We start from the raw sequence: 113,149 nt of genomic DNA on the forward strand, positions 1-113,149 counted from the left end.
GTCGACATCGCCGGCATCGTCCGCGGCGCGTCGGAGGGTGAGGGGCTGGGTAACAAGTTCCTCAGCCACATCCGCGAGTCGGACGCGATCTGCCAGGTCACCCGGGTGTTCCGCGACGACGACGTCACGCACGTCGACGGCAAGGTCTCGCCGGCCGACGACATCTCCACCATCCAGACCGAGCTGATCCTCGCCGACCTGCAGACCGTCGAGAAGGCGATCCCGCGGCTGGAGAAGGAAGCCCGGCTGAAGAAGGAGAGCGCGGTCGTGCTCGACGCGGTCCGCGAGGCGCAGAAGCACCTCGAGGCCGGTACGCCGGTGATCGCGACCGACGTGGACACCGACGCGATCCGCGAGCTGATGCTGATGACCGCCAAGCCGTACCTGTACGTCTTCAACTGCGACGCGGACGAGCTCGCCGACGAGGAGCTCAAGCAGAAGATGCGGGACCTGGTCGCGCCGGCCGAGGCGATCTTCCTGGACGCCAAGTTCGAGGCCGAGCTGGTCGAGCTGGGCGACGAGGACGAGGCCCGCGAGATGCTCACCGAGATGGGCATCGACGAGCCCGGCCTCGATCTGCTCGCCCGGGTCGGCTTCGACACCCTCGGTCTGCAGACGTACCTGACCGCCGGGCCGAAGGAGTCCCGCGCCTGGACGATCAAGCGCGGCGCCACCGCGCCGGAGGCCGCCGGGGTCATCCACACCGACTTCCAGCGCGGCTTCATCAAGGCCGAGATTGTCTCGTTCGACGACCTGATGGACGCCGGCTCCATGAACGCCGCCCGCTCCGCCGGCAAGGTCCGCATGGAAGGCAAGGACTACACCATGCAAGACGGCGACGTAGTCGAATTCCGCTTCAACGTCTGAAAAGCGCACCGGCGGCTGCTGGAGGAGCTCCGGGTCCCTCGCCCGGCAAAGTGTCTTCGCTCGTAGACATTTGCTGCTTGTCTCCGTTCATGGACAGTAGGATGATGTCTATGAACGAGGACAATGGGAGGAGGTTCGATGCGTGACGTCACCATCGCCGACTGGAACAAGCTCGGCGCGACCATCAAGGCTGAGCGGACGCGCCTGACTCTGAGTCAGCACGAGTTGGCTGCCCGAGCCGGAGTCTCTCGATCCTGGCTGGCCAAGCTTGAAGCGGGTCATCGTGGAGCGGAGTTCGAGCAGATCCTGCGGCTACTGGATGCACTTGGCGTGTCGCTCATCCTCCGTTCGGACAGCTCTGCGCCCGCCGAGGGCGGGGTTAGTGCGAGCGCAGCTTCAGCTCACCGAGCAGATCCGGACTTCGGGGCGCTGCGGGAGCTGATGGACAAGCATCAGCACAGCGCCGAGATCCGCCGACGCGCCTGGTACCCCGACGTGCTCGAGCCGGACCGCTCCGACAATGGCTGAGCGCCTGGCTGTCCTGCTGTACGGACAGGTGGTTGGCCAACTGGAGCGGACAGCCGAAGGAGGTCCTCCAGTGTTCAGCTATGAGGACGCGTATGCGGCCGTCGGCACGGTGCCCCTTTCGGTGCGGCTCCCGATCGCGTCGACGTCCTATTCGGCGCAACGAGTCGAGCCCTACCTGCGCGGGCTCCTTCCCGAGAACGGGATGACGCTCGGGCGATGGGCAGATCGGCTCGGAGTGGCACCGGACGACTACTTCGCGATCTTGGCCGAGATGGGTTGGGAATGTCCTGGTGCGGTGCAGTTCTGCCGCATCGACGATGTTGATGACCTGCAGAGCCGCGGTGGAGAACACAGGCCGGTTGACGATGCTTACATTGCCGAGCGCCTGCGCGAACTCGTTGCCGAACCTGCCTCGTGGAGTATGCCCGACGAGCACTGGTCGCTCGGAGGGCAACAGGAGAAGTTCGCCCTGACGTTGCTCGCCGGTCAATGGCATGAGGCGCACGGATCCGCAGCCACAACGCACATCATCAAGCCCGGCATCAAGGTCTTGCATCATCAGGCGCTTGTCGAACACCTCACGATGGCTGCCGCGTCTGAGCTCGGAGTTGATGTTGCGGCCAGTCGCGTCGTTCAGTTCGGTGATCAGTGGGCGCTTGTGGTCGAGCGCTTCGACCGGGTTGTCGGACGCGACGGTTCTGTCGTCCGCGTCCATCAAGAGGACTTCTGTCAAGCGCTTGGCCGGCTCCCTGAAATGAAGTACGAGTCTCGTGGCGGCCCCAGGCTTACCGATATGGCAGGCCTTGTCAGGCGATGGTCCTCAGACCGGGACGACGACCTGATGGCGCTCGCGGATTTCGCAGCCATCAATCTCGTCGCAGGCGCGCCTGATGGGCACTCGAAGAACATCTCGCTTCTCATCGCGCCCGACGGGCGCCGCCGGATTGCACCTCTTTACGACCTCGCCACCGGCCTGAGCTACGACCGGGGCTCGGTCGAACGAAGCGTTGCGCTCTCAATCGGAGGCGAGCGGATGTTCAGTCGGGTGCGGCGCAGGCAGTGGGAAAAGGCGGCCGGAACTCTGGGCCTAGGGCCTGACCTGCTGATCGGCCGCGCCGGCGGGCTTGTCGAGAGGTATCCGGATGCCTTCGAACGAGCGGTGTCCAATGCCCAGGACATCCCGGGAGCCGCAGAGGTCGGTGCTCGGACCCTGCCGGCGCTACGCGACCACTGCGAGCGCCTCGCGCAGCAACTTGCCTGAGACCCAAGATCGTGAAATTGGTCGGTGGCTCATCGAGGCGGAACACGTGTGAGGTGCTGGTTGGGGGTCACTGTTGGGTGGGTGGTGTGCCGAAGAGGATGAGGTTGGCGTCGGGGTCTCGGACGACGAACTCGTTGGCTCCCCAGGGCTTCTGCTGCAGCCTCTCCTGGAACTCGACGCCCGCAGCCTGGAACTCGAGGAAGAGCTCCTTGGCGTTGGTGGTCCGGATGCTTGCCGACAGGAGTTGCTCCCGCTCGCGCACATCAGCCACGAACGGCGACTCGTCGACGTGCCGCAGGTTGAAGACGGCATCGCCACGGCGGACCTCGCCGTAGAACGGCGGCTCGCCGTAGGTGAAGACGACGTCGAACCCGAGAAGGGTCCGGTAGAAGGTCAACGCGCGCTGGAAGTCGGTGACGAACACCTGGGCGCTTGCTTGCTGGAGCTGGAGTGCGGACGTACCGGTGACAGGCATCGGTGGGTTCTCCTTCAGGTCGGACCAGGATGTGAACCCGAGCTCGGACGCGACGACCTCCTGGGCCTCGTGCAGAGCGAACTCCGCAGCGAGCACCTCGCGATCGGTCAGACCGGCAAACCGAGGCAACGCCACACGCAGGCGTGCCGCCACCGGATAGACACCGGTACGGTGCTGGCGCACCAGGTGTTTCGCGCGCTTCCTGAGGTTCTCGAGTTCATCCATGGTCGATGAACGAGTGGGCATGGCCCTTTCCGGACTCTCCAGGTGCGCCTCGATCGCGCTGGGTTCACGGTACCGGTTCGGCGCCCGGACGACAACGGACGCAACCGGGATCCCGCGACTCGGTAGCGTCTGGGGATCAGCGACGGAGGGCGAATCGTGATGAGCTCGAAGCAGAAGCCCTGGACCGTCCAGTGGCATGTCGCCGCGGACGGCACCGTGATCAGGCAGCGATCCAAGGGGGACCAGCCGCATCAGCAGCTGTACGGGAGCTACACCACGAACAGGCAACTCGGGCTCGCCGACCTTGACGCCCTGGATGATCGGCTCGCGCGGGACAAGAAGGTCATCGGCGGGTACGTCGGTGTGCTCGTCGTCGTCATCGCCGTGGCGTTCGCGTGTTTCGTGGGCGGCATCGTGCTCGCATGGCTCGGGGTCGATCCGGCCCGGCGCCTGGTGCTCCCCGGGGTGATCGTCGTGGTCGTCGGGATGATCGCCGTCGGCGGAGGGCACGGGCTGATGATGAGCCGCTGGCATCGTGCCTGGAGCGCGGCGGGTTTCGAGTCACCGAATGCGGTCACGATGTCCGCCCGGGAGGCCCGCGAGATCATCGATGCACCGGGTGCTGTCTCCGGCCGTAGGACCAGGGTCGAAAGAGCCTGACGCTCAGGAAACGAGCCGCTTGGCCGTCGACCCGTTGACCTCGGACCAGAGGGTGTCGAGGGAGAGGTCCAGGACGGCGGCGATCGCGGCGATCGTGGGGAAGGCGGGGGTGGCGACCCGGCCGGACTCGATCTTGCGGAGAGTTTCGGGGGAGACGCCGGCGTCGAGGGCGGTCTGCAGCATCGGGCGGCTGCCGCGGGCGCGGCGGAGGAGCGCGCCGAGGCGTTCGCCGCGCTCGACTTCCGCGGGGGTGAGCGGGAGCCTGACCATGATCCGATAATAGTACCGGGATAATATGGCCGGTATAGTTATTGCATGATTGAGATCCTGGACACCCGTGAGCTGGCGCAGGCGAAGGAGTCGGGCGCGCTGGTCGGCGGCATTCTGCAGACGCTGAAGAGCCGGACCGCCGTCGGGACGAACCTGCTGGACCTCGACCAGTGGACGAAGGAGCTGATCGTCGAGGCCGGCGGACAGTCCTGCTACGTCGACTACGAGGCGTCGTTCGGGCGCGGGCCGTTCGGCCACTACATCTGTACGGCGGTGAACGACGCCGTCCTGCACGGCAAGCCGTTCGACTACAAGCTCGCCGACGGGGACCTGCTGACGCTCGACCTGGCCGTCCTGCTCGGCGGGATCGCGGCGGATGCGGCGATCAGCTTCGTCGTGGGGGAGACCAAGGCGCCGGCCGACCTGGCGATGATCGACGCCACCGAGCGCGCACTGGCTGCTGGGATCGCGGCGGCCGTCCCGGGTGCCAAGATCGGCGACATCTCCCGGGCGATCGGGACCGTGCTCGGCGACGCCGGGTATCCGATCAACACCGAGTTCGGCGGTCACGGCATCGGCTCGACGATGCACCAGGACCCGCACGTGTCGAACACGGGTCGTCCCGGCCGCGGCTACAAACTGCGCCCCGGCCTGCTGCTCGCGCTCGAGCCGTGGGTGATGGAAGACACCGCCGAGCTCGTCACCGACAAGGACGGCTGGACCCTCCGCAGCATCACCGGCTGCCGCACCGCCCACACCGAACACACCATCGCCATCACCGACAACGGCCCCGAAATCCTCACCAGAGCACGGTCGTAGCGCTCACGTCGAGCCGCCGCGGTGGGGGCGCCGAGGGAACTCTGGCCACCGAACTCGTGCCCCCAGTTGCTGGAGGAGGGAGCTCGGTTCAGTCGAGGCTTCGTGGCCGGTTGTGGCGGCGTACAGGTTGATGATTGGGGCGGTTGCTCGGTTGTCAGGATGAGTGGGCGGTTGTGTTGAACGTGGCTGTGATGGTGGTTCGGTGGGCGGGGCCGGTGAGGATGAGGACTCCTAGTCGGGCGCCGGTGGGGTTGCCTTGTCCTTCGGCCAGGTAGGCGGTGAAGCCGGTGGGGACGGTGATCGAGACAGTTGGGGCGCCGGCGGTTGTCCAGCGAGCGTGGAGGTGGCCGTCTGGCGTGGAGATCCGGCGCCAGTTGCTCAGGTGGTTGAGGCCGAGCGGCGAGTCGGGGTCGGCGGGGTCGGTTGTGTCGAGCACCTCCTGGTCACTGGCGACCTCACCGTCTCCGTGGAAGAACCAGGTGATCGGGCGGACCTCTGGAAGGGTGAGCTCGGTGGTGTCGGTCCATCCTGTGTCGGTCAGTTCGATGCTGCGTTGCACCTCGCTCCCGGACCAGGCGGCGGTGCCGGTTGCGCGGTGTTCGGAGTAGCTGACGATCTTGCCGTCGCAGGGTGGTTGCGGTTCGTTGCCGATGTAGACCGTGTTGTGGGCTGCGGGAGATCGCATCCAGTTGGTGAACTCGGCGCCGTACCCACTGGTCCCGAGGTCGAGGCTTCGCCAGCCGGTGGACAGCTCGACGTCGACGGCCAGCTTGTCGTGATGGTCGTGCCAGCCCGAGTCCGGCCCGGAACGCATCGCGACCCGCGTCCGGTCGTCGCGCAGCACGACGATCCCAGGTCCTGGCCAGTGCAGCGATCGTGCGGGTTCCGCGGGCCCGTCGGCAACGGTGTCCGGCCCGAAGACCAGAGCCGCGACACCCGCCCGGCCCGACGACGGCGGCCGCGCGTCGACACCCGGTCGGCCCGATGGCGGCTGGGCCTCGAACGGCGGGACTGGAGTTGCGGACCACAGCTGGCCAGTTGCGACACGGCCTGCCGCGTAGTAGCGAGCAAGGTCGATCTCCGCCTCCGCGATCAGGCCGCTGGCGGCCTCGGCCTGCGTGGCGAAGGTGGACAAGGACGCGTCCGGCCAGCCATCGCCGTACGCCGGAAGTAAGCCATCGGAATAAGCCAACGCCGGCGGAGCAGTCACCGCGCGCGCCAGTCGCGCCGTGGCCTCGCCATCGAGTACGTCCGGGCCGGCAATCTCGAGCCAGCTGAGCAGCGCCGCCACCGTGTAGAAGTGATAGTGCGGGTTGATCTCGAACCAGATCCCCTCCGGATGAAAGCCTTCGCGAAGCTGGGCCTTGACCCCGACCTCCGAATCCGCAGTGAACTCCAGCAGCTCAGCGTCGCCGAGGTGGACGGCGCACTCGGCCAGCGCCGCGAGCATCCAGCAATGGATGTTGTGGATCAGCGAGACCTGCGGACGGAGCAGTTCGGCGACCTCGGCCGCCAGTTCGCGAGCGGCCTCCAGCGTGGCTGCAGGCAGTTCAGAGGCCGCCCACCGGACCGAGCGCAGCAGGGTCAGCGCCCAGATCGCCTCGTCAAGACACTGCGGCTGCACTCTGCCGGTGCCCACGTTCTGGCCGTGAGGTTCGTACTGCAGATAGTCCCGGCTGTAACGCCCGATGAGGTCTGAGATCTCCGCCACCGCAGCGCTCTTGTCGCGTTCCCCGACGTCCGGGGCCGAACCCGCCGCACGGACGAGAATCGCGTCGCGCTGCACCTGGGCTGCGACGGCATTGTGCATGTGGGTACGCCAAGCGCCGTCCTTGACGCCACCGGCGTACGTCCGCCCACAGGTACTGCACCGATGATGCGCCGGATCGGCCGGGTCGAAGGTGAGCCGGGTGCCGTCGGTGTCGCAGAAGTAGTGGTGCGTCCAGGCGGTCTGCTCCGTAGGCGCCGGGACCTGCAGCCGAGATCGCCAGTACTCGGCGTCGGCCTTGAGTTCGCTGACGACGCTGCCGGCCCAGGCTTGGTTGGCGAGCCTGCGGCGGACGCGCAGCCAATCGGGCTGCCGGGCAACGACGGAGATCGGCGGGCTGATCATGACGGCAATTCTCCTGCACGCCCTCCGGCTCTCAGTGGGCGGCCGCGAGCCGTTCGGCGGCTTCGCGAACCATGGCGATGAGCTCCGGGGGAGCGATGACCTGGGCGGCACCGGCCTGTGCGAGGACGGCAGCGCAGGCTTCATGGGGGGACTCGAGGTCGGCGCGGACGATCCACCAGCCGTCGTCGGTGGGGAGCAGCGGTTCGATCGGCCGGAAGCGCCGGACGGCATGGTCGCGGACCTTCAGGACGATCGGGTACGACGGCCGCAACGCCTGGAAGTCGCGCTGTGACTGGGCCCAGTACGCCGCCAGATCGAAGCCGGCCGGCCTCGTGAACGTGTCGTTGGTGAGTTCTGCCGAGGTGACGCGCGACAGCCGGTAGGTCCGCAGCCGCCCGTCGGTGCGCGCCGCCACGAGGTACCAGGTGCGGGTCTTCGCGACGAGCCCCAACGGCGCGACCGCGAACGGCCCACGTCCGTCCTGCCCGTCGCCGTACGTGATGCTGAGCTGGCGTTCTTCCCAGAGGGCCTGGCGGGACAGGTCGAGCCAGCGGGGGATCTCGCGGCGGTCGTCCCAGCCGGCGTGGTCGATCAGGAGGCGCTGCCGGGCGTACTCCGCCTCGCGCCGGGTGCCCTCCGGCAAGGACGCGATCAGCTTCGTGACGGCCAGGTCGCTCGATGCGTCGAGGCCAAGGTCCGCGAGCACGTGCGCCGTCGCGCCGACGAACACCGACATCACCTCGGACGGCGTCAGCCCGGTCAGCCGGCTGCGGTAGTCGGGCAGCAACGCCCAACCGCCGCCGCGGCCGCGGATCGAGTACACGGGTACGCCGGCCAGGCTCAACGCGTCCAGGTCTCGCTGGATCGTTCGCGGCGAGACGGTCAGCGCCTCTGCGAGTTGCGCGACCGTCGACTGACCGCGGGTCTGCAGGTGCAGCAGCAGTCGGAGGAGCCGTTCGGCGCGCATCCTCCGACTATCTCAGGAAAACAAGCCAAAGGCTGTCGTCTTTAGCTCCTACGGTCGCGGACATGACTGCAGTCGAGGTGGAAAACCTCTCGATGTCCTACCAGGCCCCGGTGCGTAAAGGTGGGCTGCGGGCGGCGTTCGGCTCGCTGGTGCACCGCGAGTACAAGACCGTGCAGGCCCTCGACGACGTGTCGTTCGGGATCGCCCGGGGCGAGGTGGCCGGGTTCATCGGCCCGAACGGTGCCGGCAAGACCACGACCATGAAGATCCTCAGCGGGATCCTGTACCCGACCGACGGCGCCGTGCAGGTCCTCGCCAACGTGCCCTGGCAGCGCCGCGCGGCCTTCCTCAAGCGGATCGCGTTCGTCCGCGGCAGCCAACCCGTCGGCGGATCGCAGGAGCTGACGGTAATGGACTCCCTGGAGTACCAGCGGCTGCTCTACGACATCCCGCGCGCCGCCTACCGCAGTACTCTCACCGAACTCGAAGCGCTCCTCGACCTCGAACCCCTGCTGGAGCGCCAACTCCGAGCCCTCAGCCTCGGCGAACGGATGCGGGTCGGACTCGCGCTGGCGCTGATCTACCGCCCCGAGGTGCTGTTCCTCGACGAGCCGACGATCGGGCTGGACGTCAGCGCCGCGCGCCAGATCCGCACCTTCGTCCGGGAGTACGTCGAGCAGGCCGGCGCGACCGTACTGCTGACCAGCCACTACATGGCCGACGTCGTCTCCCTCTGCCCGCGGCTGATTCTCATCGACCACGGGCAGGTCCAGTACGACGGCCCGCTGGTGGAGCTGTCCGCGCGCCTGTCGCCGTACAAGCTGATCCGGATCTCGACGCAGGACGATCCCTCCGCGTTCGGCGAGGTGATCGACAAGTCGGACGGTCAGTGGGTGCTGCGGGTGCCACGCGACGAGGTCGCCGGTACGACGGCGCGGCTGCTGCAGGCGCTGGAGGTGGTTGACCTCGCGGTCGAGGAGCCGCCGCTGGAGAACGTCATCGACCAGGCATACCGCGAGGGGCTGCGATGAGAACCGCGGCCCTGCTGGGATTCCGCCTCCGGCAGGAGGTACTGGAATGGTCCGGCGCGTGGTGGTTCCTGCTGACGCTCGTGGTGCAGGCGGTGGTGGCGCCGCTGATCGGGTTGTTCGTGTGGTCGGCGGTGTACCCGGACGATCCGGCGATCGGCCGGTACTACGTCGCGGTCGTCCTGGTCACGCTGATGACCGAATCGTTCGAGCAGCACACGTTCTCCGAGCGGATCTACAACGGGATGCTGAGCCACGAACTGCTCCGTCCGCAGCCGGTCGTGATCGGGGTGATCGGGATGAACCTGGCGATCCGCGCCTGGCTGACGTTGCTCGGGGCACCGATCGTGCTGCTGACCGCGATCGCGCTGCGGGTCGGGTTCGACTGGTGGGCGGTGCTGCGGTCGGTGCCGTACCTCCTGCTCGCCGCCGTGCTCGTCTTCCTGTGGACGTTCCTGCTGTCGCTGACCGCGTTCTGGACCGATCGGGTGCACGCGGTGGTGGGTTTCGGCAGTCAGTTGGTGTTCCTGTTCGGCGGTACGGCGGCACCGATCGGGTTGCTGCCGGACGGCTGGCGCCGGGTCGCGGAGGTGTTGCCGTTCTACGGCATGAACGGTCTGCCGGCTGAGATCGCAGCTCGTACCGGAGCGGGCGGACCGGTGGGATTTCAACTGGCCTGGGTGGTGGTCCTGATGGGTGCGGTGACAGTCCTGTGGCGAGCTGGCGTACGGCGCTACACGGCGGTGGGATCGTGAGGAAGCTGCTCAGCCTGCTGGGTGCGGGCTTCTCGATGTCGTTGCGGCGGAGTGTGGCGTTCCGCGTCAACCTGGTCTTCGACGTACTGCTCGCGTTCATCGGCCTCGGTACGACGATCGCGGCCGTGCTGCTCGTCTTCACGCGGGCCGATACGCTGGCCGGCTGGTCGCGGCCGGAATTCCTGGTGCTGATCGGGACCTATCAGCTGATCACCGGGCTGCGGACGATGTTCATCGATCCGAACCTGTCGTGGTTCCCCGAGACCGGCATCCGGGACGGGAAGCTGGACGGCTACCTGTTGCAGCCGGCCCCCAGCTTGTTCTTGGCCAGCCTGTCGTTGTCCTCGCCGTTGCAGCTGATCCAGTTGGTGCTCGGCGGTGGCGTGCTGGGCTGGGGGATCGCGACGGCGGATCGGACGCCTGGCGTGGGTGGTGTGGCGAGTTGGCTGGTGCTCGTGATTGCGGGGATCGTCGTGACGTGGGCGTTGAGCGTTCTGCTGGCCTGCTTGGCGTTCTGGGCGCCGAAGCTGCAGTTGGACGTCTTCTACCACTCGGCCTGGCAGTTCGGCCGGTACCCGACGGACGTCTTCGCTCGTCCGCTCCGCATCCTCCTCACGTACGTGTTCCCGATGGCCCTGATCGCCAGCGTCCCGTCTACCACACTGCTCCGCGGGCCGCGGCTCGGTGTGCTCGCGGCCGGGATCGCGGCGGCGGGTGGTGCTGCCGGCTTGGCGGTGCTGGCGTGGCGAGCGGGGTTGCGGCGCTATACCGGGGCGACCTCGTGACCTAAGGACAGGAGGTAGTGGCCGAATCGGCTCTGTTGGGGTCCGCGTTCACGCTCACGGCGGGGTATACGTACATCACTACGTCCTGTCGTTAGCGGCGGCAAATCCGGTCGCCGGGGCGGGGTCGGGCGGGTTAGCGTCGCGGGCATGGTTGACGACTTGTTCGGGGTGCCCCGGTTGGCGGCGGTGTACGACGCGCTGGATCCGGATCGTGGGGATCTGGAGCATTACGCCGCGATCGTCGAGGAGTTCGGCGTCCGGCGGGTGCTGGACGTGGGCTGCGGTACGGGTGAGCTGTCCTGTCTGCTGGCGGGCAGCGGCGTCGACGTGACCGGGGTGGATCCGGCGGCGGCTTCGTTGGAGGTTGCTCGGGGCAAGGAGTTTGCGGATCGGGTGCACTGGATCCACGGGGACGCGACGACGCTCCCGCCGTTGCAGGTGGAGCTGGCGTTGATGACGGGGAACGTGGCGCAGGTGTTCCTGACCGACGAGGACTGGGCGGCGACGGTGCGCGGTGTGCATGCGGCGCTGCAACCCGGTGGTCGGTTCGTGTTCGAGACCAGGGATCCGGCGCGGCGCCAGTGGGAGGAGTGGACGCGGGAGCAGACGCACCAGATTCGGCAGATCGAGGGCGAGACGGTCGAGGCGTGGGGCGAGCTGCTCTCCGTCGAGTTGCCGTACGTCACCTTCCGGGGAACGTACGTGTTCGGCAGCGACGGTGCGGTGCTGACCTCCAACTCGACGCTGCGGTTCCGCGAGCGCGACGAGGTGGACGCGTCGCTGGCCGCGGCCGGGTTCGTGGTGGACGAGGTACGCGGCGCCCCGGATCGTCCCGGCAAGGAATGGGTGTTTGTGGCTAGACGGCTTTGAGGAGTGCCGTCAGGGTGTGGTGCGCGGTCCGCGACATGACCGGGTTGGTCTCGACGTAGTACCAGAGGCAGCCGATCGCCTGCGCGAACGACCAGCCCATGCCGCGACGCCATTCGTCGTCGTCACTGCCGAGCGTCGTCCGGAACGCCGCGCGGGCGGTCGGGTCGAGCAGGTTCCAGGCGGGCTGGAGGTCCATCGCGGGATCGGAGACCGTGAACGTACCGACGTCGATCACTCCGGCCAGCCGGCCGTCCTTGACGAGCAGGTTCCCGGGCATCAGGTCGCGATGCGTCCACGCGTCCGGTTCGGTGCGCGGTGCCGTACGGAGCTCCGCCCACAACCGGGTGAGCGCGTCGACGTCGATCAGGCCGCGGCTGCGCCCCAGGCCGTCCTCCACGTACTCGTCCTGCGAGGTCAGCACGCCGCCGCGCCAGGATCCCGTGAAGACTCGTCCCTCGGTCGGTGCCGCCCGCAGCGCGAGCACGAACCGCGCGAGATCCTCCGCGAACCCGGTCGAGCCGGCGACGTCCGCGTCGTACGCGATCGTTCCGTCGAGCCAGGTCTGCACCGCCCACGGCTGTGGATAACCCGGAGCGGGCGCACCGATCGCGACCGGCTCGGGCGTCGGGTACGGCGACATCGCGTGCAGCCGCCGCGCAGCAGCCGCCTCGTTCTCGAGCTCCTGCTGCAGGACGCCCGGCTCACCGGGCAGGATCGGGAGCCGGGCGACCAACTCGCCGCCGATCCGGAACAGGGCGTTCACGGTTCCGTGGGAGGGTACGGCGCGCACGGGCAGGCCGCTCCACTCCGGGAACTGCTCCTGCACGAGCGCCTCGACCAGCGCGACCGTCACATCCAGTTGTCCCTCGTGCATCACGCTCAGCAGTATCCGGGAGCGTTCCGTGTGCTGCACACGATTTAGACAGCGCCTTACTGCCCACGGGACGGTATTCACTCGCGGAGTGTGCTCACCCTCGGTTAGCGTGGGTGTGTACGCCCTACGGTTTGAAGGAGACGGTATGAGCGACAAGGCCAGCGAGCCGGCGGACGATCTGCAGAAGAAGTTTCGGGAAGCGCTCGAGAAGAAGAACTCCGGCAACCACTCGCACCCCGGTCGCGGGGCCCGTGGTCAAGGGGTCGGCGAAGCGCACAACGACAAGCAGCAGCGCCAGTTCCGGCGCAAGTCCGGCAGCTGAGTTCCGCCAACTGTCCACCTGTCCGACATGAGCCCCGGGTTGCCGCCCGGGGCTCGACCTTTGTGGGCCTGTCTACTGCGTTACCGACGTCAAGAGGTTGGCGAGGCGGTCCAGTTCGGGGTCCCAGCCGAGTTGGTGGTTCGCGGCGTCTTCTGCGGTCGCGAAGCCGGTGTGGGTGAGCAGCATGCGGGTGCCTTCGGGGACCTCGGACAGCACGACCTCGACGCGGGTCGGCTCGTCGTCGGTGCCGTCCCACTGCCAGCTGAACACCAGCCGGGCCGGCGGCTCGACCTCGAGGTAGGTGCCGCGCACCACGTGCGGGCCCATCTCCACGACGTACGAGCCGCCGGTCCGCACGTCGGCCTGGACCTTCAGCTCGAGCTGCGGATTCGGGCAGTACCACCGGGCCAGCACATCGGCCCGGGTCCAGGCGTCGTACACCCTCCCGATCGTTGCCGGAAGCACTCTTTCGATCCGGATCTCAGTGTCCATCGTGGTCCTCTCGCAAGAGCTCTTCCAGCCGGTCAACGGTACGGTTCCAGTACGACGTGAGGTCGCCGAGCCACTGCTCCACCTCGGAGATCGCCTCCGGACGGAGCGCGCAGACGACCGTCCGGCCGACCCGCCGGCGACTCACCAGGCCCGCGTCGACGAGCACGCCGACGTGCTTGGTGATCGCCGGCGGCGTGATCCGGTGCGGCGCCGCGAGCTCGCCCATGGTCGCCTCGCCGTGACTCAGCCGGCCCACGATCGCCAGCCGGGTCGGATCCGCGAGCGCCCCGAACGTCCTCGGCAGTCCAGTCAGCACCCGTACACTTCACCAACTGGTGAAGTATCTGTCAAGGGCGGACCTCGAACACCAGGTTGAACGGCGTCTGCGCGACCGTACGGAACCTGCTGAACCCGGCTGCCCTGGTGACGTCCTGGATCCGCGCCGGACCGGCCTGTGTACCGAGTGCGAGCCCGACCGGCTGGGACAGCGAGGCCGGCGTGCACAGCAGCGTCGAGAAGCCGTAGTACGCGCGACCGACCGGGTTGAGGTTGTCCTCGACGCGGTCACCGGCCATCGGCTCGACGAGCATCCACGTGCCGTCCGGGGCGAGCGCCTCGCGCACATGACGGGCCGCACCGACCGGGTCGCCCATGTCGTGCAACGCGTCGAACGTCGTCACCAGGTCCAATCCCGACCCGCTGAACTGGTCGGCCGCCGCGACCTCGAACGACGCGCGCTCGCCGACCCCCGCCTGCGTAGCCCGCTGCCGCGCGGTCTCGATCGACTCCTGGTGGTAGTCCGACCCGGCGAACCTGGACCGCGGGAACGCCTCGGCCATCAGGATCGTGGACGCCCCGTGCCCACAGCCGATGTCGGCCACCGACGCGCCGCGTTCGAGCTTGGCCACCACGCCGTCGAGCGCCGGCAGCCAGCTGGTCAGCAGGTTCGCGTTGTACGACGGGCGGAAGAACCGCTCGCAGCCGACGTGCACGTCGGACGTGTGCTCGTGCCACCCGACGCCCGCACCGCTCCGCGCGGCCTCGATCGTCTCGGTCGTGTGCTGCACCGTCCCGAGCGCGATCTGGAAGAACCCGGGCAGGTACGCCGGGCTGCTCGGATCGGTCAACGCCACGGTCTGCTCCGGCGGCAACGTGTAGCGGCCGGTGCTCGCGTCGTACTCGACGAGCCCGCCCGCGGCCTGGGCGTTCAGCCACTCGCGGGTGTAGTGCGCGTCCGTGCTCGTCCACTCGGCCAGCTCGGTCGCCGTGGCCGGCCCGTTGTCGGCGAGTGCCTTGTAGTAGCCGAGCCGGTCGCCCATCACCACCAGGGCCGCGTTGAGCGTCGCGCCCACCTCGTCGACCGCCTTGTAGACCAGCCCCATCAGTTTGTCGCCGTCAATTGCAACAGTCATTGCTCTTTCTCCCCCTCTGCGATTGATACGGCGAACCTAGGCAGCGGACGCGGACCATCGCATCAGGTGGGGGACCTGGTGCACACTGCGAGACATGCTCATCGGGCGGGACGCGGAGCGCCGGGTGGTCGAGCAACTGGTCGCGGGGGCGCGGGTCGGAGCCGCAGGCGTACTGCTCGTCACCGGCGAGCCCGGCATCGGCAAGACCACCTTGCTGGACGAGGCTGCTGCACTGGCCGGCGGGCTGCAGATCTTGAGAGCACGCGGTACGGAGGCGGAGCGTGAGGTGCCGTTCGCAGCACTCCTCCAGCTGCTGCGGCCCGCACTGGCAGACCTGGACCGCATCCCTGGACCACAACGGTCAGCGCTGTCTGCTGCGCTGGCGCTAGGCGCCGTTGACGCCGGGCCCGCGGACCGCTTCGCTGTCGGCGCCGCAACCCTCAGTCTGATCTGCCGGTACGCCGAGACCACGCCCCTGGTCCTGATCATCGATGACGCGCACCTGCTGGACCGTCCGTCCGCGGAGGCGCTCTTGTTCGCGGCCAGGCGCCTGGTGGCCGACCCGATCGTCATGCTGATCGCGGCTCGCCTCCACGAACCGCATCCGTTCGAGGCCGACCTGCCACGGCTCCTGCTCGAAGGCATCCCGCTCGAAGCCGCCCGGCAGATAGTGCATCAGCTGCCGAACGACCTGGTCGAGCAACTGCACCAGACCGTGGCAGGGAACCCGCTGGCGTTGCTGGAGCTGGCCGACGATCCGGACCGCTTGCACCGGATGCCGCCGGGTGTGCCGTTCCCGGTCCCCGCGATGCTCGCAGAAGCCTTTGCCAGCAGGGCAAACAGGCTGAGTACGGACGCGCGTACTGCATTGCTCGTCGCGGCTGTGGACGACTGCGAACTCGGGGCGGTGTCGCGAGTGTGTACGGAGCTCGGCGTAGACGTCACCGCATTGGAGGAGGGCGAGGCGGCCGGTCTGGTCTCCATCCGCGACGGTGAGGTCCAGTGGCGGCACCCCCTGGTCCGCTCTGCGATCTACACGAGCGCCGACCCGGCAGAACGACGCACCGTGCATCGTGCTGTCGCTCTGGCGACACCGGACCGCGACCGACGGGCCTGGCATTTGTCCGAGGCAGTACTGGGTGCTGACGACGACGTGGCGGCCGGACTGGTCGTTACGGCCGAGCATGCGGCTGCCCGTGGTGCACACGCGGTCGCCGCGACGGCATACGAGCGAGCTGGGCGGCTGAGCCGGGGTGCGCCGGATCGTGCGGTCAGGCTGGTCGCAGCAGGCGAGGCAGCCTGGTCTGCAGGGTTGGCAGAGCGGGCCGAGGCGTTGCTGGGCGATGCGTTGGTCCTGCAGCCGCCGCCACAGGTGCGGATCCGGGCGCAGGAGATCCGTGGCGACATCGAGGTGAAATGCGGGTCGCCACGGCGCGCCCGCGACATCCTGGTCGCGGCCGCGGCGGAGTCCACGGATCCCGCCATCGCCACGGGATTGCTCGCCGATGCCGTCGGTGCCTGCTTCCGCCTGTGCGACGCTGCTGCCGGGCTAGCGGTGGCGTACGACCTCGACAGTCTGCTGCCCGCGGTCGTGCGGCCTGGTCCGCGCATCATCGGCATGCTCGCGAGTGGCGTGGCGAAGGTGCTCGCGGGAAGCGGTGGGACGGACCAGATCCGCGCGGCGATCGCCCTGGCGCCGTCCGACGAGCTGGACCGCGATCGCCGGCGCCAGGTCTGGATGGTGATGGCTGCGCTCTTCCTTCGGGAGACCGACACCGGTCGCACGCTCCTGCAGCAGGCGATGCTCGAGCGGCGTGAGCAGGTCGCCCTCGGTACGTTGCCTGGTCTGCTGTTCGTACTGGCCCGCGACGACGCGACCACGGATCGGTGGGCCGATGCGGCGACGTCGTACGACGAGGGGATCCGGCTGTCGCGCGAGACAGGTCAAACGACTGAGCTGGCGATGAACCTGGCCGGGCTGGCGTGGCTGATGTCCCACCAGAGCAGGGCGGAATGCCAGGAGCTTGCGGTGGAGTCACTGCGGCACTGTGCGGAGCATGAGATTCATCTAGGTACGGTGTGGTCCCTGTTCGCACTGGGCGACCTGGAGCTGGGGCGGGGCGACCCGGCTGCCGCGTTACCGCAGTACGAGCGGTTGGTCGACGTACTGGCTGAGTACGGTCTGAAGGACCCGGATCTCTCACCGGCACCTGAGCTGGCTGAGGTGTACCTGCGGCTGGGACGTCCCGACGACGCGCAGCGGGTGGTACGCGAACACTCTGCACAGGCCGAGGCGAAGGGGCAGCCGTGGTCGCTGGCGCGGGCGGCCCGGGCGCGCGGTGTGGTCGGTGAGAGCGAGCCGGACTTCGTACAAGCGCTCTCACGGCACGAGGAGACGCTGGATGCGTTCGAGTTGGCACGGACCCGGCTGACGTACGGGGCCTGGTTGCGGCGGGCACGGCGGCGCGTGGACGCGCGTAGTCAACTGCGGCTCGCTGTCGAAGGGTTCGACGCACTCGGTGCACTTGGGTGGGCCGACCAGGCAGCGGCCGAGCTCAAGGCGACGGGGGAGACCGCACGGCGGCGCGTGCCGAGCACTGCGGACGAGCTGACCCCACAGGAGCGGCAGATCGCCGTACTGCTCGCAGACGGCAACAGCATCCGGGAAGCAGCAGCCCGCCTGTTCCTGAGCCCCAAGACCGTCGAGTACCACCTGCGCAAGGTGTACGCGAAGCTCGGCATCCACTCCCGCACGGAACTGGCCGAACAACTCACCCCTGGGCGAACGTAGGCTGGCTGGATGCGGCAGCCGTTCACCGAGACCAGCGGGATCGCCCGGCACTGGGGGTTCGAGGACCTCGCTTCCACCGGACCCGTGCAGCGCTTCACGATGTTCACCGGCGTCCCCGTCCAGCTCGTCACCGGGTACGCCGAGACGCGCGCCCTGCTCGCTCACCCCGACGTGGTGCGCTCGTCGATGGAGGGACCGCACCGCGACGTGGTGATGGACGACCTGATCGCGAGCACCGAGCAGCACATGCTGAACTTCAACCCGCCCGACCACACGCGGCTGCGCAAACTCGTCACGGCCGCGTTCACCCGCCGCCGGATCGAGGCGCTGGAGCCGCGGATCCGTGAGATCGCCACCAGCCTGCTCGACGAGCTGGACGGCCCTGAGCACCCGGACGGGCCCGTCGACCTGGTGAACGCCTACAGCTATCCGCTGCCGATCACGGTGATCTGCGAGCTGATCGGCATCCCGGCCGTGCGTCGCGACGACTTCCGGCGCTGGTCGTCGGTGTTCGTGAACGCGGCCGTGCACACCCCGGAGGAGTACGTCGACGCGATCACGCTGATGCGTACGTTCGTCCACGAGCTGATCGCGCAGAAGCGGCAGGCGCCGACCGACGACCTGCTGTCCGGGCTGATCGCGGTCCAGGACGACGGCGATCGGCTGAGCGAGGACGAGCTCACCTCGATGGTGTTCCTGCTGCTCGCGGCCGGCCACGAGACGACCGTCAGCCTGATCAGTAACGGAGTACACGCTCTGCTTCGGCATCCCGAGCAGCTGGAGCTGCTCAAGGCCGAGCCCGAGCGGCTGCCCGCGGCCGTCGAGGAACTGCTCCGGTACGACGGCCCGCTGCAGGCCGCGATCCCGTACGTCGCCCGCGCGCCGATCGAGATCGCCGGCACCCGGATCGAGACCGGCGAGGTGATCGTGTTCGCGCTGCTGCCTGCGAACCGCGACGTCCGGAAGGTGGAGCGCGCCGACGAGCTCGACGTCACCCGCTCCGACTCCGCGCATCTCGCGTTCGGGCACGGCATCCACCACTGCCTCGGCGCCCCGCTGGCGCGGCTGGAGGGGCGGGTCGCGCTGGAGTTGCTGTTCGCGCGGTTCCCGCGGTTGCGGCTCGCCGTACCGGAGCAGGACCCGCCGCGGCTCCCGAGCTTCCTGATGAACGCGATCCGCGAACTGCCCGTACTGCTCTGACCACTCCCCGCTGCCGGACCTGAACAGAGCGTGAACCGCGCCTGAATGACATCGATGGGATTGCGGCAACCTTGACGAGCAATGGCATGCTTTCGGGGTGACAGAGTTGATGGAGGTCGCGCGACACCTGCTCGGTATTGCGATGGCCTCGCACTGGCTGCTGCTCATCCTGTTCGTCGCCGCGGCGGTCGACGCGGTGTTCCCGGTGGTCCCGAGCGAGGGCATGGTGATCACCGCCGGCATGGCTGCGGCCGCCGGCCACCAGAACCTGCTGCTCGTGATCACGGTCGCGATGCTCGGCTCGGTGATCGGCGAGTCCACCTGCTACTTCCTGGGCCGTGGCTCCGGCCCGGCGCTGCACCGCTGGATGAAGCGCCAGGAGCGCCGCCAGCAGCTCTACGAACGGGTCGCTGCCGCGCTGCACAAGCGCGGCGGGCTGATCTTGATGACGGTCCGGTACATCCCGGGCGCGCGGATGGTCGCGACGCTGACCGCGGGTGCGACGCGGTACTCGTTCAAGAAGTTCATCGTGTTCACGTTCGCGGGCGTGACGATCGCCTACACCTACGTCGCCCTGCTCGGGTACGTCGGCGGTGACGCGTTCGCGCACGACCAGCTCAAGGGCCTCGCGTTCAGCCTGGGCCTGGCCGCGACCATCGGTCTGGTCGTCGAGACCTCCCGCCGGATCGTGGTCCGGCGCCGCGCGGCGAAAGTCACGGGCGCCTAACAATCCCCGCCCCGGTTCTCCGGCCGGCGCGTGTCCCGCACCAACCTTTCGCGCAATCCGTGCGTCAGTAGACAAGTGGTGAGGGCTGGGGTGAACCTCGCGGCCGTTGTGCTCGTAGGTGCAGCGGTCCTGGCAGGGTGTGCCGACGTACCGCTCCAAGGCGCCTCGTCGCCCTCGCCGAAACCCACCGGCAAACCGACTGCCAAACCCAGCACCACACCGTCAAAGCCACCGACGCCCACAAAACCGTCGACGCCGGTCACGACGCCGCCTCCGGTTGGGAAGCTGCCTGCTGCGGCTCCGGTACTGCGGGCGTTCCCGGGCCGGCTGCCCACCGGCAAGCCGCCGCTGTTCGTCGTGGTCTCGTTCGACGGCGCCGGCGACCTCGGCCTCTGGGCGCACTGGCGGGCGGTCGCCAAGCAGGTGAACGCGCGGATGACGTTCTTCCTGTCCGGCCCCTACCTGTACCCCGAGGCGCGTCGCACGGACTACAAACCCCCGTACAAGAAGCCCGGCGCGTCCGACATCGGCTGGGGCGACAACGCCAACATCCTTGGCCGGACGAAGGTCCTGCGGGACGCGATCGCCGAGGGCCACGAGATCGGCACCCACGCGAACGGCCACTTCTGCGGCACGAACGGCATCGGCCGCTGGACGACCGCGCAGTGGACCGCCGAACTGGCCGCGTTCGACCGGATGGTGCGGACCGGGCCGTCGCTCGCGGCGGGCAAGACGGTCGCACCGCCGTTCGACCCGGCGACCGTGAAGGGCATGCGGACGCCGTGCCTGGAGGGCAACCGGGCCGCGTACCGGGCTGCCATGGTGAAGCGCGGCATGCTGTACGACGCGTCCGCGCCCGGGTACATCACCTGGCCGAAGAAGCAGAACGGCGTCTGGAATTTCCCGCTCGAGTCCGTGACGCTCGCCGGGACGAGCAAGAAGACGCTGACGATGGACTACAACCTCTGGTACGCGCAGACGCAGGCACGCAAGGCCCCGCTCGCCCAGGCGCCGGCGTTCAAGGCGCAGGTGCTGGCGACGTACCGGGCGGCGCTGGCGCAGTCGCGGGCGAGCGGCAACCCGCCGCTGTTCCTCGGCAACCACTTCAACCACTGGAACAACAGCGTGTACTCCGACGCGCTCACGCAGTTCGTGCAGGAGACGTGCAAGCAGCCCGACGTCCGCTGCGTGTCGAACATGGAGCTGGCGAGCTGGCTGACCAAGTACGGCGTACCGAGCAGCCGGCCCCGCCCGTCATAGCTCCAGGTAGCCGTACCCGCTCTGCCAGGTGCCGCCGTCCTTGATCCGGCCGACGACCAGCCGCTGCAGCGTGGTGTCCTGCGGGAGCTCGTCGAGCTGGTCGGTGCCGTGGGTACGGAACGTGAAGAAGATCGCGCTGTCCTGGCTGTCGTTCGGCGTCCCGTACGGCGTGAAGCGGCGGCCGAACTTCACCATGTTCGAGTCCTGCGGGAGATGGTCCAGCAGGTACGGGTCGATCAGCCACGACCAGAGCGTCGCGATCCGCACCGGGTGCTCCGGGAAGTACCGCGGGAAGAACTCGCGCGCCTGCTGCAGGCTGTCGTCGACCAGCTCGGGCGTCAGCGGGCCGGTCTCCGGGATGTGCACGCCGATCACCCACTCGCCGGTCGGTACGCCCGGCACCGGGTCGTCGTCAGTGACCTCGTACAGCATGTACTGCAGCCGGCCGAGCGAGTAGATCTGCCCGTTCCAGAAGTGCCGCAGCCACCAGTGCGTCTCGAGACCGTAGTCGCCGTGGGTCCGCCGGTTGACCTTGAGCTGCTGCCCGAGGTCGGCGAGCGAGGCCCAGCTGATGTCGTCCGGGATGCCGCGCTCGGTGTGGAAGCGGCGGATGTCCGGCACGGTGTCCAGGTACGCCTGCACCGAGACCCGCGGGTCCTCGGGGAACCGCGGATCGGGCTCGCTCCCGAGCTTCCCGACCGCCGCACGCAGCTGGTCGGCCAGGTCCTTCACCGCCGCCGGATCCGGCGAGTACGCCTCCGCGGCCTCCCGATCGGCTTCCGCGAACCCCAGCAGCCGGAACTCCTCAGCAGTCGTCACCGGTCAACGGTAACCGATCCACCCGTCGCCAGAGACTTACGATCTGCCTTGTGAACTATCAGCGGTTCCCGGCTCCCGCGCGGTTGCGGGACGTGATCGAGCATGTCTGGCTGGTCGAGTCCGCACCGCTCGCTGAGCTGCGGCGAGAGGTGCTGATCCCCGACGGGCGGCCCGGTCTGGCTCTTGCGCTGGGCGATCCGGGGACGCGGCACGATCCGGTGACCGGCACCGAGTGGGTGAACGCGGCGTCGGTGTTCGGGGTGATGACGCGGCCGCACGTGCTCGGCCAGGTCGGTACGTCGAGTTATGCGGGCGTCGTGTTCACGCCGTGGGGCCTGGCCGCGTTCGGCTTGCCGGCGCTGGTGGACGAGGTACTCGAGCTGAAGGACTGGGTGGGGGAGAGCGCCGTCGGAGGGCTGGTGGCGGAGCTCCGGGCGGTGCCGTTCGGGGCCGAACGGGCGGAGCGGCTCGCGGGATTTCTCGCGGCGCGGTTGACGGACAGCACCGTACGTTCGGTGACGGTCGAGGCGGTGCGGGCGATCGACGAACTGCGCGGACAGGTGGCGGTCGCGGAGGTCGTACGGCGGTGCGCGACCTCGTACAGCACCTTGTACCGGTTGTTCCGGCGAGATGTGGGGATCGGCCCGAAGCAGTACGCCGAGATCATCCGGTACTACCACTTCGCGGGCGGACTGCTCGGTGGTCCCGCGGACGCGCCCGCGGCGTTGTCCGCGTTCCACGGCTACTACGACCAGGCGCACGCAGCCCGGGACTTCAAGCGCTACACGGGCCTGAGCGCCACCGAGTTCCGCGCCGTACAGAACGGAATCGCCGCGCTGATGCATGGAAGATCCGTCCAAGACGAAGCCCGGGGCGATGGGTGACGATCAGGGCATGGGACGAATCATTCATGTCGAGATAGTTGCCGAGGACCACGATCGGGCCGCGGCGTTCTACCGCAAGGTGTTCGGCTGGGAGGTGACGCCGGCGCCGGTGCCGGACGGGTACCTGCTCGCCAGGACCGGAGCGGGCGCGGGGATCGACGGCGCGATCATGAGCAGCCGGTACCAGTCGCAGCCGACGATCGCGTGGATCGAGGTCGACGACCTCGAGGCCGCGCTGGAGGCCGCCCGCGTGGCGGGCGGCACTCCGGTCGGCGAGATCCAGGAGCTCCCGGGCGTCGGCCGGCTCAGCTACGTCCGCGACACCGAGAACGTACTGATCGGCCTGCGTTCGCCGGAGGTGTCCTAGGGCTCAGGTCAGGAACGAGTCCCCGCGCCGGGGCTCGGGGATTCCTCCGTTGAGTGCTTGGTAGAACGGGTGTTCCGGCGTCAGTTCGGTCCGGTGGACCGCGACGCCGGTCATCGCCGACGCGTACAGAGCGGCGACGAATTCCATCGTCGGTCGCGTGCTGGCCAGCGTGGTGTCGTGGGACCTGCCGGCCAGTAGGTCGTCGACCAGATGGCCGAGCTGGGCGATGTGGTTGCTCGGCACGTCCGCACCTGCCGATGCGGTCCACGGGTTGGCTTCGGCGCCGTCGGCCTCGGTGGGAGATTTCCGGTTTCCGGGATCCATGCCGAGCGTCGCCGCCGTGGCGGCGTCGGGCGTCGGGCGGAACGTCCAGTCCTTGTCCGCGTAGCCGTACAGGTGGTTCACCTCGAGCGTTCCACCGGTGGTGTCGATCCGGATCCGGCTCAGCTCTCGCGGAGACAGGAGGCTGTTGACCACGCTCGCCACCGCACCGCTCTCGAAGGTCACCGTCGCGAGCGACACGTCCTCGAACTCGACCGGGCGATCCAGCCGTACGGCGGTGGCGCTGATCGTCCGCCACGGTCCGAGCAGATGCAGCAGCAGGTCGATCTGGTGAATGCCGTGACCGAGGGTCGGCCCGCCACCTTCACCGACCCAGGTGCCGCGCCACTCCGGGTCGAAGTAGCTGACCGGCCGGAACCACAGCGTCTCGCAGACCGCGACCAGCGGTCGGCCGAGTGCGCCGCGACCGAGCAGGTCCGCGGCCCGCAACGCCCCGGACCCGTGCCGGTGCTGGAAGACGACCAGCACCGAGCCCGTACTGGCCCGCTCGGCCGCCGCGACCGCGTCCATCTCGGCGAGGCTCAGCACCGGCGGCTTCTCCAGCAGCACCGACTTGCCGGCGGCCAGCACCTCGATCGCGATCTCGGCATGGCTGCCGGGCGGCGTCGTCACCGAGACCAGGTCCGGGTCCTCCGCCGCCAGCAACTCGGTGACGCTCGCGTACGGCGTCGAGTCGTGCTGCTCGGCCAGCTTCTGCGCCTTCTCCACGACGATGTCCGCGACGCCGACGAGAGTGGTACGGCCGGTGTTCGCGTACGCCCTGACGTGCGAGCGGCTGATGTTGCCGCAGCCAACGATCGCGACCTTCAGGACCTGGTCCGGTTCGGTCATCGGGCTGCTCCGCGGATCGCCGCGTTCTGCTGGGCGGTCAGCGCCAGCCGCATCGTCTCGAAGGTGTGCTCCTGCGGCGCGGCCGTGGTGGTCCGCTCCCGGACGTCGCGCACGATGTCCGCGGAGTACGTCGTCGGGACGTCCGAGCAGTCGATGTAGTGCGTGCCCTCCTTGTCGACCAGGAACAGGTGGTTGCCGCCGGGGCGGCCTTCCAGGTCGATGTACTTGCGCATCTCGATGTAGCCCTCGGTGCCGAGCACCGTCAGCCGCCCGTCACCCCACGTCGGCAGGCCGTCCGGTGTGTACCAGTCGACCCGTACGTAGCCCTGGGCGTTGTCGCTGCGCAGCAGGACCTCACCGAAGTCCTGGAGCCCGGGCTCGTCGGTGTTGGCGAAGTTCCCGACCGTGCTCGCCACGACCTCCGCGGTCCGCGCCCCGGTGAACCACAGGAACTGGTCGATCTGGTGCGACGCGATGTCGGTGATGATGCCGCCGTACCGCGCCTTGTCGTAGAACCAGTCCGGACGGCCGTCGCCACCAGCCAGGTGCGCCCGGTCCCCGATCCGGTGCGGCCCGACGCCCATCGTCTGCACGACCGTACCGATCCGGCCCTCGCGGACCAGCTCGCCGGCCTTGAGGACGCACGGGACCTCGAACCGCTCCGAGAACGTCACCGACCAGAACCGGCCGGACTCGGCGACCGCGCGCTCGACGTCCTTCAGTTGCTCGAGGGTGACGCACCCGGGCTTGTCGGCCACCACGTCCTTGCCGGCCCGCAGCGCGGCGACCGCGATCGGCCCCCGGCGGTCCGGTACGGCGGCGGTCACGATCAGGTCGATCCCGTCGGCCGCGATCAGCTCGTCCGGGTCCTCGACGACCGGGACGTCCGGGTACCGCTCGCGAAGCTTGACCGCGACCGAGGCCGCCGGGTCGTCGGTGGCCATCCCGGCGAACTCGGCGCCGGCCCGGATCAGGCCGCCGACCTGACCGAAGATGTGCGAGTGATCGAGTCCGACGGCGGCGAACCTGATGGGCTGACTGGAGGACAAGGTGTTCCTTCCGATCTGTGGTGAGATGCGTTGGCCGGCGGGCGGATCAGCCCGCGGCCTTCAGTGCCTGGGCGAGCTCGTCGGCGATCTTGTCGCCGCCGTCGCTCTTCCACTTCTTTACCGCCGGCGCCCAGGCCGAAACCGGCTTCCGGCCCTGCACGATGTCGTCGGTGACCTGGTTGATGGCGTCGCCGATCTGCTTGCTCTTGCGGTTGCTGGTCTCGGAGTACAAGCCGGCGGCCGGGTCGGCCAGCGCGGTCGGGATCACCGTCTTCATCGCGTTGAACTGGTTCTCCGCGCTGCCGGCCTTCTCGGGCAGGAAGATCGTCCACGGCCCGTCCGCCTGGTACATCAGGCCCAGCTGGACCTCGCTGAAGCCCTTCGCGTTCAGCACCGGATTGCCGTCGACCAGCTTGTGGTGCACGCCGGGCAGCCCGAACTTGCGGAACAGATACTCCTGGGTCCCGAACGGCGTGGCCAGGAAGTTCAGGTAGCCGAGCAGCGTGTCGACCCGGGCCTCGGCCTTCTTGCTGATCGCGGTGACGCCGATCGCGGGCGAGCCCAGCCAGACGTTGCCGGCCCCCGAGCCGTCGTGCTTCGGCGGCGCGATGATCGCGATCTCGGCGTTGTCGTCGGTGAAGGTCTGCAAGTAGGTCGGCCAGCCGCTGAGCGTGTCCTGGACGAGCGGGCTCGAGCCGTTCGCGAACCGGGTCTTCATGTCCAGGTTCTGCCCGGCGTACGCGTCCGGGTGGATGTAGCCCGACTTCCAGAGCTTCTGCAGGATCGCGAAGACCTCTTCGTGGCCGTCGTGTTCCAGGTTGCTGACCAGCTTGTCGCCGTCCTTGCTCCAGTTGTTCGGGATCCCGAACATGTTCCGGACGAACTGGGTCGGCGCGGTGGCCAGCGCGAAGCGGTTCAGCTTCTTGTTCGTCAGGCCCTTGCAGAGCTCGAGGAACTCGTCGGCGCTCTTCACCTCGGGGTTCAGCCCCTGCGCCTTGAGGATGTCGCCGCGGCTGTACATCACCTGCGAGCTGATCGCCCCGCGCGGGATCGGGACGCCGTAGATCTTGCCGTCGAACATGCCCGAGTTCCAGGCGACCTCCGGCAGGTTCGCCAGGTACGGGTACTTCTTGATGTTGTCCCCGGACAGGTGCGGTGTCAGGTCGACGGCCTTCGCCGCCAGCATCTGCGGCTTCTGCGGGATCCCGCCGACCACGAACAGGTCGCCCAGCTGGTCGCCGGCGACCACGGTGGCGAACTTCTTGTCGTAGTCCACCGACGGCGTCAGGTTCACCTGGACCGGCGAACCGACGCGCTTGTTGAACTCCTGCCAGAACGTGTTCTGCTCGAGCTTCGGCGGGATCGGCGTGTTCGTGTACGTCGTCACCGTGATCGGCTTGCCGTCGCCCGGAGCCTCGGTGATCGCCTGGACCGGGTTCGCCGGGTACTTGTTGAACGCGTCCGGGATGTTGTACTCGGCGCCCGCCAGATCAGGCTTCACGCCGGTGTAGCGCTCGTACGTGGGCCGGATCTTGGTCTGGGTTGCCGCGTCGTTGCCCGCCCCCGAGGCGCCGCGGCCGTCGTTGGAGCAGGCGGCCGTACCGGCCAGCCCGAGCGCCGCGGCACCGGCCAGCACGGCTCTGCGGCCGAGCCGCGCATCGTAGACACTCATTGGTGTTCCCTCTCTTCGAAGTCTGTGGGTCAGCCCTTGACGGCGCCGGTGAGGACGCCCTTGGCGAAGTGCCGCTGGATGAACGGGTAGACGCAGAGCACCGGGACGATCGAGATCATCAGGATCGCCATCTGGATGGAGGTCTGCGGTGGTACCGCCTCGCTGCCGAGGCCGAGGTCCTGGCCGCCGATCTCGACGCCGTTCACGACGTAGGTCCGCAGCACCAGCTGCAGCGGCCACTTGGCGCTGTCGTTGAGGTACAACATCGCGTTGAAGAAGCTGTTCCAGTAGCCGACGCCGTAGAACAGCCCGATCACGGCGATCACCGCCTTGGACAGCGGCAGGCCGATGTGCCGGAAGAGCTTCCACTCCGAGGCACCGTCGATCCGGGCCGCATCGATGATCTCGGCGGGCAGGCCGACGAAGAACGAGCGGACGACGATCACGTTGAACGCGCTCACGCTGACCGGCACGATCACGGCCCACAGGCTGTTCAGCAGTCCGAACTGCTGGACGACCAGGTAGGACGGGATCAGTCCCGGGTTGAACAGCAGGCTGACCAGTACGAGCAGCAGCAGCGCCCGGTTGCCGACCGTGCCGCGACGGCTCAGTGCCCAGCCGAGCGTGCAGGTCAGCAGGATCGCGATCGTGGTCCCGACGGCCGTCACGAAGCCGCTGATCAGCAGCGCCTGGGTCACGGTCCCGCCGGACAGGATCGACCGGTACGCCGTGAAGTCGAGCCCGTGCGTCGGGAACATCACGAACCCGCCGGCCTTGGTCACCTCGTCGGGGGTGGCGAGGCTGGTCGAGATCACGCCGATGAACGGCACCACGACGATCGCGCAGATGACGGTCAGGAAGACGGCCTTGCCGATGCGTTCCGCGAGGCCCGGCATCGGCATCCCGCCGACCATCGTGGTCGGTGCTTTGGTTTTCATCCGCGGTACACGCCTTCCTCGCCGAGGCGGTGAGCGATCTTGTTGGCGGACAGCACCAGGGCCAGGGCGACGGCGCTCTTCACCAGGCCGACCGCCGCTGCCACCCCCCAGTTCCCGCCGAGGATGCCGTTGTTGTAGACGTACGTGTCGAGGACATCGCTGGCATCGACACCGACCGCCTGTTGTTGCAGGACGATCTGCTCGAACCCGACCGTCAGCGAGTCGCCGAGCTTGAGGATCAGCAGCAGGATGATGATCGGCTTGAGGCCGGGCAGGGTGACGTGCCAGGTCTGCCGCCAGCGGCTGGCGCCGTCCACCGCCGACGCCTCGTAGAGCGCACGGTCGATCTGGGACAGCACGGCCAGGAAGAGGATCGTCGCCCAGCCGGTGTCCTTCCAGAGCACCTGCGACGTGAGCAAGGCCCGGAACGCTTCCGCGTTGCCGATGATGTGCATCGGGCCGTACCCGTGGCCGCGCAGCCAGTTGTTGATCATGCCGGTGCCGCCGAGCACCTGCTGGAAGATCGCGACCACGATCACCCAGGACATGAAGTGCGGCAGGTAGATGACCGTCTGGACGAACTGCCGGAGCTTGTTCGAGAGCAGGCTGTGCAGCACCAGGGCCACCACGATCGGCGCCGGGAAGACGATCACGGTCTGGATCGCGGTCAGCACCAGGGTGTTCTTGACCGCATTCAGGAATTCCGGGTCACCGCTGAAGATGACGGAAAAATTTTGGAATCCGGACCACAGACTCTTACCTATCCCGAGGTACGGCTGATAATCCTGAAAAGCAATGATATTGCCCCACAGCGGGTAGTACTGGAATGCCAGCAGGATCAGCATTCCGGGGACCGCGAGCAGGAGTACGGGGTAGTCACGCCTCAGACGCACTAGCAGCGAGCGCTTCCGGACCCCCGTGGGGTGGGAGGAATCCGCAGCTCGCGACGCTTCGTCACGCACCCGAGGAGCGGTGTCAGCTTCAGCCACAGGCTCTCCCTGGTCGTCAGAATAAAAAGTGATCGATCCACTTCTGAGCCGGTAGCTAACCGCAGCATTGTTGGGGTGTCAAGACCCGGTGATACGCTGCGGAGCGCAAGACACGTCGTTGTGTCCGGAGGGGGGAACGTGGCAGAGTCAGCATCCAGACGGCCGGCCACCATCCACGAAGTGGCGAGCCTGGCCGGCGTCTCGCACACGACCGTGTCGAGGTACCTGCAGGACAAGGACAGCCTGAAACCGAAGACCCGGATCAAGGTCGAGTACGCCGTGAAGACCCTCGACTACCGGCCGAACCTGGTGGCGCGGTCGATGCGCACCCGGCACACGAACCGGCTCGCGATCGTGCTCGCCTCCGGAGACCATTTTCCCGGGCGGCTGCTGGCCGCGGCGTCGCGGACCGCTCACGAGGCAGGGTTCCAGGTCGAGATCGTCAGCGTCGAAGGTGGTTCCGCGGCGCGTTCGGTTCGGGTCGACGAACTGGCGAGGTCGGGACAGGTCGAGGGCATTCTCGCCCTGTCACCGCTCAACCTGAAAGGCAAGAAGGCGAACCGGGTGCCGATCGTCGAGAGCAGTGCCTACGACGACAAGCTGCACGACCTCGCGGATTTCGCCGACGCCGGCGTGATTCGGGAGGCCATCGAGTACCTCGCCGGGCTGGGACATCGGACCTTCCTGCACCTCTCCGGCGACCTGGAGAGCTTCGCCTCGGCACGCAACCGCAAGCAGGTCTACCTGGAGACCGTCGAGCGCCTGGGCCTGACCTCGGTCGGCGCCGTCGACGGCGACTGGTCCGCGCAGTCCGGGTACGACGCCATCACCATGCTGCCGGCCGACACCGCTGTGACAGCCGTCGTGGCGGCGAACGACCTGATCGCGATGGGCGCGATTCGCGCAGCATCGGAGCGTGGCTGGAGCGTGCCTGGCGACCTCAGCGTTTTCGGCTGGAATGACGATGAGATGGGCAGGTTCACGACGCCGTCGCTGTCCACGGTGTCGGTGGACCGCGAGGCGCAGGGTCGTGCCCTGATCCGTCGGCTCGTTGCGGAGATCCGCGACGAACCGGTCCCGGCGCCGCCCACCGGTATCAACCGCCTGATCTTCCGCGAGTCGACCGCGCCGCCGCCAGCTCAGCGGCGGTGACGGCCGGCCGCGTCGTCGGGCGGGCTGATCAGCGTTCTTCGGCGAGGCCGAGGTAGAGGATTTGCGGGTTGGCCGGGTTGAAGGCCAGGGACGGGATGCCGTCGTTGCGGTTGTGGTGTTTGGTGAGCGCGCCGGTGGAGGGCACGAAGCGGTAGAGATCGGCGCCGAAGTTCGCGAACGAGGTGCCGTAGCTGAAGTAGAGCAGGTCCGGATCGGTCGGCGAGGCCCACAGATGGTTGCCGTTGATCAGCGTGGCCCGCGATTGGTCCAGCACCTCGCGGAACTTCAGCCCGCCGTCGGTGGACTCCCAGATGAACCGGGTCGCCCGGTCCCGGTCGTACCCCTCCATCCACACCTTCGACGGATCGGCCGGCGACATCACCACGGTGAACGCGTTCACTCGTTCGACCGGGCGCGATTGCGTCCAGGTACGGCCGCCGTCGAACGTCGTGTAGACACCGTTGGAGCTGACACCGATGACGATGTGGTCGGGGTTCCGCGGATCGACGGCAGCGTCGTACAGGAAGAGATTGCGAGCGGCCGGTACGCCGACGCGCTGCCAGCTGGCCCCGTCGTCGGTGGAGTCATACAACTGCCCGTCGCCGGAGACCACCCGCAGCCGTCCCGGGCGCGCGTCGAGCGCGGCAAGTCCGTGCCACTCGACCGGGCCGAGGACCGCGCTGACCCGGCCGCCGTGTACGCGGTAGATCGGCTGGTCGTTGACGCTATAAACGTACGCCGAATCGCCCGGCCCCGGTTGAACGTCGTACGTGGACAGGTCGTCGGGGGTCTTGTCGAGCAACTGCCAGCTGCAGCCGGCGTCGCTGGAGCGCTGGATGGTCTGCTGGCCGATGCTGATCAACGTGTTCGGCTCCTGCAGGGCGGCGACCTTCGCGTACGTGACGGCGCGGAGCTTGCCGGTCGTCGGGGCGAGGATCTCGCCGTCGGTCTCGGTGATCGTCACCGACCCGTCGCCGTACACGGTGTCGCAATGCGGCCGATTCCAGAACCAGCCGGGCTCCGCAGCTTGGGCGGACGTAGGCAGGAGCGCCGAGAGGACGGTCAGGGCGCTGACGAGGATGAGGCGGTGTCCGGTCGGGAGTAACAGCCCCAGGACCCGCCGCGACGGAGTCGCGGCCGAAGATATTGTCATCCCTTAGAATTAAGGGCTTTGGGCACACCACACCAGCGCCTGTCGTGGCCGACAGGCGTCATGACGGGAAGTCGTCAGCCGGCTGCGGTGTCGATGTGCCGGGCCAGGACGAGGTCGTCCTCGGTGATGCCGCCGGCCTCGTGACTGCTGACCCGGAAGGTGATCGTGGTGTAGCGGATGTCGATGTCCGGGTGGTGGTTCATCGACTCGGCGAGCTGCGCGACCGTGGCGACCAGGCGGATGCCGTCCAGGAAGTTGCCGTTCGAGACGCTGCGGACCAGTTCGCCGTCCACGACCTTCCACTCCGGCAGGTGATCGCGCAACGCAAGGTCGATCTGATCGTCGGTCAAAAGGTCAGCCATACGCTCACTCTAGCCTTCAATTGCCGTCAGCGTTGCGATGACCTTGGTGCGCCAGTTGCGGTAGCGCACCGGGTCCTCGGTGAAGGTTCGCTGGTCGGTGACCACGGCGTCGGCGCTGAGGAGTCTGGTGGCCAGGGCCCGCAGTGGCGGCGGGAGCTGCGGGTTGGTCTTCAGGCTCTGGTCGAGCATCCAGAGCAGGTTGTAGTCCTCCATGCCGTCACGGAAGTTCTCCAACCGGATCGATGCCATCGGACCGTTCGGACCCGGGTAGAACATCGAGCCGTCGCCGGCCGTACCGTTGAAGGTCGCTGCCTTCCAGGCCGACAGGATGCCGTCGTTCACGAGCAGCTGGTTCGCGTGGTCGGTGCGCAGCCAGCGGTTCGTGGCGTAGTACAGCATGCCTTCCACACCGGCCTTGTAGGACATTGGCCCGGCCAACGTTCGGCTGTCGATCGGCGGGTAGCCGTTGAACCAGTTCGGCAGCGGGGAGCCGGTCGCGATGTCCGGGTACCACCACGCCTGGTCGCCGCGGGCGCGGGTCCGTTCGGCGACCGCCTGGTTGTAGAGATCCTGCTGCGGTGCCCAGATGTCGACGAGTCCGGCGAGCCCGGTGTCGACGCCCATCGAGTTGTCCCGCAGCGTGGTCAGGATCGGCAGGTCCGGGAACTCCTTCTTCACTGCGGCGAAGGTCTGCTTCGCCGCCTGCAGCAACGGTCCACTGGCCTCGTCGAATCCGTACACGTACGCGTACTTGTCGACCCCCGCAGCCTTGTAGTCGGCCATCGCGGTCCGCAGTTGCGCCATCCACGTATCGATCTGCGCCTGCCACGTCTCCGGCTTGGACGGGTTCAGCAACCCTGCCCACAGGTAGAACGCGTTGAAGTCGCGCAGACCGTAGTGGTCGCGGATGTAGAGCACGTCCTCGACCGGCGTCGGCACGATCACCGGGTTCGCATTCGACGGGATGCACGAGCAGGTGTAGAGCTGGTCCGGCTCGATCTTGTAGTCGTGCAGGAAGGACCAGTACTGGTGCTTGGTCGCCTCCTGCGCCGCTGGATCGGTGATCCCGTAGATGTCGTTCACGATCGCCGGCGTGAACTGGAACGTCGTGTTGAGCTTCGGCGCGTCCAGTGCCGTCACCGGCCAGACCTTCGCTGCAACAGTCATCGTCCGGGTGTGCTTGCCTCCCGCCGAGAACGTGACGGTCACGTGGTACGTCCCGGGCGCCGCGGTCGGCGCGGTCTTCAACCGGATCCAGTACGGCTGGAACGAGTCCGCCGGTACGTCCACCGATTTCAGATCGTCGCGGATCGGATCCGGCGTCCACCCCGCGTACGTGGGGCGGTGGTACTGACTCGTCGGCGTCACGTTCAGCGAACCGACAGGCGCCACCGTCGCTTGCAGTGCACCTGCCTTGCCCGAAACGGAGGTGACCCGCGCCTGTACGTCCGACAGCGGCTCCGCAAACGGCAGTACGACGGCCTGCACGTTCTCGTACTCACCACGCGTCAGCGACACGGAAGGCGCCGTGCCGGTCGAGACGAACGGCAGGTCCTTCGGATACACCAGGCTCATCGAGTCCGCGGACTCCAGCCCGAAGTCCGCCGTACGGGCGTGTGCTCTGGCCTGAATCGTGTTCGCGAGCCGCGGGACTGTCCGCTGCAGCGCCGCAACAGCCGCGTTGAACGGCTTGTACTGCAAGTAAGTCATCGGACCGAGCTGTGAGAGCAGGTCAGCGCACTGCGCCGCCGCGCCCCGCACCTGGCTGCGCAACCGTTCGTCAGCCGCGCCGTGCCCGAGCGACCGGTCGAGGCCCTTGATCTGCTCCGAGAGCTTTGTCAGTACGCCGTTGAAATCCGCCAGCCGCAGCAGTTGCGTCGCAGCCTGGTCCGCGTAGGGCGTCTCGTCGTACGGGTAGCTGTCGACCAGCCGGAACGCGTCGTAGTGGCCGATCACCGGCGTCTTGGACCGCGGTATCGAGAACCCGATGTAGGCGATCCGGCTGATGTCGACCCCGGCGGCCGCGATCGTGCTCAGCCGCAGGTCGATCGGGGTCCAGTCGCGGGCGCGGATCGGGTAGTCGACGCCCCAGGCCTTGTTCGATTGGTCCCGCACCGTGATCCGGCCGACGGTCGTGTAGTCCTGCTCGGTGAAGAAGTCGAAGCCGAGCACGGTGTGCCCGGACCAGTCGGAGACGGGGAGGCTCGGCGTACCGGCGTACAGATTGATGCCGGACGAGGCACTTGCGCCCGGTGTGTTGGCCGGGCCGACGGTGAACTTCAGCCCGGAGCTGCCGTGTGTGGGGTCGGCGGTGCGCTCGAGCTTGTCGGCCTGCGGCAGCGTGACGGTCGCGCCCTGCAGGTCCGCGTCGGTCTCGAAATCCTGGAACACCCCGGCCGGTGCGGCGGCCTGGGCCGGACCCGCCTGGACCAGTCCGGCCACCAATGTCGTTGCGATCAGCAACAATCCGAGCTTTCTCACGGCGCGCGCCTCTCCTCGGTCGACGCGCCCAAGACTGCCCGGGGATCCGCTATATGCGCAAGAGCCTAATTGGAATTTCCGCTGACCTTAATTCAGGCGCTCGTCCAGGAGCTGGTACACCATCGGCGGCCGGCCGACCTTGCCCGCGCGGGCCGCCGGCATCGGCCAGGCCAGTCCGCTGTCGACGAGACCGCGCAGCGTCCGGCGCGCGGTCCGCAACGTGACGCCGAGGATCCCGGCGACCTGTTCGGCATCCACCAGCCGGGCCTCGTCGCCGGACTTGTCGAGGTCCTGGATGAGCATCCGCAGCGTCTCCAGGTCGCGGGTCTCGTCCACGACCGGCGGCACCTCGGTGGCTGGTCCGGCCGGGAGCCTGAGGACGAGCTCGTCGGAGCCGACCAGGTAGGCGAGGTCGGCGTCGTCGGCGACCGCCATCGCGATCGCACGGTACGCGTTGTTCTCCGCCTCGAGCGTGGACCGGCCGAGCCCGATGCCGACCTGCAGATCGAGGTTCAGCGCCTCGCGGACCCGGGCCAGGAACGGTGCCGTCTCGAGCTCGCCGGTGATCGTCTCCAGCGAACCGAGCGTGCTGATCACCAGGAAGCTGGTCTGGTCGTGGGGGAGCACGATCGCGTCCATCCGGCGGGCGTCGTGCAGCAGTTCGTGGTGCAGCGACAGCCGCAGCTCCTGGTACCAGTACTGCGCGGGGCTCGTCCGCGTCGGCAGCGCCGAGTCCGGCACCTGCACGATCACGACCGCGATCCGCGAACGGGACAGCCGCGCGCCGCTCCCGGTCAGGATCGCCGCCCGCAACGTCTCGCGCATCGTCTGCGTCGACGGTCGCATCAGCACGGTCGGCACGCCGTCCGCCTCAAGAGCGTCCGCCACCGCCGCGATCGTGGTGACCGCACCGGAGGTCCGGCCAGCCGCGAAGAGCTTGCGGTGGAACTCCAGGTAGTCGCCTGGCTCGAGCTCCTCCTGGTACGGCCGCACCCGGACCCGCCGCGCGGACAGCCCGACCTCCGCGTAGCAGTCCTTGACCTCCTGCTCCTTGACCGAGTCCACGCTGATCCGGGCGGGGTCGAACGCCGACGTACTCATCGCCTGCACCAGCGCCGCGTGCAAGGCCGCGCTGCTCGGCGGCACGTACAGCCCCGGCACGGCCAGATCACCCTCGGCCAGCGTGCGGTCGTACGACAGCGGGCCGGCGAACAGCAGTACGTCCACGCGCTCCATCAAGGCCCGCGCGCGCTGCGGAGCCTCGCTCTCGTCCTGGTAGACGGCAGGCTCGACGCGCAGCCCCGGCGTACTGCCCTGGCGCGCGATCTGGACCATCCGGCGAACGAACGACTCGCCGCCGACCAGCCCGACCGAGACCTCCTCGTAGCGAGCACCGGTGCCCTGATCCGCCATGACCGCACTGTAACCGCCCTGCCCGTGCCGTCAGGCGACCTGGTCTGCCGCGTGTTTGTACGCATCGGTCAGCGCATCGCCCAGAGCGTCGACGTCCGCGTCGCCGAATCCTTCGTTGATCAGCGCGATCACCAGCCGGCGCGCGATCAGGTCCTCGGTCACCTCGCAGCGCACGGAGGCGTAGTCGGGCTCGGTCGCCGCGGGCGGTGCGTGCAGCGGGTAGCCGGACGTCCCGTACGTCCGCTTCTCGGTCAGGACCGTCGTCCGGTACACGGGCCGCTGGAGATACCCGGCTCCGACCGGAGCGCCCGTCCCCGCAAGTTGCGCGACGTACTCCCGGTTCGTGAACCCGGTCGTCTCGACGTCGAGGACCAGCGGGTAGAGGAAGTACGAATGCCCCTCGGGACGTGGCAGCACGAGCCCGGGCAGGTCGCGCAAGCGCTCGGACAGCGCAGCAGCGACCTCGGTGCGACGCCGTACGACGTCCGGCAGCTTGGTGAGCTGTACACGGCCGATCGCGGCGGCCACCTCGCTCATCCGGTAGTTCAGCCCGAGCATCAGGTGATCGCGCTGACCGGTGTCCCGCGGCCAGCCCTTGTCCGCGAACAGTCGCATCCGCCGCGCGAGCTCGGGATCGTCGGTGACGGTCAGGCCGCCTTCGCCGGCGGTGATGTGCTTGGACTGCTGCAGGCTGAAGCAGCCGATCAGCCCGCGGGTTCCGGCGTACGTGCTGCCACCCGGCGGGACGGTCAGGTAGGCCTGCGCGCAGTCCTCGATGACCACGACGCCGCGCGGCGCGCAGACCGCCTTGATGCCCTCGACATCCGCGGGCCCCCCGAACAGGTGCACCACGATCACGGCCCGGGTCCGGTCGGTCAGGCACGCCTCGACCGATTGGGGCGTCAGGCAACCGGTCAGCGGATCCACCTCGGCGAACACCGGTACGGCGTTGTTCGACAACACGCCGAGCACGCTGCCGAAATCGGTCAGCGGCGGGACGACGAATTCGTCGCCGGGCTCCGGATCGACTGCGGCCACGGCCAGGTGCACCGCGGACGATCCGGACCCACTGGCCACCGCGTAGCCGGAACCGATCAGCTCGGCGAACTCGCGTTCCAGCGCATCGGCCTCGGTCCCGCCGACCCGCCACAGGCGGCCGGTCTCCAGCACCCGTGTGACGGCCGCGATCTCGGCCGCCCCGATCGTCCGTCCGCTGGCGTCGTCGACTGTCGGATAAGTTCTCATCAGCGCTCCTGAAGTGCCTTGTGCAGGTCGTCCCGCATCTGGTTGCCGCCCCGGTTCCGCCATTCGTCGGTGAACGCCTTCAGGTCGATGAGCGGCCGGCGGCCGGTGACGATCTGGTTCAGGTAGTTGCCCGCGACCTCGTCGAGCACCGGTTGGACGCGATCGGCGACCGTCGACGAGATGCCGTCGCACGGGTTGCTCACACCGGTCTGCACGACCTGCTCGCAGTACGCGATCATTTCCTTCGCCGCGGTCGGTTCACCGGCGACGTACCAGACGTTCGGGCGGTAGCCGTAGTACAGCGCGGCCGAGTCGGCGCGGAACTTGTCCTCGTCGATCAAGGTCGGGGCGTCGTTCTTCCAGGTCCAGTAGTCGTTCTCGGCACCGTTCATCAGATAGGTGTTCTCGGCGCTGCCGAACGGCGCCTTCAGGTAGTTGACGACCCGCAGCAGTTCGTCCAGCCGGCCGTCCTTCTTCGCCGCCTTGGCGCTCACCGCGACCAGCCCGTACACGGATCCGCCCAGCCAGTACGTACCGGTGCCACCGTCCGCGCCGGGGACGACGTACGGCACGATGCCGCCGTTCGACGCCCGGACCACCGCGTTGTACGGCGCCTGGTACCAGCCCGCGATCGAGATCGACAGGATCGGGAGCTGGCCGCCGGTGAACAGCCCGAGTTCCTTCTCGTTCTGCTGGCTGAGGGCGAGCGCGTCCGGGTGGAAGCCGCCGTCCTTCCAGAGCTTGACCGAGTACTCCATCGCCTTCGCGAACTCGTCGGACTCGAACATGTGGACGAGCTTGTCGCCGTCCTGCCGCCAGACGTTCGGCACCTTGAACATCTCGTTGACGAAGATGTTGCCGCCGCCCTTGCCGCTGAACGTGGCCAGCCCGAACGCCTTGCCGCCGTTCGCGCCGACGTTCCCCTTCGGTACCGCGGTCAGGAACTGGTGGAACTCGTCGGCGTTCGCGGGCGGCTTGGTGAAGCCGAGCTTGCGGGCCCAGTCCATCCGGATCCGGACCTGCTGGTTGGAGATCGGGACGTCGAGCGGGATGCCGTACAGGTTGTTGCTGACCAGTACCTGCTTCCACTGCTCCGGCCGCGTCCAGCCGATGTGCGGGTACTTCGAGATGCCGTCGCCGCCGAGGACGTCGTTCAGGTTCGCGAACGCGCCCTGGCGCAGCGCGGTGTTCGTCGCCGCGCACGGACGCAGGATCATCAGGTCCGGCAGGTCACCACCGGCGAGCATCGTGGCCAGCTTCTGTTCGTAGCCGTCGGCCGGCGAGATCGTCGGCGCCCAGTCCACGCCGAGCCGCTGGTTGAGGCCCTCCCAGTATTTGTTCCCGGTCAGCGGCTTCGGCTGGCCGCCCCAGGTCATCGTCAGGGACGTGACCTTGCCGCCCTTGCCGGGGACGTCGGCCACCGTCTTGACCAGCGGCCGCGGGTACTTCGAGTAACCCAGCGGTACGCCGGGAACCTTGGAGGTGATCGCGCCGGGAAAGGTCTCGGCGGGGATGTACTTCGGCACGGTGAACGAGCCGGACGCGCCCGAGGCGGTCTTGCCGCCCGAACTGCAGCCGGCGCCGAGGCCGGCCACGGCGGCGGCGCCCAGTCCGGCTTTGAGCAGGCTTCTGCGGCTGAAGGTGTTGGTCATGACGGTGCTCCTTCGAGGCTCCTTCGAGAGGGCAGGTCAGCCCTTGACGGCGCCGGTGAGGACGCCCTTGGTGAAGTACTTCTGCACGAACGGGTAGACGACGAGGATCGGCAGGGTCGCCAGCACCACCACCGCCATCTGGACGGCCTCGGCCGGTGGGACCGGTGCCTCCGGGTTCTGGATCTGCTGCAGCGACGAGCCGCGCAGCACGTACTGGTTGAGCACCAGCTGGATCGGCCACTTGGCCGAGTCGTTGAGGTAGAGGATCGCGTTGAAGAACGAGTTCCAGTAGCCGACCGCGTAGAACAGCGCGATCACCGCGAGCACCGCCCTGGACAGCGGCAGCACGATGCCGACGAAGATCTGCCACTCGCCGGCGCCGTCGATCCGGGCGGCGTCCAGGAGCTCACGGGGCAGCTGCAGGAAGAAGTTGCGCAGGACAATCATGTTGAACGCCGAGATCAGTGTCGGCAGGATCAGCGACCAGTACGAGTCGATCAGCCCGAGGCGCTTGACCAGCAGGTAGTTCGGGATGATGCCCGCGGCGAAGAACATCGTCACCAGGATCAGGTAGAGCATCGTCCTGGTCCCGGGCACGTCCTTGGTCCGGGTCAGGCCGTACGCCAGCGTCGCGGTGAAGAACACCGAGAGCAGCGTGCCGACGGTGGTGATGCCGATCGAGACGACCAGCGCCCTCGTGACGACACCCCCGCTCAGGATGCTCGTGTAGGAGCTCAGCGAGAAGTCGCTCGGGATCAGACCGATCTGCTTGTGCGAGTGGTTGCTGCCGAAGGACGCGAGGACCACGTACGCGAACGGGTACAGCATCACGAGCAGGATCAAACCGATCACGACCGCCTTGCCGATCCGGACCGGAGTGGACGGGCGCTCCAGCCAGAGCGGTGTACCGGTGCGGCCCGCCATCAGAACAACCCGTCCGTGCCGGCCCGCTTCGCGAGCTTGTTGGCGGCGACGACCAGGCAGGTGCCGACGACGCCCTTGAGCAGTCCGGCTGCGGTCGACAGTCCCCAGTCGCCGCCCACGACACCGCGGAAGTACACGAACGTGTCGAGCACCTGGGCGGCGTCCGATCCGACCGTCGGCTCCTGGAGCAGGATCTGCTCGAAGCCGACCGTGAGCACGCTGCCGATCCGCAGGATCAGCAGCAGCAACGTGACCGGCAGGATGCCCGGCAGCGTGATGTGCCAGATCCGCCGCCACCCACCGGCGCCGTCCGCCGCGGCGGACTCGTACAGCTCGGGGGAGACGGAGCTGATCGCGGCGAAGTAGATGATCGTGCCCCAGCCGATGTCCTTCCAGATCACCTGCGAGGTGACCAGGATCTTGAACGTGTCCGGGTTCGCCATCACGTTGACGTGGTCGGCGCCGAGCGCGCCCATCAGGTCGGCGAGCGGCCCGGCGCCGCCGACGACCGCCTGCCAGATCGCGATCACGATCACCCAGGACAGGAAGTGCGGCAGGTAGACGACGCTCTGCACGATCCGCTTGGTGCGCTCGGAGATCAGCGAGTTCAGCAGCAGCGCGAGGGCGATCGGCGCCGGGAACGCGAACACGATCTGCAGCACGGCGATGATCAAGGTGTTCTTCAGTGCGATCGCCACCGACGGGTCGCTGAAGATCGTGGCGAAGTTGTGCCAGCCGACCCACTCCGAGCCGGAGAAGCCCAGGAACGGCGAGTAGTTCTGGAACGCGGCGATGTTCCCGAGCAGTGGGAGATAGGCGAACACGACGAAGAACAGGAAGCCCGGGACGGCGAACGCGTACATGCCGCGCTCCCGCCAGATCCTCGTCAGCATCCGTCGCCTCACACTCCCGCAAGGAATTACGGTCGGGACCGAATTACCAATTCGGCCTCACCGTAAATGCGGGATTACGGCGTGTCAAGGCGTGATTGTGCCTGAAACTGTTCTGCTGCGCGCAGCTTCGATCAATCTCGAAGCCTGCGAGGGGCTCAGGAGCGGCGGGCCCGGGGGGCCGCAAGGAAGCCGAGCAGGGCGAGGACGGCGCCTGTCGTGACGATCGCGCCGAAGACCCACGCCTGCGGGTCGTCGGCGTTGAACGCGAGCAGGGTGCCGCTGACCGCGAGGGCGGTGGCGATGCTCATCGTCGCCGCCATCTGCCCGGAACTGCTGTTCCGGCCGGAGTTGTTCTGGTCGGACAGGTCGAGCGTCAGCACCGACAGGCTGGACGAGCTGAGCCCCATCCCGATCCCCGCGAAACCCCAGCCGATCAGACCGATCCAGCTGGTCGCGTCGGTCCACGCGAGCAGTGATGTCACGGCCAGTCCGATCGTCATGAACGCCAGCCCGGTTCGCATTACGGCGATCCGCTCGAACCCGTGCTCGCGCCCCTGCAGCCAGGACCCGAAAGCCCAGCACACACCGGTGATCGACAGCGTCACACCGGCCCGCGACGGGCTGAAGTTGTGCTGCAGCGTGAGCAGCAGCGGGAGGTACGATCCGGTCCCGGCGAACGCCGCTCCACCGAGTCCTCGGACCGCGACCACGGCGGGGAACCCGCGACCCGCGGTGAAGGTCCCTGCGGGCATCACGCGGACGGCGGCCAGCCCGAGGACCACGAGCGCGACCACAACCGCCGTACCGCCGATGATGGGATGCGCTTCCAGGTGGTCACCGGCCAGCGTCATCGAGAACAGTGCGACGGATGCGGCGAGCGCCCAGGGGAGAGCAGCACGCCAGGCCGCCAGTTCAGCCGCGTCCTCGGCGGTGCGCTCCGGGGCGGGTACGTCGGCAGCCTGCCGCATCGCCGGGCGCAGCAGGAGCCAACTGGGCACGAGCAGAGCGACCGCGCCGAGGAACACCCAGCGCCAGCCGAACTGTTCCGTGACAACGCCGGTCAGCACCGGACCCAGTACTGAGGGCAGAATCCACATCGCCGCGAACAGCGAGAACATCCGCGGCCGCAGGACGGCGGGCAGGGCACGGGCGACGAGCACCATCAACGAGACGTCGAGCAGGCCCTCGGCGAGACCGCTGAGCAGCCGCCCGGCGATCACCATCGGCATCGCGGTCGCGGTCCCGACCAGGAGTTGCGCGAGCGCGAACGAGATCGCGCCGGCGCGCAGCGTCGGGATCGGGCCGCGGCGGTCGGACCAGAGGCCGGCGATCGCGAGCGAGATCAGGTAGCTCGCATTCGGCGCCGCGTTCGCCAGCCCGAAGCTGCCGAGCGCGTCGAACTCGCGGACCATCGTCGGCAGCGCCGTACCGACCGCCCGGTTCTCGAACGCGCCGAGCGTGACGAGCCCGATCACCCCGAGCACCAACGGCAGGTGCTGTCCGCTGAACAATTTGGGCCGGGGCACGGCGGCCGTGGTGCTCATGGGGCCTCCCGCTCTGGACTGAGGAGTGGAGGGAGCGAAGCGACCGGAGCGACGAGGGAAGAGCGGGAGTTCCAGCCCCATGAGCCGCCGCGACGGAGTCGCGGCATCAGTACAGTCATGCTCGCTATCGTTGAAGTTCAAGCGAGGTTGAAGTCAAGCTTTGCCCGGGAGGCGGAAGACCAGGACCAGGACGCGGAGCACCAGGACCACGCAGATCACCAGCAGGTTGTAGCCGAACAGCTGGAACAGCGACATCGTCGGAGTGACCTTCGGGCCGCCCGGCGTGCCGAGCAGCAGGACGGCCATGATGCCGGCGGTGGCGCCGAGGATCGCGAGCAACGCCTGGTGCAGCAAGCCGGTGAAGTGCCGTCGGTCGCGCTCGTCGGCGAGCAGCCGGACGTTCACGCCGAGCCGCCCGCTCTCCGCGGCGGCCGCGATCCGGTCGATCCGGCGCGGCAGCCGGCGCAGCATCGGCAGCAGGTGCGTGAGCTCCTCGGTCGCCGTCCGGCGGAGCGAATCCGGGGTCAGCCGGTCGGTGACGTGCGCGGCGGCGAACTGCCGCGACGCGGCCACCAGGTCGAACCCGGGGGAGATCCGGGAGATCGTGCCCTCGATCGTGGCCAGGGCCCGGAACACCGCGGCGACCTCGGGCGGTACGCCGAGTTCGTGCGAGGTGATGATCTTGAACAGGTCGTTGAACATCGCCGGGCCGAGCGCGACGCCCGCGGCCAGGTGCTTGGTCATGAACTGCCCGACCGCGCGTTCCAGGCCGCGCTCGTCGATCACGTCCGGCCGGTCGACGATCTCGAGCAGCGCGTCGGTCGCCGAGACCGGGTCGCCGTGGTCGACGGCGAGCAGGAACCGCTGCAGGGCCTCGCGGGTGGCTGGGTCCAGGCGTCCGACCGAGCCCAGGTCGAGCATGCCGATCCGGCCGTCGGTGAGGAGCAGGAAGTTGCCCGGGTGCGGGTCGGCGTGGAACACCCCGTCGATCGCCACCTGACCGAGCAGGCACTCGAACAGCGATCGGCCGAGCCGGTTGCCGTCGAGCCCGCGCTCGGTGATCGCCTGGTTCGCGTTGCCGAGGCCGACCCCGTCGAGGCGCTGCATGGTGAGGACCCGGCGGGTACTGCGCTCCGGGTACAGCCGCGGCACGACGAGATCATTGCTGCCGGCAACGGCACTGCCGGCCGCCACCGTGGCCATGTTGCCGGCCTCGACGGTGAAGTCGAGCTCCTCGCGCATCGCGTCCGCGAACCCGTCGGCGAGCGCACGGACACCCATCGAACGGCCCCAGTCGGTGTTCCGGTCCAGCACCCGGGCGAGCCGCCGGACGATGTCGAGGTCACGATCGACCAGGGTCGCGATCCCGGGGCGCTGCACCTTCACCACCACGTCGGACCCGTCGGCGAGCTGCGCGGTGTAGACCTGGGCGACCGAGGCGGCGGCGAGCGGCTCGGTGTCGAAGGCGGCGTACAGCTGGGTCGGCGACGCACCGAGCTCGTCGGTGAGGACCTCCTCGATCTGCGCCCACGGTGCCGCCGTGACCTGGTCCTGCAGGCGGCTCAGCTCCTCGGCGACCGACACCGGGATGATGTCGCTGCGGGTGGACAGCACCTGTCCGAGCTTCACGAACGTGACGCCGGCCTCGTCCAGCGCGAGCCGCAGCGACCGGGCGAGGTCCGCCTGGCCGGCCGCGTTCTCCCGGCCGGGGCGCCGGCGGCCGCGCAGGTACGGGCCGAGACCGTGCTTGATCGCGATCCGGAGGATCTGCAGGTACCGGCGGGTGCGGGCGATCCGGCCGCTCAGGTCGCGCAGCAGATCCCGTGCCCGCGGCAACGATCCGGTCGGCACCATGGCCTCCGCCAGCACCAGGAACACCAGCCCCGCGAGCATCGAGCAGACCGCGATCAGCGCCATGTACGCGATCGCGGCGCCGTTCGACCCGGTCCACGGTGGCTGCCCGATCATCGCGATCGCGAGCGGTCCGGACACGCTCAACGTGATCAGCGCCCCGACCGCGAGCCGCCCGACTCCGAACCGTACGCCGAGCAGCCGTTGCGAGATCGGCACGAAGATCACCATGAAGGCGACGAGATTGACCAGCCTGAGCACGACGACGTCCATGCCGGAAACCCTAGAGATCAAAGGTGTCTCGGCAACTCCCCCACGCGGGTGAGCCGACCCCGAGCCTTGTCACAGTCAGGCCCCGGTGGAGTCGCGGACGACCAGCTCTGGGGCGAACGCGATCTCCCGGTGCGGGCTCGCCTGGTCGTCGGCACGCTCGAAGAGCAGCTCCGCGGCGGAGGCGCCGATCCGGTACGCCGGCTGCCGCACGGTGGTCAGCGGTACGACCGCGAGCTGGGCGTCGGTGATGTCGTCGTACCCGACGATCGCCAGGTCGCCCGGGACCGATCGCCCGCTGCGGATCAGCGCGTTGACGATCGCGATCGCGATCAGGTCGTTGCCGCACAGCACCGCCGTCGGCCGCGGACGCATCGCCATCATCTCGTCGGCCAGCTCGCTGCGCTCCCGTACACTGCGGCCGGCGGCGTCCAAGCGGTGCAGCGTCGAACGGTCGGCGCCGCGCTCGTCCAGAGCGTCGAGCGCGCCCTGGTACCGGGCCTGCATCACGAGCTCGCCGCCCGGACCACCGGCGAACAGGACCTCCTGGTGGCCGAGGTCGAGAAGATGCCGCATCGCGAGCTGCCCGCCGAGCCGCTGGTCGAGCGTGACCCGCGAGGTATTCAGCGACATCCCCTCACCGCCGACCACGACGATCGGCGTACCGACCGCCTCCAGGTCGCCGAGGTCGGGAGGCATCGCGGCGGTCGCCGAGATCACCAGCCCGCCGACCCGCATCTCCGCGAGCCGGCGGATGTACAGCGACTGCCGCTCGGCGTCGCCGGCCGTGTCGCAGTAGACCAGGACGTCGCCGCGGCCGCGGGCCGCGTCCTCGACGCCGCGGGCGATCTCGGTGAAGAACGGGTTGCCCGCATCCGGCACGAGCAGCCCGACGGTGTGCGTGCGGTTCCCGCGCAGCGCCCGTACGGCCCGGTTCGGCACGAACCGGGTGACCTCGATCGCCCGCTCGATCCGGGCCCGGGTGTCCGGCGAGACCGTCCGGGTCCCGTTCAGATAGTTCGACACGGTGCCGAGCGAGACGCCGGCCAGCGCCGCCACGTCCTTGATCGTCACGCTCCGCGCCACAGAAACCCCTCGCACCACCCGGAAGGCTCACATCCTAGTGCCCGAAGACCTCCCGGATCATTTCCAGGAAGGCGTGCTGGTGGTGGGTGTCGGGCAGCAGGGCGGAGCCTTCGGTCCATTCGTTCCAGGCATTGATCGTGACGATCGGGTGCGGCGGCCGGTGCTTCTCGAGGAACGCCTTCGCGGCGAGCAGCCCGTCCCGGAACTCTTCCGGCGTCGCGTCCCACACCGGCGTCCACGGATAGCCGCCGCGTTCGAAGGCGGATGTCTGCTCGGTGCGTGGCGAGGCGTCCCAGCCGACGGTCACGTTCGGATAGAACGGTACGTCGAGCTCGGCCGCGAACTTCTCGTACTCGGCGAACGCGGCCTCCCGCATCGGCCCGATGTCCGCCACCGGGAAGTCGAAGTCGCGCGCGTCGGCGTGGTGCACCCAGACGTACGACGTCGCGGACGCGAACCCCAGCGCGCGCACGAGTTGCTGCGGGTCGTCGACCGTGACAGCGGCCGGCAGGACGGCGATTCCCCAGACGACGGCGTCGAAGTGAATGCCCGGATGCCCGGCCCGGCGGGCCTCCTGGTCGAACCAGCGCAGGGCGTCGGCGGCCTCGTCGACCCCGCCGAGGCCGGTGATCAGGTTGCCGAGCTCGTAGATCGAGAACCACGGCCGGCCCTCGACGGTGAGGTAGTTCGGCCGGGAGAAGTAGTTGTCGATCACGTGCCGCCCGAGCTTCTCGAACGCGGCGCGGTCGATCGCACCCTGCTTCAGCTTGCGCGGCGTGCCCTTCGCGGGATCGCCGTGCGGGAAGATGTCGAGGAGCTCGTGGTTCGCCCACATCAGCGCGAACTGGACGTCGTCGCTGTTCGCCGCGGACAGCAGCCCCTCGTCGAGCGCGGCCTGCAGGTACGGCCCGTCGTCGTACCAGTAGTAGTCGACCAGGAAGCCGTCGACGCCGTACTCCTTCGCGAGGCCGATCTCCGCCTCGGCAGCCTCGGGTGTGGCCTCGTCGGCGTACCCCAGCAGCGGGATCCGCGGCTGCCGGTGGCCGGCGAACCGCGGCGTCGCGGAGCGCAGCAGTTGCCACTCGTCCCAGTCCGCTCCGAACCAGCGCTCGTTCCGGGGGTCGCGGTGCCAGCCGGGGAAGTAATAGGCGAGGACCTTCGGGCGTTCCATCGATCACGCTCCAGTCTTGAAATATTTCAACCATGAGCCTAGATCGGGCCGTCGACGGCTGTCCAGGTTGGCTGTCCGGGATCGGACAACCCTGCTCACGAGGCCTTGACGAGGTTCGGGGCCATCCTTACAGTCCGAGTGTTGAAACATTTCAACAACTCCTCTCGAGAAGCAAGGAGAGCCCATGCGTCCGCGACGTACCCGGCCGGCCGAACACGCGCTCGCCACCGTGGTCGGCACCGCCTGCGTCCTGCTCGCAGCGACCGCCTGCTCGGCGGGCGGCGGGCAGGACAGCACCTCGGACGCCGCCGGTGCGGCGTCGACGGCCACCTACTCCGCGGCGGAGATCGCGTCCGCCACCGGGACCTACAAGGTCAAACCGCTGTTCGCCGTCCCGAAGACGCTGCCGAAGAAGTACCGGCTGGCGTTCCTGAACCCCGGCCTCAGCTACCCGTACTTCGCGACCTGGGCGGACGGGATGAAGGCCGCCGCCAAGTTCTACGGCGTCGACCTGGATCAGGCCGACCTGAACTTCAAGTACGACACCCAGCTCGACCAGTACAAGCAACTGGCGGTGAAGCTGCCGGACGTCGTCGGCTCGCAGCCGATGAACGACGCCACCTACAACCAGGCCCGCCAGGACAAGGCCAAGCTGGTCCTGATCGACGGGTCGTTCAAGGACGTGCCGCACTTCGGTGTCGACGACAAGCAGGTCGGCACGCTGTCGATCGACACGATGACGGCGGCCGCCAAGGCCAAGCTGGCCGGTCCGTGGAAGGGCCGGAAGGTCCTGGTGGCCGGGCTGACGTCGGCGAACTGCGAGCCGTGCGACGCCCGGGTGAAGGCCGCGTTCGCGCAGGCCGGCTCGGCGCTCGGCATCCCGGCCGCGAACATGACCATGCTCACCCCGCAGGGCCAGGACCCGACCACGTCGGCCGGCACCACCTTCAACGACTTCCTCACCGCCCATCCCGACGACGCCGTGCTGGTGGTCTCGTACGGCGACGAGCCGGTGATCGGTTCGGTCAACGCGGCCAAGGCGGCCAACCGGGACGGCGATATCCTTGCCGTCAGCAACGGTGGGGACAGTGCGGCCCGGCTGGCACTGCGCGATCCCAGCAACGCGGGTGTACTGGTCGCCGCCGTCGACTACCAGCCGTACGCGGAGGGCTGGAACTGGGTCGAGGCCGCGATCGCCACGGCGATGGGGAAGCCGTTCGAGACGTTCCGGGTCGACCGGGTGCTGACCGCGGCCAACGTCGACCAGTTCTACCCCGGGGACAGCAAGCGATGACCGGAGCCCACGGGGTCCTCGGAGTCCTCGATCCACGCCGGCTGTTGGGCCCGGCGCCGAAGTCCGGCCGCGCGGGCCGGCGCCGGGTCTCCGACCGGGTGCTCGACCTCGGCATCTACGTCGCGCTGATCGTGCTCGTCGTCTACTTCGCCCAGGCGTCGCCGTACTTTCTGACCCAGCGCAACCTGCTCAACGTGGGCGCGGCCGTCGCGGTCACCGGCGTGCTGGCGGCCGGCATGACGATCGCGCTGATCGCCGGGCAACTCGACCTCACCGTCGGCGCGAACATCGCGCTGACCAGCGTGGTCGTATCGCTCGCGATCGAGAGCCTCGGGTGGAGTACGCCGATGGCCGTGCTGCTCGGCCTTGCCGTCGGTGTCGGGATCGGGCTCGCGAACAGCGTGCTCGTGGTTGCTGTCGGCATCAATTCGATCATCGCCACGCTCGCGCTCGGGATCGTGCTGCGTGGCATCGCGCTGGTCAGCACCGGCGGGCAGACCGAACCGCTGACCAATCTCGCGTTGCCGGATGCACTGCAGCTGCGGCCGCTCGGAGTGCCCACGACCGTGTGGATTCTGGCGGCCGTGTTCTTCGTCGGTTGGGTGCTGCTGACGTTCACCCGGATGGGGTGGCACATCTACGGGGTCGGCGGGAACGCCAGTGCGGCCCTGCGCGCCGGGATCCGGACGAAATGGCTGTACACCGGGGTGTTCGTCACCACCGGCGTACTCGCCGCGATCGGCGGCATCATCACCACCGGGACGTCCAGCAGCGGCGGTCCCAACTACGCCAACGGCGCGGAGTTCGACGTACTGACCGCGGTGCTGCTCGGTGGCATCGGGCTCGCGGGCGGTTCGGGACGGATCCAGCGCACCCTCGCCGGCGTCCTGGTGATCGGCGTGCTGAACAACGGGCTGACCCTGCTGTCGGTCAGCTCCTACTACCAGCAGCTCGCCCGCGGCGCGGTCTTCGTCCTGGCCGTCGTCCTCGGCGCGATCGGTGAACGGCGGAGGGCCCGATGACCGCACCAGTACTGGCGGCCGACAGCGTCGGCAAGTTGTTCGGCCATGTCCGGGCGCTGCAGGACGTCTCGTTCGACCTGCACCCCGGAGAAGTGCTCGCGGTGGTGGGTGACAACGGCGCCGGCAAGAGCACGTTGATCAAGATCCTGTCCGGCGTCTACGACCTGACAGAAGGCCGCCTGCACGTCCACGGAAACCCGGTCACGTTCGGCAAACCCGCCGACGCGACGGCGGCGGGGATCGCGACGGTCTACCAGGATCTCGCGCTCGTCGACACCCGCGACGTGGCCCAGAACCTCCTCCTGGGCAGGGAGTTCCGCCGCGGGCCGTTCGTCGACCGGCGGCGGATCTACCGGGAGGCCGAGCGGATCCTGTCCGGGCTGACCATCCAGCTGCCGTCCGTAAGGGTCCCCGTCTACCTGCTGTCGGGTGGCCAGCGGCAGGCCGTCGCGATCGCCCGCGTCCTGATCGGCGGCGCGGAGGTCGTGATCATGGACGAGCCGACCGCGGCGCTCGGCGTCCAGGAGTCCGAGCGGGTCCTGCGTCTGGTCCGCGACCTGCGCGACGCCGGGAAGGCGGTTGTGCTGATCAGCCACAACCTGCAGCAGGTATGGCAGACCGCCGACCGGATCATGGTCATGCACCTCGGGCGGGTGGCCGGTATCCGCCGCCGTACCGAGACCACGGTCGACGAGATCGTGAAGCTGATCGTTTACGGGGACGCACCTGTTGCCGATGGCGTGGGAAGGACCTGAGATGCGCTCGACCTTCGTGAGGGTGTTGGCTGTGTTGGTGACTCTGTCCCTCGGGACGCTCGTCGTGCCCGGTGCCGAGGCCGGCGGGGCATCGGCGTCCTACACCGTCGAGACGTGGCGGTCCCTCGAGATCCCCTTGACCGCGCGTGCCACGTACGCCGACCCGTTCGCCGACGTACAGGCGACCGCGACGTTCCGAGGACCGCAGGGGAGAGTCATTACGCGGCCCGCGTTCTGGGACGGCGGTTCGTCGTGGAAGGTGCGGTTCGCTCCACCGTCCGCGGGGACGTGGACGATGCGTACGAGCTCCAACGACGCCGGACTCGGCAACGTGTCCGCGACGATCCGGGCCGTACCGTACCAAGGCAACCTGGAGATCTATCAGCACGGCTTCCTGAAGCCGAGTGCGGACGGGCACTACCTGCAGCACGCCGACGGTACGCCGTTCTTCTACCTCGGTGACACGCACTGGATCCTGCCGCACGAGCGCACCGACCAGTTCAAGTACACCGTGGACAAGCGCGTCGGGCAGGGCTTCACCGTGTTCCAGTCCGAGCCGATCTGGCAGCCGCACGGCGGCGTCCACGACCGGCCGGACGAACAGCCGCAGGCCGATCTCACCAACGGCCTGACGAGCGCCGACCTGGCCGGCTTCGCCCAGCTCGACCAGAAGTTCGCGTACGTCGCCGACGCCGGTCTCGTGCACGCGAACGCGATGATCTCCTGGGCCGCGCAACCACACGACAACCCCGCGGTGATGACGCCTGAGTACATGGCCGCGGTGGCGCGCTACTGGGATGCTCGCTACGGCGCGTACCCGGTGATCTGGACCGTGGCGCAGGAGATCGACAACGACTTCTACGGTGTGTACGCCGGTGACGCGATGGCGCCGTGGACGGCCGCGATCACGGCGCTCGATGCGGCCGACGCGTACGACCAGCCGTTGATGCCGCACCAGGAGAACACCGACCAGACCAGCGTCGCGAACTCACGCTTCGGGACCGAGCCCTGGCACGACGGGTTCGCCGCTCAATTGCAGTACACCGACGGCTGGAACCTCGGGAAGGTCGCCGAGTACTGGGCTTCGGGCAAACCGAGCCTCGCCTACGAGACGCCGTACGAGGACTTCTGGACCGACGGCAGACACGCGTTGAGTGCGCTCTACAAGGCGTATCTGCTGGGGCTGCGCGGCTACGGGTACGGCGTGTCGGGCGTCTGGAACGACGTCTACTCCGCGCCGGGGGAGCCGATCGACGCCGGCACCGACTACGAGCTGCCCGCCCGGTACCAATGGTGGAAGACGGGCGCGGACCGGGAGACCGCCAATCAGCTCACGTACGGCGTCCAGTTCTTCCGCGGTCTGGACTGGTGGAAGCTCACGCCGCACTTCGGCGACCCGGCGTGGTCGGACTTCGGCTCCGGTGGCGACAACGTGCTGGCCAGTGACGGCAACAAGGCGTACGTCGCACTCTTCACCGGCGCCGGCACGACCACCGGCACGATCCGCAAACTCGATCCGGATCACTACTACACGGCCGAGTGGTTCAACCCTCGTACCGGACAACGCACGCCCGTCGGCAAGGTCGAAGCACCCGCAGGGGCCCTGATGCTTCCGCAGCGACCGTCCGCCGAGGATTGGGTCCTGTCGATCACCCGAGCCGCACCGATCGCCAACGCACCCCGCCAGCCCATCGCCGACCCACCCGGCGGTCCGTACCAAGGAACCACCTCGGTCGGTCTTCGGACGGCGACCGCCCACGCGGACATTCGCTACTCCACCGACGGCAGCACCCCGACGAAGCCGTACACGAAGCCGATGCAGCTCGCCGACCCGATGGACGTGACACTGCGAGCGGTCGCGACCCGCGACGGCCGGACGAGTACCACGATGACGGCCACCTATCGCCAGTCGTTGCCGGACCTGACGTCGGCGGCGACAGTCCCGCCAGAGGTTGCCGACCGCAACCGAAGCACCAGCTGGACCGGGACGACCCTCGAGGCGACGTTCAGGGGTGAGACGGCGCTCGACACGCTGATCGTGACCGGTGCCGGTGAGGCGTCGTACCGGGTGGAGTACCTGGACGGGCAGGTGTGGAAGACGGCAGCGTCCGGCGCGGGAACGATCGGAGGGGCCGGTGAGGGCACGGTGCTGACCTTCCCGCGGATCTCTACGTCGAAGGTGCGGTTCGTGGCCTCGGCGGCGGTGACGGTCAGCGAGTTGGGGCTGTATCGGCATCCGCTCGCCGACCCGCCGGATCTGACGTACGGCGGGACCTACTCGGCGAGCTCGAGCTGGGACGTGCAGCAGGTTGCGGCGAACGCGTTCGACGACGATCCGGGCACGAACTGGCAGGCCTGCAACGGTTGCTGGGCCGGGCAGTGGCTTGCGGTGGACTTCGGTCGCAGTACGACGTTCAACGCGGTCGCCGTGTCCGAGTACGCGAACCGTACGACCGCGTACCGGATCGAGTACTGGGACGGATCCGCCTGGCAGCCGGCGTACTCGGGGACCGGTGGTTTCGGGCAGAAGGGCGAGACGACCACCGTCACGTTCCCGGATGTCACCGGTAGCAAGGCGCGGATCCTCTACCTCAGTGGCAACGACAACGCGCCGATCGTCTACGAGCTGTCGGTCTACCGGCAGTGAACAAGCAGAAGCGCCCGGAACCTGGATGGGTTCCGGGCGCTTCGTCGTCGATCAGGCCGGGCGGCGGCGGATCTTGTTGCCGAGCCAGACCAGCGGGTCGTACTTGCGGTCGGCAACGCGTTCCTTCATCGGGATCAGCGCGTTGTCGGTGATCTTGATGTGCTCGGGGCACACCTCGGTGCAGCACTTGGTGATGTTGCAGAAGCCGAGACCGTGCTGGTCCTGGGCCGCGTGCTGCCGGTCGGCGGTGTCGAGCGGGTGCATGTCCAGCTCGGCGATCCGCATCAGGAACCGCGGACCGGAGAAGCTTTCCTTGTTCTCCTCGTGGTCCCGGATCACGTGGCAGGTGTCCTGGCACAGGAAGCACTCGATGCACTTGCGGAACTCCTGCGAGCGCTCCACGTCCTGCTGCTGCATCCGGTACTCACCCGGCTTGAGGTCCGCCGGCGGCTTGAAGGACGGCACCTCGCGGGCCTTCTGGTAGTTGAACGACACGTCGGTGACCAGGTCCCGGATCACCGGGAACGTCCGCATCGGCGTGACCGTGACGACCTCGTCCTCTTCGAACGTGTTCATCCGGCACATGCACATCAGCTTCGGCATGCCGTTGATCTCGGCGCTGCAGGAGCCGCACTTGCCGGCCTTGCAGTTCCACCGCACCGCCATGTCCGGCGTCTGGGTGGCCTGCAGCCGGTGGATGACGTCGAGGACGACCTCGCCCTCGTTCACCTCGACCTCGTAGTCCTTGAGCTCTCCGCCCTCGGAGTCACCGCGCCAGACGCGGAATTTGCCTTGGTAACTCATTTGGCCGGCAGCTCCTCATCCGTCAGGTACTTCTTCAGCTCGTCGAGCTCGAACAGGTCCAGCAGGTCCTCGCGCATCGGGATCTGCTGCTCCTCGGTGACGTTCACCTGGCCCTCGGCGTCGAGCTTGCAGACCAGCAGCTTCTTGCGCCAATCCGCCGACATGCCCGGGTAGTCGTCGCGGGTGTGACCGCCGCGGGACTCCTGCCGCAGCAGGGCGGCACCGGCCACGCACTCGGACACGGTCAGCATGTTCCGCAGGTCGAGCGCCAGGTGCCAGCCCGGGTTGAACTGGCGGTGCCCCTCGACAGTCATCTTCGCGATCCGGCCGCGGAACTCGGCCAGCCGGCCGAGCGCGCGCTCCATCTCCTCTTCCTTGCGGATGATGCCGACCAGGTCGTTCATCGACTGCTGCAGGTCCTGGTGGATCGAGTACGGGTTCTCGCCGCCCTCTAGCTCGAACGGCGCCAGTGCCTCGGCTGCGGCCGAGTCGACCGCCGCCTCGTCGATCTTCGGCCGGTCCTGCAGGCCGTCGACGTACGTCGAGGCGCCCAGGCCGGCTCGCCGCCCGAAGACCAGCAGGTCGGACAGCGAGTTGCCGCCGAGCCGGTTCGAGCCGTGCATGCCGCCGGCCACCTCACCGGCCGCGAACAGACCGGGCACGGTCGACGACGCGGTGTCCGGGTCGACCTCGACGCCACCCATCACGTAGTGGCAGGTCGGACCGACCTCCATCGGCTCCGCGGTGATGTCGACGTCGGCCAGCTCCTTGAACTGGTGGTGCATCGACGGCAGCCGCCGGGTGATCTCCTCGGCCGGAAGCCGGGTCGACACGTCCAGGAAGACACCGCCGTGCGGCGTCCCGCGACCGGCCTTCACCTCGGAGTTGATCGCCCGGGCGACCTCGTCGCGCGGCAGCAGCTCCGGTGGGCGCCGGTTGTTGTCGGCGTCCTTGTACCAGCGGTCGGCCTCTTCTTCGTTGTCCGCGTACTGCGCCCGGAACACGTCCGGGACGTACTCGAACATGAAGCGCTTGCCCTCGGAGTTCTTCAGCACACCGCCGTCACCGCGGACCGACTCGGTGACCAGGATGCCCTTCACCGACGGCGGCCAGACCATGCCGGTCGGGTGGAACTGGATGAACTCCATGTTGATCAGCGTCGCGCCGGCCCGCATCGCCAGCGCGTGCCCGTCACCGGTGTACTCCCAGGAGTTCGAGGTGACCTTGAAGGACTTGCCGACGCCGCCGGTCGCCAGCACGACAGCCGGCGCGTCGAACAGGATGAACCGGCCGGACTCGCGCCAGTACCCGAAGGCACCGGAGATCGCGTCTCCGTCCTTGAGCAGCTCGGTGATCGTGCACTCGGCGTAGACCTTGAGGTTGGCCTCGTAGTCGCCGGTGGCCTCGAAGTCCTCCTGCTGCAGCGAGACGATCTTCTGCTGCAGGGTGCGGATCAGCTCCAGGCCGGTGCGGTCGCCGACGTGCGCGAGCCGCGGGTAGGTGTGACCGCCGAAGTTGCGCTGGCTGATCTTGCCGTCCGGCGTCCGGTCGAACAGCGCGCCGTACGTCTCCAGCTCCCAGATCCGGTCCGGGGCTTCCTTGGCGTGCAGCTCGGCCATCCGCCAGTTGTTCAGGAACTTGCCGCCGCGCATGGTGTCACCGAAGTGCACCTGCCAGTTGTCCTTGGAGTTGGCGTTGCCCATCGAGGCGGCGGCGCCGCCCTCGGCCATTACCGTGTGCGCCTTGCCGAACAGCGACTTGCAGATGATCGCGGTGCGCTTGCCCTGCGCGCGGGCCTCGATCGCCGCGCGCAGACCGGCGCCGCCGGCCCCGATCACGACGACGTCGTAGGAGTGTCGTTCCAGCTCAGTCATGTCTCGAGATTCCCGGTCAGTTGATGATGCGCAGGTCGGAGAACCACCCGGCGGAGACCGCCATGATGTAGAAGTCGGTCAGGATCACGGTGAACAGCGACGTCATCGCGAAAGTGCCGTGCTTCGGGTTCAGCTTGGACACGAAGGTCCAGTACCGGTAGCGCATCGGGTGCTTGGAGAAGTTCTTCAGGCGGCCGCCGACGATGTGCCGGCAGGCGTGGCAGGACAGCGTGTACAGCCACAGGCAGACCAGGTTGACCCAGATGATCACCGTGCCGAGCCCGATGCCGAAGCCGCCGCCGTCGCCGTGGAAGGCCTGGACGCCGTCGTAGACGTTCAGCAGACCGAAGACCAGCGCGCCGTAGAAGAAGTAGCGGTGCAGGTTCAGCGCGATCAGCGGGAACTTCCGCTCACCGGTGTAGTTCTTGTGCGGCTCGGGCACCGCGCACGCGGCCGGCGCGAAGAACAGCGACCGGTAGCCCGCCTTGCGGTAGTAGTAGCAGGTGCCGCGGAAGCCGGCCAGGATCACGAACGTGATCAGGCTGAACGGCAGGAAGCGCGGGAAGTCGCCGAACCAGGTGCCGAGATGGCTGGAGCCCTCGACGCAACTGCTGGTCACACACGGCGAGTACAGCGGTGTCAGGTAGTGGAAGTCACCGACCCAGTACCACTTGTTCATGAAGATCCGGATCGTCGCGTAGACGATGAAGAACAGCAGGATCACGCCGATCCGCAACGGCGCGAGCCACCACTTGTCCGATCTTGCGGTCTTGAGGCCGACCTGTGCGCGGCCGGGTGCGCTTACCCCGGTGGCCATCAGGGAGCGTGCCTGTCAGGCGCGCCGAAGCCTTCATGTTCCGCGTCTGTCCACATGGACGCGTCGTACTCCACGTCGGAAATCTCCTCGAGTTCCTCCGGACCTGGTCCGGGCCTGTGCTTGGGGTCGGGCTGGCCGAGCTCTGCGAGATCGTCGCTCAACCGCGCCACATCGGACACCAGGCGGCGGATCCCGAGGGTGTCACCGTACTCCTGGCCGAGGTTGCCGACGGCAGCGTGTAGCCCTTCGAGCGCGCGAGCGACCGCGGCAACGCTGTTGTTGCCTTCACCCATGCCTACTCCAGTGATGGTTATGTAGCTGTCAGTATGGGCACACTTTGCCCCCGCGAAGCGCCCAACGGAAGACCCGTCGGTACGGCGTGTTCCGGGTTAGGGTTACCTCAGTTGCGACCGTGCCGACGGGTGGAGTAATGGAGCGAATCCGGCCTGCAGGACAAGAAGATTCGCCGCCGGCGTGAGCACCTCGACCTGGTGCAGTCCAGGTGGTTGCCGCGGCGCCTCATATCCCTCCCAGGACCATGGCAGCACCTGCCCGCCGAGCACCAGCGCGGGCCTTCCGTCGAACCGGATCATTGCGCCGTCAGGCAGCTCCGCAAGGTCCTGAACGGTGGTGCGTTGCCGCCTGGTCCGCGAAACGACTCGTTGGTGGTGCAGTACGGCATCCAGCTCGGCCGCCCGTGGGCGTTCGGGAAGACCGTTGGCGGTCGCCCATGCTCCGGCGTACAGCAGGAAATCCCTGCGTCTGCAGTAATGACAGGGGCGGTGGCCGGCGGCGAGCGCGACCGCCTCGTCGAAGAAGAACAGCGCGGTCCAGCGGCCGGGCGGCATCGGATCGCGCCGGACGCCCTTCCACTCAAGGACGCAGCAGATCCACGCCTTCGACCGCCAGCGGGTGCTGCCGAGCGTGCGGTCCGGGCGGTGGATACTGCCGCGGTTGCCCATCAGCAGGCCGCGGCCGGGGTCGGCGACGATCTCCTGGGTGGGCAGAACCCTGTTCTGTAAGGGCATGGGGGCATCGTGCCGCATCCGATGGACAGTTTCTGGCAGAGTCGCGCCATGAGGACCGTCGTGGGAGTGGCAATGGTGGCGGACGGGCGGGTGCTGGCGGCGTACCGGCCGGGACCGGACGGCGGCTGGGAGTTCCCGGGCGGGAAAGTGGAGCCGGGGGAGACCGACGAGCAGGCCGCGGTCCGGGAGATCCGCGAGGAGCTGGACCTGGAGATCAAGGTCGGGGAGTCGCTCGGGCCGGGTGTGGACATCTCGCCCGAGTACCGGCTGCGGGTCTATCGCGCGACGGTCCTGTCCGGCGATCCGGTCCTTCGGGAACACTCCGAACTCCGGTGGTTCGCGGCCGCCGAGCTGGACGAAACGGGCTGGCTGGTCCCGGACCGTCCGTTCGTCGCGAAACTTCGTACCAGCTTGTAAGTGGTAGACATCACACTGCCATCCGGCGCCGTTCGCTCACGCAGCGAAACTGTATGGGTCGTTTGTATGGGTTGTACCTGGCAAGTGGTCCAGTCGCGGGACGAGAATCCTTGCCTGACTCTTGGGGAGGAGTGACCTATGTCGGTGTACCCGGCAGTCCCGGCGGTGTCCAGGATCGACCTCGCGCCGGACGCCGTCTGTGAGGTGTACGAGCTCGGATCGCGCCGGCGCACGCCCGCCGCGGTCCGCGAGCTGACCACCCGCCAGGTGGCCATCGGCCGGATGATGTCGACCGGCGCGAAGGACGCCGCGATCGCCCGCGAGTTCGGGCTGTCGCTGCGGACCGTGCGCTCGGAGATCAGCGCGCTGATCTCCGGCCTGGGCGCGAAGTCGCGGTTCCAGGCGGGCTGTCTGCTCGTCCGCCGCTTCGGCTGAGCCGCCGCGATCCCAGGACTGTCCGAGGGCCGACGTAGGCTTTCGGCATGGTTGAGCTTGCTGAGCGCCGGCTGCTGCTGGTGCACGCCCACCCGGACGACGAGACCATCAACAACGGTGTGACGATGGCGCGCTATGTGGCCGAGGGAGCGCACGTCACCCTGATCACCTGCACCCTCGGCGAGGAGGGCGAGGTCCTGGTCCCCGAGCTCGCGCACCTGGCCGCCGACCAGACCGACGGGCTCGGCCCGCACCGGATCGGCGAGCTGACGAACGCGATGGCCGAGCTCGGTGTCACCGACCACCGCTTCCTCGGTGGCCCGGGCAAGTACCGCGACACCGGGATGATCTACAACGCCGAGGGCAACGCCGACGTCCCGCCGGACACCCGTAAGGACAGCTTCTGGCAGGCCGACCTCGTCGCCGCGGCGAACGATCTGGTCCCGGTCATCCGGGAGCTCCGGCCGCAGGTCCTGGTGACCTACGACGAGTGGGGCAACTACGGTCATCCGGACCACATCAAGGCGCACCGCGTCGCGACCTACGCCGCGGACCTGGCCGCCGCCCGCTCGTACCGGGAGGATCTCGGCCCGGCGTGGGACGTCCCGAAGATCTACTGGACCGCGATGGCCGAGTCCCGGATGCGCGAGCAGTTGCGGGCGCTCCGCGACTCCGGCGACACCACGACCTTCGAGGGCATGGACCCGGACGGCCCGCTGCCGCCGATGATCACCCCGGACCGGCTGATCGACTGCGTCATCGAGGGCGAGGAGTTCCTCGACCGGAAGATGAACGCGATGAAGGCGCACGCCACCCAGATCACCGTCGACGGCCCGTTCTTCGCCCTGTCGAACAACAACGGCAACCAGATCTGGGCCTCCGAGCCGTACCGGCTGGTCAAGGGCACCGCCGCCCCGGACGCGGACGGCCTCGAGCACGACCTGTTCGCCGGCCTGTAGACGGTTTCAGCGGTCCGACTGTGAGGTGACCGTTCCCACACGCTCGGTCGGGGCGAGGCTGTCGCAGTGGGCATAGCCTGCTGACGTGTCCTCGACCGAGCCCAGTGGGAGCGTGCCGCCGGCGGAGTTCCGTGCCGCGCTCGGCCGGTTCGCGTCCGGCATCACGATCATGAGCACGCTGCAGGACGGCGTCGCGCACGCCATGACCGCGAACGCGTTCGGCTCGGTGTCGCTCGATCCGCCGCTGGTCCTCGTCTGCGTCGACAAGGGCGTCCGGATGCACGCCGCCGTACTCGACTGTGGGTACTGGGCGATCTCGGTGCTGGCCGCGGACCAGCAGCCGATCGCGGAGCGGTTCGCCCGGTCCGGGCGGGACCTGTACAGCCAGTTCGACGGGATCGCCACGTCGGCCGGCCCGAAGACCGGCTGCCCGACGGTGGACGGCGCCCAGTCCTGGCTCGAGTGCCGGACCTGGGCGACGTACGACGGGGGAGACCACACGATCGTGGTGGGCGAGGTGCTGAGCCTCGGAACCGGGCATCCGGCCGCTCCGGGAGCGCTGCTCTACTACTCCGGTCACTATCGGGAACTGCCCGGAAACTGAACGTTGTCCGCGGGGCAGCAAGGGGCCGCCCCGAGGGGTGGCCGGGCCTCCCACGTCCCGTAGGATGTGCGCTTGTGCCCTGACCACGGCTCGTGCAGGAGGACTCTTTCCGGTGGGGAGAAAGCAGCTCGCGGGGATCATCGCCGCCGCGGGGCTCGGTGTGATCGTCGTCGGCTACGGCGCGGCGTTCGCGTTTGCCGGTGACAAGATTCCCGGCTCGACGACGGTGCTCGGGGTCCCGATCGGGGGCCTGTCCAAGGACGCCGCGACGGCCAAGCTGACCGCCGGCCTGCAGGACCGGGTGGGCGCACCGATCGCGCTGACCGCGGGCGGGTCGAAGTTCCAGGTCGCGCCGGCCGAGGCCGGACTCTCGGTGGACGTCGACAAGACCGTCGACGCGGCCGGTGCGGGCCGCAGCCTGGCGCCGGGCCGGATCTGGCGGGCGCTCACCGGCGGCGACGCGGTCGACCCGGTGATCGCCAAGGACGAGGCGAAGCTCAAGGCCGCCGTCGAGAAGCTGGCCGGTCAGGTGAACCGCAAGGCAACCGAGGGCACGATCACCTTCAAGGGCACCCAGCCGGTCAAGCACGAGCCGGGCGAGGGCCTGCAGCTGGACACCGCCAAGGCGGCCGGCGCGGTGGTGGCCGCGTACCCCTCGGACGGGAAAGCGAAGGAACTGCCGGTCGGCGTGACCAAGCCGCAGGCCGGGTCCGACGCGATCGACAAGGCCGTCAAGGAGTTCGCGGAGCCGGCCATGTCCGGCCCGGTCCGGCTGACCGTCGGCTCGAAGTCGGTGGATCTGGAGCCGGCCGAGCTGGCCCCGGCGCTGTCGGTCAGCGTCCAGGAGGGCAAGGTCATCCCGGCGCTGAACGTCAAGACGCTGGAGCCGCTGTTCGTGCAGCGGTTCAAGACCCTGGAGACGCTGCCGAAGGACGCGACAGTGCAGATCGTCGGCGCCGCGCCGAAGGTGGTGCCGGCCGTCAACGGCCTGGTCGTGGACCGGACCAAGGTCGGGGCCGCGATCCTGTCCGCCCTGCCGAAGCCGACCGGCGAGCGGCGGGCCGCCGTGCCGCTGACGCCGACCAAGGCGAAGTTCACCACCGAGCAGGCGGCCGCGCTCGGGATCACCCAGAAGATGGGCGAGTTCGAGACCACCTTCCCGCCGGCGACGTACCGCAACGTGAACATCGGCACCGCGGCGGCGCGGATCAACGGCACCCTGCTGAAGCCGAACGAAGAGTTCAGCCTGAACAAGATCGTCGGCGAGCGGACCAAGGAGAACGGGTTCACCGAGGGCACGATCATCAGCGGTGGCAAGTTCAAGGAGGACCTCGGCGGCGGCGTCTCGCAGTCGGCGACGACGACGTTCAACGCGGCGTTCTTCTCCGGGCTGAAGATCGTGGCGCACAAGGCGCACAGCGTCTACATCTCCCGCTACCCGGTCGGCCGCGAGGCGACCGTGGCCTGGCCGACGGTCGACCTGAAGTTCCTCAACGACTCCGGCCACGGCGTCCTGGTGCAGACCATCTTCAAGGCCTCGACGCCGTCCGGCAGCAAGGGCAGCATCAAGGTCGTCATCTGGGGCACCAAGGTCTGGGACATCACTGCCGGTGCGTCCGGCAAGTCGAACGTCCGGCAGCCCAAGGTCATCTACAACACCAAAGCCGACTGCAAGCCGCAGGCGCCGACCCCGGGCTTCGACATCACCGTCTACCGGTACTTCGCGAAGAACGGCGCCCGGCAGAAGACCGAGTCGTTCATGACGAAGTACAACGCCGCCGACGACATCCGCTGCGGCCCCAAGCCCGGCACCACGCCGACCCCGCCCGCAGGCATCACCACCCCACCACCGAGCTAACTGCGGTGTAGTTGGTGGAGGCCGTTCGCGACCTGGTCGAAGAGCGGCTCGTCGATGACGGCGCCCTCGCGGCGGACCTGCTGCGGGTCGATGCGCAGGACGCGGTCCAGCCGGACCTCGCTCGGCCGGTGCTCCTTGTCCCACGGGCCGCTGCCGATGTCGAGCCAGACGCGGCCCCAGCGCGCCTCGTCGGCGGCGTCGCGGTCATGGTCCTTGCTGGTCAGGATGAGGGCCAGCAGGTACGGCTCGTCCCAGCCGACGACGAGCACCGGGCGGTCCTTGCCGCGGTGGTGGTCCTCCTCGAACGGCACCCAGGTCCAGACGATCTCACCCGGATCCGCCACCCCGTCGTCCGGATGCGGCGTGTACTCCACCCGCACCGTCCCCTCGAAGTCCCCCGCATACTCCGGCCGCTCAACCACGTGATCCGCCATAGCCCCGGAGCCTAACCCCCTCACATCTCTGTGGGCTCACACCGTTCTACCGGCGTGCTTACTACTCGTAACCGGGGCGCGGTGCTCGCGGTGTTGCTCACCGGGCAGTTCATGGCCAACATCGACACCGCGGTCGCGAACATCGCCGGCCCGTCGATCGGCTCCGACCTGCACGCTTCGGCCGGGGCGGTGGGTCTGGTCGTCTCCGGGTACGTCGTCGCGTTCGCCGTACTGCTCATCACCGGGGCCCGGCTCGGCGCATCGCTCGGGTACCGACGGACGTTCCTGGCCGGGCTGACCGTGTTCACTGCCGCCTCGCTCGCCTGCGGTCTCGCGCCGGGCATCACCTCACTGGTTGGCGCCCGCTTCGTCCAAGGTGCCGGGGCGGCGCTGATGGTCCCGCAGGTGCTGAGCGGGATCCAGTTGCACTTCCAGGGCCACGATCGGCTCAAGGCGCTCGGGTACTTCTCGATCGCACTGTCCGGTGGGGCGGTGGCCGGTCAGTTGCTCGGTGGCGTCCTGATCGCGGCGGATCTGTTCGGCACCGGCTGGCGCCCGATCTTCCTCGTCAACGTTCCGATCGGCCTCGTGCTCGCCGCGGCCGGCCGTCGCCTGCTCCCGCCGGATCCGCCCGGCCACCGCGATCGCCTGGACCTCGGCGGCGTACTCGCGCTGTCCACAGCCGTCCTGCTCGTGATCGTCCCGCTGTTGCTCGGCTCCGAACGCGGCTGGCCCACCTGGTCCTGGCTGTGCCTGCTGCTCAGCATCCCGGCTCTGATGGTCTTCGAGTACGGCGAACGTCGGACAGCCGCCCGTGGTGGCCGGCCGCTCATCGCGCGGCAGGTGCTCAGCAACCCGTCCGTTCGAGCCGGTCTGCTAGCGCATGGGTGCACGAGTGGCTCGTACTTCGCCCTGCTCTTCGTACTCGCCCTCTACCTCCAGGGCGGTCTGCACAAGGGCCCTGCCTACTCCGGCTTCGCCATGGTCGTCTGGGTCGCGGCCTTCGGTCTCGCTGGACCTGTGCTGCCCAGGCTGCGCAGGGCAGCGCGGTGGATGCCAGTGGTGGGCTGCCTGGTTCTGGCTGTCGGCTACGTGTCCGTACTGACCTACCTGGTCCTGGGCGGTACGACTGGACCACTGCTGTTCGCCCTGCTCGGTGTTGGCGGTCTGGGGCTCGGGATCAGCGCCAACACGCTGATAGGCGCCGTGACGTCCAGCATGTCGGCGGAGTACGCGGCTGACCTGTCCGGCGTCGTGGCGACGAACGCCCAGCTCTCAGGTGCTCTGGGCGTTGCGCTGGCTGGCTCTACGTACGCCGCCCTCGCTGCTGACCCGGGCCGCGCACTGAGCGTCGTACTGGCCGGGTTTGTCGTGCTGACGCTGATCGGGGCACGTGCGGCTCAGCGGTTGGTCAGATAGCGGTACCGGTACGCCTCCTGGTAGCCGAGACGGGTGTACGTCGCCATCGCGGCACCGTTCTCCAGCAGGACCTCGAGATAGGTACGGCGGCCGCCGTCGGGTCCTGCCCAGCGCGCCAGGCCCTGGACGATCGCCGTACCGAGCCCGCGACGCCGGAAGTCCGCGCTGACCCGGATGGCGTCCACACCCAGCCAGTGCCCCGTCATCGACCCACGCCCGACCGCCACCACACGTCCGTCCAGCACTACCGACGCAAACATCGTCTTGGCCGCTTTTTCGAGCACCTGCGGGGCGACCGCTGGCACGGGGCCTTCGAAGGCGGTCGCGTACCACGCGTCATTCGGCCGCTCGGCCACCTGCACCTCGTAGGCAGGCTTGGCGTTCACATGGTCGAGCGTGGTGTGCATGACCAGTACGTCGGACTGCTCCGGGCGGGCGTCGACCCAGCCGAGCGCACGAATCTCCTGGTCCGGGGGACTGCCGACGCGTACCTGTGCCTGTGGGCGGAGGTTGCGCTCCGTGTAGAAGGCGACGGCCCGCTCGAGTGCGTCCGCGACCGGGACGCCGGGGATGCCGGCCGGGAGCAGGGAATTGCCGCGACCTGTCCAGCCGGAGGATGCACGGAGCAACCATTGGCCGATGTGCGCCGTCTCCGCCGCTGGGCGGCCTAGTGCGGCTGTGAGGAAGAGTTGGTCCACGTCGACGGGCCGGAGCGGCATTTCGGGGATCGGTTTGGCCGCTGTCACGTCGCCGGTGGCGATCTCGTGCAGGGTGCTGTCCGCGTGCCGGACGGTGACGAACTCAGAGGTCCACGCCTGCAGGACGCCGATCACGTCGGTCAATCCGCCCGGAATCCGGTGCCGGACGACGACACGGTGGCCGATATCACGGCCACCCAGGCCTGACACGATCCGGACTCCTGGCACAGTGGGCGACGTACTACCGTGATACTAGAGACATCTTGCATCACCGCATCGCAGCACCCCCAACTCAACGCTGCGCTTGCCTGCCATAGGAGGAGTAGCAGTGACCTACGTCATCGCGCAGCCGTGTGTTGACCTGAAGGACCTCGCCTGTGTCGAGGAGTGCCCCGTCGACTGCATCTACGAGGGCAACCGGATGCTGTACATCCACCCCGACGAGTGCGTCGACTGCGGAGCGTGCGAGCCGGTCTGCCCGGTGGAGGCGATCTACTACGAGGACGACACCCCGGAGCAGTGGAAGGACTACTACACCGCGAACGTCGACTTCTTCAACGACCTCGGCTCGCCCGGCGGTGCGTCCAAGATGGGCAAGATCGACAAGGATCACCCGTTCATCGCGGCCCTGCCCCCGCAAGAGCACGACGAGTAAAGAAGAAAGGCGGGAGTGAGGGAGATCGCGGCCCTGCCCCCGCAAGAGCACGACGAGTAGTTACTAGATCACTCAACGTCCGAAGGATGGCGGCTCTGGGGCCGCCGTTCTTCGGACGTTGTGGTTATTGGGCGAGGACGTCGACGTGGACGTGGTCGAGATGGCGGAGGATCTTCGGGTCGCCGGAGCGTTCCGGCGGGGTGTAGTGCCGCCAGCCGGAGTCCGACTGCCCGCCGGCCGTCCAGATCTTGTCGCTGAAGATCACCGTCTTGATGTTCAGCAACTTCGCCCGGGCGACCAGGTACTGCGCCATCGCCCACCCCTTGGTGGTGTTCGCCGTCGAGATCGGCCGCACGAACACGTCCACCGCCCGCCCGTCGTAGTGCGCGGACCCCTCCATGTGCCCGTCCCGGACCCCGCCCGCGGCGTACCCGCCGGTGGACAGCTTCCCGAACGTCCGCAGCAGGTCCTTCCGGACGAGCTCCGCGCGCGGCGTCAGCCCGTTCGCTCCCATCGTCTCCTGCGGTACGTCGCGGGTGTTCACCGTGCAGCTGAACGCGCTCTTCGACTGCCCGGTCAGCGCCGACGCGAGCACCCGCGCATCCGCCTCGTGATCGGCGTACGCCCGCGGGAACGCGCTGCGCTGCACCTTGTCGGCGGCGACCGTGATCTCGAGCTTCTGGTAGTTCTTGATCTTCACCAGCGCGTCGTAGAACTTGCCGGTCGCGTAGTACGGGTCCTGGACCTGCTTCGCGGTACCCCAGCCCTGTGACGGCCGCTGCTGGAACAGCCCGAGCGAGTCGCGGTCCCCGTGCGCGAGGTTCCGCAGATTCGATTCCTGGTACGCGGTGGCGAGCGCGATCGTCGCCGCCCGGGCCGGCAGCCCGCGCCGGACCGCGATCCCGGCGATGATCGCGGCGGACTCGGCCTGCTCGAAGTCGAGCACAACCAGGGTCTCGTTGACCGTCGCCGTGCACTCCTCGGTCGGCGGCAGCAGCGTCCCCACGTGCTTGCCGCCGAGCCAGGCGATCCCGGCCCCGATCGCGAGGCTGAGCACGCCGATGGCACCGACGGCCACCACGGCACCACGCTTCACGGGCATACCGCTCCCAACGTCCGGGGGCGGGGGACAGGTTCCGGTTCGCGGGTCACGAACTGGTTGACGTGCGCAGCCGCACACCGGTTGCCGGATTCATACTTTCGTCCCGGCTCATACTTTCGGATGGTCAGGCGTTGGCGTGCAGTGCTTCATTGAGCGTGATGCCCTGGCCGGTCCGCGGACGCGCCTCGACCGCGCCGGTGACCGAGTTGCGGATGAACAGCAGGCCCGGCTGCCCGGACAGGTCGCGGGCCTTGACCACGGCGCCGTCCGGGAGCGTGACCTTGGTACCGGCAGTCACGTACAGGCCCGCCTCGACCACGCAGTCGTCGCCGAGCGAGATGCCGGTGCCGCCGTTCGCGCCGAGCAGGCAGCGCTTGCCGATCGAGATGACCTGCTTGCCGCCGCCGGACAGGGTGCCCATGATCGACGCGCCCGCGCCGATGTCGCTGCCGTCGTCGACCACGACCCCGGCGACGATCCGGCCCTCGACCATCGACGTTCCGAGCGTGCCGGCGTTGAAGTTCACGAATCCCTCGTGCATGACGGTCGTGCCCTCGGCCAGGTGCGCGCCGAGCCGGACGCGGTCCGCGTCACCGATCCGGACACCGGACGGTACGACGTAGTCCGTCATCCGCGGGAACTTGTCGACGCTCGTCACGCTCAGGTGCTGCCCCGCGGCACGGGTCCGCAGCCGGACGTTCTCGATCTCGTCGACCGGGACCGGGCCGAGCGACGTCCAGGCGTTGTTCGGGAGGGCGGCGAAGATGCCGTCCAGGTTGACGCCGTGCGGGCGGACCAGGCGGTGGCTGAGCAGGTGCAGCCGCAGGTACGCGTCCGCGGTACCGCTCGGGGCGTCGTCGAGCGCGATCTGGGTCTCGACCACCGCACGCCGTACCTGACGGAACTCGTCGGCGCCCTCGGCGGCGATCAGCTCCGCCGGTGCCTTCGCGTCGTCCGGCCGCGACCCGAGCTGGGGCGCCGGGTACCAGACGTCCAGGACGTCGCCGGCGGTCGTAACGGTGGCGAGGCCGAAGCCCCAGGCGTTGTCAGTCATATGGACACCCTAATTCGGCGGCGACCTGGCGACTGTGCGTGGTCTACTTCTCGGATGGTTCCTGGCTGGATTCCACGTGACGTCGTGCTGGAGGTTACGCAGGCGCCGGCGGTGGAGGCGGTGCACACCGAGCTGCTGCGGCAGTGGGGATCGTCGGAGGTCTGGCGGCTGTCGTACGGGCTGCGCAGCGTGATCGTGAAGCGCGGGACGGACACCCAGGCCGGCGAGGACGCGGTGTACGAGCGTCTCGTCGTACCGCTCGAGATGCCGGCACCACGGCTGCTGTACGGCGCTGACGGCGTACTGATGCTGGAAGACGTCGGGCGGGTGACGCTCGAGCAGGAGCCGACCGCGGACGGGTTCGTGGCGGCGGCCGCGCTGGTCGCGGAGATCCGCGGGAAGCCTGTGGACGGGGCGAGCGACTTCCCGCCCGGGCAGGTGAAGGAGCTTGCAACCCGGATCGGCCGGATCGACTTCGACCTTGAGCCGCTGGTGGACGCACTCGAGCGGCTGCACCGCGATGCGCCGCTTGGCATCGTGCACGGAGATTTCGTACCGAAGAACCTGGTGACGGACGGCACCCACTGGACCGCGGTCGACTGGCCGTTGGCGTACGTCGCGCCACACCTGAGCGACCTGTACACCCTGGTCCGCGATGCCGTTGCCCTCGGCTACGAGCGCGGGCCGATCGTCGCACGGTACGTCGAGGCCGCGGGGGCTGATCCGTTCCTCGTGGATCGGCAGCTGCTCGTCGGCGGCGCGTGCTTCTGCCTGCTCGCGTTGGCGTTCGTCGTCGAGGAGGGTCTGCGGACGATCCCCGGATCCGAGGAGTGGATCGATCCGCTGATCGCCGAGCTGGCGGACGTCGTGGAGCAGCTGCCATGAGGCTGCTCGTACTCGGCGGCACGAAGAACCTCGGCCGGCATGTGGTCGAGGCGGCGCTCGCCGACGGCCACGAGGTCACGCTGTTCAACCGCGGCCTGACGAATCCGTCGCTGTTCCCCTCCGTCCGCCGGATCATCGGCGAGCGCGCCGCGCCTGATGCGCTCGCCGGCGGTGAATGGGACGGCGTGATCGACATGTCTGGCTTCCTCGTCCGGGACGTGTCGCTGAGTGCCGCCGTACTGCGCGATCGGTGCGGGCACTACACGTACATGTCCTCGATCGCGGTGTACGCGAGCAAGACCGACGTCGGCATGACGGAGTCCGCCGCGTTGCTCGACTGGCCTGCTGGAGCTCCCGAGGACCACTTCACGATGGATCTGTACGGGCCGTCGAAGGTCCGGTGCGAATCGTTGCTCACTGCCACCTTCGGCGAAGGTACCGCCGCCGTACGGTCCGGGTTCGTTCTCGGCCCGTACAACCCCGACTTCGGCAACTGGGGCTGGGCGCTCGCGCACGGCGAACCGATGGAGTGCGCGGCCCGTCCCGAGCAGCCCGTCCAGTACATCGACGCCCGCGACCTGGCGGCCTTCCTCCTCCGCCTCACCGTGGACCGCGCCTCCGGCCCGTTCAACGCCGTCGGCCCCACGCAAACCCTCGCGGAACTCGCCACCACCTGGCGCTCCGTCGTACCCGACCCACCCCCGATGGACTGGTCACCCGCCGTCGACCGCTTCCACCTCCCCCACGACGGCTCCAACGACGGCACCTTCCACCTCAACACCACCCGAGCCCAAACCGCCGGCCTGACCCTCCGCCCCACCCACGCCACCGCCACCGACTACCTAACCTGGCTAAACGCCGGCAACACCCCACCCCCACCACCCCACTGACCCACACCTGTCCAACTGCTGAACGGTTGTCGCCGCCAAGCGCCGACTGGCTGGGCTGGTTCGTAGGATCGTGGGGTGATTATTGAGAGTGGGCGTGGGCCTGGTGGGGCTACTAGTTCGTCGGGTGGGTTCAGTTCCGTTGAGGGGACGCGGTACTCGGGGGCTGGTGGTGGGCGGCAGGAGGTGGGGCTGCCTGGTGGGGGAACGGTTGTCTCGGCGGGGGATCGGCTGCGGTACAAGGTTTATCCGGAGCTCGATGAGGCGTTGACGTACTCCGCGACGTACGTGGCGGTCGAGGTCGTGTTCGCGGACGGGTCGCGGCATGTGGGGATCGACCAGTACGGGAAGCCGGCTGACGCCGCGGGGCAGGGGGCGGCGAAGATCCTGTACGCCGGACAGTGGAACGACGTCCAGGTGGATCTCACCGCAGCTGCGGGGCAAACGATTGCGCAGTTGCTACTGGTGGTGGATGCGCCGGAGGCGGGGCACGAGTTCGCGGGCTGGATCGACGATGTCGAGGTCGGTCCGGCGCCGGCCGAGCCGAACGGTTCGGATCTGGCGGCGTACGTCGACACGCGCCGCGGGACCAACGCCAGCCACGACTTCTCCCGCGGAAACACGCTCCCGATCACCGCCTGGCCGAACGGGTTCAACTTCCTCACCCCGGTCACCAACGCGTCGACGCACCGCTGGCCGTACGAGTACCACCGCGCCAACAACGCCGACAACCGCCCGGAGCTCCAGGGCCTGACGTTCTCGCACCAGCCGAGCCCCTGGATGGGCGACCGCGACCAGCTCACGATCATGCCGGTCGCCGCCGCCGAACCGCTCGGCGATCCGGCCGAGCGCGCGACCGCCTTCAGCCACGACGACGAGATCGCGCGCCCCGACCTGTACTCGGTCGCGCTCGCGAACGGCGTCCGCGCGGAACTCACCCCCTCGGATCACGGCGCGATCTTCCGGTTCACCTTCCCGGCCGGCGCCGCCGGGCGGCACCTGATCTTCGACACGATCGACGAGAACGGCGGCTTCTCGTACGACGGGACCGCGCTCACCGGCTGGGTGGAGAACGGTTCGCCGCGCTCCGAGTCCGGGGCCACCCGGATGTTCTGCTACGGCGTGTTCTCGACCGCACCGACCACCTTCGGCGCAGCCTCGGGTGGTCGCGACAACGCCCGCGCGGCGAGCTTCGACGTACCCGAGGTGACGTTGCGGATCGCGACCTCGTTCATCGGGGTCGACCAGGCGCGGCACAACCTGGAGCTGGAGCTCGACGGACAATCGTTTGAGCAGCTGCAGGCCGCCGCGAACGCGATCTGGAACGAGCGGCTGCAGGTCATCCGCCCCGAGGGCGCGACGCCGCCGCAACTGCGGACCGTGTACGGCAACCTGTACCGGCTCAACCTCTACCCGAACTCGCACTTCGAGAACGTGGGCACGGTGGAAGCGCCGGAATACCACTACGCGAGCCCTGTGCAGCCAGTGCAGGGCGAGGCCACTGAGCGCGAGACCAACGCGGTCGTGCAGCCCGGAAAGATGTACGTCAACAGCGGGTTCTGGGACACGTACCGGACGGCTTGGCCGGCGTACGCACTGTTCTACCCGGAGCTGTCCGCGGAACTGGTCGACGGCTTTGTGCAGCAGTACCGCGACGGCGGGTGGATCGCGCGCTGGTCCTCGCCCGGGTATGCAGACTGCATGACCGGGACAAGTTCGGACGTGTCGTTCGCCGACGCCTACCTCAAGGGTGTCGCGCTGCCCGATCCGTTGGCGACCTACGACGCTGGACTGCGGAACGCCACCGTCGCGCCGGCGGCGACCGAGGTCGGGCGCAAGGGGGTCGAGACCGGGTTCTTCGCCGGGTACGTCAGCACCGACACCGAGGAGAGCGTGTCGTGGTCGCTCGAGGCGTACCTGAACGACTTCGGTCTCGCCCAGATGGCATCGCGGCTGGCCGATGACCCGGCCGTACCGGCGGAGCGTCGCGCCGAGCTGCTCGAGGAGGCGGAGTATCTGCGCCGGCGCTCGCTGAACTACGTGCTGCTGTTCGACAACGACATCAACTTCTTCCAGGGGAGGCGTCCCGACGGGACGTTCGCCAAGAGCCCGGCCGACTTCGACCCCGAGGAGTGGGGCGGCGACTTCACCGAGACCGACGGCTGGAACTTCGCGTTCCACGTTGCGCACGACCCGCGCGGTCTGGCCAACCTGTACGGCGGTCCGGCCGGCCTGGAGGCCAAGCTCGACGGGTACTTCTCCACGCCCGAGCTGGCGGTGAAGAAGGGGACATACTCGATCGTCATCCACGAGATGCTCGAGGCGCAGGCGATCCGGATGGGACAGTTCGGGTTCTCGAACCAGCCGGCGCACCACATCGCCTGGATGTACAACTACGCCGGTGTGCCTTCCAAGACGCAGGCGATCGTGCGCGAGGTGCTCGATCGGCTGTACGTCGGGGAGCAGATCGGTCAGGGCTATCCGGGCGACGAGGACAACGGCGAGATGTCCGCGTGGTACCTGTTCGCGGCGCTCGGTCTGTATCCGCTGCGGATGGGCGCGCCGGAGTACGCGATCGGGTCGCCGCTGTTCCCGCGCGTACTGGTGTCTCCGCTTGGCGGTCGTCCGTTGACGATCACTGCTTCGGGTGCCGAACATCCTTATGTGCAAGAGGTTCAGGTCGACGGCAAGCAGTTGCCTGTGGCATCTATAACGCACGCGGACCTGACTGCTGCGGGGCGACTCGACTTCACGCTGGGCGCTTCGCCGTCCGACTGGGGGACGCTGGAGTTGCCGCCCGCGCTGACTGTTGGCGACTCCGTTGCGAGCCCGCTCGTCGACCTCGTACCGGTCGATCCGGACAACCCGCTCTTCGACGACACCTCAGCAACCGAGACCACGGTCGACACCATCACCTGGTCGCTCCCGGCGCCCGCCACCGCGACGCTTTACACGCTGACATCAGGCTCCGGCGCCGGACCCACCACGTGGCATCTAGAAGGCTCCATCGACGGCACCACGTGGACCGTCCTCGACACCCGCACCACCACCACCTTCCGCTGGCCCCACCAAACCCGCCCCTTCAAAATCCCCACCCCCGCCCCCCACCAGCACTACCGCCTAACCTTCCCCACCCCCACCCCCCTAGCCCAACTAGAACTCCTCGCCTAAACCACCCCCGACTATGCGAACCCGCCCTCTCCGAGCCATCCGCCACGACTCGGCGGCCTGGAGGAGCGGCGGGTCGCCGAGTCGTGGATTTGGGTTGAGGATTCGCCGGTTTGGCGGCCGATTTCCACGACTCGCGGTTGACGCCTCGAGCCGTTCGCCACGAGTCGGTGGAGTTGGCTGTTGGTGTGGCCTGGCGGCGCGGTCCGCGGATCAACCTTCGTCGAGTCGTGGATTTGGGCTGTGTGGGGCAACCTAAATCCACGACTCGCGGCTGATGCGCTGAGCCATTCGCCACGACTCGAGGGTCTGGGCGGGGCTGGGGTTGGGTGGGTCAGGTTGGGGGGTGGAGGGTTAGGGATTTGATTCGGGTGGGTTGGGTTGGGGTTGTTGCTGGGGTGGTGATGAGTAGGCGGATGTAGCGGGCGGTGAAGGGAACTACCGGGCGGGTTGTTGTGGGGGAGGTGTTGTTGGTGACGGTGTCCTGGGTGGTCCATTGTTTGTTGTTGGTGCTGGACTGGAGTTGGAAGTCGCGGGTGTTGAGGTCTGGTACGCCGGCGTGTTCGACGATGTAGCTGCCGATCGTGCGGTCGACGCCGAGGTCTACGGACAACCAGGTCGGCGCGTGGCCGGACGCGTTCTCCCACAAGCCCGCGGACGGATCCGTCACGTAGTGCGCGGTGCTGTTCGCGGCGTCCGCCAGAACCGGCCGGTACTGCGCCAGATCAGGAACACCCGAAGCATCAACGACAGCAGCGAACTCCAGCACCCGAGCGGTCTGATCGTCGGACTGCGTCGGCCGATCGACTGTCAGCCGGAGGTACCTTGCGGGCACCGGACGTTCGAAGCGGTGGTCGGTGAGGTTCTCGATGTTGCCGGTGACAACATCCACCCGCCGCCACGGTCCGCGCGTCGATGACGCCGCCTCGACTGTGAAGTCCCTGGTGGTGAAGGCACTCGCGCCCTCGTACCCAGCATGCTTGATCCGATACCCGGACAGCACGCGCCGGCCTTCCAGATCGAGCACCAACCGCGGCCGTGCCCCGACCGCCGTCCAGTCGCGTACTGCAGCAACATCGGACGATGCGCGCGGAACATCAGGTACGTCAGCCCATTGCCGCAGATCGAGCCAGACGAAGCGCGGCCGGTAGATCTCGGTGGTGAGCGGATCCGCCCCGAGCCGGTTCACGTTGTAGCTGATCAGCAACCGCCCGTCGGACGACAGGCTCGGATGCGCCTTCGCGTTGTAGCAGTACGTACCGCCCTCGGTCTGCGACTCGTACACATAAGGCTCGGGACAGTTGTAGAACCGCACCCCGTCCGAGAACGGCCCGACCGGCGACGATCCGACCGCGTACTCAAGCCCGGTGGAGTTCACGTTGCGCAGGTACACCAGCAGGTACTTCCCGGCGTACCGCCCGGTCGGGATCGGCGTGACGCTCAGTTCGGTCGAGACGTCGGGATGCAGTACGGCGGCATCCTGCACGCTGACCGTGACATCCGGGCTCCACGACGTACCGCTCCAGAAGCGCCAGGTCGAGATGTCAGCGAACGAGTCCCGGCGGACCCGTGCCGCGACCAGGTCCTTCTGCCCGTTCGACAACCTGTTCCGATAGCCGTAGACGTACACGTAACCGTCCGCGGCCGGCGTGATGCCGACGCCGAACATCACGATGAACGTCTCGTCCCGGACGAGTAGACCGACGTCTTCGGTCCGGCGTACGGCGGTGTAGTCGGGCGTGCCGTCGACCAGCGGTACCGCGATCAGGTCGACCCGCGCTGCGTTCCAGTTGGAGTCCGGTGCGAACCCGGTCGCGTACAGCGTGTCGCCGATCGCGATCCCGTCGTTCATCCAGAACCCGTTGCCGAAGGCGCCGCCGTCCGGGATCACGAACGTCGCGTGTGCCGGGTCGGGACGATTGCCGACGAGCACCGCCGACGAGTTGTTGATGAATCCGGTCTGGTCGTACGTCAGTGTCTGCGGATCGACGGTGCCGATCCGGGTGTCGCTGAAGATGAACGCGGTGCGCGAGCCGGGCGTCGCCGCGCCGAGCCCGTCGCGGCCGTCGAGCGGGACGGAGTAGATCCCGTCGGCGCCGATCCAGCCGGAGCGGCGGTCGAACAGCTGGGTCCAGTCGTCCGCGCGGGTCGCGCGCAACGGCCGGCCGACGGGCGACGAGGTAGGCGAGGAAGGGGTCGTGGGGGAGGACCAGGACTGCGCCGGCAGCGCGGCGGAGACGCCCAGGCCGGTGGCCAGAGCGGCGTTGGTGCGCAGGAAAGTACGGCGGGAAACGGTGGTCACGGCAGGCACCTTAGGAAGAAATGTCAACGTTGACAAGGCTATGTCAACGTTGACATCATCAAATCGCTTCGCACCTTGTTGCTGTCACTCAGTGAGGGAGTACCAACCGTGCGTCAACCCCGATCCGCCCTCTTCGCCGCGGCCCTGCTCGCCGCCACCGCCCTCTGCGTCCCCGCCTCGGCCGCGCAATCGAACCCCAACGAGCACCCCGGGCGCGCCTCGAACCTGGTGGTCGAGAGCACGACCGAGCTCGGCCCGATCACCCAGAACCCGCACAACGCCGCCCGCGACAACGGCCAGAGTGTCCGGTACGGCAACCAGTCGGTCTGGTTCTTCGACGACACGATCCTGAAGGACCCGGACGGGTTCCTGACCAGCACCGCCGCGACCACGAGCGATCTGGACGCGAGCGACAACATCACGATGACCGCGGCGAACCCGTTCGACGAGCACTCGACCGGCGTACCGCCCGAGTTCGTCCCGTTCTCCGCTGCCGAGACCGCCTTCCAGACCGAGCACGCGTCGGCCGACTGCACGAACTCCACCGACGAGTACTGCGGGACCGTGTTCGCGCACTGGCCGGGTCCGGTCGTGGCCGACCAGGCCCGGCACCGGATCCTGGTGTCGTACGGCAAGTTGTGCCGCGGCGGCCGCGTCGGCACCCCGTGCGAGTCCGGCTTCGTCGGTCAGGCGCAAGGCACCGGCCTGGTCTCGGTCGACATGAACAGCAAGACAGTCACGCGATTGACCGCGACCAACCGGCCCGCTGACATCCCCAGCCCGGAGGGAACGGACAACACGCTGTTCTTCCCGGTCGGCCAGGACTGGACCGGCCAGGCGATGGTGCTGGTCGGGAACACGCTGTACGGCTACGGCAAGTGCACCCTGGACGGCTGCGCGGTCGCGAAGGTCCCGGTCGCGCAGGTCACGGACATCTCCCAGTGGCGCTTCTATGCCGGTGCCAACGGCAACGGTACGCCGCAGTGGTCGACAGATCCCACCAAGGCCGTGCAGGTCAAGGCCAACGGGGCCGCGGGTTCGACCGTCTACTGGGACAGCGCGTTCGGCGCGTACGTCAACACCTACATGCAGTTCCTGGCGCAGGACGTGATGTACCAGACGGCACCCAACCCGTGGGGGCCGTGGAGTACGCCGAACAAGCTGTTCACCGCTGCCAAGACCAGCGGGACCGAGTACGCCGCGTTCGCGCACCCGGAGTACACCAGCGCCGACGGGCTGACGAAGTACTACACCTACTACACGTCGTCGACCGGCGCGCAGATGCTCGTCAAGGTCCGCTTCGCGAAGGGCTCGTGATGCACCAGCATCCACAACGCACCATCGATCGGGCGCGCCGGATGCTCGACGAGCGGGTTCGTCCCGCCGTCGAGCGCCGGACGGCGCCACTGCAGGTCGCCGTACGCCGGCTGCCCGGCGAGCCCGAACCGTTCGACCGGGCAACCGCCGGACCGTTCGAGCCGTTCACCAAGGGTTCCACCTGGGGCGAGGCGTGGACGACCGCGTGGTTCCGGCTGGACGGCGAGGTTCCGGCCGACTGGACCGGGGCGGAGGCCGCGGTCGTCGTCGACCTCGGCTTCGAGGGCGGTCCCGGATTCCAGTCCGAGGGCCTGGTCCACCGCGCGGACGGCAGCATCATCAAGGGCGTCCACCCGCGCAGTCAGTACGTCCGCCTCGATCCCGGGACGACCACGGTCGAGCTGTACGTCGAGGGTGCCGCGAACCCGGACATCGCGGCGCGCGCGTTCCGGCCGACCCAGCTCGGTGACGGGCTCGACGTGGACGGCGAAGCGCACTACCGCTTCCGCCGGGCCGAGCTCGTCGAGCTGGATCGCGAGGCCGGAGCGCTGGCGGTCGATCTCGACGTGCTGATCGGCTGGGCGGAGGAGTTGGCCGCCGACGATCCACGCCGCTCGAAGATCCTCCGTGCGCTCGATCGGGCCTGCGACGAGATCGCCCCGGAGCGGATCCACGAGTGTGTCGAGGCCGCGCGCGCCGAGCTCGCGACGGTCCTGACGCAGCCGGCCGCCGCGAGTACGCATCGGGTCGCGGCCGTCGGGCACGCGCACATCGACTCCGCCTGGCTGTGGCCGATGCGCGAGACCGTGCGCAAGTGCACGCGGACGTTCGCGAACGTGCTCGCGTTGATGGATGACTACCCCGAGCTGCGCTTCGCCTGTTCGCAGGCGCAGCAGTACGCGTGGATCGAGGAGCACCAGCCGAAGCTGTTCGCACGGATCGCCGACGCGGTCGCCACCGGCCGGTTCGTACCGGCCGGCGGGATGTGGGTCGAGTCGGACACCAACATGCCGGGCGGCGAGGCGCTCGTCCGGCAGTTCGTGCACGGCAAGCGGTACTTCGCGGAACGGTTCGGGGTCGAGCCGCGCGAGGTCTGGCTGCCGGACTCGTTCGGGTACTCGGCCGCGCTGCCGCAGATCGCCGCGCTGGCAGGGTTCCGCTGGTTCCTGACCCAGAAGCTCGCCTGGCATCCGACGAACCCGTTCCCGCACCACACGTTCTGGTGGGAGGGGATCGACGGCACCCGGCTGTTCGCGCACCTGCCGCCTGTCGACACCTACCTCGCCGAGCTGACCCCGGCCGAGCTCAACCACGCCGCGAAGAACTTCCGCGACCACGCCGGTGCGACGACCTCGCTGGTCCCGTTCGGGCACGGCGACGGCGGTGGCGGACCGACCGCGGTGATGATGGAACGCGCCCGCCGGCAGGCCGATCTCGAGGGTGCGCCGCCGATCGAGCACCTGACGCCGACGGCGTTCTTCGAGCGCGCCGAGGCCGAGTACCCGGATGCGCCGGTGTGGGTCGGCGAGCTCTACATGGAGGCCCATCGCGGTACGTACACGTCGCAGGCGGCGATGAAGCGCGGCAACCGCCGTACCGAACATCTGCTGCGCGAGGCCGAGTTGTGGTGCGCGTCGGCGACGATCCGGACCGGCGCGCCGTACCCGTACGACGATCTCGACCGGATCTGGAAGACGGTGCTCCTGCACCAGTTCCACGACGTGCTGCCCGGCTCGTCGATCGCCTGGGTGCATCGGGAGGCACGAGCGGCCTACGAACAGGCTGTCGCGGAGCTCGAGGAGCTGATCGCGACCGCGCTGACCCAGCTGGCCGGCGCAGGTGATACTTCGATCCGGTTCAATGCCGTACCGATGTCCGTGGACGGCGTGCCCGCGCTGGGCGCTTCGAATACGGCGGCTCCCAACGGACCGAGTGTGACGGCGCAGTTCGACGGAGAGCAGTGGCTCGTCGACAACGGCGTCTTGCGGGTCACGATCGCCGCGGACGGGACGATCACCTCACTCGTCGACACCCGGTACGATCGCGAATTGGTTGCCGAGGGCTCCCGCCTCAACGACCTGGTCCTGCATCACGACCTGCCGAACGCCTTCGACGCCTGGGATCTCGACGCGTCGTACCGCGCGACCGCCGAACCGCTGCGCGCCATCGACTCGCTGCGCGTCACGGAAGGCCCCGACGCGGTAGTCGTCGAGGTACGCCGGTCGCAGGGCGCGTCGACGTACACGCAAACGATCACGGTGCCGGCCGGAGCCGACCGGGTGGACTTCACGATCGACGTCGACTGGCACGAGCGCGAGAAGTTGCTCAAAGCAATGTTCGGTGTGGATGTCCGCGCCGACCAGGCGACCGCCGAGATCCAGTTCGGGCACCTGCGCAGGCCGACGCACGACAACACCACCTGGGACGAAGCGAAGTTCGAGGTGTGCGCGCATCGGTGGGTGCACGTCGGCGAGCCCGGGTTCGGCGTCGCGATCGCCAACGACTCGACGTACGGTCACGACCTGCGCCGACTCGCCGGGCAGACGGGCGATCCGCTGGCCGGCCGTACCGGGACCGGGATCGGGCTTTCGTTGCTCCGGGCACCCAGGTACCCGGATCCGGAGACCGATCAGGGCCGGCATCAGGCGCGTTACACGCTGGTGTCCGGCGCCGAGATCGCAACCGCGGTCGAGGCCGGGCTCCGGCTGAACCTTCCGGTCCGAGAGGTCCGCGGTACGTCGGCACCCGGGCCGATCGTGACGGTCGAGGGCGCAGGCGTGGTGGTCGAAGCGGTGAAACTCGCCGAGGACCGCTCCGGCGACCTGATCGTCCGGCTGTACGAGGCCCTCGGAGCCCGCACCACAGCACGGCTCACCTGGGATTTCGTTGCTACCGGCACCGAGATCGTGGATCTGCTGGAGCGTCCGCTCGAGACCGTCGACGAGCCACGGTTCGCGCTGCGGCCGTTCCAGATCCTGACCGTCCGGATCCGGCGCCAAGAGCGTCGGGAGGTGTCGGCCGATGACTAAACGCCGCCGGGACACGATCCTGGGCTACCTGTTCATCTCGCCCGCGATCATCGGCCTGCTGCTGTTCGTGGTCTATCCGATGGTGACGTCGCTGTACCACTCCTTCACCCAGTGGAACGGGCTGACCCCGGCCAAGTGGGTCGGCCTGGAGAACTACAAGTTCCTGTTCACCGACGACCCAACGTTCTGGCCGTCGTTGAAGGTGACCGTGCTGTGGGTGGTGATCTCGGTCCCGGCCACGCTCGTCGCGGGCCTCGCGCTCGCCGTCGTCGTGAACCGTACGATCAAGGGCGTCAAGATCTTCCGGACGATCTTCTACCTGCCGGTCGTCCTGCCTGCGGTCGCCGTACTGACGTTGTGGAAGTACATCTACGACCCGACGTACGGACTGGCCAACCAGCTTCTCAAGTTCCTGCACCTGCCGACCAGCCTGTGGCTCGGCGACGCGCACGTGGCGCTGCCGGCGATCCTGATCGTCGGGATCTGGAGCGTCGGCGGCACGATGATGATCTTCCTGGCCGGGCTGCAGGCGGTGCCGGAGGAGATCCAGGAGGCGGCCAAGGTCGACGGCGCGAACGCGTTCCGGCGCTTCACCCGGATCACGCTGCCGATGATCGGGCCGATCATGATGCTCCAGCTGATGCTGGCGCTGAACGGTGCGTTCCAGACCTTCAACCAGGTCGCGATCCTGACCAAGGGCGGACCGGGACATTCCACGAACCTGCTGATGTACAAGATCTACAACGACGGGTTCGCCGACTTCATCACCTCGCCGCAGCTCGGGTACGCGACCGCCGAGGTGTGGGTGCTGTTCGTGATCGTGATGATCGTGACGGTCGTGATGCTCCGCCTCACCCGAAGCCGTGTCTACCAAGGGGAGGGCTGATGACGGTGCTGATGCCGCGACTCCGTCGCGGCGGGTCATGGGGCTGGAACTCCCGGTCTTCCCTCGTCGCTGCGGTCGCTCCGCTCCCTCCGCTCCTCAGTCCAGACCGGGAGGCCCCATGACCGCCGAAGCTCTTGCCGTAGTACGCCCGGCTGCGATGACGCAGCGGGTGCCGTTCATGCTGTCGCGGGTTGCCTGGTACGCGCTCTGCGGGCTGCTCGCGGTCTCGATGCTGCTGCCGCTGGTGTGGATGATCAGCATTGCGCTGAAGGGCAACGGCGACATCAACCAGCTGCCGCCGGCGTTCCTGCCCCGCGAGTTCCGGGCGGCGAACTTCGTCGACGGCCCGGCGCAGATCGGCTTCTACCGGCTGCTGCTCAACACCGTGATCGTCACGGTGCTCTCGACGGTCGGCGCCGTGGTCAGCTCGATGATCGTCGGCTACGGCATCTCCCGGATCGAGTTCCCGGGCCGCCGGCTCTGGTTCGCACTGATCTCCGGCAGCATCTTCGTACCGGGCATCGTCGGGCTGATCCCGCTGCAGCACCTCTACATCAACCTCGGGCTGATCGACACCTGGGTGCCGCTGATCCTGCCGGCCTTCTTCGGCAGCCCGATCTTCGTGTTCCTGGCGCGCCAGTACTACCAGTCGATCCCGAAGTACCTCGACGAGTCGGCCACCATCGACGGCGCCGGGCACTGGATGATCTTCACCCGGATCATGGTGCCGCTGACCAAGCCGGTCTGGATCACGATCGCGATCATGTCCTTCCAGTTCGCCTGGAACGACTACCTGAGCCCGCTGGTCTACCTGCAGGACTCGAAGAAGTTCACGCTCCCGCTCGGGATGGCGGCGTTCCTGTCCGACCAGGCGGGCTCTCAGTACAACTACTACATGGCGACGAACCTGCTGTTCGTCGTACCGCCGCTGGTGCTGTTCTTCCTCGCCCAGCGCTACTTCATGGAGGGCCTCGGCGCCCTCGGAACCATCGCGAAATGAGGAGTACGACTATGCCCAAACTGAGGGCGACAGCAGTACTGGTGGTCGCCGGTCTGGCTTTGGCCGGGTGCGGCGGTGGCTCCGACGCCGGCGGCAAGAGCGGCGGGACCATCAGCTACATGACGTGGGAGTCCGTGGCCACCAACGCCGCGCTGGACAAGAGCATGGCGAAGCTGCAGGGCGTCGGCGTCAAGCGCGAGGAGTCGCCGAACGCCGACTACGCGCAGAAGCTTGCCTCGCTGATCATGTCCAAGAAGGCGCCGGACTTCTTCTGGTGCTCGAACTCGCAGGAGCAGAACCTGGCCGCGGAGGGCCTGCTCTACGACTGGTCCTCGTACCTGAAGAAGGGCGACGGCCTGCAGGAGGACAAGTTCTCGCCCGGTTCGCTCGACCTCTGGCGCAACCCCGAGGGCAAGCTGTACGGAATCCCGACGCTGGCGAACACGTACGGGTTCTTCTACAACAAGGCCGACTTCGACAAGGCCAAACTGAAGACCCCGGCGATCGGCTGGACCTGGGACGAGCTGTACGCCGACATCACCGCACTGAAGCATGCCAACCCGAAGGCCACGCCGCTGGTGAACGCGTGGGCACTGCTGGAGAGCCCGCAGGGCATCTCGGCGTACTCGGTCGCGAACGGCGGTGCCCCGATCATCGAGAAGCCGATCGGGTCCAAGGAGGTGAAGGCGGACGCGACCTTCCGGGCCGGCGCCGAGAAGATGACGAAGGCGATCAAGGCCGGCGAGATGACCAACCCGGACTACGACGGCACGAACGCCGTGGCCCAGTTCGCGAACGGCGGCATGCCGCTGATGTTCGGCGGCCAGTGGCTGCACCAGTCGATCACCCAGAACAAGCCCAAGTTCGAGTGGGGCTACGCGCCATGGCCCGCCGGTACGGCGAAGTCCGTGCAGCCGATCGAGACCAACGGCGTCTGCTCCCCGGCGACGCTGAAGGACCCGGACAACACCTGGAAGGTGATCAGCTACATGGAGGTCACCGGCTTCAACGAGACCATGAAGGAGCAGCCGATCGCCCCGATCGCCTACGAGCCCGGTTCGAAGGGGTACTACGAGGCGCTGCAGGCGGGCGACGCCGCGGCCAAGAGCATTGCCGCGACCGCGACGTACGAGCTCGGGGTCAAGGACAAGTTCGTCACGCAGTTCCTGGATCCGTGGTCGACTCCGGCCGGTGACGTCGTCGGCACCACCTTCAACCCGGCGCTGTCGGGGAAGAAGGACCTGAACGCGGGCATCGACGCAATGGTTGCCGGGATCAACAAGCTGGCGGCCAAGTGAGTGCGCCTGCGGTCGACTACCCGTTCGGGCCGTTCGTGCCGCGGCCGGAGAACCCCGTTCTCCGGCCCGGCCGGCACGACTGGGAGTCGGCGAACGTCTACAACCCGGCGGCGCTCTCGGTGGACGGGCGGATCGCGCTCGTCTACCGCGCCCATGCCGACGACATCGTGTCGCACCTCGGGCTGGCCTGGTCCGACGACGGCATCACGTTCGAGACCGAGCCGGATCCGGTGATGGTGCCGACCGAGGACTACGAGCGGTACGGGTGTGAGGATCCGCGCGTGGTGTTCGTGGACGGCACCTACTACCTGACGTACACCGGCTGGGACCGGCACACCGCGCGACTGTGCCTCGCGACCTCGACGGACCTGCGCAACTGGGACAAGCACGGGCCGATGTTCCCGGGCATCAACACTTTCGCCGGGGTCCGCAAGACGCCCGGACCCGAGTGGAGCAAGGGCGGCGTGATCCTGCCCGAGCAGATCGACGGGCAGTACCTGATGTGGTTCGGCGAGGGCAACATCCACCTCGCCACGTCGTCCGACCTGTTGCATTGGAAGGCCGATCCGACGCCCGTACTGCGGCCCGAGCCCGGCACGTTCATGGGCGACCTGGTCGAGACCGGCCCGCAGCCGATCCGGACCCGTACCGGTCACGTACTGCTGATGCACAACAGCGCCGTCGTCCGGCCGGAGGGTGGCGTGTACTACGCCTGCGGCCAGGTGCTGATCGATCCGCGGCGGCCCGACACGGTCGTCGCCAAGCTGACCGAGCCGTGGCTGGAGCCGAGCACCTTCGAGGACCAGCATGGACTCGTCGACAACGTGACGTTCGTCGAGGGACTCGTGTTCCACCGCGGGACCTGGTTCGCGTACTACGGCCAGAGCGACACCACGATCGGTGTCGCCACGTTCACCCCGGAGGAATCGTGATGATGCTCGCGGACGGCGCGCGGGTGATGTTCACCGGCGACTCGATCACCGACTGCCATCGCCGCGACACCGACAACCCGCTCGGGTACGGGTACCCACTGCTGGTGGCAGGACAATGGGGCCTTCGGCAACCGGATCGCGTACCGGTCTGGATGAACACGGGCATCTCCGGGGACACGCTCGCCGGGTTGGGCAGCCGGTGGCAGACCGACGTACTGGACGAACGGCCGGACGTGGTGTCGATCCTGATCGGGATCAACGACTGCGGGTACCGGTTCTCGTTCGGGCACGACGAGGTGACGGCGGACTCGTACCGCGCCGGCTACCGCCAGCTGCTGGAGCCGCTCGCCGGCGTCCAACTTGTACTGATCGAGCCGTTCCTGCTGCCGGTGAAGGAAGAGCAATGGGCCTGGCGCGCCGACCTGGACGCCAAGATCCAGGTCGTACGCGAGCTCGCCCGCGAGTTCGGCGCCCGCCTGGTCGCCGCTGACGGCATGTTCGCCGAGCTTGCCGCCGGCAACAACCCGGAGCACTGGCTCTCCGACGGCGTCCACCCAACCGCCGCGGGCCACCAGGCCCTGTCCGAAGCCTGGCTTCGACAGGTCGGCTAGTCGTACCGAAGAACGGGTAGTGGTGGGCCGTTGACCGCGCGGGCATCAGCCGGTTCCGCGGAGTCGGTGTCCAGGACGGCCCGAGAACGGCATCACTACCCGTTCTTCGGTACGCAGTCAGTACGTCGGGGTGTCGTTGACGACGAGGCGGGCGGGGACCTCCAGGCGTTGGGGGGCGCGGGAGGGGTCTGTCAGGCGGTCGAAGAGGAGTTGGGCGCCGGCGCGGCCGACGTCGTACGGGTCGCTGTCGATCACGGAGACGCCGAACGCGGCCGCCAGTTCGAAGCGGTCGAAGCAGACCGTGTCGATCCGGCGTTGTGCGAACGCCTGCGACTGCAGGAGTCCCGTACACAGGCGGTTGTTGTCGACGAAGACGGCGTCCGGTGCGGCGCTCGGCAGCAGGTCCTCCGCCGCACGGCGGGCGTCCTCCTCGCTGACCAGGTTGTCCCGTACAAGGGTCGGGTCGACCGCGATGCCCGCGGCCTCGAGCGCGGCGACGTACCCGGCCCAGCGTTCCTCGGCGCCGCTGCCGCTGCGCGGGTGACCGAGGTACGCGATCCGGCGGCGCCCCTTCGCCAGCAGGTGCTCGACACCAGAGCGGGTGCTGGCCGCGTTGGTGGTGGTGACCGAGTCCATCGATTCGCCGAGGCCCGGGGGAGGGGAGTCGACGAACACGATCGCCGACCCGAACCGCGCCTCGTTCGCGAGATAGCCGAGATCGTTCCCGACCGGGGCGATGATCAGCCCCGCGACCCGGTGCGCGAAGAACGAGCGGATCGCGCGGTGCTCGAGCTCCGGGTCGTTCTGCGCGTCGGCGGTCAGCACCAGGTACCCGCGCTCGGACGCGATCGAGTGGATCCCACGCAGCATCGGCGCGAAGAACGGGTTCGTACAGTCACCGAGCGTGACCCCGATCGAGGTCATCGCCTGGTTCTTCCGCCGCAGCCCGGCCGCGACGTCGTTCAGCTGGACGCCGAGCCGGTCCGCCTCCGCGACGATCCGCTGCCGCGTCGACTCCCGTACCTTCGGATCCCCCCGCAAGGCCCGCGACACCGTCTTGATGCTGACACCGGTCGTCGCGGCCACATCCTCGAGCCGCGGCCGCCGCGGAACTTCACTCTCCATGACCCCAGTGTAATGTCAACGTTGACATTATTGGGTTCCGATCGGACCGCAGCGGGCTATTTCTTGGCGGCCGAGGTGGATCGGATGTGCAGTTCGGTACGGAGCGTGACGGTGGAAGGCGGCCGGCCAGGGGCCGTGGTCCGGTCCTTGAGGAGCATCCCGGCGGTCCGGCCCAGCTCGTAGGTGGGCTGCGCGACCGTGGTCAGACTGGGGATCACGAGGTCGGCCCACGGGATGTCGTCGAAGCCGACGATCGCGATGTCGTCCGGGGCGCGCAGCCCCTTGCGGGCCAGGCATTCCAGCGCGCCGACGGTCATCAGGTTGTTGGTGACGAACAGTGCCTCGGGCGGATCGGCCAGCTCCAGCAGACTTTCCATTGCCGAGTACCCACCGGCCTCACGGAAGTCGGCGTGCCGTACCAGATCCTTGTCGTACCGGATGCCGCCCGCCCGCAGCGCCGAACGGTACCCGGACAGCCGGTCCATCGCGGTCGAGACCTTCCGCGGGCCGGTGATGCACGCGATCCGCTGGTAGCCGCCGTCGATCAGGTGCTTGACGCCCTCGAACGCACCGTGCTCGTTGTCCACCAGTACGGTGTCGGCCTCGACGCCCTCGACCCGGCGGTCGATCATCACCAGCGGGATCTTCGCGTCCGCGAGCAGTTGCACACCCTCCGCTGTCGACGTCGGCGAGATCACCACCCCGGCCATCTGGTCGGTCAGCACCGCCGACGCGTACGCAGCCTCCTTGACCGGGTCCTCGTCGGAGTTACAGAGCACCACGTGGTACCCCTCGGTCTGTGCGACGTCCTCGAGACCGCGGACCAGTGAGGTGAAGAACGGGTTCTCGATGTCGGAGATGACGACGGCCCACAGGTTCGTGGAGGACTTCCGCAGGTTGCGCGCGACGCCGTTCGGGCGGTAGCCGAGCTCGGCGACCGCGGCCCGGACCTTCTCGGACAGCTCGGGGTCCACGTTCCGCCGGCCGCTCAGCACCCGCGAAACCGTCGCCGGCGACACCCCAGACCTACGCGCGACGTCGTAGATCGTCGTCATACCCGCTCCCCGCTGGAGATCCGATGGTCGTCTGGATCGCACTCTAACTCCGATCCGAACCAAAGGATGTCATGTGACGGAGGTTGCGCCGTCCAGCAGTGCCAGGGCCGCAGCTTGGGAGGGGGCTGAGTCGGCGGCGCCGTTGACGGTGGTGGACAGGGCGCCGGCGGCGTTCGCGAGTCGTACGGCGTCCACGAGGCCGGCGCCGTGCGCGAGGGACGCGGCCAGCGATCCGCAGAACGCGTCCCCGGCGCCGACGGTGTCGACCGTGTCCACGTCGTGCGCCGCCACCCGTTCTGCGAACCCGTTCGCGTGGTCCAGAACGAACGCGCCACGGGCTCCGAGCGTCACCACGCACGCCTGCAGGTTCCAGTCGTCGGCGAGCTTGCGCGCGATCATCGGCAGCTGCGATTCGTCGTCGCAGTCCAGGCCGGTCAGGGCTGCGGCCTCGACCTCGTTCGGCACCAGGATGTCGACGTACGAGGCCAGCGCCGGATCGATCGGGCCGACCGGCGCCGGGGTGAGGATCGTGGTGACACCCGCGGTCGAGGCGAGCCGGAGGGCAGCCTGGCTCGCCTCGACCGGGAGTTCGAGTTGCACGCTGAGCACCTTGCTCGCGGTCAGTACGTCGGTCGCCGCCTCGACGTCGCGCGAGGTGATCGCCGCGTTCGCACGGGAGACGATGATGATCGAGTTCCCGCCGTCGGGCAGCACCAGCGGCAGGCCGACCCCGGTGCCGAGCTCCGGATGGCGCACCACCCAGGACGTGTCGACGCCGTTCGACGTGAGCAGTTCCAGGAACTCCTCGCCGTACCGGTCCTCGCCGATCGTGCCGACGATAGCTGTCCGCGCACCCATCCGCGCTGCGGCGATCGCCTGGTTCACGCCCTTGCCGCCGAGGAACTCCGCGAAGCCGGTCCCGTGCAACGTCTCGCCCGGCAACGGCCGCCGCTCCGCCGACGCCACCAGATCCTTCATGAACGACCCCAGTACGCACACGTCGTTCATGCCTGGCCCTCCGTGAGACGTTTGCCCAAGGCACCGGACGGGTGGAACTGGGCGAAGTCGTGATGGCTGAATTCCCGCAGTACGACGAGGGCGCAGGCGAGCGCATCGCCCATCGCCAGTGAGGCGGTCGTCGACGCGGTCGGCGCCAGGTTCAGCGGATCGGCCTCGCGCAGCACCATCGTGTCCAGCGTGTACGTCGCCAGTTGGGCCAGCGTCGATTCTTCCTGCCCGGTCATCGCGATCACCGGGATCGACCGTTCGCGCAGCATCCGCACGAACGCACAGACCTCGGACGTCTCGCCTGACGCCGACAGGGCCAGTACGAGATCGCGGGACGTGACTGCGCCGGAGTCGCCGTGCAGCGCGTCTCCCGAGTGGATGAACGTGGCCGGCGTACCGGTACTGGCGAGGGTCGCGGCGATCTTCCGGCCGACCAGACCCGACTTGCCGAGGCCGGTCACCACCAGGTGACCTTCGCACCGGGCGACCGCGGTCAGTACGTCGAGGAAGACGCCGTCCAGCCGATCGGCGAGCGCGGACACCGCCGCCGCCTCGGTCTCGATGGCTTCCCGCGCCGCCTGCAATCCCCGTGCCACCAGGTCCCTGGACAGCTCGTCGGCCGTGCGGTGGGCGGACGCACGGTTCGGCACAACTGGCATCCCAGCGCCTCTCATCTCAGAAATCGATTTCCGCAGATTAGGCAGCGAGCCCAGGTGGTGTCAACGGCTTCACCCTGGAAGAAACCCTGTGTGTACGCGGAAATCGCTCGGCTTGACCACATCGTCACCCCGCCGCCCCTTGACCGGCCAGGCCGTCACTCGTACATTGCGAGAAATCGATTGCCGTCCGGCATCGACGACCTGCGCAGTTCGGCCCGATCGTTCGACACCTCTGGAGCACCCGATGGCCGCAACACCCTCCCCTGTCCGGCAGCTGAGTCGCCGGTCCGTCCTGCGCGGCGGGCTCGGTGCCCTCGCCGCCTCCGCGGCCGGCGTGCCGCTGCTTTCCGCCTGTGGCGGCGACTCCTCCGGCGGCAACGCCAAGGAGCTGTCGTTCTGGAACTTCTACGGCCCGTCCGACGACCAGGGACCGCAGAGCAAGTGGTTCGTCGACACCGTCGCCGAGTGGAACAAGAACAACGACGTCAAGGTCAAGCTGCGCTACATCCCCGGCAAGGACTACCTGAACGGGACGACGCTGCAGACCGCGTTCCAGTCCGGGCAGGGACCGGACATCTTCCTGATCAGTCCCGGTGACTTCCTGCGCTACTACAACGGCGGCGTACTGCAGGATCTCGGGTCCGCGCTGCCGGACGAGTCCAAGAAGGACTACCTGCCCGGCCTGCTCGAGGCGCGCAGCGTCGACGGCAAGGTCTACGGCCTGCCGATGGAGATCGAGCCGCTCGCGATGTACTACAGCGAGACCGCGTTCGAGAAGGCCGGCCTGTCCGAGGCCGACCTGCCGAAGACCTGGGACCAGACGCTCGCCGTCGCAGAGAAGCTCACCAACGGCAAGCAGTACGGCGTGATGTTCGAGACGCTGCCCGGCTACTACCAGAACTTCACCTGGTACCCGTTCCTCTGGCAGGGCGACGGCAACGCGATCAAGGACGGCAAGTCCGCCTTCGACTCGCCGGCTGCCGTGCAGGCGCTGAAGTTCTGGGGCGACACCGTCAAGAGCAAGCTGGCCCCGCGCAAGCCGCTCGGCGACGGCGGTGGCGACGTGGTCTCGAACCTCGTCTCCGGCGCGGCCGCGATGCAGCAGACCGGGATCTGGGCGGTCGCGGACCTGCGGGCGAAGGCGAAGAACTTCAAGTACGGGATCGTCCCGCTGCCGACGCCGGACGGTGGCAAGCCGGCCACCGACCTCGGCGGCTGGGCGTTCGTGGCGAACTCCAAGGGCGCGAACCCGGAGGCCGCGGCCAAGTTCATCGCCTGGGCGCTCGGCTCCACCGATGCGGCCGGCGTCGAGCGGCAGCGGCAGTGGAACACCGTCGTCAAGACCAACCTGCCGCCGCGCAAGTCGGTGCAGCAGGCCGCGGACGCGAAGGGCGCGTTCGCCGACGGCGCGCTGAAGAAGTTCGTCGGCGAGATCGCGCCGACCGGCAAGCCGGAGCCGCGGTTCCCACCGGAGGTCTACCAGCCGATCGCGGACGCGATCCAGGCCTGCCAGCTGAACGCCGCCGATCCGGCCAAGGCCGCCGCGCAGGCCGCCGAGAAGATCGACACGTTCCTCAAGACCTACCAGGGCGCGCCGATCAGCTGATGGTGACGACAACCGCTGCTCCGTCCAAACCCACGGCTCGCACGAGGGCGAAGCCGAAGGCCGGTATGACGAGGAAACGCCGCGAGGCCCTGGCCGCGTACGCCTTCCTCGCGCCGGACACCATCGGGCTGCTGATCTTCGTCGCGATCCCGATGGTGCTCGCCTTCGGAGTCGCGTTCTTCAAGGTCGACGGCTTCGGCAACTACCAGTACGTTGGCCTGGCCAACTACAAGTTGATGGCCGGCGACGACCAGCTCTGGGCCTCGCTGAAGGTGACCGCGACGTACGTCGTCGCGTTCGTGCCGATCGCGTTCGTGGTCAGCTTCGCGCTCGCAATGCTCGTCCGCAACCACTTCAAGGGCATCGGCTGGGTACGGTCTGCGTTCTTCCTGCCGAACGTGGTCAGCCTCGTCGTGGTCGGTCTGATCTGGCAGTTCCTGCTCGTCGACAAGCGCGGTGCCCTGTCCAGGATCCTGGCCCCGTTCGGGCTCGGCGACGTGTCGTTCCTCGGTACGCCGTCACTTGCCCTCGGCACCTATGTGGTGATCAGCGTCTGGTTCCTGATGGGGTACCAGATGCTGGTCTTCCTGGCCGGCCTCAAGGACGTGCCGAAGGAGCTCGAGGACGCCGCCGCCATCGACGGTGCGGGCCCCTGGCAACGGTTCCGGTACGTGATCTGGCCGCTGCTCCGGCCGACCAGCTTCTTCGTCGTGGTGAACTCGACGATCGGCGCGGTCACCGGCCTGCAGGCGTTCGACCTGGTCTTCGTCCTGACCAAAGGTGGCCCGGCCCGCGCGACCAGCACGGTCGTGCTCTACATCTACGAGCAGGCGTTCACCTTCAACAACATGGGGTACGCCGCCGCGCTGACCACCGTGGTGGTGGCGATCCTCGTCGTCTGCACCGGACTCATGTTCGGCTTCACCCGAGGAGGTCGCTTTGACGAGGATTAGAGTCCTCCCGATCCTTGCCCATGTGCTGGCGATCGTCGCGATCGCTCCGCTGCTGTGGATCCTGATCAGTGCGCTGCGGCCGGCCGAGGACGTGTTCAACTTCGGCTGGCCGCAGCACCTGACGCTGAGCAACCTGCAGTACGTGCTGCTCAAGATCCCGATGCCGCGGTTCATGCTGAACTCGGCGATCGTGTCCGTGACGGTCACCGTGATCGCACTGTTCTTCCATTCGATGGCGGCGTACGCGCTGGCCCGGCTGCGGTTCCCGGGACGCGGCGTGATCTTCTCCGGGATCATGTCGACGCTGCTCGTGTCGCTGCCGGTGATCCTGGTGCCGCTGTTCCTGGTGGCGAAGCAGTTGGGCCTGCTGGACAGTTACGCCGGGCTGATCGTGCCGAGCATCTTCCACGCGTTCGGGATCTTCCTGCTCCGGCAGTACTACCTGAACATCCCGCGCGAGCTGGAGGAGGCGGCCGACCTGGACGGCTGCGGCTACTGGCGTCGGTACTGGAGCGTCATCCTGCCGCTCAGCCGTCCGGTACTGGCGTCGCTGTCGGTGCTGTTCTTCCTCGCGAACTGGAACGCGTTCCTCTGGCCGCTGACCATCACCCGGAACCCGGACCTGCGGGTGATCCAGCTCGGCGTCTCGGGCATGCAGGGGCAGTACGCCTCGGCCTGGAACCTGATTCTCGCGGCCGCCGTGATCGCGGCCATCCCGACCGTCGTGGTGTTCGTCGCAGGCCAGCGCCGGCTGGTCGACGCGATGAAGACCACCGGCCTCAAGTAAAGGACATGACATGAAGCGTGGGGCTTTGCTTGCTGTCCTGCCGCTGGTCTTCGGAACGGCGGCACTGCTCACCCAGTCCTCCGACGCGCAGCCGCCCGCTGCCGCGTCCACTCCGGTCGGCACCGCGCAGGTCGAGTCGAAGGGGACGCCCAGCCCGAGCGACGGCGACCTGTGGCCGTCCTGCTGGGCCGGCAACGACAAGCTCTACGCCGCGAACGGTGACGGCAAGGGCTTCTCGGTCGACGGCGATTTCGCCGACGTCGCCGTCAGCGAGATCAACGGCACGCCCGGAAACTTGTCCGGGGCAACGATCTCGAAGGGCGACCAGGTCGGCCAGATCTGGAGCGGCGCCGGGTACAACCGGAAGCCGACCGGGATGGTGTGCGTCGGCGACACGCTGTACCTCGCTGTCCAGGACCTGGCGCTGGACTTCAACGACGTACCGGCCGCGACCATCCTGAAGTCCACCGACCACGGCAAGACGTGGACGTGGGACAAGAAGAAGCCGATGTTCTCCGACCATGTGTTCACGACAATCTGGTTCGCGGACTTCGGCAAGGGCGGCGCGCTGGCGCCGGACGGGTACGTGTACGCGTACGGGCTGGACGGGAACTGGCGGGACTCGTTCGACGACACGGTCGCGGATCCGCAGAGCGTGTTCCTGGCGCGGGTGCCCAAGAACAAGGTGCAGGACCGTGGGGCGTGGAAGTTCTACACCGGGGCCGGGTGGTCGTCCCGCGTACAGGACAAGAAGCCGGTACTGACCGATACGCGACGGCTGTACGCGCAGACGTACGGGACGAACGCCTCGAACCTGAGCGTGATCAGCCAGGGCGGGGTGACCTATCTCCCGCAGCAGAAGAGATATGTCTACACGTCGTGGACGGAGTACACGTTCGAGTTCTACGAGTCGCCGACGCCGTGGGGGCCGTGGAAGCACTTCATGAGCAAGGACTTCGGCGGGTATCCGTGGTCGACGTCGAAGTACGGCGGGTACGGGGTCACGATCCCGTCGAAGTTCGTGCAGCCGGACGGGAAGACGATGTACCTCCAGGCGAACGTCTGCCCGTGTGGCGGCGGTGGGATCGGTACGTCGGTCTACAACTTCAACCTGCGCAAGCTGGTCATCAATCCGTCGTCCGGCGCGCCGGCGGCGAACCTTCCAGGCACTGACAACCTCGCTGCGCCCGCGACCGGTGCGGTCGCGATCTCCAAGTCGACGAACTCGGGCAGTCTCGCGTTGCTCAACGACGGCGCGAAGACCGGCAGCGAGTCCGACTTCGACGACGAGGTGAAGGGTGCGTCGTGGTGGGGGTACGAGTGGCCCGCGCGGCACAAGGTGAACAACGTGGAGTTCACGTCCGGTGCGGTGTCGGTCGAGGGTGGGTACTTCACCGGCCGGCCGCGGGTACAGGTCAAGCGTGACGGGCAGTGGGTCGAGGTCGGCTCGCAGACCGTGTCCCCGGCGTACCCGGGCGATGCGTCCGCGGGGGCGAACACGACCTACACAATCACCTTCCCGGCGCAGGAGACCGACGGCGTCCGGGTGATCGGTCTACCGGGCGGGACGCGTTCGTACACAACCGTGTCCGAGCTGGGGGTGCGGTTCGTGTCGCAGTTGGCGGACGGCGGCTTTGAAGGTACGGGCGGTGGCAAGCCGGCCTGGCTCTTCGAAGGTACGGCGGCCAACGGCGTCGACCGTGGACTCGGCTTCGCGCACTCAGGCGCCAACAACGGCTGGATCCGCTGCACCTGCACAGGATTCAGCGACCTGTACCAAACGGTGCCGGTCGTCCCGGGCACGACCTATACGTTCGGCTCCTGGATCAACGCGTCCGCGAACCTCCCCGCTGATCAAGGCCGGTTCGGTGTACGCAACGGATCCACCGACCTCGCCAGCACCACCTTCGGTGCCGGGACCGGGTACGTGCACCACGAAGTCACCGTGAAGGTCCCAGCAGGAGTCCACGAACTAACCGTCTACGCCGGCTTCAACGGGCCGAACAAAGACACGTTCATCCAGACCGACGACTTCACTGTGGGGTGACGGCGGCTTTCCGGAAAGAAGTTTGCGCTCAGTGCGAACTTCTTTCCGGAAAGATCACGGCCAGGGGAGGAGCTCCGGGCCGGAGATGGGTGCGGCGGTGGGGCGGCCGGCGTACCAGGCGGTGAGGTCGGTGAGGGCGCCGGTCAGACGGACCTCTTTGCCGGTGCCGTTGTCCCAGGTGGCGGTGGGGGACTGGAGGATGAGGTGCGTGTTGTCGGGGGTGCGCGCGCGGAGGAAGTCGAGTAGGTGCAGGCAAAAGTCTTCGGACCAGTCGGCCGGCGTGAACGCGAGGCCGAGGTCCGACGTGTGGATGGTGAGCTCGCGCCACGACGCCTGCAGACCCGCGGACAGGTTGCTGTTGCGGTGCAGGATCGGGAGCGGCCAGTCGGTCGGGCTCACCTTGTCCCAGCTCGCCAACAGAGCGGTGACGGCCTCGTTCAGATGGGTCCGGAGCTCGTCGGCGGAGCGGTCGGCGCCGTCGTCGATCGCCGCGTTGCGCGCGGGGCGGCCGCCGTCGTACACCTCGATGAGCCGTCCCTGGAGTGCTTCGTCGACCTGCCGCGTCATCGCTTCGGAGAAGTTCGCGATGTGGGTGATCACGTGGCCGCGCGACCAGCCCGGGAGGACCGAGTCGCCGCGCGCGGTCGGGTCGTCGAGGTCCGCGGTCAGCGCGAGCAGCCGGTCAGCCATCGTCCGTACGTCGTTCAGGGCCACAGCAACTCCTTCGTCCAGGTGTCTTCAAGGCGGTCCTCGAAGCGGTACTGCAGTCGTACGTGGCGGCGGTCGGGATCAGCCTGCCAGAACTCGACCTCGTCGGCGCGCAGCGTGTAGAGCGTCCAGTTCGGCGCGACGAGGTCGGGGTCGAGCGCGATCCGGTCCTGTTGTTCCTTGACCGCGGCGTCGATGTCGGCGCGGTCCGCGAGTACGGCGCTCTGCCGCCCGACGAGCGCCTCCGCGCGCGCCGCGACCGGTCGGAGCAGGAAGTCGCGCGCCGACTCCTCGGGTGCGGCGGGCGTGACTCGACCGGTGACGCGGACCTGGCGACCGAGCGAGATCCAGTAGAACGTCAGGGCGGCGTACGGCGAGGTCGCCAGCTCCTGGCCCTTGCGGCTGGTCGCGGACGACGCGAACTGCCAGCCGTCGGCGGTGACGTCCTTGAGGATCAGCACCCGCGCGCTCGGTCGGCCGTCCCCGCGCACCGTCGAGAGCGTCGCGGCGCACGGCTCGGTGACACCTCCGTCGATCGCCGTCAGCAGCCAGTCGACGAACAACTCGTACGGCGTCGCCGGAGCCTGCAGCGGGTCCCACTCCGGCGGCGTCCCGGTCAGAGTCGGCACAGCGCGCAATCGCGCCCGAAGATCACTCACGCCCGGAACCCTAAGCGACACATTCACACGCCAGCAAGCGGATATCCCGTTAGTATCGTCCAATGAGCACGTTGGCCCTCGCCCTGGCCACCACGATCAAGCACGACGGCCACGGCGGCATCGCAGACCTCCTCTCAACCCCCGAGGACACGACCGCCTGGCTGACCGAGCACGTCCTGGGCCCGACGTCTGCGACGGATGTGGGGAGGTTCTTGCCCCCGATTCAGGAAGAAATCCTCCCCAACATCGACAAGGCATGGCGGGAGCTGCTGCGCGTGCGGCGGGCTGTACGGGCCTTGTTTGCGCGGGCCGTGGCGCCGGGGGCTCCTAGTACGGCGGATGCTGACCGGCTGATGGACGCAGGCGAAGCGCTCCAGCTCGTGAATGCGGCGGCGGATCTGCTCGGGACGACCCACCTGGAGTGGGTCGGGGAGCCGACGGTGCGTTGGGCCTACCGCACCGAGGACCCGGTCGCCTTGCTGATCGGTGCGGTCGGCCGATCGACGATCGACTTCCTCACCGGCCCGGATCGGGAGCGGTTGCGGGCGTGCCCGGCCGCGCGCTGCGTGAAGTACTTCCTGCAGGACGATCCGCGGCAGCTGTGGTGTTCGTCGAGGTGCGGGAACCGCGAGCGGGTGAACCGCCACTACCGCAAACGCACCGCCGGATAGCCTGTGCCGCATGAGCATTTCCCGGTTCAAGGACCTGTGTGTGGATGTCGCGTCGCCGAGTGAGATGGCGGCGTTCTGGGGCGGGGTCCTCGGTCTGACCACGCCTGCGGACAACCCGGGCGTACTGGTCGGCGACGTACCGGAGAAGACCGTCTGGATGTGCAAGGTCCCGGAAGCCAAGACGGTCAAGAACCGCGTCCACCTCGACATCATCACCGGTCAGCTCGCGGACCTGGAGCGCGCCGGCGCGAGCATCCAGGTGCCGGAGACGGAAAAGCAGCCGTGGACGGTCCTGCAGGACCCGGAGGGCGGCGACTTCTGTGGATTCGTCCGCGACACGGTACCGGCGTACCGGCTGATGGAGCTCGTGGTCGACTCGGCCGACCCGGAGGCGCAGGCGCGCTGGTGGGCCGGCGTGGTCGGCGGCGACCTCTCGAGCCGGGAGGGCGCGCCGTACCACTGGCTCGAGAACGTGCCGGGTCTCCCGTTCCGGTACTGGGTGTTCGTGCCGGTCCCCGAACCGAAGACGGTGAAGAACCGCGTGCACTGGGACGTCACCGCACCCGCCCTGCAACCGATCCTCGACGCCGGCGCCACCCTGCTGCGGCCCAAGGACGACGAGATCGGCTGGCACGTCTGCGCCGACCCCGAAGGCAACGAGTTCTGTGTATTCCTCCCACCCACCAAGGAAGCCTGATGGATCTGACCGTCCCTGCACCTGACCTGACCGAGACGCTGGTGAACATCTCCTCGGTCAGCGGCACCGAGGAACCGCTGGCGGATCAGGTGGAGCAGGCGCTCGCGGCGTACGCGCATCTGAAGGTCTTCCGGCACGGCAACACCGTCGTCGCGCGCACCGACCTCGGCCGCGCCGAGCGGGTGGTGATCGCCGGTCATCTCGACACGGTGCCGCTCAACGACAATCTCCCGGCCCGGCGCGCCGACGGACTGATCCACGGGCTCGGCGCCTGCGACATGAAGGGCGGCGTCGCGGTCGCGCTCCGCCTCGCCGCGACCCTCGACGCGCCGAACCGCGACATCACCTACGTCTTCTACGACTGCGAGGAGATCGAGGCGGAACGGAACGGCCTGTTCAAGCTGACCCGCTCCAACCCCGAGCTGCTCGACGGCGTGTTCGCGGTCGTGATGGAACCGTCGAACGCCGTCGTCGAGGCCGGCTGCCAGGGCACGATGCGGATCGAGGTCACGACCCGCGGAGAGCGTGCGCACTCGGCCCGCTCGTGGATGGGGTCGAACGCGATCCACGCCGCCGGCGAGGTGCTCGCGCGGCTGCAGGCGTACGAGCCGCGCCGGGTCCCGATCGACGGGCTCGAGTACCGCGAGGGGCTGAACGCAGTCGCGATCACCGGCGGGGTCGCGGGCAATGTCGTACCGGACCTGTGCACGGTGACGGTCAACTACCGGTTCGCGCCGAGCCGCTCCGAGGCGGAGGCCGAGGCGCACCTGCGCGAGGTGTTCGAGGGGTACGACGTCGTGGTCACGGACTCGGCGCCGGGCGGGCTGCCCGGGCTCGAGCGGCCGGCCGCGGCGGCGTTCCTGCGGGTCGTGGGCGGACAGCCGCAGCCGAAGTTCGGGTGGACGGACGTGGCCCGGTTCACGCTGCTCGGCGTGCCGGCCGTGAACTACGGACCTGGTGACCCGCTGTACGCGCACAAACAGGACGAATTCGTACCGGAGGCCGAGATCGAGCTGTGTGAACAGCGGCTGAGGAGTTGGTTGACAGACCGCGCCTGAACAGGCTGAGTTACCGGTCAGGCAATAACCTGGACACATGTCAGAACCATCGATCCACCCCGACCGCCCGGTCGGCCAGCAGCAGCGCGGGCCGATCGTGATGCGCCGCAAGCAGGTGCAGCACTCCACCTCGGAGCAGCGGCTGCTGGACAGCCGCGGCCCGTCGGACTGGGTGCACACCGACCCGTGGCGGGTGCTGCGGATCCAGTCGGAGTTCATCGAGGGATTCGGGATGCTCGCCGAGCTCGGGTCGGCGATCAGCGTGTTCGGGTCCGCGCGGACCAAGCCCGACGACCCGATGTACGCCGCCGCCGAGGAGACCGGGCGGAAGCTCGTCGAGGCGGGGTACGCCGTCATCACCGGCGGTGGTCCGGGCGTGATGGAGGCCGCGAACAAGGGTGCGTCCGAGGCCGGCGGCGTGTCGGTCGGGCTCGGCATCGAGCTGCCCTTCGAGAACGGCCTGAACGAGTGGGTCGACATCGGCATGAACTTCCGGTACTTCTTCACCCGGAAGACCATGTTCGTGAAGTACGCGCAGGGCTTCGTGGTGATGCCGGGCGGGTTCGGCACGCTCGACGAGCTGTTCGAGGCGCTCACGCTGGCGCAGACCCGGAAGGTCACCTCGTTCCCGGTCGTGCTGTTCGGTACCTCGTACTGGGGCGGTCTGGTCGACTGGCTGCGTTCGACGATGCTCGCGGACGGGAAGATCTCGGCCGCCGACCTGGAGATGTTCGTGGTCACCGACGACGTCGACGAGGCGATCAGCTACATCGTCAAGGCCGGCGAGCTCGCCGACACCGCGGCCGCCGAAGCCGCCGCCGAGGCAGCCCGCGAGGTCGGCGCCGCGGAGGACGAAGCGGCTCGCGAGCACCGCCTCGGCTCGGACGGGAGCTGAAGATCCCGCGTGCGCGAGCGCGCAGAGGCCGGGTGTTTCGCGGTTGACTCGTCCGGCATGGCACGATCGGACCCGTGATGTGGTTCTTCGGGCTGATCGTGGTGCTGTTGATCGGGGCTGTCGCAGTAGTGGCCTCGGGTCGTTGGGGTGCCATGGGTGCGGTGTACGACGACCGGCCCGACATGACCGTGCCGGCGCGGCAGGCGCTGACGTCCGTCGACATCGAGTCGGCCCGGTTCGCGGTCGGCGTCCGCGGCTACCGGATGGACGAGGTCGACACGCTGCTCGAACGCGTCGCCAAGGAGGTCGCCGAGCGCGACCGCCGGATCGCTGACCTCGAGCGTGCGGTCGCCCCGATCGTCGAGTCGCCCGAGGGTCACAGCTTCACCTCCAGGCCGTACGACACCGCCGACTTCGACGACACCGGCACCCAGCAGCCGATCCTCGTCGGCGGCGACTTCCCCGACCCCGAGGCCGAGCTGCCGCCCGCGGAAGACCCCGAGCCCACCACCCCACCAGCTACGCCGGCACCCGAAGCCCTCGCTACGCCGAACGCCGAGGTGGAGGACGAGGACGACGAGCCGCCGACGAGCGAGCTGCCCCGGGCCTCGCGACAGGCCGCCGACGAGTACGAACGGCTGCAGGCCGAGGCCCGCGCCGTACTCGAAGCCCAATCGCAGCCCGGACCTCCGCGCCGCATCCCCGCGCCCGCACACCCGACCCCCGACGACCACTCCACTCCGCAGGAACCTGCGCCGGAGCAGTCAGCGGATGCGCCGCAGGTCGAGGGCGTAGGAGAACAGCCGTCGGTGCACTGGACCTCGGCCCCGCCACCCCAGCAACCGTCCCCGGCCACCGAGCCCCAGGCGCCCAACCTCCAGAACAGCGCCCCTCAGGATCCCGAGCCCCAGGACAACGAGCCCCAGAACCCCGAGCCTCACGCCCAGCATCAGCAGCCCCAAGAGCCGGAGCCTCAGGCCGAGCAGCCGGAAGCCCACTCCGAGGGTCCCGAGCAGTCGCCGCAGCCGTCGTATGAGCAGTCGTCGCAGGCGGCGTCGTACGAGCAGCACACCCAGCAGCAGGCGGGGCATGCTCCGGCCGAAGGAAACAGTGCGGGAAACAGTGCGGGGAACGGGGCTGTCGAGGACGAGGGTGGCGAAGGCTGGCGGTTCTGGCCGCCGGCTGACCAGGACAGCGACGGGGCCTACCAACGGCCGAGCTGATGGACGGGCCAGGGAGCTGTCACGCCGAGGCGTCGGTCGAGTTGCCGCTCGCGCCCGACCAGGCGTGGGACGTGGTGATGGACTGGGACCGCCAGTCCCGCTGGATGCTGTTCACCCGAGTCTGGGCGACGCAGAACGGCGGCGAGGGCGTCGGCGGGGGAGTCGCGGCGCGTACTTCTGTCGGTGGCATCGGGTTCACTGACGACATGGTCATCACCCACTGGGATCCACCGCGCGACTGCACGGTGAAACACTTCGGCAAGATCGTCCGCGGCACCGGCACGTTCACCCTCGAGCCCCGTACAACCGGTGGGGCGTCGGGCAGTGCGTTCACCTGGGCGGAGGATGTCGTGCCGCCGTTCGGCCGGCTCGGGGTGCTGGCGTGGCCGGTGGTCCGTCCGGCGTTCGAGGTGCTGATGCGGGTTTCGCTGCGCCGGCTGATCAAGGAGATCCAGTGACTGTCATCGGCCCCGACGGGCAACCGCGTTGTGACTGGGCGACCTCCGCGCCGGAATACATCGCGTATCACGACAACGAGTGGGGCAAGGAGATCCGCAACGACGTCGCACTGTTCGAGCGGATGACACTCGAAGGATTCCAGTCCGGCCTGTCCTGGATCACCATTTTGCGCAAACGGGAGAACTTCCGGGCCGCGTTCGCGCAGTTCGACCCGGAAACGATCGCGAAGTTCGGCGACGACGACTTCGAGCGATTGATGGCCGACCCCGGCATCGTCCGGAACCGGCTGAAGATCAACGCCACGATCTCGAACGCCCGCGCGCTGCTCGAGCTCGACGACGGCGAGCTCACCGAGCTGCTCTGGTCGTTTCGGCCGGCGAAGCGCAAGATCCCGCGGACGCTCGCCGACGTACCGGCCACCACGCCTGAGTCGGTGGCCATGTCGAAGGCGCTCAAGAAGAAGGGATTCGTGTTCGTCGGACCCACTACGGCGTACGCGTTGATGCAGGCGACAGGCATCGTGAACGACCATTTGAAGACCTGTATAGCCCGGTAATCTCGTGCACGTGCATCTGCAAAAGGCAGCTGCAAAAGGCTCTTTGGCGAAATCCAAAGACAAACGGCTGAACGAGTTGTGCTCCGGGCACAGAACGTGATGTGGTGTTCAGCGGGCTCCCCGACTGTCAGGTGGTTGTCCGGCCGTGACTCGCCCGGCCGGAACGCGGTCGTGGAGCCCACCAAACTTTCTCCCGGGCACCGATCCGGGACGTCCTGCCTGTAATCGCTTACGTAAACGATTACAGGCAGCTGGATGCCGGTGAGGTCAGCGGCCGGTGAAGCTCGGCTTCTGCTTGGCGACGAACGAAGCGACGGCGTTGTGGTGGTCCTCGGTCCCGCCGGTCAGCTGCATCTTCCCCGCCTCGAAGGCGAGCGATTCGGCGAGCGTGTGGCTCGCGGAGTAGGACAGGGATTGCCGTACGGCGCCGTACGCGACCGTCGGGCCGGCCGCGAGCTTGGTGGCCAACTCGGCGACGGCAGCGTCCAGGTCGGCGGCCGGGACGACGGACGAGGCCAGGCCTAGGTCCAGCGCCTCGGCGGCCGGGACGGTACGGGGGAAGTAGAGCAACTCGAGCGCCTTGGCGTGACCGATCAGCCGGGGGAGCGTCCACGAGATTCCGGTGTCGCAGGACAGGGCGATGCCGGTGAACGCGAGATTGAAGCCGGCCGTGTCCGCAACCAGCCGAAAGTCGCACGCGAACGCCATCGACGCCCCGGCCCCGGCCGCCACGCCGTTCACCGCCGCGATCACCGGCTTCGGCATCTCGGCGAGCGCCTGCGCGATCGGCGCGTAGTGGTCCGGCACCGTGCTCCACAGCGCCGCTTGGTCGTTCGCCTGCAGCAGCCCGATGTGCTCCTTCAGGTCCTGCCCGACGCAGAACGCGCGGCCGGTGCCGGTCAGTACGACGACGCGCACGGCCGGGTCGTCGGCCGCGGCCCGGACGGTGTCGCGGAGCAGCACCTTGGTCGGCGTGTCGAGCGAGTTCATCGCGTCCGGCCGGTTCAGCGTGATGGTCGCGACCCCCGCGGTGACGGCGTACGTGACGGAATCACTCATCGTGCTCAGCTCCTTGACTGTCAGTGAGGTATTTCAGTGCTGTGTCAGGCAGTCGTCGACGAAACGCCCGGCCGCGGGGCTCAATCGTTCGGCGTGGAAATCGAAGAACGCGGCCGCCTTCGTCCCGGCCCAGTCGGCCGGCAGCAACTCGTCCGGCAGCCCCGGATCGCGGAACAGGAACTTGCGCCATTCGTGCACCAGCTCCGACCGCACGGCGAACGCCTGCTCGTCGCCGGTGTCCGGGCCGGCGCCGTCGACCAGCGCCTTCGCCTCGATCAGCCAGGCCTCGTACGACCCGCCGAGCTCGTCCAGCTTCCAGACCCGGCGGGCGAACGCAGGAGCGCCGGCGTCGACCGGTGCCCGGAACCGGTCCGCGGCGATGGCCTCCATGCCGAGGATCTGGTCCACCTCCGCGTCGTTGCGCAACCCGACCCACGCGCCGTCGGACAGCGGAGCCCAACCCAGGAAGGAGAGTTGGCTCGCCAGCTGCTCGCGGCGCCGGGCGTTCGGCACCTCGCGGAGGATCCCCAGGTGCCAGTGCCGGTCCCAGTCGCCCGGGCCCTCCGAGCCGGTGGCCACCGGCGTGCCGTCCGGCGCGGTCCGGTAGATCCGCGCGGCGGCGTCGTCGAGCCGGCGACGCGCCCGGGAGGTCAGGCCGTACCCGGGCTGTCCCTCGATCCGGACCGACTCCAGCCAGCCCTGCCGGACCATCCGGGACACGGCCGTCCGGACCGCCGGCGGATGGACGCCGAGCGGCGCGAGCAGCCGGACTAGGGCCGCGACCGGAGCCTGCGCGCCGCGGGCGCGCAGGTGGTCGCCGTACAGGTCGAAGAGGGCTGATCGGGCGTGCACAAGACTCGAGTCTGCCGTATGGTGCACGGCTCTGGCCCGGGATCGGGAATAATGGGGTCTGATACACACTGCGATACGCGCCGACGGCGCATCACCGCAACGGCGCCGGCGACGGTTCCCGCGCGGTGTCGTCGCTCAACACCGACACTGGGAAGGGGTGCGCGCATGGCGGCGATGAAGCCGCGGACGGGCGATGGTCCGCTCGAGGTCACCAAGGAGGGCCGGGGGATCGTGATGCGGGTTCCGCTCGAGGGCGGCGGCCGGCTCGTCGTCGAGCTCAATGCCGAGGAAGCGACCGAGCTCGGCAACGCACTGAAGGCCGTCGTCGGCTGACCACATCCTCCGGGGGTGTGGCTCCGCTCGCCCCCGTACCCATCACCCGGCGACCCCGGTGAGTGCCGGTCTCTTGCGGCACTGGCCGGGGTCGTTACGGTGTGCTTTGCCCTATCTGATCAAACAGTGAGGTCGTCCTAGTGGCTCGCCGCAGCAGTTCGTCTCCCTTCCCCAGTCTTCCGGTCGTTGCCTGGCAGCCCGGTCTGCCGGTGCATGGTTCGTCGACCTGGGTGGTCGTCGTCGGTGACGAGTTGCCGGCCGCCGCGAAGGAAGCCGGCGAGCGGCTCGGAGTCGACCTCGACCGGCTGCTCGAGGCGCAGCGCGGCACCGGCTTCAGCGCGGCCGCCGGCGCCACCGCGGCGTACCCGCTGCTCACCGGCGACGTGGCCGAGGTGCTGCTCGTCGGCGCCGGTGACGGCAGCGCGAAGGACCTGCGACACGCCGGAGCGGCGATCGCGCGGTTCGGCCGCGGCAAGGACGAGCTCACCACTGTCGTTGCTGAGGGCATCGACGACGCGGCGCTCCAGGCGTTCGCCGAGGGCGTCGTGCTCGGCTCGTTCTCGTACACCCAGAAGACCGTCGATCCCGGGCAGCCCGCGGTCGGCACGGTCGCGCTGACCGACGGCTCCGACGCCGCGCGGCAGGACGTGATCGACCGCGGTGTCGTGATCGGCCGGACCGGCTGGCTCGCCCGGCGGCTCGCGATCACCCCGTCGAACGAGAAGGACCCGTCCTGGCTGGCCGCGCGCGCGACCGAGATCGCCACGGCGACCGGTCTGGTGGCGACGGTCTGGGACGAGAAGCGGCTCGCCGCCGACGGCTTCGGCGGCATCCTTGCGGTCGGCAAGGGCTCGACCCGGCCGCCGCGGTTCATCCGGCTCGACTACGTCCCGGCCGGTGCGAGCAAGAAGACGCCGTACGTCGTGCTCGTCGGCAAGGGCATCACGTACGACACCGGTGGCCTGTCGCTGAAGCCGCGCGAGGGCATGGTGTCGATGAAGCGCGACATGACCGGCGGCGGCTCGGTGATCGCGACGCTGTCGGCGCTCCGCGATCTCGGCGCGAACGTCCGCGTCACCGGCCTGATCTGCGCGGCCGAGAACATGCCGTCCGGTTCGGCGTACCGTCCGGACGACGTGATCCGGCACTTCGGCGGCCGCACCACAGAGGTGAAGAACACCGACGCCGAGGGCCGCCTGGTGCTCGCCGACGGTCTCGCGTACGCGGTGCAGGAGCTCAAGCCCGACGTCCTCGTCGACGTCGCCACGCTGACCGGCGCGATCAAGGTCTCGCTCGGCGCGATGCTGTACGGCGGCATGTTCGCGACCGACGACGCGCTCGCCGACAACCTCGCCGACGCCGGCCAGGTGTCCGGTGAGGACCTGTGGCGGATGCCGCTGCCGGCCGAGTACGAGGACCTGATCTCGACCCCGATCGCCGACTCGGTGAACAGCTCGAAGGGTCCCGGCTCGATCACCGCGGCCCTGTTCCTGAAGGCGTTCACCGGCGACGTTCCGTGGGCCCACCTCGACCTGTCGTCGATCGCGGAGTCTCCCGGCGAGCGCTTCGAGTACAGCACCGGAGCCACCGGCGCGGGCGCCCGCCTCCTCACAACCTGGCTGGCCTCCGACACGCCCACCTCGGGCATCGGCTGACCTACCTGAACTGCTCGTGCAGGAACGTCACGATGCGGTCGCGGGCCGGCCTGGCTTGGGGGACCAGGCCCGGCAGACTGATGAACGCGTGCCCGGCCCTCGGATGTTCGCTGACCTCAACTCGGGTGCCGGCCTCGCGTAGACGTTCGGCGTAGACACGACCGTGGTCGGCGACCGGATCGAGGGTCGGGATCACCACGAGCGTCGGCGGCAGGCCGGCCAACTCGCCGGCGTACAGCGGTGACACCGAGCGCGGGTCGGTCCCTTCGGGTACGGCGAGGCGCAAGTAGAACTCGAGCCCTTCCCTGGTCAGGGTCGGCGTCTCCGGGTACTGCGCGACCGAGTCGTACTCGAGCGCGGTCGACGTCACGTCGACGCACGGGTTGACGAGGACCTGAGCCCGCAAGGACAGACCGGCATCACGGGCCCGCAGTACGGACAATGCCGCGACCATCGAGCCGGCACTCTCGCCGGCGAGGGCCACCCGGCTCGGGTCGATGCCCCACGAGGCCGCGTCGGCGAAGATGTGCCGCAGTACGTCCCAGCCGTCGTCGACGATCGCGGCCAACGGCGTGTCGTGGTCCATCAACCGGTGCTCGACCGACACGACCACGGCCGACACCTGCGCCGCGATGTGGCTGTTGATCCAGTCGCACTGCACCGCGGTCCCGACATAACCGCCGCCGTGGACGTGAACCACCAGCGGGAGCTTCTGTGCGGTTGATCGGAGCGGACGGTAGACGCGGACGCGGATCGTCCGGTCGGCCAGTTGGACCTGCCGCCAGGCGATCGTCGCGCCGCGATGCGGGAAGCCGGTGAGCAGGTGGGCGAGGCGGGAGGTGACGACCTTGTTCGCGACCTCGCCGAACGCGGCGAGGTCCGCGGACGTCATCGTGCGGTAGTCGGGCTCCTTGCGGACGGAGTACATCAGCCGAACGCCCAGCGGTGGTTGTTCTGTGGTGGCGGATCTGCGCATCGGGCACCGTTCCCATGGTTTCGCTACGATTGGTATCGATACCGATCGTAGCGTAACCCGCTAGGGTGTCACTATGACTTCCAGCACCCGGCCGCCCGGACGGCCCCGGTCCAGCGTTGAGGCGGAGGTGTTCGCGGCGACGCTGCGAACCATCCACGACCTCGGGTACACCCGGGCGACCGTCGAGCGGATCGCGGCCGCGACCGGGATCGCGAAGACGACGATCTACCGCCGCTGGCCGACGAAGGGAGCGCTCGTCACCGCGTGCCTGGTCGACACGTTCGAGCCGCTGTCGTTCGGCGTCGACAGCCGCGAGGAGGACATCGCCGCTGCGGTCCGGTACGGCGCGCGCCAACTCGCCGAGCCGGGCGTGGCCGCGGCGTTCGCCGGTGTCTTCACCGACGCGATCGGCGATCCGGGGCTCCGGGAGCTCCTCACCACCCAGCTCCAGGACCCGTACCGGCAGGCCCTGATGGAGTCGCTCGGCCTGCCGGAGCAGCGGGTCCTGTTCGTGATCGACGTCGTCATCGGCACGCTGCTGCACCGGATGGGCATCACCGGCGAGCCGATGGTCTCCGACGACGTCGACACCCTGATCGCGATGCTCCAGCACGAGCTCCGCTGAAGCATCGCGGCCGCGTCAGGCCCAGTGGGCGTACGCGCGGATGATCTCCGGGTACGCCGCGAACGCCGTCCCGAAGTGATTGACCGGGCCCATCGAGTGCACGGTCACGTCAGCGCCGCGGGCGCGCAGCGAGGTCGCGCAGGAGTCCGCGTTCGCGGGAACGACGTCGGTGTCCGCGGTGCCGTTGTAGAGGTGGACCGGGACCCGCGGCGTCCAGTCGTGGCAGATCTGGTCGGCCGCCCGCAGCGCCTGGCGGAAGCGCCCGGTCGGGTGCTCGAGCTTCGCGGCGAACTCGGGCGTGAACAGCTTCTCCGGTGAGTCCGGCAGTCCGGCGATGATCTGCTCCTCGGTGTGCTCACCGTCGAAGAGCGCCTCGACCGTCTGCGCGTACGGCGCTTGGAACGCCTCGGTCGGGTCGTCGTACAACCCGACGATCCGGTTCCACGCGGTGACGAAGTACGCGAGGTAGAACGCTGCGGTCGTCGGCAGCACCCGGCCGTCGAAGGTCCCCGGGAGCTCCTCACCGAGCAGGTCGTACGGCCCCGCGACGGCGCGGATCTCGCCGAGGCGGAACGGGCCGGCCTGATGCCGCGCGAGCGCCCGCCCGACGGCGAGCGAGGCGCGCCCGCCCTGCGAGAACCCGGTGACGAGTACGTCGCGTTTCAGCGCGACCCCGTGCTTCGCGGCGAACGATCGCGCGGCGAGCAGCAGGTCGGTCGACGCGGTCGTCTCGCTGCGGGTGTCGATGTACGGGTGCCGCCCCGGACCCAGCCCGAGCCCCAGGTAGTCCGGCGCCACGCCGACGAGCCCCTGACCCGCGAACAGTGCGGTGACGAGCCGGTCGGTCGAATCATCGCTGACCGACGCGACGTCCGCCTTGGTCGTGGTCGTTCCGTGCAGGTACTCCGCGACAGTCAGCGCACCGCGGCGTCCGTCCGGAAGCACGACGAGCCCGCTGGCAGTCGTCGGACGCCCGTCGGGATCGACGGTCCGGTAGACGAGCCGGTACGCCGTCACGCCGTACCGCGATTGCGGAGCGCCCTCGAAGTCAGCCGCTGCCGCGTCGAGCTGGGCCGCGGTCAGTTGTACAACAGGCACCGCGGAGACGAGTGCACCGCGCGGAGCGTGCACGTTCGAGACGGCGGACTCCGAGAGCCTCGGCTGCTGTACGGCGGCGTACGCCGAGGCTGGGAAGGTAAGCAGAGCCGCGGTGGCGATCGAGGCGGCAACGATCTTCGTCAGGCGAGTTGTCATAAGAACCAGCCAACCGTCGCGCCACTCAGCCCACGAGGGACTCTGGTCCCGGACAGGGGTGGACTTTTCCCCACCAACCCCCGGCTAGGTGAGGAGGCTTGTGTAGAGCTGGACTGTGCGGTCTGCGACGGCGTCCCAGCCGAACTGGGAGACGGCGCGTTCGCGGCCGGCCTTGCCCATCGCCTCGGCCTTCGCGGGGTCGTCGACGAGGGCGTTGATGCCGTCCGCCAGGCCGCGCTCGAACGTGTCCGTGTCGTTCTCGTCGTACGGCACCAGGGTCCCCGTGACGCCGTCGTCGACGACCTCGGGGATGCCTCCGACCGCACTCGCGACGACCGCCGTCTCGCAGGCCATCGCCTCCAGGTTGACGATGCCGAGCGGCTCATAGATCGACGGGCAGCAGAACGCCAGCGCGTGCGTCAGGACCTGCCGGACCTCTTCGCGCGGCAGCATCTCGGAGACCACGAACACGCCGTCTCGGGCCAGCTTGAGGTCGTCGATCAGCGCGTCGGTCTCGGCCTTGAGCTCGACCGTGTCGGCGGCACCGGCGAGCAGCACGAGCTGCACCGACGGGTCGAGCCGCAGCCCCGCGCGGAGCAGGTGCGGCACCCCCTTCTGCCGGGTGATGCGGCCGACGAAGGTCACGTACGGACGGCTCAGGTCGACGCCCAGCCGCTCCAGCACGTTCGTCGACGGGTCCGGGTGGTAGAAGTTCGCGTCGATCCCGTTCGAGATCACGTGCACCTTGGCCGGGTCGATCGACGGATAGCACTCCAGTACGTCGGCGCGCATCCCGCGACTGACCGCGACGACCGCGTCGGCCGCCTCGTACGCGGTCCGCTCGGCCCAGCTCGACAGCCGGTACCCGCCGCCGAGCTGCTCGGCCTTCCACGGCCGCCGCGGCTCCAGCGAGTGCGCGGTCACCACGTGCGGTACGTCGTACAGCAGCTTGGACCAGTGACCGGCCATGTTGGCGTACCAGGTGTGCGAGTGCACGAGCTGCGCTCCGCCGACCGCCGCCGTCATGGTGAGGTCGGTGGAGAGGATCCGGAGCGCCGCGTTGGCGCCGGGCATCCGCGGGTCGTCCTCGGAGTGCGCGGTCGCGCCCTGCCGGGGCTCGCCCATGGCATGCACGTCCACGTCGATCAGCCGGCGAAGCTCGCGGACCAGGAAGTCCACGTGCACCCCCGCCCCGCCGTACACGTCCGGAGGAAACTCACGCGTCAGAATGGCGACCCTCATAAGCTCCGACGATAAGTCATCAAGCGGCGTGTGTCGGCACCCAGAAGCGCAGCTTTCCGTGTCGTTCGTCTTCCAGTTCGCCACCAGCTGCCTCGATCACCTTGCGCGATCCGGTGTTGTCCACGTCGCAGGTGACCAGGGCCGGGTCGATGCCGAGGGCGCCGGCGATCGGGAGGGACTGGGCGAGCATCTGGGTCGCGTACCCCTTCCGGCGCGCGGACGCCCGGACCCAGTACCCGATGTGGCCGCCGACCTCGGTGAGCGGCGGCGTCAGGTAGTGCCGGATCGAGAGCCGGCCGAGCAGCTCCACGCCGTCGACGAACCACAGCACCGTCTGGTGCACGAGCCCGGGCGGCAGGACGGTCTCCGGCTCGGCCTCCCGCCGGATCGCGTCGACCAGGTGCTGGAACTCGGCAGGATCGGCCGCCCGCTCCCGAGTCCACAGCTCGTCCTCCTCGGCGATCGACTTCGGCCCCAGCCAGTGCAGGTCCTCCGGGGCGAGCTCGTCCCAGGCCGCGAGGAACGAACGATGAACGGCAACGGTCGGAACGACGAGGATCGGCATCTTCACAGTGTCGCGACACTCGCAACCGCTTATGCAGCGGGGCATCGGGAGCTAAGGCCATGTACCCCCCTCCTGCACAGCGCGAATCGGGCACCCGGTGGGCACCTCGCGGCACCGGAGAGCCGACCACGATGCTCCGCATCGAGGTCATCTCCCCGGCGCCCCGATGCACTCCACCGGGCACCCGCTCGCACTGCACATGAGGGGGGCACATGGCCTAAGGTGCGGACATGGCAAAGGCGCCCAGAGTTCTCGGAATCGTGCTGGCCGGTGGTGAGGGGAAGCGGCTGATGCCGCTGACGGCGGACCGGGCCAAACCGGCCGTGCCGTTCGGCGGCAGTTATCGCCTCATCGACTTCGTGCTCTCGAATTTGGTGAACGCCGGCTATCGAAATCTCTGCGTGCTGACCCAGTACAAGTCGCACTCGCTCGACCGGCACGTCACGCTGACCTGGCGGATGTCCACCTTCCTCGGCAACTACGTGACCTGTGTGCCGGCCCAGCAGCGGCTCGGCCCGCAGTGGTACCAGGGCAGCGCGGACGCGATCTACCAGTCGATGAACCTGATCAACGACGCCGACCCGGAATACATCGTGGTCTTCGGCGCCGACCACGTGTACCGGATGGACGCGTCCCAGATGGTCGCCGCGCACATCGAGCGCGGGAACGGCGTGACCGTGGCCGGCATCCGGGTCCCGCGGGTCGAAGCGACCGAGTTCGGCGTGATCAAGACCGGCGCGGACGGGCACGTGATCGAGGAGTTCCTGGAGAAGCCGGCCGACCCGCCGGGGCTGCCGGACTCGCCGGACGAGACGTTCGCGTCGATGGGCAACTACGTGTTCAGCCGGGACGTGCTCGTCGAGGCGCTGCGCAAGGACGCCGCCAACCCGGCGTCGCGGCACGACATGGGCGGCGACATCGTCCCGATGCTCGTTGCCGAGGGCAAGGCCGGCGTCTACGACTTCCAGGAGAACGACGTACCAGGCGCGCTCGACCGCGACCGCTCGTACTGGCGCGACGTCGGCTCGCTGGACTCGTACCACGAGGCGCACATGGACCTGGTGTCGATCCAGCCGGTCTTCAACCTGTACAACCACGACTGGCCGATCTTCACCTCGCACCCGCAGTTGCCGGGCGCGAAGTTCACCGACGACGCGACCGTCGGCGAGTCGATCGTCTGCCAGGGCTCGATCGTGTCCGGCGCGCACGTGGACCATTCGGTGCTCGGGTCGAACGTGATCGTCAGCGCCGGCGCCGACATCCAGCACTCGGTGATCATGGACAACTGCAAGATCGGCAAGAACGTCGTACTGAAGAACGTGATCCTGGACAAGAACATCGTGATCCCGGACGGGGTCGAGATCGGTGTCGACCACGACCTCGACCGGGAGCGTGGCTTCACCGTCTCCAAGGGCGGCGTGACCGTGCTCGGCAAGGGCCAGGTGATCGACCCGCCGAAGGCGGCCGCCGCGGACGGGCCTGAGGAGGGCGCGGCTCAAGAGGTCGCCGAGGCGTGAACGCCGAGGACCAAGCCCGCGCGCTTGATGCTGCGGACCCGGGGCACCGGGAGCTGTTCGACGTACCGCCCGCGCAGGGTGGTGACTACCCCGACGTGGCGTACTTCGCGGGCAACTCGCTCGGCCTGCGCCCGAAGGCGACGCGGACCGAGCTGCTCGAGGACCTGGACGCGTGGGCGGCGCTCGGTGTCGAGGGGCACCTGGACGCCGAGCGACCGTGGTTGCCGTACCACGAGCTGCTGACCGGCCCCGCGTCGCGACTCGTCGGCGCGTTGCCGAGCGAGACCGTCGTGATGAACTCGCTGACCGTCAACCTGCACCTGTTGATGGTGTCGTTCTACCGGCCGACGCCTTCGCGGCACCGGATCGTGATCGAGGACGCAGCGTTCCCGTCGGACAGTTATGCCGTCCGGTCGCAGGCCAGCTTCCATGGGTACGACCCGGAAGACGCGGTGATCCGCCTGCGGCCGCGACCGGGGGAGGACAATCTGCGTACGGCGGATGTCGTCGAGCAACTCGGCGGCGACGTGGCGCTCGTCCTGCTCGGCGGTGTGAACTACCTGACCGGTGAGCTGATGGACATCCCCACGATCACGAAGGCCGGGCATGCGGCCGGCGCGATCGTCGGGTGGGACCTCGCGCACGCGGCCGGGAACGTGCCGTTGTCCTTGCACGACTGGGATGTGGACTTCGCGGCGTGGTGCTCGTACAAGTACCTGAACTCGGGGCCCGGCGCGCTCGCCGGGGCGTTCGTGCACGAGCGGCACCTCGGCGGGGAGCGGCCGCGGTTCGAGGGCTGGTGGAGTACGGAGGCGTCGACCCGGTTCGAGATGACGCCCGAGTCGCGTCCGCCGGCGACCGCGGATGCGTGGCAGGTCTCGAATCCACCGATCTTCTCGCTGAGCCCGGTGCGTACGTCGCTGGAACTCTTCGACAAGATCGGCATCGACGTACTGCGGGAGCGGAGTGTGCGGTTGACGGAGTACCTGGCTGGGTTGCTGACCGGCTTTGAGGTGATCACACCGAGCGATCCGGCGCGGCGTGGGGCGCAGCTGTCCTTGCGGGTCGGCGACGGCGCGGGTGAGTTGTCGCGGCGGTTGCGGTTCGAGTACGGCGTGATCGCGGACTCCCGCGAGCCCGACGTCCTGCGGCTGGCGCCGGTGCCGCTCTACTCGACATACCACGACTGCTGGCGCGCGAGCGCCGCGCTTGTTGGAGTGACGGCATGAGGGTTGCGATCGTCGGGGCGGGCCTGACCGGCTCGCTGCTCGCCTGTTTCCTCGCGCGCCGCGGGCTGTCGGTGACCTTGTACGAGCGGCGGGCGGATCCCCGGGTCGCGCAGGTCGAGCGCGGCCGGTCGATCAACCTCGCGATCTCCGAACGCGGGCTGGATGCGCTGCGGCGGATCGGCCTGGCCGATCAGGTGATGGCCGACGCGCTGCCGATGAAGGGCCGGATGATCCACCCGGTGGCCGGGGAGCTCGACTTCCAGGCGTACTCGGCGTCGGGTGAGCGCGCGATCAACTCGATCAGCCGGGGCGCGTTGAACAACGCCCTGCTGTCGGCAGCTGCGGAGGCTGACGGCGTGACGGTGGAGTTCGAGCACCGGTTGGTGGAGCTGGACTCGGCGGCCGGGCAGCTCGTGTTCGCGACGCCGGCCGGCAAGGTGTCGGTCTCCGCCGATGTGGTGCTGGGTGCCGATGGTGCGGGCTCGGCCGTTCGCGAGCAACTGCTTGCCGAGGGCATCGTTGCCGAGCATGTCGACTTCCTGGACTACGGCTACAAGGAGCTGTCGATCCCTGCCGCCGACGGCGAGTTCGCGCTGGATCCGGGGGCGCTGCACATCTGGCCGCGCGGTACGTCGATGATGATCGCCCTGCCGAACCCGGACAGATCCTTCACCTGCACGCTGTTCTGGCCGGCCGGGTCGTTCGACGCTCTGACCACCGCGGACGGCATCTCGGCGCACTTCCGGGAGAACTACCCCGACCTGTTGCCCCTGGCACCGAACTTGGTCGACGACTACCTGAACAACCCGGTCGGCGTGCTCGGCACCGTCCACACGCTGCCGTGGCAGGCCCACGGGCGGACGGCGTTGCTCGGCGACGCGGCGCACGCGATCGTGCCGTTCTACGGTCAGGGTGCGAACTGCGCGTTCGAGGACGTCGTCGAACTGGACCGCTGCCTGGACGACACGGGCGGCTCGTGGGCGCGGGCGCTGCCGCTGTTCGAGGCGCGCCGGCGGGAGAACACCGAGGCGATCGCCGAGATGGCCCTGGCGAACTTCGTCGAGATGCGCGACAAGGTCGCCTCCCCGGTCTTCCGCCTGCAGAAGCAGATCGAGCACACCCTGGAACGGCTGCTCCCCGGCAAGTACGTCTCGCGCTACGAACTAGTCTCCTTCTCCACCACCCCCTACGCCGAAGTCCAACGCCGGGTCCACCGCCAACACCAAGCCCTGGCCGCCGGTGCGGTTGCCGTCGGCAGCGTCCTGCTGGGGCTGATGCGGAGGCGACGGAAATGAGCCTGTGGTCGCCTGAGCTGCTGACCGGACAGCCGTCGTCGGTTGGGGTGCTGCGGCACTTTGTGGATGGCGCTTTTGTGGAGAGTGCCTCGCGGTTTGCGAAGGTTTCGCCGGTGACGGGGGAGCAGATTTTTGAGGTGTGTGAGGCGGACGCCGGCGTGGTGGACGCGGCAGTGGGGGCTGCTCGGGCGGCACTGAGTGGACCGTGGGGCCAGTTCAGTGAGCAGGAGCGGGCGGCCGTTCTGCGCAAGGTCGCCGACCGGCTCGAGGAGCGGTTCGAGGACCTGGTCGCGGCTGAGGTCGGCGACACCGGGAAGTCGATCAGTCAGGCGCGGACGCTCGACATCCCGCGCGGTGCGGCGAACTTCCGGGCATTCGCGGACTTCGCGACGACGATCCCGGCCGAGTCGTACACCACGGTGCTGCCCGACGGACGCCGGGCGCTGAACTATGCCGTACGGAAACCGGTCGGTGTGGTCGCGATCGTCGTGCCGTGGAATCTCCCGCTGTTGCTCCTCACCTGGAAGGTTGCGCCGGCGCTTGCCTGCGGCAACACGGTTGTGGTGAAGCCGTCCGAGGAGACACCTGCGTCGGCGACGGTGCTCGCGGAAGTGATGGCGGAGGCCGGCGTACCGCCCGGTGTCTTCAACCTCGTACACGGGTTCGGGCCGTCGTCAGCGGGGGAGTACCTGACCCGGCATCGCGGCGTGGACGCGATCACGTTCACCGGCGAGTCTGCGACCGGTACGGCGATCGCGAAGGTGGCGGCGGACCGGGTGAAGGCGGTGTCGTTCGAGCTCGGCGGCAAGAACGCCGGACTGGTCTTCGCCGACGCCGACCTGGGCGCGGCGGTCGAGGGCTCGGTCCGGTCGGTCTTCACGAACGGCGGCCAGGTCTGTTTGTGCACCGAGCGCCTGTACGTGCAGCGGCCGGTCTTCGACGAGTTCTGTGCCCGGTTGGCCGCGCGGGCCTCTGAACTCACGTACGGCTGGCCCGCCGACGAGGCGACGATGAACATGCCGCTGATCTCGAAACAGCACCGCGACAAGGTCCTCACGTACTACGACCTCGCCCGGGCCGAGGGCGCCGAGGTGCTGGCCGGCGGTGGCGTACCGACGTTCGGCGACGCCCGCGACGGTGGTTGGTACGTCCAACCGACTGTGGTGACAGGGCTTTCGCCGGATGCCCGTACGAACCGCGAGGAGATCTTCGGGCCGATCTGTCACATCGCCCCGTTCGATACCGAGGACGAGGCATACGCGCTCGCCAACGACTCCGACTACGGGCTAGCGGCAACGGTCTGGACCCGCGACGTGGGCCGCGCGCATCGAGCCGGCGCTGCACTCGACGTCGGCCTCTGCTGGGTCAACACCTGGTTCCTCCGCGACCTTCGCACGCCCTTCGGCGGCGTGAAACTGTCAGGCGTCGGCCGTGAAGGCGGCCGCCACTCGGTGGACTTCTACACCGAAACCACCAACGTCTGCGTGGAACTCTCATGACTCTACTGATGTCGCGACTCCGTCGCGATGAGTCATGGGGCTGTGACTCCCGGTCTTCCCTCGTCGCTCCGGTCGCTTCGCTCCCTCCGCTCCTCAGTCCAGACCGGGAGGCCCCATGACTGTTGTGCCGGGCAAGGCGATGCCGCGGGGGCGGTTTCCGCATGTGCAGGTGTCCGGTGGGTTCGCGTTCGTGTCGGGTACGTCGAGCCGGCGGCCGGACAACTCGATCGCCGGGGCGTCGGTCGATCAGTTGGGTACCGTCGAGCTGGACATCCGGGTGCAGACGCGGGCGGTGCTGGAGAACATCCGCGACGTCCTGGGCGCGGTCGGGGCCGGGCTCGAGGACCTGGTGAGCGTGACGACGTACCTGGTGTCGATGAACGACTTCGGCGGGTACAACGAGGTGTACGGCGAATTCTTCGACGAGACCGGTCCCGCGCGGACGACGGTCGCAGTGCATCAGCTGCCGCATCCCCAGCTGCTGATCGAGATATCCGGAATCGCGGCCGTCTCACAAGGACACAGCCCGCGTCAGAAGGAGGAGTAGGGCATGGCGAACCTGGAGTCGACGAACTTCCCGCAGTGGATCGAGGACAACAAGCACCTGCTGAAGCCGCCGGTCGGCAACAAGCAGATGTTTCCGGCCGGGGACGACTTCATCACGATGGTGGTCGGCGGCCCGAACCAGCGCAGCGACTTCCACGTCGACCCGTACGAGGAATTCTTCTACCAGATCAAAGGCACCATGCACGTCGACGTGATGACCGACGACGGGCCGGCCCGGGTGGACATCAACGAGGGCGAGATGTGGATGCTGCCGCGCAGCATGCCGCACTCCCCGCAGCGGGACGCGGACTCGATCGGCCTGGTGATCGAGCGGGTCCGCGAACAGGGCACCCTGG

Annotated in this window: 105 protein-coding genes and 1 pseudogene (2 of these 106 cut by a window edge); 58 read left to right on the forward strand and 48 right to left on the reverse strand. The window is 68.4% G+C overall.

Annotation, left to right across the window (positions count from 1 at the left end; genetic code table 11):
- The 3 genes from ychF to ACGFI6_RS34325 all read left to right on the forward strand — a co-directional run.
- Positions 1-867: the 3' portion of a redox-regulated ATPase YchF gene (ychF, locus tag ACGFI6_RS34315; protein ID WP_393126081.1), read on the forward strand. 210 nt of this gene lie to the left of the window's left edge; the window shows 867 of its 1,077 coding nt (coding positions 211-1,077); its start codon lies beyond the left edge, outside the window; its stop codon occupies positions 865-867.
- Positions 868-1,005: 138 nt separating this feature from the next.
- Positions 1,006-1,395: a helix-turn-helix domain-containing protein gene (locus ACGFI6_RS34320; protein WP_393126083.1), complete on the forward strand. Its 390-nt coding sequence runs from the start codon at positions 1,006-1,008 to the stop codon at positions 1,393-1,395.
- Positions 1,388-2,656, forward strand: coding sequence for a type II toxin-antitoxin system HipA family toxin (locus ACGFI6_RS34325; RefSeq protein ID WP_393126085.1), 1,269 nt, complete (start codon positions 1,388-1,390; stop codon positions 2,654-2,656). Before ACGFI6_RS34320 ends, ACGFI6_RS34325 begins: the two co-directional genes overlap by 8 nt.
- A 67-nt stretch (positions 2,657-2,723) precedes the next feature.
- On the opposite strand, the gene ACGFI6_RS34330 is transcribed toward ACGFI6_RS34325, so the two are convergent.
- The gene (locus ACGFI6_RS34330; protein WP_393126087.1) at positions 2,724-3,356 is read right to left on the reverse strand and encodes a VOC family protein; all 633 of its coding nucleotides are present in this window, start codon (positions 3,354-3,356) and stop codon (positions 2,724-2,726) included.
- A 159-nt stretch (positions 3,357-3,515) separates the two neighbouring features.
- Between ACGFI6_RS34330 and ACGFI6_RS34335 the strand changes: the two genes are divergently transcribed.
- Complete coding sequence (locus ACGFI6_RS34335) at positions 3,516-4,016, forward strand: hypothetical protein (RefSeq protein ID WP_393126089.1); 501 nt, start codon at positions 3,516-3,518, stop codon at positions 4,014-4,016.
- Between the two features lie 3 nt (positions 4,017-4,019).
- On the opposite strand, the gene ACGFI6_RS34340 is transcribed toward ACGFI6_RS34335, so the two are convergent.
- Positions 4,020-4,286, reverse strand: coding sequence for a helix-turn-helix domain-containing protein (locus tag ACGFI6_RS34340; RefSeq protein WP_393126091.1), 267 nt, complete (start codon positions 4,284-4,286; stop codon positions 4,020-4,022).
- A gap of 45 nt (positions 4,287-4,331) precedes the next feature.
- Between ACGFI6_RS34340 and map the strand changes: the two genes are divergently transcribed.
- Positions 4,332-5,105, forward strand: a complete 774-nt coding sequence (map, locus tag ACGFI6_RS34345) for a type I methionyl aminopeptidase (RefSeq protein ID WP_393126093.1) — start codon at positions 4,332-4,334, stop codon at positions 5,103-5,105.
- 154 nt (positions 5,106-5,259) lie between these two features.
- Here map and ACGFI6_RS34350 read toward each other — a convergent pair whose 3' ends face one another.
- Both ACGFI6_RS34350 and ACGFI6_RS34355 read right to left on the reverse strand, forming a co-directional pair.
- Positions 5,260-7,218 carry a heparinase II/III family protein gene (locus tag ACGFI6_RS34350; protein ID WP_393126095.1) on the reverse strand — a complete coding sequence of 653 codons (1,959 nt, stop codon included), beginning with the start codon at positions 7,216-7,218 and terminating at the stop codon, positions 5,260-5,262.
- A gap of 31 nt (positions 7,219-7,249) precedes the next feature.
- Entirely contained in the window at positions 7,250-8,185 is a 936-nt protein-coding gene (locus tag ACGFI6_RS34355) for a helix-turn-helix transcriptional regulator (protein ID WP_393126097.1), read from the reverse strand.
- Positions 8,186-8,247: 62 nt separating this feature from the next.
- Between ACGFI6_RS34355 and ACGFI6_RS34360 the strand changes: the two genes are divergently transcribed.
- The 4 genes from ACGFI6_RS34360 (at position 8,248) to ACGFI6_RS34375 (ending at position 11,623) form a co-directional block, all read left to right on the forward strand.
- The gene (locus tag ACGFI6_RS34360) at positions 8,248-9,216 is read left to right on the forward strand and encodes an ATP-binding cassette domain-containing protein (protein WP_393126099.1); all 969 of its coding nucleotides are present in this window, start codon (positions 8,248-8,250) and stop codon (positions 9,214-9,216) included.
- On the forward strand, positions 9,213-9,968 hold the full coding sequence (locus tag ACGFI6_RS34365) for an ABC-2 family transporter protein (protein WP_393126101.1): 756 nt from the start codon (positions 9,213-9,215) through the stop codon (positions 9,966-9,968). Before ACGFI6_RS34360 ends, ACGFI6_RS34365 begins: the two co-directional genes overlap by 4 nt.
- Positions 9,965-10,753 carry an ABC transporter permease gene (locus tag ACGFI6_RS34370; RefSeq protein ID WP_393126103.1) on the forward strand — a complete coding sequence of 263 codons (789 nt, stop codon included), beginning with the start codon at positions 9,965-9,967 and terminating at the stop codon, positions 10,751-10,753. Before ACGFI6_RS34365 ends, ACGFI6_RS34370 begins: the two co-directional genes overlap by 4 nt.
- Positions 10,754-10,900: 147 nt before the next feature.
- On the forward strand, positions 10,901-11,623 hold the full coding sequence (locus ACGFI6_RS34375) for a class I SAM-dependent methyltransferase (protein WP_393126105.1): 723 nt from the start codon (positions 10,901-10,903) through the stop codon (positions 11,621-11,623).
- Here the strand turns inward: ACGFI6_RS34375 and ACGFI6_RS34380 are convergent.
- Positions 11,610-12,497: an aminoglycoside phosphotransferase family protein gene (locus ACGFI6_RS34380; protein ID WP_393126383.1), complete on the reverse strand. Its 888-nt coding sequence runs from the start codon at positions 12,495-12,497 to the stop codon at positions 11,610-11,612. The two genes, ACGFI6_RS34375 and ACGFI6_RS34380, sit on opposite strands and share 14 nt — an antisense overlap.
- 145 nt (positions 12,498-12,642) lie before the next feature.
- Here ACGFI6_RS34380 and ACGFI6_RS34385 point away from each other — a divergent pair, with 145 nt between their 5' ends.
- Positions 12,643-12,819, forward strand: a complete 177-nt coding sequence (locus tag ACGFI6_RS34385; protein WP_393126107.1) for a DUF5302 domain-containing protein — start codon at positions 12,643-12,645, stop codon at positions 12,817-12,819.
- A gap of 72 nt (positions 12,820-12,891) precedes the next feature.
- Here the strand turns inward: ACGFI6_RS34385 and ACGFI6_RS34390 are convergent, their stop codons facing one another.
- Genes ACGFI6_RS34390 through ACGFI6_RS34400 form a run of 3 tightly spaced genes read right to left on the reverse strand, consistent with a single transcriptional unit; the run spans position 12,892 to position 14,723 of the window.
- Complete coding sequence (locus tag ACGFI6_RS34390; RefSeq protein ID WP_393126109.1) at positions 12,892-13,311, reverse strand: SRPBCC domain-containing protein; 420 nt, start codon at positions 13,309-13,311, stop codon at positions 12,892-12,894.
- Positions 13,301-13,627 (reverse strand): ArsR/SmtB family transcription factor, encoded by a 327-nt coding sequence (locus tag ACGFI6_RS34395; protein WP_393126111.1) that lies wholly within the window; start codon positions 13,625-13,627, stop codon positions 13,301-13,303. Before ACGFI6_RS34395 ends, ACGFI6_RS34390 begins: the two co-directional genes overlap by 11 nt.
- 31 nt (positions 13,628-13,658) lie before the next feature.
- Entirely contained in the window at positions 13,659-14,723 is a 1,065-nt protein-coding gene (locus ACGFI6_RS34400) for a class I SAM-dependent methyltransferase (protein ID WP_393126113.1), read from the reverse strand.
- Positions 14,724-14,817: 94 nt separating this feature from the next.
- Here ACGFI6_RS34400 and ACGFI6_RS34405 point away from each other — a divergent pair, with 94 nt between their 5' ends.
- The 4 genes from ACGFI6_RS34405 to ACGFI6_RS34420 all read left to right on the forward strand — a co-directional run bounded on the left by ACGFI6_RS34405 (position 14,818) and on the right by ACGFI6_RS34420 (position 20,701).
- Positions 14,818-17,514, forward strand: a complete 2,697-nt coding sequence (locus tag ACGFI6_RS34405; RefSeq protein WP_393126115.1) for an AAA family ATPase — start codon at positions 14,818-14,820, stop codon at positions 17,512-17,514.
- Positions 17,515-17,523: 9 nt separating this feature from the next.
- Positions 17,524-18,714 carry a cytochrome P450 gene (locus ACGFI6_RS34410; protein ID WP_393126117.1) on the forward strand — a complete coding sequence of 397 codons (1,191 nt, stop codon included), beginning with the start codon at positions 17,524-17,526 and terminating at the stop codon, positions 18,712-18,714.
- A 97-nt stretch (positions 18,715-18,811) separates the two neighbouring features.
- Entirely contained in the window at positions 18,812-19,441 is a 630-nt protein-coding gene (locus tag ACGFI6_RS34415) for a DedA family protein (RefSeq protein WP_393126118.1), read from the forward strand.
- Positions 19,442-19,519: 78 nt separating this feature from the next.
- Positions 19,520-20,701, forward strand: a complete 1,182-nt coding sequence (locus ACGFI6_RS34420; RefSeq protein WP_393126119.1) for a hypothetical protein — start codon at positions 19,520-19,522, stop codon at positions 20,699-20,701.
- Here the strand turns inward: ACGFI6_RS34420 and ACGFI6_RS34425 are convergent.
- Positions 20,696-21,520: an acyltransferase domain-containing protein gene (locus ACGFI6_RS34425; RefSeq protein WP_393126121.1), complete on the reverse strand. Its 825-nt coding sequence runs from the start codon at positions 21,518-21,520 to the stop codon at positions 20,696-20,698. The genes ACGFI6_RS34420 and ACGFI6_RS34425 overlap by 6 nt on opposite strands.
- 50 nt (positions 21,521-21,570) lie before the next feature.
- Between ACGFI6_RS34425 and ACGFI6_RS34430 the strand changes: the two genes are divergently transcribed.
- Together ACGFI6_RS34430 and ACGFI6_RS34435 are read left to right on the forward strand one after the other, a co-directional pair.
- Positions 21,571-22,404 carry a helix-turn-helix domain-containing protein gene (locus tag ACGFI6_RS34430; RefSeq protein ID WP_393126124.1) on the forward strand — a complete coding sequence of 278 codons (834 nt, stop codon included), beginning with the start codon at positions 21,571-21,573 and terminating at the stop codon, positions 22,402-22,404.
- Between the two features lie 10 nt (positions 22,405-22,414).
- Complete coding sequence (locus ACGFI6_RS34435) at positions 22,415-22,771, forward strand: VOC family protein (protein ID WP_393126125.1); 357 nt, start codon at positions 22,415-22,417, stop codon at positions 22,769-22,771.
- Between the two features lie 3 nt (positions 22,772-22,774).
- Here the strand turns inward: ACGFI6_RS34435 and ACGFI6_RS34440 are convergent, their stop codons facing one another.
- The 5 genes from ACGFI6_RS34440 to ACGFI6_RS34460 are packed head-to-tail and all read right to left on the reverse strand — an operon-like array spanning position 22,775 to position 28,448.
- Positions 22,775-23,944 carry a Gfo/Idh/MocA family protein gene (locus ACGFI6_RS34440; RefSeq protein ID WP_393126127.1) on the reverse strand — a complete coding sequence of 390 codons (1,170 nt, stop codon included), beginning with the start codon at positions 23,942-23,944 and terminating at the stop codon, positions 22,775-22,777.
- Complete coding sequence (locus ACGFI6_RS34445) at positions 23,941-24,993, reverse strand: Gfo/Idh/MocA family protein (protein WP_393126130.1); 1,053 nt, start codon at positions 24,991-24,993, stop codon at positions 23,941-23,943. The genes ACGFI6_RS34440 and ACGFI6_RS34445 overlap by 4 nt, the downstream gene beginning before the upstream one ends.
- A gap of 46 nt (positions 24,994-25,039) precedes the next feature.
- The gene (locus tag ACGFI6_RS34450; protein WP_393126132.1) at positions 25,040-26,665 is read right to left on the reverse strand and encodes a hypothetical protein; all 1,626 of its coding nucleotides are present in this window, start codon (positions 26,663-26,665) and stop codon (positions 25,040-25,042) included.
- 29 nt (positions 26,666-26,694) lie between these two features.
- The gene (locus tag ACGFI6_RS34455; protein ID WP_393126134.1) at positions 26,695-27,603 is read right to left on the reverse strand and encodes a carbohydrate ABC transporter permease; all 909 of its coding nucleotides are present in this window, start codon (positions 27,601-27,603) and stop codon (positions 26,695-26,697) included.
- Positions 27,600-28,448, reverse strand: coding sequence for an ABC transporter permease (locus ACGFI6_RS34460; RefSeq protein WP_393126136.1), 849 nt, complete (start codon positions 28,446-28,448; stop codon positions 27,600-27,602). The genes ACGFI6_RS34455 and ACGFI6_RS34460 overlap by 4 nt, the downstream gene beginning before the upstream one ends.
- 324 nt (positions 28,449-28,772) lie before the next feature.
- Here ACGFI6_RS34460 and ACGFI6_RS34465 point away from each other — a divergent pair, with 324 nt between their 5' ends.
- The gene (locus ACGFI6_RS34465; protein WP_393126138.1) at positions 28,773-29,744 is read left to right on the forward strand and encodes a LacI family DNA-binding transcriptional regulator; all 972 of its coding nucleotides are present in this window, start codon (positions 28,773-28,775) and stop codon (positions 29,742-29,744) included.
- A gap of 28 nt (positions 29,745-29,772) precedes the next feature.
- Here ACGFI6_RS34465 and ACGFI6_RS34470 read toward each other — a convergent pair whose 3' ends face one another.
- The 12 genes from ACGFI6_RS34470 to ACGFI6_RS34525 all read right to left on the reverse strand — a co-directional run bounded on the left by ACGFI6_RS34470 (position 29,773) and on the right by ACGFI6_RS34525 (position 45,789).
- Entirely contained in the window at positions 29,773-30,897 is a 1,125-nt protein-coding gene (locus ACGFI6_RS34470) for a hypothetical protein (protein WP_393126140.1), read from the reverse strand.
- Between the two features lie 74 nt (positions 30,898-30,971).
- A complete protein-coding gene (locus tag ACGFI6_RS34475) occupies positions 30,972-31,259 on the reverse strand; it encodes a 4a-hydroxytetrahydrobiopterin dehydratase (RefSeq protein ID WP_393126142.1) in 288 nt (95 codons plus the stop codon).
- A gap of 9 nt (positions 31,260-31,268) precedes the next feature.
- Positions 31,269-33,740, reverse strand: a complete 2,472-nt coding sequence (locus tag ACGFI6_RS34480; RefSeq protein ID WP_393126144.1) for a glycoside hydrolase domain-containing protein — start codon at positions 33,738-33,740, stop codon at positions 31,269-31,271.
- Between the two features lie 87 nt (positions 33,741-33,827).
- On the reverse strand, positions 33,828-35,153 hold the full coding sequence (locus ACGFI6_RS34485) for a hypothetical protein (protein WP_393126146.1): 1,326 nt from the start codon (positions 35,151-35,153) through the stop codon (positions 33,828-33,830).
- Positions 35,154-35,183: 30 nt separating this feature from the next.
- Complete coding sequence (locus ACGFI6_RS34490) at positions 35,184-36,398, reverse strand: DegT/DnrJ/EryC1/StrS family aminotransferase (RefSeq protein WP_393126149.1); 1,215 nt, start codon at positions 36,396-36,398, stop codon at positions 35,184-35,186.
- Positions 36,398-38,050 carry a hypothetical protein gene (locus ACGFI6_RS34495; RefSeq protein WP_393126150.1) on the reverse strand — a complete coding sequence of 551 codons (1,653 nt, stop codon included), beginning with the start codon at positions 38,048-38,050 and terminating at the stop codon, positions 36,398-36,400. Before ACGFI6_RS34495 ends, ACGFI6_RS34490 begins: the two co-directional genes overlap by 1 nt.
- A gap of 36 nt (positions 38,051-38,086) precedes the next feature.
- The gene (locus tag ACGFI6_RS34500; RefSeq protein WP_393126152.1) at positions 38,087-38,974 is read right to left on the reverse strand and encodes a carbohydrate ABC transporter permease; all 888 of its coding nucleotides are present in this window, start codon (positions 38,972-38,974) and stop codon (positions 38,087-38,089) included.
- Positions 38,974-39,867: an ABC transporter permease gene (locus tag ACGFI6_RS34505; RefSeq protein WP_393126154.1), complete on the reverse strand. Its 894-nt coding sequence runs from the start codon at positions 39,865-39,867 to the stop codon at positions 38,974-38,976. The genes ACGFI6_RS34500 and ACGFI6_RS34505 overlap by 1 nt, the downstream gene beginning before the upstream one ends.
- A gap of 155 nt (positions 39,868-40,022) precedes the next feature.
- Positions 40,023-41,411, reverse strand: a complete 1,389-nt coding sequence (locus ACGFI6_RS34510; RefSeq protein WP_393126156.1) for an MFS transporter — start codon at positions 41,409-41,411, stop codon at positions 40,023-40,025.
- 153 nt (positions 41,412-41,564) lie between these two features.
- Entirely contained in the window at positions 41,565-43,535 is a 1,971-nt protein-coding gene (locus tag ACGFI6_RS34515) for an ABC1 kinase family protein (RefSeq protein ID WP_393126158.1), read from the reverse strand.
- A gap of 75 nt (positions 43,536-43,610) precedes the next feature.
- Complete coding sequence (locus tag ACGFI6_RS34520; protein WP_393126159.1) at positions 43,611-44,618, reverse strand: LacI family DNA-binding transcriptional regulator; 1,008 nt, start codon at positions 44,616-44,618, stop codon at positions 43,611-43,613.
- 34 nt (positions 44,619-44,652) lie between these two features.
- On the reverse strand, positions 44,653-45,789 hold the full coding sequence (locus ACGFI6_RS34525) for a glycoside hydrolase family 99-like domain-containing protein (protein WP_393126161.1): 1,137 nt from the start codon (positions 45,787-45,789) through the stop codon (positions 44,653-44,655).
- A 184-nt stretch (positions 45,790-45,973) separates the two neighbouring features.
- On the opposite strand from ACGFI6_RS34525, the gene ACGFI6_RS34530 reads away from it, so the two are divergent.
- Genes ACGFI6_RS34530 through ACGFI6_RS34545 form a run of 4 tightly spaced genes read left to right on the forward strand, consistent with a single transcriptional unit; the run spans position 45,974 to position 51,507 of the window.
- Entirely contained in the window at positions 45,974-47,083 is a 1,110-nt protein-coding gene (locus ACGFI6_RS34530) for a sugar ABC transporter substrate-binding protein (RefSeq protein WP_393126163.1), read from the forward strand.
- Positions 47,080-48,105 (forward strand): ABC transporter permease, encoded by a 1,026-nt coding sequence (locus ACGFI6_RS34535; protein ID WP_393126165.1) that lies wholly within the window; start codon positions 47,080-47,082, stop codon positions 48,103-48,105. Before ACGFI6_RS34530 ends, ACGFI6_RS34535 begins: the two co-directional genes overlap by 4 nt.
- On the forward strand, positions 48,102-48,860 hold the full coding sequence (locus ACGFI6_RS34540) for an ATP-binding cassette domain-containing protein (RefSeq protein ID WP_393126167.1): 759 nt from the start codon (positions 48,102-48,104) through the stop codon (positions 48,858-48,860). The genes ACGFI6_RS34535 and ACGFI6_RS34540 overlap by 4 nt, the downstream gene beginning before the upstream one ends.
- Before the next feature lie 31 nt (positions 48,861-48,891).
- Positions 48,892-51,507, forward strand: coding sequence for a DUF4038 domain-containing protein (locus ACGFI6_RS34545; protein ID WP_393126169.1), 2,616 nt, complete (start codon positions 48,892-48,894; stop codon positions 51,505-51,507).
- 51 nt (positions 51,508-51,558) lie between these two features.
- On the opposite strand, the gene ACGFI6_RS34550 is transcribed toward ACGFI6_RS34545, so the two are convergent.
- From ACGFI6_RS34550 to ACGFI6_RS34570, 5 genes are all read right to left on the reverse strand, one after another.
- Complete coding sequence (locus ACGFI6_RS34550) at positions 51,559-52,311, reverse strand: succinate dehydrogenase/fumarate reductase iron-sulfur subunit (protein WP_393126172.1); 753 nt, start codon at positions 52,309-52,311, stop codon at positions 51,559-51,561.
- Complete coding sequence (locus tag ACGFI6_RS34555; protein WP_393126174.1) at positions 52,308-54,185, reverse strand: fumarate reductase/succinate dehydrogenase flavoprotein subunit; 1,878 nt, start codon at positions 54,183-54,185, stop codon at positions 52,308-52,310. The genes ACGFI6_RS34550 and ACGFI6_RS34555 overlap by 4 nt, the downstream gene beginning before the upstream one ends.
- Positions 54,186-54,201: 16 nt before the next feature.
- Positions 54,202-55,002 carry a hypothetical protein gene (locus ACGFI6_RS34560; protein WP_393126176.1) on the reverse strand — a complete coding sequence of 267 codons (801 nt, stop codon included), beginning with the start codon at positions 55,000-55,002 and terminating at the stop codon, positions 54,202-54,204.
- Positions 55,002-55,295, reverse strand: coding sequence for a hypothetical protein (locus tag ACGFI6_RS34565; RefSeq protein WP_393126177.1), 294 nt, complete (start codon positions 55,293-55,295; stop codon positions 55,002-55,004). Before ACGFI6_RS34565 ends, ACGFI6_RS34560 begins: the two co-directional genes overlap by 1 nt.
- A 102-nt stretch (positions 55,296-55,397) precedes the next feature.
- The gene (locus tag ACGFI6_RS34570) at positions 55,398-56,030 is read right to left on the reverse strand and encodes a hypothetical protein (protein ID WP_393126179.1); all 633 of its coding nucleotides are present in this window, start codon (positions 56,028-56,030) and stop codon (positions 55,398-55,400) included.
- 48 nt (positions 56,031-56,078) lie between these two features.
- On the opposite strand from ACGFI6_RS34570, the gene ACGFI6_RS34575 reads away from it, so the two are divergent.
- The 5 genes from ACGFI6_RS34575 to ACGFI6_RS34595 all read left to right on the forward strand — a co-directional run bounded on the left by ACGFI6_RS34575 (position 56,079) and on the right by ACGFI6_RS34595 (position 60,303).
- Complete coding sequence (locus ACGFI6_RS34575; protein WP_393126181.1) at positions 56,079-56,447, forward strand: (deoxy)nucleoside triphosphate pyrophosphohydrolase; 369 nt, start codon at positions 56,079-56,081, stop codon at positions 56,445-56,447.
- Between the two features lie 138 nt (positions 56,448-56,585).
- A complete protein-coding gene (locus ACGFI6_RS34580; RefSeq protein WP_393126183.1) occupies positions 56,586-56,882 on the forward strand; it encodes a LuxR C-terminal-related transcriptional regulator in 297 nt (98 codons plus the stop codon).
- 47 nt (positions 56,883-56,929) lie between these two features.
- A complete protein-coding gene (gene mshB / locus ACGFI6_RS34585; RefSeq protein WP_393126185.1) occupies positions 56,930-57,841 on the forward strand; it encodes an N-acetyl-1-D-myo-inositol-2-amino-2-deoxy-alpha-D-glucopyranoside deacetylase in 912 nt (303 codons plus the stop codon).
- 85 nt (positions 57,842-57,926) lie between these two features.
- Positions 57,927-58,445 carry a flavin reductase family protein gene (locus ACGFI6_RS34590; protein ID WP_393126188.1) on the forward strand — a complete coding sequence of 173 codons (519 nt, stop codon included), beginning with the start codon at positions 57,927-57,929 and terminating at the stop codon, positions 58,443-58,445.
- 112 nt (positions 58,446-58,557) lie between these two features.
- Complete coding sequence (locus tag ACGFI6_RS34595; RefSeq protein WP_393126190.1) at positions 58,558-60,303, forward strand: VanW family protein; 1,746 nt, start codon at positions 58,558-58,560, stop codon at positions 60,301-60,303.
- On the opposite strand, the gene ACGFI6_RS34600 is transcribed toward ACGFI6_RS34595, so the two are convergent.
- Positions 60,300-60,737, reverse strand: a complete 438-nt coding sequence (locus ACGFI6_RS34600; RefSeq protein ID WP_393126193.1) for a type II toxin-antitoxin system PemK/MazF family toxin — start codon at positions 60,735-60,737, stop codon at positions 60,300-60,302. The two genes, ACGFI6_RS34595 and ACGFI6_RS34600, sit on opposite strands and share 4 nt — an antisense overlap.
- Positions 60,738-60,791: 54 nt before the next feature.
- On the opposite strand from ACGFI6_RS34600, the gene ACGFI6_RS34605 reads away from it, so the two are divergent.
- The gene (locus tag ACGFI6_RS34605) at positions 60,792-62,156 is read left to right on the forward strand and encodes an MFS transporter (RefSeq protein ID WP_393126196.1); all 1,365 of its coding nucleotides are present in this window, start codon (positions 60,792-60,794) and stop codon (positions 62,154-62,156) included.
- On the opposite strand, the gene ACGFI6_RS34610 is transcribed toward ACGFI6_RS34605, so the two are convergent.
- Positions 62,138-63,064, reverse strand: a complete 927-nt coding sequence (locus ACGFI6_RS34610) for a GNAT family N-acetyltransferase (protein ID WP_393126198.1) — start codon at positions 63,062-63,064, stop codon at positions 62,138-62,140. The genes ACGFI6_RS34605 and ACGFI6_RS34610 overlap by 19 nt on opposite strands.
- A 118-nt stretch (positions 63,065-63,182) precedes the next feature.
- Between ACGFI6_RS34610 and fdxA the strand changes: the two genes are divergently transcribed.
- Positions 63,183-63,509: a ferredoxin gene (gene fdxA / locus ACGFI6_RS34615; RefSeq protein WP_131285641.1), complete on the forward strand. Its 327-nt coding sequence runs from the start codon at positions 63,183-63,185 to the stop codon at positions 63,507-63,509.
- A 124-nt stretch (positions 63,510-63,633) separates the two neighbouring features.
- Here the strand turns inward: fdxA and ACGFI6_RS34620 are convergent, their stop codons facing one another.
- Both ACGFI6_RS34620 and dapD read right to left on the reverse strand, forming a co-directional pair.
- A complete protein-coding gene (locus ACGFI6_RS34620; protein WP_393126202.1) occupies positions 63,634-64,611 on the reverse strand; it encodes a hypothetical protein in 978 nt (325 codons plus the stop codon).
- Positions 64,612-64,735: 124 nt separating this feature from the next.
- The gene (gene dapD, locus ACGFI6_RS34625) at positions 64,736-65,665 is read right to left on the reverse strand and encodes a 2,3,4,5-tetrahydropyridine-2,6-dicarboxylate N-succinyltransferase (RefSeq protein WP_393126204.1); all 930 of its coding nucleotides are present in this window, start codon (positions 65,663-65,665) and stop codon (positions 64,736-64,738) included.
- Positions 65,666-65,719: 54 nt separating this feature from the next.
- Between dapD and ACGFI6_RS34630 the strand changes: the two genes are divergently transcribed.
- The 3 genes from ACGFI6_RS34630 to ACGFI6_RS34640 all read left to right on the forward strand — a co-directional run bounded on the left by ACGFI6_RS34630 (position 65,720) and on the right by ACGFI6_RS34640 (position 70,608).
- On the forward strand, positions 65,720-66,550 hold the full coding sequence (locus tag ACGFI6_RS34630; protein ID WP_393126206.1) for a phosphotransferase family protein: 831 nt from the start codon (positions 65,720-65,722) through the stop codon (positions 66,548-66,550).
- Entirely contained in the window at positions 66,547-67,440 is an 894-nt protein-coding gene (locus ACGFI6_RS34635) for an NAD-dependent dehydratase (RefSeq protein ID WP_393126207.1), read from the forward strand. Before ACGFI6_RS34630 ends, ACGFI6_RS34635 begins: the two co-directional genes overlap by 4 nt.
- Before the next feature lie 75 nt (positions 67,441-67,515).
- Positions 67,516-70,608, forward strand: a complete 3,093-nt coding sequence (locus ACGFI6_RS34640) for a GH92 family glycosyl hydrolase (protein ID WP_393126209.1) — start codon at positions 67,516-67,518, stop codon at positions 70,606-70,608.
- Positions 70,609-70,939: 331 nt separating this feature from the next.
- Here ACGFI6_RS34640 and ACGFI6_RS34645 read toward each other — a convergent pair whose 3' ends face one another.
- A complete protein-coding gene (locus ACGFI6_RS34645; RefSeq protein ID WP_393126211.1) occupies positions 70,940-72,907 on the reverse strand; it encodes a discoidin domain-containing protein in 1,968 nt (655 codons plus the stop codon).
- A gap of 108 nt (positions 72,908-73,015) precedes the next feature.
- On the opposite strand from ACGFI6_RS34645, the gene ACGFI6_RS34650 reads away from it, so the two are divergent.
- The 7 genes from ACGFI6_RS34650 (at position 73,016) to ACGFI6_RS34680 (ending at position 81,980) form a co-directional block, all read left to right on the forward strand.
- The gene (locus ACGFI6_RS34650) at positions 73,016-74,224 is read left to right on the forward strand and encodes a DUF4185 domain-containing protein (protein ID WP_393126213.1); all 1,209 of its coding nucleotides are present in this window, start codon (positions 73,016-73,018) and stop codon (positions 74,222-74,224) included.
- Positions 74,224-77,253, forward strand: a complete 3,030-nt coding sequence (locus tag ACGFI6_RS34655) for an alpha-mannosidase (RefSeq protein WP_393126215.1) — start codon at positions 74,224-74,226, stop codon at positions 77,251-77,253. The genes ACGFI6_RS34650 and ACGFI6_RS34655 overlap by 1 nt, the downstream gene beginning before the upstream one ends.
- Positions 77,246-78,139, forward strand: a complete 894-nt coding sequence (locus ACGFI6_RS34660) for a carbohydrate ABC transporter permease (protein ID WP_393126217.1) — start codon at positions 77,246-77,248, stop codon at positions 78,137-78,139. The genes ACGFI6_RS34655 and ACGFI6_RS34660 overlap by 8 nt, the downstream gene beginning before the upstream one ends.
- A 118-nt stretch (positions 78,140-78,257) precedes the next feature.
- On the forward strand, positions 78,258-79,139 hold the full coding sequence (locus ACGFI6_RS34665; RefSeq protein ID WP_393126218.1) for a carbohydrate ABC transporter permease: 882 nt from the start codon (positions 78,258-78,260) through the stop codon (positions 79,137-79,139).
- Between the two features lie 11 nt (positions 79,140-79,150).
- Positions 79,151-80,437 carry an ABC transporter substrate-binding protein gene (locus tag ACGFI6_RS34670; protein WP_393126220.1) on the forward strand — a complete coding sequence of 429 codons (1,287 nt, stop codon included), beginning with the start codon at positions 79,151-79,153 and terminating at the stop codon, positions 80,435-80,437.
- Complete coding sequence (locus tag ACGFI6_RS34675; protein ID WP_393126222.1) at positions 80,434-81,369, forward strand: glycoside hydrolase family 130 protein; 936 nt, start codon at positions 80,434-80,436, stop codon at positions 81,367-81,369. Before ACGFI6_RS34670 ends, ACGFI6_RS34675 begins: the two co-directional genes overlap by 4 nt.
- Positions 81,369-81,980, forward strand: coding sequence for an SGNH/GDSL hydrolase family protein (locus ACGFI6_RS34680; RefSeq protein WP_393126224.1), 612 nt, complete (start codon positions 81,369-81,371; stop codon positions 81,978-81,980). Before ACGFI6_RS34675 ends, ACGFI6_RS34680 begins: the two co-directional genes overlap by 1 nt.
- Before the next feature lie 117 nt (positions 81,981-82,097).
- Here ACGFI6_RS34680 and ACGFI6_RS34685 read toward each other — a convergent pair whose 3' ends face one another.
- The 4 genes from ACGFI6_RS34685 to ACGFI6_RS34700 all read right to left on the reverse strand — a co-directional run bounded on the left by ACGFI6_RS34685 (position 82,098) and on the right by ACGFI6_RS34700 (position 85,827).
- On the reverse strand, positions 82,098-83,105 hold the full coding sequence (locus ACGFI6_RS34685; RefSeq protein ID WP_393126226.1) for a LacI family DNA-binding transcriptional regulator: 1,008 nt from the start codon (positions 83,103-83,105) through the stop codon (positions 82,098-82,100).
- A 56-nt stretch (positions 83,106-83,161) separates the two neighbouring features.
- Positions 83,162-84,160, reverse strand: a complete 999-nt coding sequence (locus tag ACGFI6_RS34690; RefSeq protein WP_393126228.1) for a LacI family DNA-binding transcriptional regulator — start codon at positions 84,158-84,160, stop codon at positions 83,162-83,164.
- A gap of 69 nt (positions 84,161-84,229) precedes the next feature.
- The gene (locus tag ACGFI6_RS34695) at positions 84,230-85,168 is read right to left on the reverse strand and encodes a ribokinase (RefSeq protein ID WP_393126230.1); all 939 of its coding nucleotides are present in this window, start codon (positions 85,166-85,168) and stop codon (positions 84,230-84,232) included.
- Positions 85,165-85,827, reverse strand: a complete 663-nt coding sequence (locus tag ACGFI6_RS34700; RefSeq protein WP_393126232.1) for an SIS domain-containing protein — start codon at positions 85,825-85,827, stop codon at positions 85,165-85,167. The genes ACGFI6_RS34695 and ACGFI6_RS34700 overlap by 4 nt, the downstream gene beginning before the upstream one ends.
- 244 nt (positions 85,828-86,071) lie before the next feature.
- Here ACGFI6_RS34700 and ACGFI6_RS34705 point away from each other — a divergent pair, with 244 nt between their 5' ends.
- The 4 genes from ACGFI6_RS34705 (at position 86,072) to ACGFI6_RS34720 (ending at position 91,220) form a co-directional block, all read left to right on the forward strand.
- Positions 86,072-87,433 carry an ABC transporter substrate-binding protein gene (locus ACGFI6_RS34705; RefSeq protein ID WP_393126234.1) on the forward strand — a complete coding sequence of 454 codons (1,362 nt, stop codon included), beginning with the start codon at positions 86,072-86,074 and terminating at the stop codon, positions 87,431-87,433.
- 65 nt (positions 87,434-87,498) lie between these two features.
- The gene (locus tag ACGFI6_RS34710; protein ID WP_393126236.1) at positions 87,499-88,386 is read left to right on the forward strand and encodes a carbohydrate ABC transporter permease; all 888 of its coding nucleotides are present in this window, start codon (positions 87,499-87,501) and stop codon (positions 88,384-88,386) included.
- Entirely contained in the window at positions 88,373-89,173 is an 801-nt protein-coding gene (locus ACGFI6_RS34715; protein ID WP_393126238.1) for a carbohydrate ABC transporter permease, read from the forward strand. The genes ACGFI6_RS34710 and ACGFI6_RS34715 overlap by 14 nt, the downstream gene beginning before the upstream one ends.
- Before the next feature lie 10 nt (positions 89,174-89,183).
- Positions 89,184-91,220: a DUF4185 domain-containing protein gene (locus ACGFI6_RS34720; RefSeq protein WP_393126240.1), complete on the forward strand. Its 2,037-nt coding sequence runs from the start codon at positions 89,184-89,186 to the stop codon at positions 91,218-91,220.
- Between the two features lie 54 nt (positions 91,221-91,274).
- On the opposite strand, the gene ACGFI6_RS34725 is transcribed toward ACGFI6_RS34720, so the two are convergent.
- Positions 91,275-91,934, reverse strand: coding sequence for a maleylpyruvate isomerase family mycothiol-dependent enzyme (locus ACGFI6_RS34725; RefSeq protein WP_393126242.1), 660 nt, complete (start codon positions 91,932-91,934; stop codon positions 91,275-91,277).
- Positions 91,925-92,587, reverse strand: a complete 663-nt coding sequence (locus ACGFI6_RS34730) for a pyridoxal 5'-phosphate synthase (protein ID WP_393126244.1) — start codon at positions 92,585-92,587, stop codon at positions 91,925-91,927. Before ACGFI6_RS34730 ends, ACGFI6_RS34725 begins: the two co-directional genes overlap by 10 nt.
- 62 nt (positions 92,588-92,649) lie before the next feature.
- Between ACGFI6_RS34730 and ACGFI6_RS34735 the strand changes: the two genes are divergently transcribed.
- From ACGFI6_RS34735 to ACGFI6_RS34765, 7 genes are all read left to right on the forward strand, one after another.
- A complete protein-coding gene (locus tag ACGFI6_RS34735) occupies positions 92,650-93,258 on the forward strand; it encodes a CGNR zinc finger domain-containing protein (protein WP_393126246.1) in 609 nt (202 codons plus the stop codon).
- A gap of 10 nt (positions 93,259-93,268) precedes the next feature.
- Positions 93,269-93,955, forward strand: coding sequence for a VOC family protein (locus ACGFI6_RS34740; RefSeq protein WP_393126248.1), 687 nt, complete (start codon positions 93,269-93,271; stop codon positions 93,953-93,955).
- Positions 93,955-95,013, forward strand: coding sequence for a succinyl-diaminopimelate desuccinylase (dapE, locus tag ACGFI6_RS34745; protein ID WP_393126250.1), 1,059 nt, complete (start codon positions 93,955-93,957; stop codon positions 95,011-95,013). Before ACGFI6_RS34740 ends, dapE begins: the two co-directional genes overlap by 1 nt.
- A 37-nt stretch (positions 95,014-95,050) precedes the next feature.
- Positions 95,051-95,908 (forward strand): TIGR00730 family Rossman fold protein, encoded by an 858-nt coding sequence (locus ACGFI6_RS34750; RefSeq protein WP_393126252.1) that lies wholly within the window; start codon positions 95,051-95,053, stop codon positions 95,906-95,908.
- A 77-nt stretch (positions 95,909-95,985) separates the two neighbouring features.
- Positions 95,986-97,131: a DivIVA domain-containing protein gene (locus ACGFI6_RS34755; protein WP_393126385.1), complete on the forward strand. Its 1,146-nt coding sequence runs from the start codon at positions 95,986-95,988 to the stop codon at positions 97,129-97,131.
- Positions 97,131-97,589 (forward strand): SRPBCC family protein, encoded by a 459-nt coding sequence (locus ACGFI6_RS34760; RefSeq protein WP_393126254.1) that lies wholly within the window; start codon positions 97,131-97,133, stop codon positions 97,587-97,589. Before ACGFI6_RS34755 ends, ACGFI6_RS34760 begins: the two co-directional genes overlap by 1 nt.
- Entirely contained in the window at positions 97,586-98,146 is a 561-nt protein-coding gene (locus ACGFI6_RS34765) for a DNA-3-methyladenine glycosylase I (protein WP_393126255.1), read from the forward strand. Before ACGFI6_RS34760 ends, ACGFI6_RS34765 begins: the two co-directional genes overlap by 4 nt.
- A gap of 267 nt (positions 98,147-98,413) precedes the next feature.
- Here ACGFI6_RS34765 and ACGFI6_RS34770 read toward each other — a convergent pair whose 3' ends face one another.
- Together ACGFI6_RS34770 and ACGFI6_RS34775 are read right to left on the reverse strand one after the other, a co-directional pair.
- Positions 98,414-99,205: an enoyl-CoA hydratase/isomerase family protein gene (locus ACGFI6_RS34770; protein ID WP_393126257.1), complete on the reverse strand. Its 792-nt coding sequence runs from the start codon at positions 99,203-99,205 to the stop codon at positions 98,414-98,416.
- A 33-nt stretch (positions 99,206-99,238) separates the two neighbouring features.
- Positions 99,239-100,057: a PaaX family transcriptional regulator C-terminal domain-containing protein gene (locus ACGFI6_RS34775; RefSeq protein WP_393126258.1), complete on the reverse strand. Its 819-nt coding sequence runs from the start codon at positions 100,055-100,057 to the stop codon at positions 99,239-99,241.
- A 165-nt stretch (positions 100,058-100,222) separates the two neighbouring features.
- Between ACGFI6_RS34775 and ACGFI6_RS34780 the strand changes: the two genes are divergently transcribed.
- Both ACGFI6_RS34780 and ACGFI6_RS34785 read left to right on the forward strand, forming a co-directional pair.
- On the forward strand, positions 100,223-100,390 hold the full coding sequence (locus ACGFI6_RS34780) for a DUF3117 domain-containing protein (RefSeq protein ID WP_355476735.1): 168 nt from the start codon (positions 100,223-100,225) through the stop codon (positions 100,388-100,390).
- Positions 100,391-100,599: 209 nt separating this feature from the next.
- Positions 100,600-102,045, forward strand: coding sequence for a leucyl aminopeptidase family protein (locus ACGFI6_RS34785; protein ID WP_393126262.1), 1,446 nt, complete (start codon positions 100,600-100,602; stop codon positions 102,043-102,045).
- Between the two features lies 1 nt (position 102,046).
- Here ACGFI6_RS34785 and ACGFI6_RS34790 read toward each other — a convergent pair whose 3' ends face one another.
- Positions 102,047-103,021, reverse strand: coding sequence for an alpha/beta hydrolase (locus tag ACGFI6_RS34790; RefSeq protein WP_393126264.1), 975 nt, complete (start codon positions 103,019-103,021; stop codon positions 102,047-102,049).
- A gap of 73 nt (positions 103,022-103,094) precedes the next feature.
- On the opposite strand from ACGFI6_RS34790, the gene ACGFI6_RS34795 reads away from it, so the two are divergent.
- Positions 103,095-103,646, forward strand: a complete 552-nt coding sequence (locus ACGFI6_RS34795; RefSeq protein WP_393126265.1) for a TetR/AcrR family transcriptional regulator — start codon at positions 103,095-103,097, stop codon at positions 103,644-103,646.
- Between the two features lie 15 nt (positions 103,647-103,661).
- Here ACGFI6_RS34795 and ACGFI6_RS34800 read toward each other — a convergent pair whose 3' ends face one another.
- From ACGFI6_RS34800 to ACGFI6_RS34810, 3 genes are all read right to left on the reverse strand, one after another.
- Positions 103,662-104,900 carry an alpha/beta hydrolase family protein gene (locus ACGFI6_RS34800; RefSeq protein ID WP_393126267.1) on the reverse strand — a complete coding sequence of 413 codons (1,239 nt, stop codon included), beginning with the start codon at positions 104,898-104,900 and terminating at the stop codon, positions 103,662-103,664.
- An 84-nt stretch (positions 104,901-104,984) separates the two neighbouring features.
- Positions 104,985-106,142, reverse strand: a complete 1,158-nt coding sequence (gene glgA, locus ACGFI6_RS34805; RefSeq protein ID WP_393126269.1) for a glycogen synthase — start codon at positions 106,140-106,142, stop codon at positions 104,985-104,987.
- Positions 106,143-106,161: 19 nt separating this feature from the next.
- Positions 106,162-106,707: a GNAT family N-acetyltransferase gene (locus ACGFI6_RS34810; RefSeq protein WP_393126271.1), complete on the reverse strand. Its 546-nt coding sequence runs from the start codon at positions 106,705-106,707 to the stop codon at positions 106,162-106,164.
- A gap of 230 nt (positions 106,708-106,937) precedes the next feature.
- On the opposite strand from ACGFI6_RS34810, the pseudogene glgC reads away from it, so the two are divergent.
- The 6 genes and pseudogenes from glgC to ACGFI6_RS34840 form a co-directional block, all read left to right on the forward strand.
- A pseudogene (gene glgC / locus ACGFI6_RS34815) lies at positions 106,938-108,146 on the forward strand (glucose-1-phosphate adenylyltransferase); the annotation flags it as partial.
- Positions 108,147-108,220: 74 nt separating this feature from the next.
- Positions 108,221-109,453, forward strand: a complete 1,233-nt coding sequence (gene kynU / locus ACGFI6_RS34820; protein WP_393126273.1) for a kynureninase — start codon at positions 108,221-108,223, stop codon at positions 109,451-109,453.
- On the forward strand, positions 109,450-110,748 hold the full coding sequence (locus ACGFI6_RS34825; RefSeq protein WP_393126275.1) for an FAD-dependent oxidoreductase: 1,299 nt from the start codon (positions 109,450-109,452) through the stop codon (positions 110,746-110,748). The genes kynU and ACGFI6_RS34825 overlap by 4 nt, the downstream gene beginning before the upstream one ends.
- Positions 110,745-112,247, forward strand: coding sequence for a 2-hydroxymuconic semialdehyde dehydrogenase (locus tag ACGFI6_RS34830; RefSeq protein WP_393126277.1), 1,503 nt, complete (start codon positions 110,745-110,747; stop codon positions 112,245-112,247). Before ACGFI6_RS34825 ends, ACGFI6_RS34830 begins: the two co-directional genes overlap by 4 nt.
- A 115-nt stretch (positions 112,248-112,362) precedes the next feature.
- A complete protein-coding gene (locus ACGFI6_RS34835; protein WP_393126279.1) occupies positions 112,363-112,794 on the forward strand; it encodes a RidA family protein in 432 nt (143 codons plus the stop codon).
- A 3-nt stretch (positions 112,795-112,797) separates the two neighbouring features.
- Positions 112,798-113,149, forward strand: the 5' portion of a protein-coding gene (locus ACGFI6_RS34840; protein ID WP_393126281.1) for a 3-hydroxyanthranilate 3,4-dioxygenase. It continues 167 nt past the right edge of the window; 352 of the gene's 519 nt are visible here — the first part of the coding sequence; its start codon is at positions 112,798-112,800; its stop codon lies beyond the right edge, outside the window.

Source organism: Kribbella sp. NPDC048928 (genome assembly GCF_043197975.1).
In the GTDB taxonomy this organism is placed as follows: Bacteria; Actinomycetota; Actinomycetes; order Propionibacteriales; family Kribbellaceae; genus Kribbella.

Bases quoted from the DNA above. Each gene is read 5' to 3' on its own strand.
- ACGFI6_RS34550 (WP_393126172.1), bottom strand. From the start codon at position 52,311: ATGAGTTACCAAGGCAAATTCCGCGTCTGGCGCGGTGACTCCGAGGGC.
- ACGFI6_RS34365 (WP_393126101.1), top strand. From the start codon at position 9,213: ATGAGAACCGCGGCCCTGCTGGGATTCCGCCTCCGGCAGGAGGTACTG.
- dapD (WP_393126204.1), bottom strand. From the start codon at position 65,665: ATGACTGACAACGCCTGGGGCTTCGGCCTCGCCACCGTTACGACCGCC.
- ACGFI6_RS34475 (WP_393126142.1), bottom strand. From the start codon at position 31,259: ATGGCTGACCTTTTGACCGACGATCAGATCGACCTTGCGTTGCGCGAT.
- ACGFI6_RS34810 (WP_393126271.1), bottom strand. From the start codon at position 106,707: ATGCCGATCCTCGTCGTTCCGACCGTTGCCGTTCATCGTTCGTTCCTC.
- ACGFI6_RS34755 (WP_393126385.1), top strand. From the start codon at position 95,986: ATGTGGTTCTTCGGGCTGATCGTGGTGCTGTTGATCGGGGCTGTCGCA.
- ACGFI6_RS34800 (WP_393126267.1), bottom strand. From the start codon at position 104,900: ATGACAACTCGCCTGACGAAGATCGTTGCCGCCTCGATCGCCACCGCG.
- ACGFI6_RS34340 (WP_393126091.1), bottom strand. From the start codon at position 4,286: ATGGTCAGGCTCCCGCTCACCCCCGCGGAAGTCGAGCGCGGCGAACGC.
- ACGFI6_RS34665 (WP_393126218.1), top strand. From the start codon at position 78,258: ATGACCGCCGAAGCTCTTGCCGTAGTACGCCCGGCTGCGATGACGCAG.
- ACGFI6_RS34505 (WP_393126154.1), bottom strand. From the start codon at position 39,867: ATGCTGACGAGGATCTGGCGGGAGCGCGGCATGTACGCGTTCGCCGTC.
- ACGFI6_RS34795 (WP_393126265.1), top strand. From the start codon at position 103,095: ATGACTTCCAGCACCCGGCCGCCCGGACGGCCCCGGTCCAGCGTTGAG.
- ACGFI6_RS34580 (WP_393126183.1), top strand. From the start codon at position 56,586: ATGTCGGTGTACCCGGCAGTCCCGGCGGTGTCCAGGATCGACCTCGCG.
- ACGFI6_RS34660 (WP_393126217.1), top strand. From the start codon at position 77,246: ATGACTAAACGCCGCCGGGACACGATCCTGGGCTACCTGTTCATCTCG.
- ACGFI6_RS34325 (WP_393126085.1), top strand. From the start codon at position 1,388: ATGGCTGAGCGCCTGGCTGTCCTGCTGTACGGACAGGTGGTTGGCCAA.
- ACGFI6_RS34570 (WP_393126179.1), bottom strand. From the start codon at position 56,030: ATGCCCTTACAGAACAGGGTTCTGCCCACCCAGGAGATCGTCGCCGAC.
- ACGFI6_RS34375 (WP_393126105.1), top strand. From the start codon at position 10,901: ATGGTTGACGACTTGTTCGGGGTGCCCCGGTTGGCGGCGGTGTACGAC.
- ACGFI6_RS34635 (WP_393126207.1), top strand. From the start codon at position 66,547: ATGAGGCTGCTCGTACTCGGCGGCACGAAGAACCTCGGCCGGCATGTG.
- ACGFI6_RS34705 (WP_393126234.1), top strand. From the start codon at position 86,072: ATGGCCGCAACACCCTCCCCTGTCCGGCAGCTGAGTCGCCGGTCCGTC.
- ACGFI6_RS34390 (WP_393126109.1), bottom strand. From the start codon at position 13,311: ATGGACACTGAGATCCGGATCGAAAGAGTGCTTCCGGCAACGATCGGG.
- ACGFI6_RS34770 (WP_393126257.1), bottom strand. From the start codon at position 99,205: ATGAGTGATTCCGTCACGTACGCCGTCACCGCGGGGGTCGCGACCATC.
- ACGFI6_RS34355 (WP_393126097.1), bottom strand. From the start codon at position 8,185: ATGCGCGCCGAACGGCTCCTCCGACTGCTGCTGCACCTGCAGACCCGC.
- ACGFI6_RS34565 (WP_393126177.1), bottom strand. From the start codon at position 55,295: ATGGGTGAAGGCAACAACAGCGTTGCCGCGGTCGCTCGCGCGCTCGAA.
- ACGFI6_RS34685 (WP_393126226.1), bottom strand. From the start codon at position 83,105: ATGGAGAGTGAAGTTCCGCGGCGGCCGCGGCTCGAGGATGTGGCCGCG.
- ACGFI6_RS34600 (WP_393126193.1), bottom strand. From the start codon at position 60,737: ATGGCGGATCACGTGGTTGAGCGGCCGGAGTATGCGGGGGACTTCGAG.
- ACGFI6_RS34385 (WP_393126107.1), top strand. From the start codon at position 12,643: ATGAGCGACAAGGCCAGCGAGCCGGCGGACGATCTGCAGAAGAAGTTT.
- ACGFI6_RS34670 (WP_393126220.1), top strand. From the start codon at position 79,151: ATGCCCAAACTGAGGGCGACAGCAGTACTGGTGGTCGCCGGTCTGGCT.
- ACGFI6_RS34515 (WP_393126158.1), bottom strand. From the start codon at position 43,535: ATGGACGTCGTCGTGCTCAGGCTGGTCAATCTCGTCGCCTTCATGGTG.
- ACGFI6_RS34495 (WP_393126150.1), bottom strand. From the start codon at position 38,050: ATGACCAACACCTTCAGCCGCAGAAGCCTGCTCAAAGCCGGACTGGGC.
- ACGFI6_RS34410 (WP_393126117.1), top strand. From the start codon at position 17,524: ATGCGGCAGCCGTTCACCGAGACCAGCGGGATCGCCCGGCACTGGGGG.
- ACGFI6_RS34680 (WP_393126224.1), top strand. From the start codon at position 81,369: ATGATGCTCGCGGACGGCGCGCGGGTGATGTTCACCGGCGACTCGATC.
- ACGFI6_RS34350 (WP_393126095.1), bottom strand. From the start codon at position 7,218: ATGATCAGCCCGCCGATCTCCGTCGTTGCCCGGCAGCCCGATTGGCTG.
- ACGFI6_RS34530 (WP_393126163.1), top strand. From the start codon at position 45,974: ATGCGTCCGCGACGTACCCGGCCGGCCGAACACGCGCTCGCCACCGTG.
- ACGFI6_RS34560 (WP_393126176.1), bottom strand. From the start codon at position 55,002: ATGGCCACCGGGGTAAGCGCACCCGGCCGCGCACAGGTCGGCCTCAAG.
- ACGFI6_RS34540 (WP_393126167.1), top strand. From the start codon at position 48,102: ATGACCGCACCAGTACTGGCGGCCGACAGCGTCGGCAAGTTGTTCGGC.
- glgA (WP_393126269.1), bottom strand. From the start codon at position 106,142: ATGAGGGTCGCCATTCTGACGCGTGAGTTTCCTCCGGACGTGTACGGC.
- ACGFI6_RS34525 (WP_393126161.1), bottom strand. From the start codon at position 45,789: ATGGAACGCCCGAAGGTCCTCGCCTATTACTTCCCCGGCTGGCACCGC.
- ACGFI6_RS34655 (WP_393126215.1), top strand. From the start codon at position 74,224: ATGCACCAGCATCCACAACGCACCATCGATCGGGCGCGCCGGATGCTC.
- ACGFI6_RS34620 (WP_393126202.1), bottom strand. From the start codon at position 64,611: ATGCCCGTGAAGCGTGGTGCCGTGGTGGCCGTCGGTGCCATCGGCGTG.
- dapE (WP_393126250.1), top strand. From the start codon at position 93,955: ATGGATCTGACCGTCCCTGCACCTGACCTGACCGAGACGCTGGTGAAC.
- map (WP_393126093.1), top strand. From the start codon at position 4,332: ATGATTGAGATCCTGGACACCCGTGAGCTGGCGCAGGCGAAGGAGTCG.
- ACGFI6_RS34695 (WP_393126230.1), bottom strand. From the start codon at position 85,168: ATGAACGACGTGTGCGTACTGGGGTCGTTCATGAAGGATCTGGTGGCG.
- ACGFI6_RS34575 (WP_393126181.1), top strand. From the start codon at position 56,079: ATGAGGACCGTCGTGGGAGTGGCAATGGTGGCGGACGGGCGGGTGCTG.
- ACGFI6_RS34735 (WP_393126246.1), top strand. From the start codon at position 92,650: ATGAGCACGTTGGCCCTCGCCCTGGCCACCACGATCAAGCACGACGGC.
- ACGFI6_RS34510 (WP_393126156.1), bottom strand. From the start codon at position 41,411: ATGAGCACCACGGCCGCCGTGCCCCGGCCCAAATTGTTCAGCGGACAG.
- ACGFI6_RS34460 (WP_393126136.1), bottom strand. From the start codon at position 28,448: ATGCTGATCCTGCTGGCATTCCAGTACTACCCGCTGTGGGGCAATATC.
- ACGFI6_RS34825 (WP_393126275.1), top strand. From the start codon at position 109,450: ATGAGGGTTGCGATCGTCGGGGCGGGCCTGACCGGCTCGCTGCTCGCC.
- ACGFI6_RS34490 (WP_393126149.1), bottom strand. From the start codon at position 36,398: ATGAGAACTTATCCGACAGTCGACGACGCCAGCGGACGGACGATCGGG.
- ACGFI6_RS34760 (WP_393126254.1), top strand. From the start codon at position 97,131: ATGGACGGGCCAGGGAGCTGTCACGCCGAGGCGTCGGTCGAGTTGCCG.
- ACGFI6_RS34700 (WP_393126232.1), bottom strand. From the start codon at position 85,827: ATGCCAGTTGTGCCGAACCGTGCGTCCGCCCACCGCACGGCCGACGAG.
- ACGFI6_RS34500 (WP_393126152.1), bottom strand. From the start codon at position 38,974: ATGGCGGGCCGCACCGGTACACCGCTCTGGCTGGAGCGCCCGTCCACT.
- ACGFI6_RS34485 (WP_393126146.1), bottom strand. From the start codon at position 35,153: ATGGCGGATCAGGGCACCGGTGCTCGCTACGAGGAGGTCTCGGTCGGG.
- ACGFI6_RS34750 (WP_393126252.1), top strand. From the start codon at position 95,051: ATGTCAGAACCATCGATCCACCCCGACCGCCCGGTCGGCCAGCAGCAG.
- ACGFI6_RS34630 (WP_393126206.1), top strand. From the start codon at position 65,720: ATGGTTCCTGGCTGGATTCCACGTGACGTCGTGCTGGAGGTTACGCAG.
- ACGFI6_RS34400 (WP_393126113.1), bottom strand. From the start codon at position 14,723: ATGACTGTTGCAATTGACGGCGACAAACTGATGGGGCTGGTCTACAAG.
- ACGFI6_RS34790 (WP_393126264.1), bottom strand. From the start codon at position 103,021: ATGCGCAGATCCGCCACCACAGAACAACCACCGCTGGGCGTTCGGCTG.
- ACGFI6_RS34450 (WP_393126132.1), bottom strand. From the start codon at position 26,665: ATGAGTGTCTACGATGCGCGGCTCGGCCGCAGAGCCGTGCTGGCCGGT.
- ACGFI6_RS34830 (WP_393126277.1), top strand. From the start codon at position 110,745: ATGAGCCTGTGGTCGCCTGAGCTGCTGACCGGACAGCCGTCGTCGGTT.
- ACGFI6_RS34320 (WP_393126083.1), top strand. From the start codon at position 1,006: ATGCGTGACGTCACCATCGCCGACTGGAACAAGCTCGGCGCGACCATC.
- ACGFI6_RS34535 (WP_393126165.1), top strand. From the start codon at position 47,080: ATGACCGGAGCCCACGGGGTCCTCGGAGTCCTCGATCCACGCCGGCTG.
- ACGFI6_RS34555 (WP_393126174.1), bottom strand. From the start codon at position 54,185: ATGACTGAGCTGGAACGACACTCCTACGACGTCGTCGTGATCGGGGCC.
- ACGFI6_RS34720 (WP_393126240.1), top strand. From the start codon at position 89,184: ATGAAGCGTGGGGCTTTGCTTGCTGTCCTGCCGCTGGTCTTCGGAACG.
- ACGFI6_RS34405 (WP_393126115.1), top strand. From the start codon at position 14,818: ATGCTCATCGGGCGGGACGCGGAGCGCCGGGTGGTCGAGCAACTGGTC.
- ACGFI6_RS34710 (WP_393126236.1), top strand. From the start codon at position 87,499: ATGACGAGGAAACGCCGCGAGGCCCTGGCCGCGTACGCCTTCCTCGCG.
- ACGFI6_RS34455 (WP_393126134.1), bottom strand. From the start codon at position 27,603: ATGAAAACCAAAGCACCGACCACGATGGTCGGCGGGATGCCGATGCCG.
- ACGFI6_RS34780 (WP_355476735.1), top strand. From the start codon at position 100,223: ATGGCGGCGATGAAGCCGCGGACGGGCGATGGTCCGCTCGAGGTCACC.
- ACGFI6_RS34440 (WP_393126127.1), bottom strand. From the start codon at position 23,944: ATGACCGAACCGGACCAGGTCCTGAAGGTCGCGATCGTTGGCTGCGGC.
- ACGFI6_RS34435 (WP_393126125.1), top strand. From the start codon at position 22,415: ATGGGACGAATCATTCATGTCGAGATAGTTGCCGAGGACCACGATCGG.
- ACGFI6_RS34835 (WP_393126279.1), top strand. From the start codon at position 112,363: ATGACTGTTGTGCCGGGCAAGGCGATGCCGCGGGGGCGGTTTCCGCAT.
- ACGFI6_RS34740 (WP_393126248.1), top strand. From the start codon at position 93,269: ATGAGCATTTCCCGGTTCAAGGACCTGTGTGTGGATGTCGCGTCGCCG.
- ACGFI6_RS34360 (WP_393126099.1), top strand. From the start codon at position 8,248: ATGACTGCAGTCGAGGTGGAAAACCTCTCGATGTCCTACCAGGCCCCG.
- ACGFI6_RS34470 (WP_393126140.1), bottom strand. From the start codon at position 30,897: ATGACAATATCTTCGGCCGCGACTCCGTCGCGGCGGGTCCTGGGGCTG.
- ACGFI6_RS34335 (WP_393126089.1), top strand. From the start codon at position 3,516: ATGAGCTCGAAGCAGAAGCCCTGGACCGTCCAGTGGCATGTCGCCGCG.
- mshB (WP_393126185.1), top strand. From the start codon at position 56,930: ATGGTTGAGCTTGCTGAGCGCCGGCTGCTGCTGGTGCACGCCCACCCG.
- ACGFI6_RS34690 (WP_393126228.1), bottom strand. From the start codon at position 84,160: ATGACGACGATCTACGACGTCGCGCGTAGGTCTGGGGTGTCGCCGGCG.
- ACGFI6_RS34330 (WP_393126087.1), bottom strand. From the start codon at position 3,356: ATGGATGAACTCGAGAACCTCAGGAAGCGCGCGAAACACCTGGTGCGC.
- ACGFI6_RS34380 (WP_393126383.1), bottom strand. From the start codon at position 12,497: ATGCACGAGGGACAACTGGATGTGACGGTCGCGCTGGTCGAGGCGCTC.